Annotated in this window: 81 protein-coding genes, 3 tRNA genes and 1 pseudogene; 29 read left to right on the top strand and 56 right to left on the bottom strand. The window is 67.8% G+C overall.

Annotated elements, in window-relative coordinates:
• Window positions 1-142: 142 nt before the first annotated feature.
• On the bottom strand, window positions 143-2,407 hold the full coding sequence (locus tag Q0632_RS14250) for a molybdopterin cofactor-binding domain-containing protein (RefSeq protein WP_298931202.1): 2,265 nt from the start codon (window positions 2,405-2,407) through the stop codon (window positions 143-145).
• Window positions 2,408-2,462: 55 nt separating this feature from the next.
• The gene (locus tag Q0632_RS14245; protein WP_298931200.1) at window positions 2,463-2,915 is read right to left on the bottom strand and encodes a (2Fe-2S)-binding protein; all 453 of its coding nucleotides are present in this window, start codon (window positions 2,913-2,915) and stop codon (window positions 2,463-2,465) included.
• 106 nt (window positions 2,916-3,021) lie between these two features.
• Here Q0632_RS14245 and Q0632_RS14240 point away from each other — a divergent pair, with 106 nt between their 5' ends.
• Window positions 3,022-4,908: an ATP-binding cassette domain-containing protein gene (locus Q0632_RS14240; RefSeq protein WP_298931198.1), complete on the top strand. Its 1,887-nt coding sequence runs from the start codon at window positions 3,022-3,024 to the stop codon at window positions 4,906-4,908.
• 181 nt (window positions 4,909-5,089) lie between these two features.
• Entirely contained in the window at window positions 5,090-6,748 is a 1,659-nt protein-coding gene (locus Q0632_RS14235; RefSeq protein WP_298931196.1) for a phospholipase D family protein, read from the top strand.
• Here the strand turns inward: Q0632_RS14235 and Q0632_RS14230 are convergent.
• Together Q0632_RS14230 and Q0632_RS14225 are read right to left on the bottom strand one after the other, a co-directional pair.
• Window positions 6,745-7,188, bottom strand: coding sequence for a YciI family protein (locus Q0632_RS14230; protein ID WP_298931194.1), 444 nt, complete (start codon window positions 7,186-7,188; stop codon window positions 6,745-6,747). The genes Q0632_RS14235 and Q0632_RS14230 overlap by 4 nt on opposite strands.
• Before the next feature lie 65 nt (window positions 7,189-7,253).
• Window positions 7,254-8,690 carry a PLP-dependent aminotransferase family protein gene (locus Q0632_RS14225; RefSeq protein WP_298931191.1) on the bottom strand — a complete coding sequence of 479 codons (1,437 nt, stop codon included), beginning with the start codon at window positions 8,688-8,690 and terminating at the stop codon, window positions 7,254-7,256.
• Between the two features lie 126 nt (window positions 8,691-8,816).
• Between Q0632_RS14225 and Q0632_RS14220 the strand changes: the two genes are divergently transcribed.
• From Q0632_RS14220 to Q0632_RS14165, 12 genes are all read left to right on the top strand, one after another.
• Window positions 8,817-9,431, top strand: a complete 615-nt coding sequence (locus Q0632_RS14220; protein ID WP_298931188.1) for a LysE family translocator — start codon at window positions 8,817-8,819, stop codon at window positions 9,429-9,431.
• A complete protein-coding gene (locus Q0632_RS14215) occupies window positions 9,428-10,330 on the top strand; it encodes a DMT family transporter (RefSeq protein ID WP_298931185.1) in 903 nt (300 codons plus the stop codon). The genes Q0632_RS14220 and Q0632_RS14215 overlap by 4 nt, the downstream gene beginning before the upstream one ends.
• Before the next feature lie 18 nt (window positions 10,331-10,348).
• The gene (locus tag Q0632_RS14210) at window positions 10,349-11,542 is read left to right on the top strand and encodes a PLP-dependent aminotransferase family protein (RefSeq protein ID WP_298931182.1); all 1,194 of its coding nucleotides are present in this window, start codon (window positions 10,349-10,351) and stop codon (window positions 11,540-11,542) included.
• A gap of 2 nt (window positions 11,543-11,544) precedes the next feature.
• A complete protein-coding gene (locus Q0632_RS14205; protein WP_298931179.1) occupies window positions 11,545-12,165 on the top strand; it encodes a glutathione S-transferase family protein in 621 nt (206 codons plus the stop codon).
• Between the two features lie 8 nt (window positions 12,166-12,173).
• Window positions 12,174-13,016 (top strand): PhzF family phenazine biosynthesis protein, encoded by an 843-nt coding sequence (locus tag Q0632_RS14200; protein WP_298931176.1) that lies wholly within the window; start codon window positions 12,174-12,176, stop codon window positions 13,014-13,016.
• The gene (locus tag Q0632_RS14195) at window positions 13,013-13,693 is read left to right on the top strand and encodes a VOC family protein (RefSeq protein WP_298931173.1); all 681 of its coding nucleotides are present in this window, start codon (window positions 13,013-13,015) and stop codon (window positions 13,691-13,693) included. The genes Q0632_RS14200 and Q0632_RS14195 overlap by 4 nt, the downstream gene beginning before the upstream one ends.
• Window positions 13,693-14,325 (top strand): LysE family translocator, encoded by a 633-nt coding sequence (locus Q0632_RS14190; protein WP_298931169.1) that lies wholly within the window; start codon window positions 13,693-13,695, stop codon window positions 14,323-14,325. Before Q0632_RS14195 ends, Q0632_RS14190 begins: the two co-directional genes overlap by 1 nt.
• 2 nt (window positions 14,326-14,327) lie before the next feature.
• The gene (locus Q0632_RS14185; protein WP_298931166.1) at window positions 14,328-15,296 is read left to right on the top strand and encodes a threonine dehydratase; all 969 of its coding nucleotides are present in this window, start codon (window positions 14,328-14,330) and stop codon (window positions 15,294-15,296) included.
• Window positions 15,297-15,369: 73 nt separating this feature from the next.
• Entirely contained in the window at window positions 15,370-16,041 is a 672-nt protein-coding gene (locus Q0632_RS14180; protein WP_298931163.1) for a histidine phosphatase family protein, read from the top strand.
• Between the two features lie 79 nt (window positions 16,042-16,120).
• Entirely contained in the window at window positions 16,121-16,480 is a 360-nt protein-coding gene (locus tag Q0632_RS14175; RefSeq protein ID WP_298931160.1) for a co-chaperone YbbN, read from the top strand.
• Between the two features lie 157 nt (window positions 16,481-16,637).
• Window positions 16,638-16,916: a KGG domain-containing protein gene (locus Q0632_RS14170; protein ID WP_298931154.1), complete on the top strand. Its 279-nt coding sequence runs from the start codon at window positions 16,638-16,640 to the stop codon at window positions 16,914-16,916.
• A 150-nt stretch (window positions 16,917-17,066) separates the two neighbouring features.
• Window positions 17,067-17,441 (top strand): hypothetical protein, encoded by a 375-nt coding sequence (locus Q0632_RS14165; protein WP_298931151.1) that lies wholly within the window; start codon window positions 17,067-17,069, stop codon window positions 17,439-17,441.
• Here Q0632_RS14165 and Q0632_RS14160 read toward each other — a convergent pair.
• The 10 genes from Q0632_RS14160 to Q0632_RS14115 form a co-directional block, all read right to left on the bottom strand.
• Window positions 17,434-18,459, bottom strand: coding sequence for an RNA methyltransferase (locus Q0632_RS14160; RefSeq protein ID WP_298931148.1), 1,026 nt, complete (start codon window positions 18,457-18,459; stop codon window positions 17,434-17,436). The genes Q0632_RS14165 and Q0632_RS14160 overlap by 8 nt on opposite strands.
• A gap of 53 nt (window positions 18,460-18,512) precedes the next feature.
• A complete protein-coding gene (gene cynS / locus Q0632_RS14155) occupies window positions 18,513-18,956 on the bottom strand; it encodes a cyanase (RefSeq protein WP_298931145.1) in 444 nt (147 codons plus the stop codon).
• The gene (locus Q0632_RS14150) at window positions 18,953-19,732 is read right to left on the bottom strand and encodes an ABC transporter ATP-binding protein (protein ID WP_298931142.1); all 780 of its coding nucleotides are present in this window, start codon (window positions 19,730-19,732) and stop codon (window positions 18,953-18,955) included. The genes cynS and Q0632_RS14150 overlap by 4 nt, the downstream gene beginning before the upstream one ends.
• Before the next feature lie 82 nt (window positions 19,733-19,814).
• Complete coding sequence (ntrB, locus tag Q0632_RS14145) at window positions 19,815-20,672, bottom strand: nitrate ABC transporter permease (protein ID WP_298931138.1); 858 nt, start codon at window positions 20,670-20,672, stop codon at window positions 19,815-19,817.
• Window positions 20,669-22,033, bottom strand: a complete 1,365-nt coding sequence (locus Q0632_RS14140) for a CmpA/NrtA family ABC transporter substrate-binding protein (RefSeq protein WP_298931136.1) — start codon at window positions 22,031-22,033, stop codon at window positions 20,669-20,671. The genes ntrB and Q0632_RS14140 overlap by 4 nt, the downstream gene beginning before the upstream one ends.
• 127 nt (window positions 22,034-22,160) lie before the next feature.
• Window positions 22,161-22,823 (bottom strand): response regulator transcription factor, encoded by a 663-nt coding sequence (locus tag Q0632_RS14135; protein ID WP_298931133.1) that lies wholly within the window; start codon window positions 22,821-22,823, stop codon window positions 22,161-22,163.
• A 59-nt stretch (window positions 22,824-22,882) separates the two neighbouring features.
• Complete coding sequence (locus tag Q0632_RS14130) at window positions 22,883-24,058, bottom strand: PAS domain-containing sensor histidine kinase (RefSeq protein WP_298931130.1); 1,176 nt, start codon at window positions 24,056-24,058, stop codon at window positions 22,883-22,885.
• A 51-nt stretch (window positions 24,059-24,109) separates the two neighbouring features.
• A complete protein-coding gene (locus Q0632_RS14125; protein WP_298931127.1) occupies window positions 24,110-24,577 on the bottom strand; it encodes a nuclear transport factor 2 family protein in 468 nt (155 codons plus the stop codon).
• A gap of 61 nt (window positions 24,578-24,638) precedes the next feature.
• Window positions 24,639-24,824 (bottom strand): hypothetical protein, encoded by a 186-nt coding sequence (locus Q0632_RS14120; protein ID WP_298931124.1) that lies wholly within the window; start codon window positions 24,822-24,824, stop codon window positions 24,639-24,641.
• Window positions 24,825-24,969: 145 nt separating this feature from the next.
• Entirely contained in the window at window positions 24,970-25,785 is an 816-nt protein-coding gene (locus tag Q0632_RS14115; RefSeq protein ID WP_298931121.1) for a creatininase family protein, read from the bottom strand.
• Between the two features lie 142 nt (window positions 25,786-25,927).
• Between Q0632_RS14115 and Q0632_RS14110 the strand changes: the two genes are divergently transcribed.
• Window positions 25,928-26,089 (top strand): hypothetical protein, encoded by a 162-nt coding sequence (locus tag Q0632_RS14110; RefSeq protein ID WP_298931118.1) that lies wholly within the window; start codon window positions 25,928-25,930, stop codon window positions 26,087-26,089.
• Window positions 26,090-26,096: 7 nt separating this feature from the next.
• On the opposite strand, the gene Q0632_RS14105 is transcribed toward Q0632_RS14110, so the two are convergent.
• Both Q0632_RS14105 and Q0632_RS14100 read right to left on the bottom strand, forming a co-directional pair.
• Window positions 26,097-26,369 carry a hypothetical protein gene (locus Q0632_RS14105; RefSeq protein ID WP_298931115.1) on the bottom strand — a complete coding sequence of 91 codons (273 nt, stop codon included), beginning with the start codon at window positions 26,367-26,369 and terminating at the stop codon, window positions 26,097-26,099.
• Between the two features lie 17 nt (window positions 26,370-26,386).
• Window positions 26,387-27,721 carry a sorbosone dehydrogenase family protein gene (locus Q0632_RS14100; RefSeq protein WP_298931112.1) on the bottom strand — a complete coding sequence of 445 codons (1,335 nt, stop codon included), beginning with the start codon at window positions 27,719-27,721 and terminating at the stop codon, window positions 26,387-26,389.
• 88 nt (window positions 27,722-27,809) lie between these two features.
• Between Q0632_RS14100 and Q0632_RS14095 the strand changes: the two genes are divergently transcribed.
• The 3 genes from Q0632_RS14095 to Q0632_RS14085 are packed head-to-tail and all read left to right on the top strand — an operon-like array spanning window position 27,810 to window position 31,355.
• Entirely contained in the window at window positions 27,810-28,553 is a 744-nt protein-coding gene (locus Q0632_RS14095; RefSeq protein WP_298931111.1) for an alanyl-tRNA editing protein, read from the top strand.
• 42 nt (window positions 28,554-28,595) lie between these two features.
• On the top strand, window positions 28,596-30,740 hold the full coding sequence (locus tag Q0632_RS14090) for a thioredoxin family protein (protein WP_298931108.1): 2,145 nt from the start codon (window positions 28,596-28,598) through the stop codon (window positions 30,738-30,740).
• A 9-nt stretch (window positions 30,741-30,749) separates the two neighbouring features.
• Entirely contained in the window at window positions 30,750-31,355 is a 606-nt protein-coding gene (locus Q0632_RS14085) for a thioredoxin family protein (protein WP_298931105.1), read from the top strand.
• A 15-nt stretch (window positions 31,356-31,370) separates the two neighbouring features.
• Here Q0632_RS14085 and Q0632_RS14080 read toward each other — a convergent pair whose 3' ends face one another.
• Window positions 31,371-32,465, bottom strand: coding sequence for a tetratricopeptide repeat protein (locus Q0632_RS14080; RefSeq protein ID WP_298931103.1), 1,095 nt, complete (start codon window positions 32,463-32,465; stop codon window positions 31,371-31,373).
• 123 nt (window positions 32,466-32,588) lie between these two features.
• Here Q0632_RS14080 and hemE point away from each other — a divergent pair, with 123 nt between their 5' ends.
• The gene (gene hemE / locus Q0632_RS14075) at window positions 32,589-33,689 is read left to right on the top strand and encodes a uroporphyrinogen decarboxylase (RefSeq protein WP_298931100.1); all 1,101 of its coding nucleotides are present in this window, start codon (window positions 32,589-32,591) and stop codon (window positions 33,687-33,689) included.
• 362 nt (window positions 33,690-34,051) lie between these two features.
• A complete protein-coding gene (locus Q0632_RS14070; RefSeq protein WP_298931097.1) occupies window positions 34,052-36,097 on the top strand; it encodes a primosomal protein N' in 2,046 nt (681 codons plus the stop codon).
• An 18-nt stretch (window positions 36,098-36,115) separates the two neighbouring features.
• Here the strand turns inward: Q0632_RS14070 and rsmI are convergent, their stop codons facing one another.
• Window positions 36,116-37,021: a 16S rRNA (cytidine(1402)-2'-O)-methyltransferase gene (rsmI, locus tag Q0632_RS14065; RefSeq protein ID WP_298931093.1), complete on the bottom strand. Its 906-nt coding sequence runs from the start codon at window positions 37,019-37,021 to the stop codon at window positions 36,116-36,118.
• On the opposite strand from rsmI, the gene Q0632_RS14060 reads away from it, so the two are divergent.
• From Q0632_RS14060 to Q0632_RS14050, 3 genes are read left to right on the top strand one after another with little or no spacing between them, the layout of a single operon-like run.
• On the top strand, window positions 37,022-37,399 hold the full coding sequence (locus Q0632_RS14060; protein WP_298931090.1) for a YraN family protein: 378 nt from the start codon (window positions 37,022-37,024) through the stop codon (window positions 37,397-37,399).
• Between the two features lie 46 nt (window positions 37,400-37,445).
• Window positions 37,446-38,045 carry a phosphoheptose isomerase gene (locus tag Q0632_RS14055; RefSeq protein ID WP_298931087.1) on the top strand — a complete coding sequence of 200 codons (600 nt, stop codon included), beginning with the start codon at window positions 37,446-37,448 and terminating at the stop codon, window positions 38,043-38,045.
• Window positions 38,042-38,701: a BON domain-containing protein gene (locus Q0632_RS14050; RefSeq protein ID WP_298931084.1), complete on the top strand. Its 660-nt coding sequence runs from the start codon at window positions 38,042-38,044 to the stop codon at window positions 38,699-38,701. The genes Q0632_RS14055 and Q0632_RS14050 overlap by 4 nt, the downstream gene beginning before the upstream one ends.
• A gap of 1 nt (window position 38,702) precedes the next feature.
• On the opposite strand, the gene Q0632_RS14045 is transcribed toward Q0632_RS14050, so the two are convergent.
• The 4 genes from Q0632_RS14045 to Q0632_RS14030 all read right to left on the bottom strand — a co-directional run bounded on the left by Q0632_RS14045 (window position 38,703) and on the right by Q0632_RS14030 (window position 42,550).
• Entirely contained in the window at window positions 38,703-39,605 is a 903-nt protein-coding gene (locus Q0632_RS14045; RefSeq protein WP_298931082.1) for an NAD(P)-dependent oxidoreductase, read from the bottom strand.
• 85 nt (window positions 39,606-39,690) lie between these two features.
• Complete coding sequence (locus Q0632_RS14040; RefSeq protein ID WP_298931080.1) at window positions 39,691-40,827, bottom strand: PilT/PilU family type 4a pilus ATPase; 1,137 nt, start codon at window positions 40,825-40,827, stop codon at window positions 39,691-39,693.
• Between the two features lie 41 nt (window positions 40,828-40,868).
• Window positions 40,869-41,498 (bottom strand): cyclic nucleotide-binding domain-containing protein, encoded by a 630-nt coding sequence (locus Q0632_RS14035; protein WP_298931078.1) that lies wholly within the window; start codon window positions 41,496-41,498, stop codon window positions 40,869-40,871.
• 8 nt (window positions 41,499-41,506) lie between these two features.
• On the bottom strand, window positions 41,507-42,550 hold the full coding sequence (locus tag Q0632_RS14030; protein ID WP_298931076.1) for a type IV pilus twitching motility protein PilT: 1,044 nt from the start codon (window positions 42,548-42,550) through the stop codon (window positions 41,507-41,509).
• A gap of 40 nt (window positions 42,551-42,590) precedes the next feature.
• Between Q0632_RS14030 and Q0632_RS14025 the strand changes: the two genes are divergently transcribed.
• The gene (locus tag Q0632_RS14025; RefSeq protein WP_298931073.1) at window positions 42,591-43,283 is read left to right on the top strand and encodes a YggS family pyridoxal phosphate-dependent enzyme; all 693 of its coding nucleotides are present in this window, start codon (window positions 42,591-42,593) and stop codon (window positions 43,281-43,283) included.
• Between the two features lie 48 nt (window positions 43,284-43,331).
• Here Q0632_RS14025 and Q0632_RS14020 read toward each other — a convergent pair whose 3' ends face one another.
• The 3 genes from Q0632_RS14020 to Q0632_RS14010 form a co-directional block, all read right to left on the bottom strand.
• Window positions 43,332-43,892: a DUF3617 domain-containing protein gene (locus tag Q0632_RS14020; RefSeq protein WP_298931070.1), complete on the bottom strand. Its 561-nt coding sequence runs from the start codon at window positions 43,890-43,892 to the stop codon at window positions 43,332-43,334.
• 20 nt (window positions 43,893-43,912) lie between these two features.
• Window positions 43,913-45,406 (bottom strand): glycerol kinase GlpK, encoded by a 1,494-nt coding sequence (gene glpK / locus Q0632_RS14015; protein WP_298931067.1) that lies wholly within the window; start codon window positions 45,404-45,406, stop codon window positions 43,913-43,915.
• Window positions 45,407-45,491: 85 nt separating this feature from the next.
• The gene (locus tag Q0632_RS14010) at window positions 45,492-45,971 is read right to left on the bottom strand and encodes an Lrp/AsnC ligand binding domain-containing protein (protein WP_298931064.1); all 480 of its coding nucleotides are present in this window, start codon (window positions 45,969-45,971) and stop codon (window positions 45,492-45,494) included.
• 72 nt (window positions 45,972-46,043) lie between these two features.
• Between Q0632_RS14010 and Q0632_RS14005 the strand changes: the two genes are divergently transcribed.
• Complete coding sequence (locus tag Q0632_RS14005; RefSeq protein ID WP_298931061.1) at window positions 46,044-48,989, top strand: L-glutamate gamma-semialdehyde dehydrogenase; 2,946 nt, start codon at window positions 46,044-46,046, stop codon at window positions 48,987-48,989.
• Between the two features lie 61 nt (window positions 48,990-49,050).
• The gene (locus Q0632_RS14000; RefSeq protein WP_298931058.1) at window positions 49,051-49,392 is read left to right on the top strand and encodes a RidA family protein; all 342 of its coding nucleotides are present in this window, start codon (window positions 49,051-49,053) and stop codon (window positions 49,390-49,392) included.
• Here Q0632_RS14000 and Q0632_RS13995 read toward each other — a convergent pair.
• The 10 genes from Q0632_RS13995 to Q0632_RS13950 form a co-directional block, all read right to left on the bottom strand.
• Entirely contained in the window at window positions 49,389-49,562 is a 174-nt protein-coding gene (locus tag Q0632_RS13995) for a hypothetical protein (protein WP_298931055.1), read from the bottom strand. The two genes, Q0632_RS14000 and Q0632_RS13995, sit on opposite strands and share 4 nt — an antisense overlap.
• Before the next feature lie 4 nt (window positions 49,563-49,566).
• The gene (locus Q0632_RS13990; RefSeq protein WP_298931052.1) at window positions 49,567-49,812 is read right to left on the bottom strand and encodes a hypothetical protein; all 246 of its coding nucleotides are present in this window, start codon (window positions 49,810-49,812) and stop codon (window positions 49,567-49,569) included.
• Window positions 49,813-49,895: 83 nt separating this feature from the next.
• The gene (locus Q0632_RS13985) at window positions 49,896-50,591 is read right to left on the bottom strand and encodes a haloacid dehalogenase type II (protein ID WP_298931050.1); all 696 of its coding nucleotides are present in this window, start codon (window positions 50,589-50,591) and stop codon (window positions 49,896-49,898) included.
• The gene (locus Q0632_RS13980) at window positions 50,592-51,575 is read right to left on the bottom strand and encodes a tripartite tricarboxylate transporter substrate binding protein (protein WP_298931048.1); all 984 of its coding nucleotides are present in this window, start codon (window positions 51,573-51,575) and stop codon (window positions 50,592-50,594) included. It abuts the gene before it with no gap.
• A 35-nt stretch (window positions 51,576-51,610) separates the two neighbouring features.
• A complete protein-coding gene (locus Q0632_RS13975) occupies window positions 51,611-53,626 on the bottom strand; it encodes a hydantoinase B/oxoprolinase family protein (protein ID WP_298931045.1) in 2,016 nt (671 codons plus the stop codon).
• A 10-nt stretch (window positions 53,627-53,636) separates the two neighbouring features.
• Window positions 53,637-54,872, bottom strand: a complete 1,236-nt coding sequence (locus Q0632_RS13970) for an FAD-binding oxidoreductase (protein ID WP_298931042.1) — start codon at window positions 54,870-54,872, stop codon at window positions 53,637-53,639.
• Between the two features lie 21 nt (window positions 54,873-54,893).
• Window positions 54,894-57,050, bottom strand: coding sequence for a GspE/PulE family protein (locus tag Q0632_RS13965; RefSeq protein ID WP_298931039.1), 2,157 nt, complete (start codon window positions 57,048-57,050; stop codon window positions 54,894-54,896).
• A gap of 2 nt (window positions 57,051-57,052) precedes the next feature.
• Window positions 57,053-57,499, bottom strand: coding sequence for a hypothetical protein (locus Q0632_RS13960; RefSeq protein ID WP_298931036.1), 447 nt, complete (start codon window positions 57,497-57,499; stop codon window positions 57,053-57,055).
• Entirely contained in the window at window positions 57,499-58,398 is a 900-nt protein-coding gene (locus Q0632_RS13955) for a prepilin-type N-terminal cleavage/methylation domain-containing protein (protein WP_298931031.1), read from the bottom strand. Before Q0632_RS13955 ends, Q0632_RS13960 begins: the two co-directional genes overlap by 1 nt.
• 110 nt (window positions 58,399-58,508) lie before the next feature.
• A complete protein-coding gene (locus Q0632_RS13950; protein WP_298931028.1) occupies window positions 58,509-59,051 on the bottom strand; it encodes a DUF4136 domain-containing protein in 543 nt (180 codons plus the stop codon).
• Window positions 59,052-59,293: 242 nt separating this feature from the next.
• On the opposite strand from Q0632_RS13950, the gene Q0632_RS13945 reads away from it, so the two are divergent.
• The 3 genes from Q0632_RS13945 to Q0632_RS13935 all read left to right on the top strand — a co-directional run bounded on the left by Q0632_RS13945 (window position 59,294) and on the right by Q0632_RS13935 (window position 62,815).
• Complete coding sequence (locus Q0632_RS13945) at window positions 59,294-59,791, top strand: spore coat U domain-containing protein (RefSeq protein WP_298931025.1); 498 nt, start codon at window positions 59,294-59,296, stop codon at window positions 59,789-59,791.
• A 9-nt stretch (window positions 59,792-59,800) separates the two neighbouring features.
• Window positions 59,801-60,493, top strand: a complete 693-nt coding sequence (locus Q0632_RS13940) for a molecular chaperone (RefSeq protein ID WP_298931022.1) — start codon at window positions 59,801-59,803, stop codon at window positions 60,491-60,493.
• Between the two features lie 123 nt (window positions 60,494-60,616).
• Complete coding sequence (locus tag Q0632_RS13935) at window positions 60,617-62,815, top strand: fimbria/pilus outer membrane usher protein (protein ID WP_298931019.1); 2,199 nt, start codon at window positions 60,617-60,619, stop codon at window positions 62,813-62,815.
• Between the two features lie 212 nt (window positions 62,816-63,027).
• On the opposite strand, the gene Q0632_RS13930 is transcribed toward Q0632_RS13935, so the two are convergent.
• The 21 genes and pseudogenes from Q0632_RS13930 to Q0632_RS13830 form a co-directional block, all read right to left on the bottom strand.
• Window positions 63,028-63,516, bottom strand: coding sequence for a hypothetical protein (locus Q0632_RS13930; protein WP_298931017.1), 489 nt, complete (start codon window positions 63,514-63,516; stop codon window positions 63,028-63,030).
• Between the two features lie 11 nt (window positions 63,517-63,527).
• On the bottom strand, window positions 63,528-64,319 hold the full coding sequence (locus Q0632_RS13925; RefSeq protein ID WP_298931015.1) for a DUF2092 domain-containing protein: 792 nt from the start codon (window positions 64,317-64,319) through the stop codon (window positions 63,528-63,530).
• Window positions 64,320-64,736: 417 nt separating this feature from the next.
• Window positions 64,737-64,812: transfer RNA gene (locus tag Q0632_RS13920), tRNA-Gly, on the bottom strand.
• 44 nt (window positions 64,813-64,856) lie between these two features.
• A tRNA-Phe gene (locus Q0632_RS13915) sits at window positions 64,857-64,932 on the bottom strand.
• Between the two features lie 19 nt (window positions 64,933-64,951).
• On the bottom strand, window positions 64,952-65,647 hold the full coding sequence (locus tag Q0632_RS13910; protein ID WP_298931013.1) for a response regulator: 696 nt from the start codon (window positions 65,645-65,647) through the stop codon (window positions 64,952-64,954).
• Window positions 65,648-65,686: 39 nt separating this feature from the next.
• Complete coding sequence (locus Q0632_RS13905; RefSeq protein ID WP_298931205.1) at window positions 65,687-67,897, bottom strand: ATP-binding protein; 2,211 nt, start codon at window positions 67,895-67,897, stop codon at window positions 65,687-65,689.
• A gap of 65 nt (window positions 67,898-67,962) precedes the next feature.
• Entirely contained in the window at window positions 67,963-68,625 is a 663-nt protein-coding gene (locus Q0632_RS13900; RefSeq protein WP_298931011.1) for a DUF4390 domain-containing protein, read from the bottom strand.
• Window positions 68,582-69,901, bottom strand: a complete 1,320-nt coding sequence (gene rsmB, locus Q0632_RS13895; RefSeq protein ID WP_298931008.1) for a 16S rRNA (cytosine(967)-C(5))-methyltransferase RsmB — start codon at window positions 69,899-69,901, stop codon at window positions 68,582-68,584. The genes Q0632_RS13900 and rsmB overlap by 44 nt, the downstream gene beginning before the upstream one ends.
• Window positions 69,902-69,913: 12 nt before the next feature.
• The gene (locus Q0632_RS13890; RefSeq protein ID WP_298931005.1) at window positions 69,914-71,182 is read right to left on the bottom strand and encodes an NAD(P)/FAD-dependent oxidoreductase; all 1,269 of its coding nucleotides are present in this window, start codon (window positions 71,180-71,182) and stop codon (window positions 69,914-69,916) included.
• Window positions 71,183-71,192: 10 nt separating this feature from the next.
• Window positions 71,193-71,504 carry a c-type cytochrome gene (locus Q0632_RS13885; RefSeq protein WP_298931002.1) on the bottom strand — a complete coding sequence of 104 codons (312 nt, stop codon included), beginning with the start codon at window positions 71,502-71,504 and terminating at the stop codon, window positions 71,193-71,195.
• A 75-nt stretch (window positions 71,505-71,579) separates the two neighbouring features.
• Window positions 71,580-72,140 (bottom strand): LemA family protein, encoded by a 561-nt coding sequence (locus Q0632_RS13880; protein ID WP_298930999.1) that lies wholly within the window; start codon window positions 72,138-72,140, stop codon window positions 71,580-71,582.
• An 86-nt stretch (window positions 72,141-72,226) separates the two neighbouring features.
• Complete coding sequence (rpoC, locus tag Q0632_RS13875; RefSeq protein ID WP_298930996.1) at window positions 72,227-76,453, bottom strand: DNA-directed RNA polymerase subunit beta'; 4,227 nt, start codon at window positions 76,451-76,453, stop codon at window positions 72,227-72,229.
• Between the two features lie 19 nt (window positions 76,454-76,472).
• Window positions 76,473-80,585: a DNA-directed RNA polymerase subunit beta gene (gene rpoB / locus Q0632_RS13870; RefSeq protein WP_298930993.1), complete on the bottom strand. Its 4,113-nt coding sequence runs from the start codon at window positions 80,583-80,585 to the stop codon at window positions 76,473-76,475.
• A gap of 262 nt (window positions 80,586-80,847) precedes the next feature.
• Window positions 80,848-81,222, bottom strand: a complete 375-nt coding sequence (gene rplL / locus Q0632_RS13865; protein WP_298930990.1) for a 50S ribosomal protein L7/L12 — start codon at window positions 81,220-81,222, stop codon at window positions 80,848-80,850.
• A gap of 37 nt (window positions 81,223-81,259) precedes the next feature.
• On the bottom strand, window positions 81,260-81,784 hold the full coding sequence (gene rplJ / locus Q0632_RS13860) for a 50S ribosomal protein L10 (RefSeq protein ID WP_298930987.1): 525 nt from the start codon (window positions 81,782-81,784) through the stop codon (window positions 81,260-81,262).
• Between the two features lie 262 nt (window positions 81,785-82,046).
• Window positions 82,047-82,742 (bottom strand): 50S ribosomal protein L1, encoded by a 696-nt coding sequence (rplA, locus tag Q0632_RS13855; RefSeq protein WP_298930984.1) that lies wholly within the window; start codon window positions 82,740-82,742, stop codon window positions 82,047-82,049.
• Between the two features lies 1 nt (window position 82,743).
• Window positions 82,744-83,175, bottom strand: coding sequence for a 50S ribosomal protein L11 (gene rplK / locus Q0632_RS13850; protein WP_298930981.1), 432 nt, complete (start codon window positions 83,173-83,175; stop codon window positions 82,744-82,746).
• A 111-nt stretch (window positions 83,176-83,286) separates the two neighbouring features.
• Window positions 83,287-83,880, bottom strand: coding sequence for a transcription termination/antitermination protein NusG (nusG, locus tag Q0632_RS13845; protein WP_298930978.1), 594 nt, complete (start codon window positions 83,878-83,880; stop codon window positions 83,287-83,289).
• Window positions 83,880-84,263 (bottom strand): preprotein translocase subunit SecE, encoded by a 384-nt coding sequence (secE, locus tag Q0632_RS13840; protein WP_298930975.1) that lies wholly within the window; start codon window positions 84,261-84,263, stop codon window positions 83,880-83,882. Before secE ends, nusG begins: the two co-directional genes overlap by 1 nt.
• A gap of 90 nt (window positions 84,264-84,353) precedes the next feature.
• Window positions 84,354-84,429: transfer RNA gene (locus Q0632_RS13835), tRNA-Trp, on the bottom strand.
• Between the two features lie 11 nt (window positions 84,430-84,440).
• Window positions 84,441-84,517, bottom strand: a pseudogene (locus Q0632_RS13830) (elongation factor Tu); the annotation flags it as partial.

Raw genomic sequence — 84,517 nt, 5'->3', positions numbered from 1 at the left:
CCCTGGTCAACTTTCTTGGCTCTTTTCTCCGCCTCACTTCGCTTCCGAAACTTCCGGTCGCCGCGTTCAGCAGAGCCGTCGAATATAGCACGGTATTTTGGCGGCCTGCAAGCCGCCTCCAACTCTTTGCCGAGCCGCGCCGCTACGCAAAGGGCAGCGCCCGGTGCCGCTTGCCAGTCAACAGAAACAAGGCATTGCCCACAGCTGGCGCCAAGGGCGGCACACCGGGCTCGCCGACGCCTCCCGGCGCGCGCTGGCTGGCGACGATCCATGTTTCTACAGTGGGGGCCTGCGCCAGCCGCACCATTGGATAAGAGGGGAAGTTCTGCTGCTGGACGACGCCCTGCTGGATATCGATACGGCCATGAAGCGCTGCCGTGAGGGCGAAGATGACCGAGCTCTCCATCTGCTGCGCCACGATGTTCGGATTGACCACGGTGCCGCAGTCGATGGCGCATACCACGCGGTGCACACGGGGCTTGCCATCCTGCAAGGACACCTCAGCCACCTGGACGACGATGGAGCCGAACGACTCATGCAAGGCGATGCCGCGCGCACGCCCCGGCGCAGGCGCGCTGCGCCAGCCAGCTTTGTCTGCCGCCATGTCGAGCACGGCCAGGTAGCGGGGCGCACGCTGCAGGTGCTTGCGCCGAAATTCCACCTGGTCCTGCCCGGCCTGGGTCGCCAGCTCATCCATGAAGCTTTCCGAGAAGAAGGCGTTGTGCGAGTGTCCGACCGAGCGCCAGAAGCCCACCGGCACGCCCATGCGGGTGGCGACATGCTCCATATGCTGGTTCGCGATGCCATAGGGCAGGTCGAACAGGCCCTCGGCCGTCGTCTTGTCGGGGGTGTCCACCGGCCCGGCAAGCGCGGGAAGGCCGCGCTCAATCCAGCGCGGGGTGATGGCATCGCCGGCCGACTTGATCGACAGCGCGGCAAGCTGGCCCTGGGCATCCAGGCTGGCACGCAGCCTCGCCACATGCATGGGCCGGTAAAAATCGTGCCCCGTGTCCTCCTCGCGCGGCCAGACCAGTTGCACCGGCGCGCCGGCACTGTCCATGGCCACGCGCACAGCCTGGGCGACATAGTCCACTTCCAGTCTGCGGCCAAAGCCCCCTCCCAGCAGGGTCACATGAACGGTCACGTCGGCCAGGGGCACACCGGCCACCTGCGCGGCGATCGCCCGCGCCATCTGCGGCACCTGGGTGGGCACCCAGACTTCCACCTTGCCGTCACGCACCTGCGCCGTGCAGTTCATGGGCTCCAGCGTGGCGTGCGCCAGATAAGGAGCGCGGTACCAGGCCTCCAGGACAGGGCCAGACTGCTTTTGGGCCGCGGCGACGTCACCCCGCTCGAAAAAGACAAACCCGTCCTGGCCTCTGACGGCGTTTTCCAGCGCAGCGTCGATCTGCGCCGTGTCCAGCCCACCCCGGGGTCGCTGGCGCCACTCCACCAGGACCGCCTGGGCCGCCTGCCTGGCCTGCCAATAGCCCTTGCCGATGACGGCAAAGCCGGCGGTGGACCCAGCATACGCAGGCAAAAGTACCAGTCGCTCTGCGCCGGGCATGGCCAGGGCCGCGTTGGCGTCGATGTGGCCCGGCGATCCCCCCAGCATGGGACACAGGCGCACCACGGCGTACTTCATGCCCGGCAGCCGCACGTCCAGGCCGAACCGGGCCGCCCCATTCACCTTGGCCGGCACGTCCAGCCTGGGCACGGAGCGGCCTATCAGCTTCCAGTCCTTGCGGTCCTTGAGCCGGACCGTGCCGGGCGGCGTGGCCGCCGCAAACTTCGCCAGTTCACCGTAACCGGCCGATTTTCCCGAGGGATGGGAGACCACGCCCTCACGCACCGACAGCTCGTCGACCGGCAGCCGCCAGTGCAAGGAGGCGGCGCCCAGCAGCGAGGCCCGCGCCGTGGCGGCGGCTGCGCGCACCACCTCCCAGGCGTCGGCCACGCTGGACGAGCCCCCGGTGGCGTTGATGCCCAATTCGCGGGCGATCTTGCCTACCACCCACTTGCCGGTCTTGACCCGGCCGAAACCGTCCTCGTTGTCCTCATCCAGCGGGTGGAAGGGCAGGCTGGCCACGAGCATGGCGACATTGCCGTAGATGGCGTCGGCGCCGGCCTGTTCGATACGCACCGCGCGCAGCGGCACATCCAGCTCCTCCGCCGCCAGCATGGGCAGGGCCGTGTGCACGCCCTGTCCCATCTCGCTGCGCGGCATGGCCAGCACAATGGCGCCATCGGCCGTCACCTTGATCCAGCCATTGAGCGCGATGTCGCCCTCGGTGGGCAGCATCAGCCGGTTGCTGCCCAGGCGCGAGCGCTGCGGCAGCACGCCCCAGCCCACCACCAGGGCACCGGCCGCCCCGGCGGCGCTGAGCAGCCAGGCGCGCCGCCTCATTGGACACCTCCGCGCGGCGCGCTGCGGTGGATTCGCCTTGGGACGGCCCAGCGGCTCATGTTTTCACCCCCGCCGCCCGCTTGATCGCCAAGCGCACCCGCTGGTAGGTGCCGCAGCGGCAGATATTGGTCATGGCCTCGTCGATGTCGGCATCGCTGGGCTTGGGCTTTTTCTCCAGCAGCGCGGCGGCGGCCATGAGCATGCCGCTCTGGCAGTAGCCGCACTGGGGCACCTGCTCGGCGATCCAGGCCGCCTGCAAGGGGTGGGGCTTGCCGGGCGCGCCCAGGCCTTCAATGGTGGCAATGCGCTTGCCCACGACCGCCGAGACCGGGGTGACACAGGAGCGCACGGCCTGGCCGTCGACCCGCACGGTGCAGGCGCCGCAGGCGGCGACGCCGCAGCCGAACTTGGTTCCCGTCATGTTCAGCACGTCGCGCAACACCCAGAGCAGGGGCATGCCGGGATCAGCCTCGGCCTGGACCGCGCGGCCGTTGATCTGCAGTTCCAAACCCGCCTCCTGGAGTGTTGTTGTCGTGCCGGACCACTATAGCCAGCCCATCCAAAGGCAGATAGAGGACTGTGGTGCGGCGGCGACCCGGATAATCCCCTGCTTCATGGCATTGATCACACTCCTCAACGCGCAACTGGCCTTCGGCCATGTCGCCCTCCTCGACCACACCGACTTTTCCCTCGAGACCGCCGAACGCATCGGCCTGATCGGGCGCAATGGCGCGGGCAAGTCCTCCTTCCTCAAAATCCTGGCCGGCATGGAAAAGCCGGACGACGGCACGCTGCAGATGCAGACGGGCGTTCGCATCGCCTATGTGGCGCAAGAGCCCGTGCTGGACCCCGCCCACACGGTCTTCCAGGCCGCCAGCGCCGGCGTCGCCGACGTCATCGCCTGGATCGACGAGTACACCCACGGCCAGGGCGACCTGGACAAGCTGCAAGGCCTGATCGAGGCCAAGGACGGCTGGAACTGGGAGCAGCGCGTGACCGAGACCCTGCACCGCCTGCACCTGGACGGCGAGGCCGTGATCGGTACGCTCTCGGGCGGAACGAAAAAGCGCGTGGCCCTGGCCCAGGCCCTGGTCAGCCAGCCCGACGTGCTGCTGCTGGACGAGCCCACCAACCACCTGGACCTGGACTCCATCGAATGGCTGGAAAGCCTGCTGATCGACTTCAAGGGCAGCGTGGTCACCATCACCCACGACCGCTCCTTCCTGGACCGCGTCGCCACCCGCATCGTCGAACTCGACCGCGGCCAGCTGCGCTCCTACCCCGGCGCCAACTTCACCCGCTACCAGGTGATGAAGGAAGAACAGCTGGCGCAGGAGGCGGTGATCTCCGCCAAGGCAGACAAGCTGCTGGCACAGGAAGAGATCTGGATCCGCAAGGGTGTGGAAGCGCGCCGCACCCGCGCCGTCGCCCGCATCGAACGGCTCGATGTGCTGCGCGCCCAGCGCTCCGCGCGGCGCGAAGCGCTGGGCAGCGTCAAGCTGGACGTGGCCACGGGCCAGAGCAGCGGCAAGATCGTCGCCGAGCTCACCGAGGTCGACAAGTCCTTCGGCGACAAGCTCATCGTGCGCAATTTCACCGGCACCATCCTGCGCGGCGACAAGGTCGGCCTGATCGGCCCTAACGGCGCCGGCAAGACCACCCTGCTCAAACTGATCCTGGGCGAGATCACGCCGGACGCCGGCAAGATCCGCCAGGGCGCCAACCTGCAGGTGGCCTATTTCGACCAGATGCGCAACGCGCTGGACCTGGACGCCACGCTGGAAGACTTCATCAGCCCCGGCAGCGAATGGATCGAGATCGGCAACCAACGCAAGCACGTCAAGAGCTACCTGGGCGACTTCCTGTTCTCGCCGGCGCGCGCCACCTCGCCCGTGCGCTCGCTGTCCGGCGGTGAGCGCAACCGCCTGCTGCTGGCGCGCCTGTTCGCGCGGCCGGCCAATGTGCTGGTGCTGGACGAACCCACCAACGACCTGGACATCGACACCCTGGAACTGCTGGAAGATCTGCTGCAGAACTACGACGGCACGGTCTTCCTGGTCAGCCACGACCGCGCCTTCCTGGACAACGTGGTCACCAGCACCCTGGCCTTCGAGGGCGATGGCAAATGGCGTGAATACGAGGGTGGCGTGCAGGACTGGCTGATCCAGTCCAAGCGCAGCCGCGAACTGACAGCCGCTGCAGCCAAAACCCCGGCCAAGACCCCGGCTCAGAGCCAAACCAACCCCACCCCCTCGTCAAATAACGCTCCAGCGCTATCAAAAAAGAAGCTGAGCTACAAGGAACAGCGCGAACTCGAGGCCTTGCCCGGCCTGATCGAGGCGCTGGAAAAAGAGCAGCGCGAAATCCAGTCCGAACTGGCTGACGGCAGCCTGTATGCCAGCGATGCCGAGCGCGCAGCCCAGCTGGCGGCACGCAGCGCGCAGATCGACGACGAGTTGCTGGCAGCGATGGAGCGCTGGGAAGTCCTGGGCAAGACATAGAGCGTCGCACGTAGGCGCTTTGCTCTCAGCGACTGGCGGCAACGGCTGACTTTGGCCGGCCCCGCCGGCCAGCGCCCTGCCATACAGTGGGCCAGCCATGCTGCCCACCTCCACCTCCACCTCCGCCATTGCGACGTCAGGATCGCCCCGCCCTTGGGGCCGGTTCTGGCGTGCCGCCGCCATGACCCTTCTGACCACCTGGGCCGCGGGCTGCGCCAGCCTGCCCGCCAACGTCTCCCGCACCAGCTCCACCACCTTCGATGCACCCGACAGCACGCCGCTGGGCCAGCTGGCCCTGGCGCGCCGGACCCAGGCCACTGCCCGCGCGGATTCGGGCTTTCATCTGCTGGCCACGGTGGACAGCGCCTTCACCAGCCGGCTGGCCCTGATCCAGGGCGCGCAGCGCAGCCTGGACCTGCAGTACTACGCCATCCACGCCGACGCCAGCACCGAGCTGCTGCTGCAAGGCCTGCGCGACGCCGCCCGGCGCGGCGTGCGGGTGCGCATCCTGCTGGACGACTTCAACACCGCCGGCGCCGACGCCCAGGTGCTGCGCCTGAGTTTCGAGAAGAACATCGAAATGCGGCTGTTCAACCCCCTGCCCGGCTCGCGTGGCTCCCTGCTGACCCGGGCGTTGGGCTCGCTGCACGACGCCAGCGCCATGCAAAAGCGCATGCACAACAAGCTGTTCCTGGCCGACAACGCCTGGGGCATCGCCGGCGGCCGCAACCTGGGCGACGCCTACTTCGGCGACAGCCAGACCAGCAACTTCGTCGACCTCGACGTGCTGGCGGCCGGGCGCATCGTGCGCGACATGTCGGCCAGCTTCGACCGCTACTGGGCCGACAAGCTGGCCTATCCGGTCGAGACCCTGGTGTCCAAGGAGGACCTGGAACGCCTGCGCAAGGACGGCGACGCCAAGCCTGCGCCACAGGGGCCGAACGAAGGCGGCATGCCGGCGTTCCAGGCCAGCACGCCGCGCGCCCCGACGCTCAGCGCCACGGCCAGCGTTCTGCCGAACATGACGGCCACGGCGGTCGCCAAGGCGGAGCGCACGCCCATGGATCTGAAGGCCGTGCCCCTGGTCTGGGCGCCCTCGGTGCTGATGGCGGACAAGCCCGGCAAGGTCGGCCCGGATGACGACGAGACCAATGCCGGCGACACCCTGGTCGACGGCCTGCTGGCCCTGATGCAGCAGGCACGCGAAGAGGTGCTGGTCATCTCGCCCTATTTCGTGCCCGGCAAGGACATGATGGCCATCTTCCGCGAGATGCGCGGGCGCGGCGTTCGCATCCGCGTGCTGACCAACTCACTGGCGTCGAACGATGCGCCCGCCGCCCACGCCGGCTATGCGCGCTACCGCAAGGACCTGCTGGCCATGGGCGTGGAGCTGTACGAGATGCGCTCCGATCCGGCCAGCGCCGGTGGCCTGGCGGGCTCCGGCGGCGGTGGCGGCGGCTCGGCCGGCTCCTTCGGCAGCGGTGTCGGCGGCTCCAAGAGCGGCGCATCGCGCGCCAGCCTGCATTCCAAGGCCGTCATCCTGGACCGCCGCCTGTCCGTCATCGGCTCGATGAACCTGGACCTGCGTTCCCAGCTGCAAAACAGCGAGGTGGCGCTGCTGATCCGCAGCCGCCGCGTGGCCGACGAAGCCGCCCGCCTGGTCGAGATCGGCTTCACCCGCTCCGCCTACCGGCTGGAGATGGCCAAGGACGGCGCCCTGGCCTGGCGCGCCCCGCCCGGCGCAGCCTTCAAGGACGAGACCGGCGAGCCCGGCGCCGACACCAAACTCAAGCTGCTCGCCAACCTGCTGCGGGTCATCGCACCGGACTCGATGCTCTAGGTCTGCTCTTTGCCCTGCCACACCGATGCACTCCAGGTGGGTGCAGCAGACCGGATGAGGGCAAGAGCCTCGGGTGGAATGTCCCCGGCGCCCGTCAGCTGGCGCACTTCCAGCACGTCATCGATGCCCGAGCCGGTGGGGACGCGCAGCGCCCACTGGATGGCCTCCTCCAATGAGGGCACGTCGATGATGTAGAAACCGCCGACCAGTTCCTTGGACTCGGAAAAGGGACCGTCAACGACGTGCCGCTTGCCCTGGGAGATGGCGATGCGGGCACCCCGTGCGGCAGGGTTCAAACCCTCGGATGCGATCAGCACGCCGGCCTGGTGCATTTCTTCGTTGAACCGCATGTAGGCGCTAAAAATCTTCTCGTCGAAGCCCGCTTCGCCGTCCGATTTTTCTTCGCCCGTGCCTGCCTGTGCCGTGATGATGAATCGCATGGTCTTGCTCCTGGAAATGGCTGCCGTCACAGCCACGACGAATGGCGGCCCGCCGTATCGACAGGCTAGAGTGCCGAGCGCACCCGGCTGAAGACCTTCCAGAAGGCCGCGTCCTGGGTCGTCGCGAAATTGATGCGCATCAGGGTGCTGGGCTTGCGCTGGGCGAAAAACAGCGCGCCCGGCGCCAGCAGGTAGCCTTCATCGAGCATGCGCTGCGACAGGGCGTCGGTGTCCACGCCGGTGTCGACCCAGCCGAACAGGCCGGCCGGCTCGGCGGCAAAGCTGCAGCCGGCCTGCTGGGCCAGCTTGACGCTGCGGCTGCGCGCCGCATCAAGCCGGGTGCGGATGCGGTCGCAATGCCGTCGCAGCTGGCCCTGCTCCATGCACAGGGCCACGGCCCGCTCCAGCAGGGCCGGCGTGGTCAGCGTGCCCAGCAGCTTGGTGTCCAGCAGGCGCTCGATCAGCGCGGGGTGGGCGGCCAGGAAGCCGACCCGCCAGTTGGGCGCCAGGATCTTGGCGAAGCCACTGACGTGGATGGTGCGCTGCAGACCGTCGAGCGCACACAGACGGGTGGCGTGCTCGGGCGCGATGTGGCTGTAGGTGTCGTCCTCGACAATGTGGAAGTCGTGCTGGTTGGCCAGCTGCAGCACACGGTGGGCGCTGCCCGGTGTCAGGCAGTAGCCCGTCGGGTTGTGCAGCACGCTGACGCTGACATAGAGCTTGGGCTTGTGGACCTCGCAGTAGCGCGCCATCACCTCCAGGTCGGGCCCGTCGGCGCGGCGCGGCACCGGCAGCAAGCGCATGCCCATGTGCGTCAGGCGGGCGAACTCCACGGCCCAGCCCGGCTCCTCCACCATCACGTGGTCGCCGGCGCGCAGCAGGGTGCGGCTGGCGATGTCCAGCGCATGGGTGGCGCCGACGGTGGTGATGATGTTGTCGGGACTGGCGTGCACGTTCAAGGTGGCCAGCTTCTTGGACAGCGCCCGGCGCAGGCTGGCGTCGCCCAGCGGCTCGCCGTATTGCAGCGAAAACTCCTGCAGCGCGCGGGTGCTGGTGACCTTGCGCACGGCCGCCGGCATGAAGCTCGCGTCCAGCCAGTCGGATGGGAAGACCCCGGCGCTGGACTGCGGCTTGTTGCCGGCCGCATGGAACATGCCGCGGATCAGCGCCGTCGCGTCGATGGGCACGTTACGGACCGCCCCGGCAGGCCGCGCACTGGCCGCCTCCGCCGCGCCTTCGCTCGCATCCTCGCCATATTTCGCGGGGACTGCAGCCATTTCCCGCACAAAGAAGCCGCGGTTCCTGCGGGCCTCGACCAGGCCCTGGGCCAGCAGCTGGTCGTAGGCGGCCACCACGGTGGACGGGCTCACGCCCTGCTGCTGGGCGCATTGGCGCACCGAGGGCAGACGCGCGCCGGGCGCCAGCAGGCGGCTGCGGATGCGCTCGGCAAAGCGCTGCGCGAGCTGCTCGGTCAGCGACTGCGACGAGGCTTTCATCAACATTGGCGACAATCCTTGTGTACTGGGCGATCCACCAGCACAGACGACAAACTGCGCCGCCAAACTGTACTGGTCGTGTATTGGTGTCTAGATTACATTGAAGCGCATGCCCTGGCAAGAAAACACCCCATGAGCGCCGCCGAAATCACCGCCCTGCTGGTGTTCTGCACCGCCATGAGCTTCTCGCCCGGCCCCAACACCACGCTGTCCACGGCGATGGCGGCCAACCATGGCCTCAAGCGCACGCTGCGCTTTTGCATCGCCGTCCCCACCGGCTGGACCCTGCTGATGCTGGCCTGTGGCCTGGGCCTGGGCGCGGCCGTGACCGGCGTGCCGGCGCTGCGCTGGGCCGTCAAGTTCGCCGGCGTGGCCTATATGCTGTGGCTGGCCTGGAAGCTCGCGGGCGCGCGCCAGCTGGGCGAGGTTGACGCCTCGCGCCTGAACATCAGCTTCGGCCAGGGCGTGGCCATGCAGTTCCTCAACATCAAGGCCTGGATGATGGCGCTGACGCTGACCGCCGGCTGGGTGGTCAATGCCGGCGGCCAGCCCGCCGCCAATCCGCTGCAGCGCCTGGCCATCATCTGCGTGCTGATCGTGTGCTTCGCCTTCACCAGCAACTTCGCCTACGCCCTGGCCGGCTCGCTGCTGCGCCAGTGGCTGGTCCAGGGCCAGCGCCTGGCCTGGTTCAACCGTGCGCTGGCCCTGGTGCTGGCACTCACCGCCGCCTGGATGCTCACCGTATGAAAGCCGAAGAAATCCGCGGCCTCTGGCTTGGACTGTTGGGCGTCGCCATCTTCGCTCTGACGCTGCCGATGACACGCCTGGCTGTCGGCACTGCTCAGGCACCGCAGATGTCGGGCCTGTTCATCGCCTTCGGCCGCGCCGTGGTGGCGGGCCTGCTGTCGGCGGCCTTCCTGCTTGCCACCCGCGCACCCTTGCCGCGCCGGGCAGACTGGCTGCCGCTGGCGGCCACCGCCGGCGGTGTGGTGTTCGGCTTTCCGCTCTTCACCTCGGTCGCCATGCGCTACGTGGAAGCTGTGCATGCCGCCGTCATCATCGGCGTGCTGCCCCTGGCCACCGCCGCCGTCGGCGCCTGGCTGGCGCGCCAGCGACCCTCGGCGGGCTTCTGGGCCTGCGCCGTCCTGGGCAGCGTGTTGGTGGCCGTCTACGCCCTGCTGCACTCGGGCAGCGCTGGCCTGGGCCTGCACCCGGCCGACGGCCTGCTGCTGGCCGCCGTGGCCTGCGCAGCCGTGGGCTACGGCTACGGCGCGCGCCTGGCCCAGGCCATGCGCGCCGACCATGTGATCTGCTGGGCCCTGGTGATCAGCCTGCCGCTGACCCTGCCGGGCGCCCTGCTGGCGCGGCCGCAGACCGGCTTGCCGGCCTCGGCCTGGTGGGCCTTTGCCTATGTGGCGGTGTTTTCCATGTGGCTGGGCTTTTTCGCCTGGTACCGCGGCCTGGCCCTGGGCGGCACGGTGCGCGTCAGCCAGGTCCAGCTCATCCAGCCCTTCCTGAGCATGCTGTTCGCCGTCCCCCTGCTGGGCGAGACTCTGGACGGCATCACCCTGGGATTTGCGCTGGCCGTCATCGCCACCGTGTTCATTGGCAAGAAAATGCCGGTACGCGCCGCCCAAGCAACCTGAACCGAAAGAGAGACCCGCATGAAACCGAACGACCTCCCGCAAAAGCACTGGGTGCTGGCCCAGCGCGCCGAGAAGATGAACCCCTCGGTCATCCGCGAGATCCTCAAGGTCACGGAGCGGCCCGGCATCATCAGCTTCGCCGGCGGCCTGCCCTCGGCCAAGACCTTCCCGATCGCCGAGTTCGAAGCGGCCTGTGCCAAGGTGCTGCGCGACGACGGCCCTGGCGCGCTGCAGTACGCGGCCAGCGAAGGCTACGGCCCGCTGCGCGAGATGGTGGCGGCCATGCTGCCCTGGCAGGTCGATCCGGACCAGGTGCTGATCACCACCGGCTCGCAGCAGGGCCTGGACCTGGTGGCCAAGGTGCTGATCGACACCGGCTCGCGTTTGCTGGTGGAGACGCCGACCTACCTGGGCGCGCTGCAGGCTTTCGCGCCCATGGAGCCCAAGGTGCTGGGCGTCGCCAGCGATGCCGGCGGCATCGATCTGGCAGACCTTGCAAGCAAGGCCGATGGCGCGCGCTTTCTCTACCTGCTGCCCAACTTCCAGAATCCCACCGGCCGCACCCTGGGCGAAGAACGCCGCGCCGCCCTGTCGCTGCGCGCCGCCGAACTGGGCCTGCCCATCGTCGAGGACAACCCCTACGGCGACCTCTGGTTCGACCAGCCGCCGCCGCTGCCGATGACAGCGCGCAACCCCGAAGGCTGCCTCTACCTGGGCTCGTTCTCCAAGGTGCTGGCGCCCGGCCTGCGCCTGGGCTTCCTGGTGGCGCCGCCTGCCCTGTACCCCAAGCTGCTGCAGGCCAAGCAGGCGGCCGACCTGCACAGCCCGGGCTTCAACCAGCGCATGGTGGCCGAGGTGATGAAGGACGGTTTCCTGGACCGCCACGTGCCGACCATCCGCGCGCTGTACAAGGCCCAGCGCGACGCCATGCTGGCCGCCTTGCAGCGCGAGATGGCGGGCCTGGGCGTGGAATGGAACACGCCAGACGGCGGCATGTTCCTCTGGGCCCGCCTGCCGGCCGGCGCCAGCGCCATAGCCCTGCTGCCCAAGGCGGTGGACAAGGGCGTGGCCTTCGTGCCCGGCGCGCCCTTTTATGCCGGCGAGGCCGACGCGCGCAGCCTGCGCCTGTCCTTCGTTACCGCCAGCGTGGAGCAGATCGACACCGGCATCGCCGCGCTCGCCGCCGCGATCCGCGAGCAACTGGGACGCTGAACATGCTGACCATCTGGGGCCGCATCTCCTCCATCAACGTGCGCAAGGTCGTGCTGGCCGCGCAGCTGCTGGAGATCCCCTTCGAGCGCCTGGACGCCGGCGGCGCCTTCGGCATCGTCAACACCCCGGCCTTCCTGGCGAAGAACCCCAACGCCATGGTGCCGCTGGTCGAGGACCAGGGCTTCGCCCTGTGGGAGTCGAACGTCATCGTGCGCTACCTGTGCGCCAAACACGCCAGCGGCTCTCTCTATCCCACGGAGCTGACAGCGCGCTTCGACGCCGAGCGCTGGATGGACTGGCAGCAGACCAGCTTCAACAATGCCGGACGCGAAGCCTTCATCCAACTGATTCGCACGCCGCCGGAGCGGCGCAGCGCCCCCGCCATCGCACACTCGGTCGCCCTGACCACGGCGCTGCTGTCGCAACTGGACGAGAAACTGGGCCAGCGCGCCTTCCTCGCTGGCGAGCAGCTGACCATGGCCGACATTCCCATGGCCTGCGAGATGCACCGCTGGTGGGGCCTGCCGATGGAGCACGCGCCCTACCCCAACGTGCAGCGCTGGTACCAGAGCATCACCGCCTTGCCCGCCGCCCGCGGCGTCCTCGATATTCCCCTGTCCTAGAGAAGCCAATGCAGCAGCGCCCCTTCAAGCAGATCGACGTCTTCACGCCCGTTCCCTACCTGGGCAATCCGCTGGCGGTGGTGATGGACGGCAGTGGCCTGTCGGACGAAGAGATGCAGCACTTCGCCCACTGGACCAATCTGTCGGAAACCACCTTCCTGCTGCCGCCCACGCAAAAGGGCGCCGACTACCGCGTGCGCATCTTCACGCCCGGCGGCGAGCTGGCCTTTGCCGGCCACCCCACCCTGGGCAGCTGCCATGCCTGGCTGGAAGCCGGCGGCCAGCCGGCCAGCGGCAACCAGATCGTGCAGGAATGCAAGGCCGGCCTGGTGCAGATCCGGCGCGAGGCTTCGCGTCTGGCCTTTGCCGCGCCGCCGCTGCAACGCAGCGCGCCCAGCCCTGCGCTGCTGGCGCAGGTGGCCGGCGCCCTGGGCCTGACGGCGCAGCAGATCGTGGCGGCGCAGATGCTGGACAACGGCACGGTCTGGCTGGGCCTGTTGCTGGACAGCCCGCAGACCGTTCTGGCCCTGCAGCCCAAGCACATCGAGCTGAAGAACCTGGGCTACAAGGTCGGCGTCGCCGGCATCCAACAGGACACACCAGAAGCCCAACTGCAAGTGCGCGGCTTCGCCGCCCCGGTCGGCATCCTGGAAGACCCGGTCACCGGCAGCCTCAACGCCAGCCTGGCGCAGTGGCTGATTGAGGAAGGCCGCATGCCGGCGCGCTATGTGGCGGCGCAAGGCGTTTGCCTGGGCCGTGCCGGCCGTGTCCACGTCGAACGCGACAGCGACAAGCAGGTCTGGGTGGGCGGCAATTCCAGCACCTGCATCAGTGGCACGGTGACCCTGTGACACCCAACGCCAGCCTCGACCACCTGGTCATCGCGGCCGACAGCCTGGACCAGGGCGTGGCCTGGTGCGAGGCCACGCTGGGCGTGACGCCGGCGGCCGGCGGCGAGCATCCACTGATGGGCACGCACAACCGGCTGTTGCGGCTGGAAGGCACGCGCTATCCGGGCGCCTATCTGGAAATCATCGCCATCAATCCCGCCGCGGCCGATCCCGGCCGGCGCCGCTGGTTCGACCTGGACGACGGCGCGCTGCGCGAGGCGGTGCGCAGCGAACCGCGGCTGGTGCACTTCGTCGCCGCCACCGGCGCCGCTGCGGCCAGCGTGCGCGCGCTGTCGGCCCTGGGCATTGACCGCGGCCCGCTGCTGCAGGCGCAGCGGCCCTCGCCCGATGGCCTGCTGCGCTGGCAGATCAGCGTGCGCGACGACGGCCAGCGCCTGTTCTACGGCGCGCTGCCCACGCTGATCCAGTGGGACAGCCCGCACCCGGCTGGCAAGCTGCCGCCCTCGGGCCTGGAGCTGGAAGCGCTGCACGCCAGCCACCCGCGCCCGGCCGACCTGCAAGCGGCCTGCGCCGCGATCGGCCTGCAGGACGTTGCGGTCAACGCCGGAGCGCCCAACCTGGTCGCCGTCTTCCACACACCGCGCGGCCGCGTGCTGCTTGAATCGAAAGGACTGTGATGCTGGCCCTGACCGACCTGGCCTGGTTCGCCCTGGCCGCCCTGCTGCTGGTGCTCACCCCCGGCCCCAACATGATTTACTGCGTCTCGCGCACCCTGGTCCAGGGCCGGGCCGCCGGCATGGTCTCGCTGGCCGGCGTGCTGCTGGGATTCGTCGTCCATCTGCTGGCCGCGGCGCTGGGCCTGACGGCCCTGCTGATGGCCGTGCCCCTGGCCTTCGACGCCATCAAGCTGGCCGGAGCCGCCTACCTGCTGTGGCTGGCCTGGCAGGCCGTGCGCCCCGGCGGCGCCGCGCCCTTCGAGGCCCGCTCCCTGCCGGTCGACCCGCCGGCCACGCTGTTTCGCATGGGTTTCATCACCAATGTGCTCAATCCCAAGGTGGCGATGTTCTACCTGTCCTTCTTCCCGCAGTTCCTGCATCCGGAGCGCGGCTCGGTGCTGCTGCAAAGCCTGCAATTGGGCGTGGTGCAGATCGGCATCAGCGGCGCGGTCAACGCCCTGCTGGTCCTCGGCGCTGCCGGCATCACCGCCTGGCTCTCGCGCAGCCGCCGCTGGCTGCAGGCGCAACGCTACGTGATGGGCAGCGTGCTGGCTCTGCTGGCCCTGCGCATCGCCTTCATGGAAAAGAAGTAAGCATGCAGTTCTCCCGCGAAGAGGTCGCCGCGGCGATGCAGACCGTGCATGCCGCCGTGCCGCCCACGCCCCAGTACGCCTGGCCCCTGCTGCGCGAGCGCCTGGGCATGACGGTGTGGGTCAAGCACGAGAACCACACGCCGGCCGGCGCCTTCAAGGTGCGCGGCGGCCTGACCTACTTCGAGGCGCTGGCGCGCGCACAGCCCGGCCTCACCGGCGTCATCAGCGCCACCCGCGGCAACCACGGCCAGTCGGTCGGCCTGGCGGCGCGCCGCCACGGCATGGCCGCCACCATCGTCGTGCCCCACGGCAACTCGCTGGAGAAGAACGCCGCCATGCGGGCACTGGGCGTGACCCTGCTGGAGCATGGCAGCGACTTCCAGGAAGCACGCGAGCATGCAGGAGCGCTGGCGCAGCAGCGCGGCCTGCACATGGTGCCGTCCTTCCACCGCGATCTGATCCTGGGCGTGATGAGCTACTGGGTGGAGTTCTTCGAAAGCTTCGCCAAGGGCGACGAGCCCGAGGTGGTCTTCGTGCCCATCGGTCAAGGCTCGGGTTTTTGCGCCGCCGCGGCAGCGCGGGCCCACACCGGCGCCCGCTCGAAATTGATCGGCGTGGTCTCGGCCCATGCCAGGACCTACCTCGAGTCCTTTCGCAGCGGCCAGGTCGTCGAGGCGCCGGTCACGACGCAGCTGGCCGACGGCATGGCCTGCCGCATTGCCGACCGGGAGGCGCTGGACGTGGTGCTGCGCCACGCAGAGGACATCGTCGCCGTCACCGATACCGAGGTGGCGGCCGCCATGCGCTGGCTGTTCGCCGACACCCACAACGTGGCCGAAGGCGCAGGCGCCGCCGCCCTGGCCGCCGCCTGGCAGCAGCGCGAACGCCTGCGCGGCCAAAGCGTGGGCATCGCCCTGACCGGCGGCAACGTCGACAGCGAGGTCTTCGCCAAGGTGCTGGCGGGCGGCTGACACCCGGTCAACTGCGCGACTCCCAGTCGCGCATGGGACGACACAGCCCCGGCGGATTCGCCAGAATCACCGCATGGGAACCCTCTACCTCGTGCGCCACGGCCAGGCCTCGTTCGGCGCCGAAGACTATGACAACCTCAGCGAGCTGGGCCACAAGCAGAGCGTGCGCCTGGGCGAGTACTTCGCCAACAAGGGCATCGCCTTCGACGGCCTGATCGCCGGCACGCTGCGCCGCCACAAGCAGACCCTGGCGGGCATCCTGCAGGGAATGAACATAACGGGCGAGCACCTGTCCTGGGACGGCCTGAACGAATACGACAGCGAGGCGCTGATCGCCACCGTCCATCCGCACAAGCTGGAAAAGCCCAGCTCGCCGGAGATGTACAGGCACCACTTTCGCCTGCTGCGCGACGGCCTGACGCAGTGGATGGCCGGCGTGGTCAGCCCGCGCGGCATGCCCAGCTACAGCGATTTTTCCGCCGGCGTGGCCGGCGCGCTGGACCACGTGCGGGCCAAGCACCACGGCCAGAACGTGCTGATCGTCAGCAGCGGCGGGCCGATCTCCACCGCCGTGGGCCAGGTGCTGGGCACCAGCGCCGAGACCACCATCGAGCTGAACCTGCGCATCCGCAACAGCTCGGTCACCGAGTTCGCCTTCACGCCCAAGCGCCACATGCTGGTCAGTTACAACGCCGTGCCGCACCTGGACCACCCGGGCTGCGAAGGCTGGCTGACCTACTCCTGAGTCAGCAGCTATCAATTTGATAGCTTCCCAGGTCGATTTGCCGGGGGTTAGTGGCCTTTTTCCTTGCTAAACTGGGACCATGCACCGCCCTGACGACAGCACCGCGCCCTGGCGCGTGATCTGCCTGTGCGCCGCCTGGTGCGGCGTCTGCCGCGACTGGCGTGCCGCCTTCGATGACGTCGCCGCGGCCCATCCGCAGTGGCGCTTCGCCTGGGTCGACGTCGAGGATGAGGCCCAGGCCCTGGGTGAGGTCGACGTCGAAACCTTTCCCACCCTGCTGGTCGCCCACGGCGAGCAGCCGCTGTTCTACGGGCCCATGGCACCCTCGGCGGCGCAACTGCAGCGCCTGCTGGCCAGCCTGCGCGAGGGCGGCGGCGCGGCGCCGGGCCCGGCCGCGGCGCTGCTGCAACGCCTGCTGGCCGGCGTCCTGCCCGCCTGACGCCCACTCGCTTTGCGCGCGGATGTAACCGCGCAAGGCCCTGTCCTACACAGCTGCCCCCGACAGACTGACGGCAGCGTCGGTACGGCGCGCGTGCAATGGGACATGGCCGGCAGGCCATGCTTTTTCCACACCCAATTCTTCAGGAGAAACACAGATGGCACTGACCCAACAAAACAGGAAACCTGGCAACTCCAACCGGGGCTTCGCCTCGATGGACCCGCAACGCCAGCGCGAGATCGCCAGCCAGGGCGGCCGCGCCGCCCACGAAAAGGGCACGGCCCACGAGTTCACCTCGGAAGAGGCCCGGGCCGCTGGCCGCAAGGGCGGCCAGGCGCGCAGCGAGAACAACCGCGCCAATGCGTCCAGCGCATCCAACCAGTCCAACCAGTCGGATGTGTCCAGCGCTTCGGACAGCCTGGTCAGCGAGCACTAGGACAGGCTTGCACTTGCAAGAGGCGCTACGGCGCCTCTTTTTTTGCCGCCAGCGCCAGCGCCAGCGCCTACAGAGCTTGGCGCTGCCAGCGCACATGGCACGGCCCGATGGCGGTGCAAGCTCTGCGTCATCAGTTCCCCAGGAGACCCCATGAAGAAATACCAGAGCATCGCGCTGTGCGCCAGCATGCTGGCCGTCACCGCGGCCAGCTGGGCGGCCGGCAACGAAGGCCTGAGCCAGGCCCAGCAACGCTACAACCAGGAGCGCTCCCGCTGCATGAGCGGCCAGTCGCACCAGGACCGCGCGACCTGCCTGCAGGAGGCCGGTGCCGCCTTGCAGGAATCGCAGCGCGGCGGCCTGGCCACCGACAAGGCCAACCTGGCCGGCAACGCCACGGCCCGCTGCGATGCGCAGCCCGTGGCCGACCGGGCCGACTGCATGGCGCGCATCCAGGGCGCCGGCACGGCGCAGGGCAGCGTGGAAGGCGGCGGCCTGATCCGCCAGACCGAGACCCCGGTCAAATAAAGCGCACGGACTGGGCCTGCCCTGCGCGCTCACGGGCGCGCAGCTGGCCACAGCCGCCCTCCACGTCCTGGCCGGCCGACTGGCGCAGTTTGGTCAGCACACCGCGGCCGCTCAGACGCCGCGCGATGTCGGCGGCCCGCTCCATGGCCGGCCGCCGGAACGGCAGACCGTCCACCGTGTTGTAGGGAATCATGTTCATCACCGCGTACTTGCCGGTCAGCAGGCGGACGATGCCCTCGACCTCCTCTTCGGTGTCGTTGACGCCGTCCAACAGGGTCCATTGGTACTGGATGGGGTAGCCGGTAGCGCGGGCATAGCGCTCACCCTCCTCCACCAGTTCATCCGGAGCGATGCGCGGGGCGCGCGGCAGCAATTGCGCGCGCAGATCGGCCCGCGTCGTGTGCAACGACAGGGCCAGCGCCGGCTTGACCGGCCCTTGCGGCAGCCGCTCGAACACGCGCGCATCACCCACCGTGGAAAACACCAGGCTCTTGTGGCCGATGTTGCCGGCCGTGCCCAGCAGCTCGATGGCCTCCAGCACGTTGTCGATGTTGTGGGCCGGCTCGCCCATGCCCATGAAGACCACCTTGTTCACCGGCCGCAGGCTGCGCGCCAGCACCACCTGGGCGACGATCTCGGCGCTGCCGACCTGGCGCAGCAAGCCCTCGCGGCCGGTCATGCAGAACACGCAGCCGACGGCGCAACCCACCTGGGACGAGACGCACAGGCCGCCGCGCGGCAGCAGCACGCTCTCGACCGTCTGGCCGTCGGCCAGATCGACCAGCAGGCGCTCGGAGCCGTCGGCCGAGGGGTGGCGCGAGCGCAGGCGGGCCAGGCCGGCCAGTTCCTGCGTGAGCGCGGGCAAGGCCTCCAGCAAGCCATGCGGCATGAAGGTCTCGGGCCGGCGGCTGCCGCTGTCCTGCGGCATGGCATTGGCCCACAGGCGCAGGACGCGGTGCTCGTGCCTGGTGTTGGCACCGTGGGCGCGCAGGCGGTCACGGATGTCTTGAATGCGCATCCGCCAAGCTTACCCCCGGCACCGTCATTCCCGCGCAGACGGGAATCCGACCCTCAATATGTCTTGTACGGAAGGAACTTGCCGGACAGCACCACGTTGACCCGGTCACCCTTGTCGTTGGGCTCGCGCGTGATGTCCATGGAGAAGTCGATGGCGCTCATGATGCCGTCGCCGAACTCCTCGTGGATCAACTCCTTGATGGTGGCGCCGTAGACGTTGACGATCTCGTACCAGCGGTAGATCAGCGGGTCGGTCGGCACCTGGGTGGGCAGCGAGCCCTTGTAGGGCACGACCTGCAGCCATTTCTGCTCGTCGGCGGACAGGCCGAAGATCTCGCCGAGCACGCCGGCCTGTTCGGCCGTGGCCGTCATCTGGCCCAGGCACAGGGCGGTGGTCCATTCCTTGGACTGGCCGATCCTGGCGGCGATGTCGGACCATTGCAGGCTCTTGCTCACCTTGGCCGTGATGATTTTTTCGGTGACGTCGTTGCGGTTCATGTGGTGCTCCTGTGGACAAGAAAATCGACGATGTGGTTGCGCAGCTCGTAGTAGCCGTCCAGGTGGTGCAGGCCGGCGCGCGTGCGCGACTTGGGAAGGGGGTTGATGACGGCGTGCGCAATGCCGCCGGAACGCTGGGGCGTGGCATTGCGCATCAGCAGGATGCGGTCGGCCAGCAGGATGGCCTCGTCCACGTCGTGCGTGATCATGAAGACGGTCTGCTGGGTCTGGCGCACGATGGCCATCAGCTCGTCCTGGATGCTGCCGCGCGTGAGCGCGTCCAGCGCGCCGAAGGGCTCGTCCAGCAGCAGCATCTTGGGCGCGATGGCAAAGGCCCGGGCAATGCCCACGCGCTGCTTCATGCCGCCCGACAGCTCCGAGGGCTTCTTGTCGATGGCGGCCGTCAGCCCCACCATGGCGACGAACTTCTCCACCTGGGCGTCGATCTGAGTGCGGCTCCACTGCGGCCAGCGCGACGCCACCGCAAAAGCGATGTTCTTGCGCACCGTCAGCCAGGGCATGAGGGCGTGGCTCTGGAAGACCACGCCGCGCTCCAGACTGGGCCCGCCGATCTCACGGCCGTCCATGAAGACATGGCCGGCGCTGGCCGTGTCCAGGCCCGCCAGCACGTTCAGGATGCTGGTCTTGCCGCAGCCCGAGTGGCCGATGATGCAGACGAACTCGCCACGGGCGATCTCGAAGCTGACGTCAGCGAACACCGGCTGGCCGGGTGTGAAGGATTTGGCCAGTCCCTCGATCTTGAGAAAACCCCGCATGCCGCGCTCCTCGCCTTTGTCATTGCGGGCCTGACCCGCAATCCATGGATCCCGGGTCAAGCCCGGGATGGCCAGCCCGGTCTCATTCAACATAGGTCACCCACTTCTGCAGCTGCGCAAAGGCCAGGTCCAGCAGCATGCCGACCACGCCGATGACGGTGATGGCGAAGATGACATTGGCCAGCGACAGGTTGTTCCACTCGTTCCAGACGAAGTAGCCGATGCCGGTGCCGCCCACCAGCATCTCGGCCGCCACGATGACCAGCCAGGCAATGCCCATGCTGATGCGCATGCCCGTCAGGATGGTGGGCGCGGCCGCCGGCAGGATCACCAGGAAGGCCTTGCGCAGCGGCGTCACCTCCAGCGTGCGCGCCACGTTGAGCCATTCGCGCTTGACCGAGGCCACGCCGAAGGCGGTGTTGATCAGCATCGGCCAGACCGAGCAGATGAAGATGACGAACACGCCCGAGACCGAAGAGTCCTTGATGGTGTACAGGGCCAGCGGCATCCAGGCCAGGGGCGAGATCGGCTTGAGGATCTGGATGAAGGGATCGAAAGCCCGGTGCAGCAGCGGCGACATGCCGATGACGAAGCCCAGGGGCACGGCCACCAGCACCGCCAGCAAAAATCCCAGGCCGACCCGGCCCAGCGAGTGCGCCAGCTGGATGGCGATGCCCTTGTCGTTGGGGCCGTTGTCGTAGAACGGGTGTGACAGCTGCTTGACGAAGGCGGCGCCGACCTGGCCCAGGCTGGGAAAGCCGGTGGTCTTGGTGCTGCCGACCTCCTTGCCCATCATCTTGGCGTACTCGGCCTGCTCCGGCGACAGCGCGCTGCCCGGCGCCGCCGCCGGGCCGGACAGCGTGGCGACGTGCCAGATGCCCAGGAAGGTGGCGAGCAGCAACAGCGAGACCGCCGCCGCTTTCAGCCGGAGCAGGTTCATGCCGGACTCATCTTGTTGATGGCAAAACTCTTGACGTACTCCTCCGGCTTGGCCGGATCGAACTCCTTGCCCATGACCTTGAACTTCTTGTAGGCGCCCTCGGGCGGTTTCCAGCCGGCGGCCGCCATCTGCTTCTTGGCGTCGGTCAGCATGAAGACCTTCTCGGCGATCTGCTTGTAATTGACCTCGCCCTTGACATAGCCCCAGCGCTTCATCTGGGTGAGCATCCACACGGCCATGCTCTGCCAGGGCACGGGGTCGAAGTTGGCGCGGTCGGGCACGTTCTTGATGTTGCCCAGGCCGTCGGCAAACTTGCCGGTCAGCACCTGGTTGAGCACGGTCTCGGGCTGGTTCAGGTACTGGGTGGGCGCGATCACCTTGGCGATCAGCTCCCGGTCCTTGGGCTGGCTGGCCATGAAGGAGGAGTTGATCACCGCACGGTACAGGGCAGCGAAGGTGTTGGGGTTCTGTTTGATGAAATCATCGCTGACGCCGAAAGCGCAGCAGGGGTGGCCGTCCCAGATCTCCTTGGACAGGATGTGGATGAAGCCCACCTCGTCGTAGACCGCGCGCTGGTTGAAGGGATCGGGGCCGAGGAAGCCGTCGATGTTGCCGGCGCGCAGGTTGGCCACCATCTCGGGCGGCGGCGTCACGCGAATCTGCACGTCGGTGTCGGGGTTGACGCCGTTCTCCGCCAGGTAGTAGCGCAGCAGGAAGTTGTGCATGCTGTATTCGAAGGGCACGGCGAACTTCATGCCCTTCCACTGCCTGGGATCGCGCTTGTCCTTGTGCTTGACGTGCAGGGTGATGGCCTGGCCGTTGGTGTTCTGGATGGTGGCCACGTTCATCGGCACCTGGGTCGAGCCCAGGCCCATGGAGATGGCCAGCGGCATGGGCGAGAGGAAGTGCGAGGCGTCGTGCTCCTTGTTGAGCATCTTGTCGCGGATCAGGGCCCAGCCCGCCGTCTTGTTCAACTGCACGTTCAGGCCCTGCTGCTTGTAGAAGCCCAGGGGCTCGGCCATGATCAGCGGCGTGGCGCAGGTGATGGCGATGAAGCCGATCTTCAGGTCCTTCTTCTCCAGCGCCGACTTGTCCTGCGCCATGGCCTGCAGGCTGGCCACCGGCAACAGGGAAGCGATGGCGGCCCGCGCGGTGTTGGCGCCGACGGCGCGCAGGAAGCTGCGGCGCACGCTGTCCACCGGGAACAAGGCCTTGACCAGGCTGGCTTCCATGAAGTCGCGCGCATAGTCCTCCACGTTGCCTGGGGCCTGGCCATGCTCGCCGGGCGCGTGGTCCTGGCCGCAGGCGCAGCGCAGCATCAGCGGTCGGTCGGCATCGTAGGGATCGTTGGCTTGGGACATGGTGCAACTCCTTGGTGGTTGCACCGGCGTTGCAAGCACCGCGCCTGTCCGCTGCCCCACAGGGCCCGCTGCGCCAAATCGTCGATGACTCCACCAGGGCTTGTAGTGGCAGCCCTACAAAGCCGGCTCAGGCGGCGGCGTTGCCCTGTCTTTCGGCGTACAAGGCCAGTTCCACGTCGTTTTTGGTCCCGGTCTTTTCCAGGATGCGCGCACGGTAGGTGCTGACGGTGTTGGGCGCGAGCTGCAGCTGCGCACCAATTTCGCTCACGCTGCGCCCCATGGCGAGCAGTCGAAAGACCTGGTGCTCGCGGTGCGACAAGGCCTCGGTGCCGGCCTTGCCGCCCACAGCGGTGGCCAGCGCTTCCGCCGTGATGGGTGTGACGTAGACGCCGCCGGCCGCCACCTTGCGCACGGCCGCCACCATGACGTCGGGATCGGCGCTTTTGTTCAGATAACCGGCCGCGCCCAGCTTGATGGAGCGCACGGCGTACTGGCGTTCCGGGTAGGTGCTGAGCATCAGCACCGGCAGGCGCGGCCAGTCGCGGCGCAGCGCCTGCAACACGTCCAGGCCGTCGCGCCCGGGCATGGCGATGTCCAGCAGCACCACGTCCAGGCCTTCACTGCCGCCCAGCGCGCCAACCTGCTCCAGCACCTGCGGGCCGTCCGTGGCCTCGGCCCGCACCTCGATCTCGGGGGCGTCGGCCAGCACCTGCTTGAGGCCCTCGCGCACGATGCGGTGGTCGTCGCCGAGGAGAACGCGGATGGGAATAGGGCCCCCACGCTCGCCCACTACGTGTGGCTCGCTGCCCCCCGAGGGGGCCTTCGCGCCTAGGGGCGGCCCGTCGGCGCTCATGGCGCCACCATGGGCATGTCGAGGGTGAATGTGCTGCCGCGACCGACTTCGCTGGCGATGCTGATGCTGCCGCCCAGGTGCAGGGCACGCTCGCGCATGCCCATCACGCCGTAGGCCGTGGGTGCATCGAAGGCCTCGGGCGGGGCGCCGCGACCGTCGTCGCGCACCGTCAGGCGCAGGCCCTGTCCATCGGCCGCGATGCGCACGACGATGCTGCCGGCCTGGGCATGGCGGCCGACGTTGCTGAGCATTTCCTGGAAGATGCGAAACACCGCCATCGCCGCCGCCTCGGGCAGGGCCGGCGCCGGGGCTACATCCATCCCCCAGTCCAGCGCCAGTTCGGCCGACTGCACGAAGTCGTGGGCCTGCCACTCCAGCGCCGCCCACAGGCCCTGGTGGTCCAGGATGCTGGGCCGCAGGTCGGTGATGATGCGCCCGACGTTGTCCACGGCGCTTTCGATCAGCCGGCTCATGTTCTGGCACTTGCAGCGCATGGTCTCGCGCATGGCCTGGGCGGCGTCGGCCGGCCGGCCGGGTTGTTCGGCCAGGCGCTTGTCCAGCCAGTTGACGTCCATCTTCAGCGCCACCAGCAGGCTGCCCAGCTCGTCGTGCACCTCGCGGGCGATGCGGGTGCGCTCTTCCTCCCTGACCTTCTCCGAATAGGCCGAGAGTTCGCGCTGCTGGGCCAGCGCCGCCGACAGCTCACGGGTGCGCTCGGCCACCCGCGATTCGAGCGCGGCGTTGGCCTCGCGCAGGGCGTCGGCGGCGCGCTTGCGCTCGGTGATGTCGACAAAGGTGATGACGGCGCCGCGCACCTGGGCGCCGTCCAGGATGGGGTAGCTGGAATATTCCACCGCGAAAGAGCCGCCATCACGGCGCCAGAACACCTCGGTGTCCAGCCGGCAGGGCAGGCCGCGGCGGAAGGCGTTGAAGATCGGGCAGTCGCTGTCCGGGTAGGGCGAGCCGTCGGCGTGCGAATGGTGGGTCAGCTCGTGCATGTTGCTGCCCAGCACCTGGGCCGGCTCGAAGCCGATCATGCGGGCGCCGGCCCGGTTGATGAACATGCAATGGCCATCCAGGTCGATGCCGAAGATGCCCTCGCCGGTGGACTCCAGCAGCAGCCCCAGCTGGTGCTGCCACAGGGGCTGGAGGTCGAGCGTGGCGGCGCGCATACCAGGAGACGAAGCAAGGCCTGTACCAGATTGGTGCAGGCCGCAGGGCAGCTACAGGTCCAGCTCGCTCAGGCCGGGATGGTCGTCGGGCCGGCGTCCCAGCGGCCAGTGGAACTTGCGCTCGCCCGGCGTGATGGACAGGTCGTTGATGCTGGCAAAGCGCCTCTGCATCAGGCCCTGGGGGTTGAACTCCCAGTTCTCGTTGCCGTAGCTGCGGAACCACCGGAGCGCGTCGTCATGCCATTCGTAGGCAAAGCGCACGGCGATGCGCTTGCCGTCGAAGGCCCAGAGCTCCTTGATCAGGCGGTAGTCCAGCTCGCGCGCCCACTTGCGCTCGAGGAACTGCTGCACCTGGGCCCGGCCGACGGGAAACTCGGCGCGGTTGCGCCAACGCGTGTCCTCGGTATAGACCTGGACCACACGGGCGGGATCGCGGCTGTTCCAGGCGTCCTCGGCCATGCGCACCTTCTGGGCGGCGGTCTCGGCGCTGAATGGCGGCAGGGGAGGTTTGGTGTCCATGGCCAGGAAGCTTGCAAGTTCCTGGCCACGCAGGGCGGCCGCAGCCGCCGGCTTCAGGGTCTTACCACTCGCCGATGGCGCGCACGCGCTGGTCCAGGTCCGGCGGCAGCTCGTTGGGCAGGACGCGCCACTCCGAGTCCAGCGCCTCTTCCTGCACCCGGGGCAGCAGGCCCCAGCGACGCGGCTGCGGATCTGCCGGCAGCTGGCGCAGCGGCAGGAGGGGGATGAGGGCGGCGGAGAAACGCATGGTGTCTATCTCTTCGACACCAGTTTAAAAAGCTTGAGTGCCTGCGAATGTGACGGGGCGCACACCCGGCCCCAAAGGCCTACATGCATTTGGCATTCGCGCAGCATTTGCGCAACACCGCGCCGCACGCCAGCGGCGCGCGGGCTCAGGCGGCGGGCTTGTCCACCAGGGTCGCCAGCGGCAGCGACGACAGCTCCTGCAGCAGCAAGGCCAGCTGGGCGCCGGCAGTGTCGAGCAGCATCCGGCCCTTGTCGGCGGTGGCGGCCGCCGCGTTGCCGGCGGCGCCCTGGGCGTTGTAGTCCTGCATGGCCCAGCCCAGCTTGGCACTGCTGCCGTTGCCCAGGATGGGATAGCGGCCGGCGCGCTCCTGCGAGGAGGACGGGAAGTCCTGCGCCTGGTCCATGGCCACATGCTGTGGCCGCAGCGCCAGCAGCATCGAAGTCTCGATCTCGCCGGCATGGACGCCGAAGCGCTGCTCCTGGGCGCTGAACTGGGCGTTGGCCTGGCCCAGCGGCAGGTTCCACCAGCTGCAGCTGTAGACGATCAGGCCGCAACGCACGCGCAGCTCGCGCGCCACGATGTCCATCACGCTGACCTGGCCGCCATGGGCATTGAGCAGCAGCAGTTTCTTCAGGCCGGCGCGGGCCACGCATTCGCCCAACTCGGTCCAGACCGCCGCCAGCGTGGCGGACGACAGCGTCAGGGTGCCGGCAAAGGCGCTGTGCTCGGGGCTGTAGCCGACGGCCTGGGTCGGCAGGAACAGCACGGGCAGCGCTGCGGGCAGGCGCGGCAAGGCGGCGGCGATGACGCCGTCGACGATGCTCTGGTCCACCGACAGCGGCAGGTGGGGCCCGTGCTGCTCGGTGGCGGCCACCGGCAGCACCGCCACCGTGCTGGCAGGGTCGAGCCCGGCAAACTCGCGGGTCGTCAGGTCGGCCCAGAAGCGGGAGGAAGCGGTCATCCGGCGATCTTATCCCCAGGCCCCGGCGCGGCCGCCGACCCCGCTGTCAGATGCCTGCCGACGCTGCAGGCCTGCCGCCTCCCGCACGCGATGGCGGTTTCGGGCGATGGGCGCGGGCCACGCAGCGAGCGACCATGCAGCCATGGAACACGCCACCGCCCTTGCCCGCGAACACGGCCTGCTGGCCGCCGCGCGCGCCGTGCTGCCGGACGTTGCAACGGCACTGGCCGTCATGCTGGACCAGTCGATGCGCCGGCCATCGCTGGCCCGCATCGTCGTGCAGTCGCTGCAGTCGGTGAGCTGAGTCGGATTCAGACGCGGCGGATGCGCCCGCCCACTGGCGTGTAGCGCAGCACCCGGCTCAGGCCGTCACGGCCACTGGCGGCGCGGCCCACCAGGGCGCTGCCGGTCAGCAGGCCCAAGGTGCGCACAGCGAACGAGGGATGGCGGCGCGAGGCCAGCCACAAGCCGATGCCGGCGCCCAGCACCAGCCAGTGCTCGCCGGGAAAGCCCGGACGGGCGTCGTCGTAGGCCTTGAGCTCCCTGGCCTTGTCCATTGCCTTGTCCACTACGGTCGTTGCCATGGCTTCTCCTTGCGATCTCACCGGACAGGCGCCACGCGCCAGACCACGTTGCCGACGTCGTCGGCCACCAGCAGCGCACCCTTGCCGTCCAGCGCCACGCCCACCGGCCGGCCGTAGGCCTTGCTGTCGTCGCTAAGGAAGCCGGTGAGGAAGTCGATGGGCGCATCGGCCGGCTTGCCGCCGGAGAAGGGCACGTAGACCACCTTGTAGCCGCTCAGGGGCTTGCGGTTCCAGGAACCGTGCTCGCCGATGAAGGCGCCGCTGGCGTAGTTGGCCGGCATGCGCGCGTCGGAGAAGGCCAGGCCCAGCGGCGCGACGTGCGAGCCCAGGCCGTAGTCGGGCACCACGGCCTTGGCCACCATGGCGGGATTGGCCGGCTCCACCCGGATGTCGACGTTCTGGCCCCAGTAGCTCCAGGGCCAGCCGTAGAAGGCGCCGTCCTTGACCGAGGTCAGGTAGTCGGGCACCAGGTCATTGCCCAGCTCGTCGCGCTCATTGACCACCGTCCACAGGGTCTTGCTCTGCGGCTCCCAGCCCAGGCCATTGGGATTGCGCAGGCCGGTGGCGAACAGGCGCTTGGCGCCGGTGGCGCGGTCGACTTCCCAGATCGCGGCACGGCCCTCCTCGGCCTGCATGCCGTTGTCGGCGGCGTTGCTGTTGGATCCCACGGTCGCATACAGCTTGCTGCCGTCGGCGCTGGCGATGATGTTCTTGGTCCAGTGGTGGTTGATGCCCGCCGGCAGGTCGGTGAGCTTGACCGGCTTGTCGCTGATGCTGGTCTGGCCCGCCTGGTAGGGCACCTTGACGATGGCATCGGCGTTGGCGATGAACAGCTCGTTGCCCACCAGGGCCATGCCGAAGGGGGAGACCAGGCCGGTCAGGAATGGCGTTTTCATTTCCGCCACGCCGTCGCCGTCGGCATCGCGCAGCAGGGTGATGCGATTGGCGCTGGGTGCGCCGGCGCCGGCCCTCTTCATCACCATGCCCATGACCATGCCGCGCAGGCCGTCGGCGTGGACGTTCTTCATGCCTTCGGGCTTGGCAGGCCCGTTGCTCTCGGCCACCAGCACGTCGCCATTGGGCAGGGTGTAGATCCAGCGCGGATGGTCCAGGCCGCTGGCCAGGGCCGTGACCTTGAAGCCCGCCGGCGCCTTGGGCGTCACGCCCGCCGGCCAGCCCTGGGCCGGCGCGATGCTCAGCGTGGGCAGCAGGCTCTTTTGCGGCGCCGGCAGGCCGGGATTGGGGCCGATGCCGGCGCTGGGAGGCGATTGGGCGAGGGCCGCGCAGGCGGCCAGCGCGCAGGCGGCAAGCACCGCCAGGGGAGCGAAACGGGGGGAAGTGGAAGCTTTCATGGCCCATGAGTTTGGTTCCCACCCAGCACCATGCCTGTAGGCAAACACCGCAAAACGCCGGGCTTGCCGCATGACCCAAAATGGCGGCATGACCCAAGACCTGTTCCGCCAAGATGCCTACCTGAAGGAATGCAGCGCCCAGGTGCTGCGCGTGGACGAGCACGGCATCGTGCTGGACCGCACGGTGTTCTATCCGCTGGGCGGCGGCCAGGCCGGCGACGCTGGCCTGCTGCTGCTGGCCGACGGCAGCGAATTGCGCATTGCCGACACCCGCAAGGGCAAGGACGCCGAAGGCCGCGCAAGCCATGAGATCTGCCACATCCCCGCACCGGACCAGGATGATGCGCTATCGAAATTGAAGCAGGGCGAGGCCGTGACGGCGCGCGTGGACTGGCAGCGCCGGCACAGGCTGATGCGTTTTCACACCACCACCCATCTGCTGTGCCACCTGGTGCCCCAATTGGTCAATGGCTGCTCGATCACGGCCGAGTCCGCGCGGCTGGACTTCAGCATGACCGATCCGCTGGACAAGGAAGTCTTGACCGAAGGCATTGCGCGCCTGGTGGCGGCGGCATATCCGGTGACGGTGGGCGCGATCAGCGACGCCGAGCTCGATGCCAACCCGGCCCTGGTCAAGAGCATGTCGGTGCAGCCGCCGCGCGGCACGGGGCAGATCCGGACCATCCGCGTGGGTGGTGACCAGCTGATCGACTTCCAGCCCTGCGGCGGCACCCATGTGGCCAACACCTCGGAGATCGGCGCCGTCGTCGTCACCAAGATCGAGAAGAAAAGCGCGACGACGCGGCGCGTGGTGCTGGGGTTTGCCGCCTGAGCCGGCGGAACTTCGCCCACGGCTGAGCCTCCCACCATGGTCATGATCCGCACCCGCCTCCTGTTTGCTAGCCTTTTGCTAGCGTCTCAAGCCCTGTTGACGGGGGCTGCAGCCCAGAATACCTCCCAAACCGTGGTGCAGACCGAGCGCGTGCGGGCCGAACTGATGGCCCATGCCCCGCAGGGCGTGGCGCCGGGCCGCCAGGTCTGGGTCGGCCTGCAACTGGCCCACCAGAGCGAGTGGCACACCTACTGGAAGAACTCCGGCGACTCGGGCCTGCCGACGGTGCTGGAATGGACCCTGCCGCCCGGCGTGGAGGCCGGCGACATCGCCTGGCCCCTGCCAAAAAAAATCCCCATCGGCACGCTGGCCAACTACGGCTACGAAGGCACGGTGCTGCTGCCCGTGCCACTGACCATCACGCCGGCGTTCAAGCCCTCGCTGCTGGCCGCCGACCTGGAGGTCAAACTCAAGGCCAGCTGGCTGGTCTGCAAGAAGGAGTGCATTCCCGAGGAAGGCAGCTTCACACTGAAGATCCCGGCGCGCAGCACGACCGCGCTCAACGGCCAGGCCTTTGCCACGGCCTCCGCTGCCCAGCCCCGGCCCTTGCTGCCGGCCACCGGCGTCATCCCCGAGAGCCATGTGCGCATCGACGGCAACGCCCTGGCCTTGAGCGTGCAAGGCCTGCCGCTGGCGCTGCGCGGCAAGACGCTGGACTTCTTTCCGGAGACGCCGGAGGTGATCGAGACCGGCGCCCAGTGGACCCAGGAATGGAAGGGCAGCGAGTGGCGCGCCCGCGTGCCGCTGTCGGCCCAGCGCAGCAACAGCCCCGCCGTGCTGCCGGTGGTGCTGGCCGCCGATCGCCAGGGCTGGCGCGCCGAGCTCAAGGTGCTGGGTGCCTGGCCGGCGGCCGTGGCAGTGGCCGCCGTGCCGCCCGCCCTGGACGCGGCCCTGCGCAGCAACGCGGCGTCGCAGCCCTCCACGCCCTCGCTGACGCTGGCCGCGGCCCTGCTGGGCGCGCTGCTGGGCGGCCTGCTGCTCAACCTCATGCCCTGCGTGTTCCCGGTGCTGGCCATCAAGGTGGTGGGGTTCAGCCGCCATGCCGATGACCGGCGTGGCCACCGCATCGCCGGCTTGGCTTACAGCGCCGGTGTGCTTGCCTCCTTCCTGGCCCTGGGCGCGCTGATGCTGGCGCTGCGCGCCGCCGGCGAGCAATTGGGCTGGGGCTTCCAGCTGCAGTCGCCGCTGGTGGTGGCGGTGCTGGCGGCGCTGTTCACCCTGATCGGCCTGAACCTGGCGGGGCTGTTCGAGTTCGGCAGCTTCCTGCCCTCAGGCCTGGCCTCGCTGGAAGCGCGCCACCCCGTGGCCAATGCCTTCCTGTCAGGCGTGCTGGCGGTGGCGATCGCCTCGCCCTGCACCGCGCCCTTCATGGGCGCCTCGCTGGGTTTGGCCATCGCCCTGCCCGCCGCGCAGGCCCTGCTCGTCTTCGCCGCCATCGGCGCCGGCATGGCCCTGCCCTATCTGGCGGCCAGCTGGGCGCCGGCCGTGGCCCGCTTGCTGCCGCGGCCGGGCGCGTGGATGGACATCTTCCGCAAGCTCATGGCTTTTCCGATGTTCGCCACCGTGGCCTGGCTGGTCTGGGTGCTGGGCCAGCAAAGCGGCATCGATGGCGCCGGCGCCCTGCTGGCCCTGCTGGTGGCGCTGAGCATGCTGGTCTGGGCCCTGAGCCTGCGCGGCCGCACCCGCAGCGTGCTGGCCACCCTGGCCGCGGTCTGCCTGGCGGCACTGGGCTGGGCCGTCGGCCCCAGCATCGCCGCCACCCAGCCCCCACAACAGCTGGCCGCCGGCGATGCCTGGCAGGTCTGGACGCCGGCGCGCGTGGAGCAACTCGTGGCCGCCGGCCAGCCGGTCTTCGTCGACTTCACCGCCGCCTGGTGCGTGACCTGCCAGTACAACAAGAAGACCACGCTGGCGAACGGGGCTGTGCTTGCCGACTTCAAGGCAAAGAACGTAGCCTTGCTGCGTGCCGACTGGACCCGGCGCGATCCGGCCATCACCGCGGCCCTGGGCCAGCTGGGACGCAATGGCGTGCCGGTCTATGTGGTCTACAACAAGGGCAGCGCGCCGGCCGTGCTGTCCGAGGTGCTGGGCGTGGAGGAAGTGCGTTCCGCCATCGCAAAACTTTAAGGAGTTGCCATGCTGCTGCGTCCCCTGATTGCCGCCTCCCTGCTGGCCTGTGCCGGCGCCGTCCTGGCAGCGCCCAGCGTGGGCCAGAGCGCGCCCGACTTCACGCTCAAGGACGCCAGCGGCAAGACCGTCAAGCTGTCCGACTACAAGGGCAAGACCGTGGTGCTGGAGTGGACCAACCCCGGCTGCCCCTATGTGCGCAAGCACTACGACAGCGGCAACATGCCGGCCACGCAGAAAGAGGCCACCGACAAGGGCGTGGTCTGGCTGGCGATCAACTCCACCGAGAAAGCCAGCGGCGACTACCTGGAGCCCGCCAAGCTGGTGGCCTGGATGGGCGAGCGCAAGTCGCAACCCAGCGGCACCCTGATGGACGAGGACGGCACGGCCGGCAAGGCCTACGGCGCGCGCACCACGCCCCACATGTACATCGTCAGCCCGCAGGGCCAGCTGGTCTACGCCGGCGGCATCGACTCCATTGCGTCGAGCAACCCGGACGACATCAAGAAGGCCGTCAACTATGTGCGCCAGGGCCTGAGCGAAAGCCTGGCGGGCAAGGCCATCAGCGCGGCCACCACCCGGCCCTACGGCTGCTCGATCAAGTACAAGAGCTGAGCACCGGCGCCGGCTTCAGGCTTTTTGCAGCCAGACGTACAGGCCCGGGATGGGCAGGCGCTGGTCTTCGCGGATCGGCTGACGCTCGATGCGAATGACATCAAAGCCATGGGCCGCCGCCAGCGTGCGCAGCAGGCCTTCGGAGTGCACATAGCGCAGGCTGCTGCGCAAGGCCATGGCCTCGCCTTGTGCCGCTTCCTCGACTGAAAAACAGAACACGCCGCCCGTGTCCATCTGGCGCGCCACACCTGCGAACACGCCATCGAGCGCGCCGACGTAGATGAAGACGTCGGCCGCCAGCACCAGGTCGTAGCGCCGCGTCGCGGCTTCCAGGCAATGGCCGACATCGTCCTGCGTGACCCGGTCGTAGCAGCCCAGGGCCTGTGCCTGGGCCAGCATGGCGGCCGACAGGTCCACCCCTTCGAGGTGGTCCACCAGCGGCCGCACCAGGGGGCCGCACAGGCCGGTGCCGCAGCCCAGGTCCAGCGCGCTGGCAAAGCGCCGCCCCAGCTGCGCCAGGCCTTGCACCAGCACCTGGTGGGCGCGGTAGTTCAATACCTGGACCAGATGCTGGTCGAAGCCCTCGGCATAGCTGTCGAACAGCCTCTGCACATAGTGCAGCGGCGGCGCCGGCGGCGCGTCATGACCGCGCAGCGAGGCCAGGAAGTAGCGATGGAGCTCGGCATCAGCGCCCCGCTCAATCGCCTTCTCGAAGGCCAGAACCGCTTCCGCATGGCGTCCCAGGTCCTTGAGCAGGCTGCCCTGCAGGCTCCAGGCGTTGCCCGAGGAAGCGTCCAGGGCCAGCAGGCGGGCCATCCGGTCCGAAGCGGCCTGGTGGCGGTCCAGGGCGGCCAGGGCCGAGGCGCTGTGGCCCAGGGCCTCCAGGTCCTGGGGATCCTGCGCCAGGGCCTCGTCCAGCAGTTCCAGCGCCTCCTGCGGCCGGCCCAGCTTGAGGCGGGTCGCGCCCAGGTTGGTCAGCGTTGTGACCCGCCCGGGCAGCAGGGCCAGCGAGGCGGCGAAACTGGCCTCGGCCTGGACCCAGCGGCCAGCCTGGTAGTGGGCCACGCCCTGCACGAAGAAATCCCTGGCCTGGTCGAAAGTGGCGCTCATAGAAAGTACCTCCGCCCTGAAGGGCTGCGATGCGAGCCCCTTCGGGCGGCCGAGCGGGGCTCTGCCTGCCCTGCGGAAATGGTGGCGCGATCATAGGGGCAGGCACTCGGCGACAATCGGGGCATGCCTTTCGCACCTCTCCAGAACGACTGCTTCCTGCGCGCCTGCCAGCGCCTGTCCACCCCGCACACGCCCATCTGGCTGATGCGCCAGGCCGGCCGCTACCTGCCCGAGTACCGCGCCACCCGGGCCCGCGCCGGCAGCTTCATGGGCCTGGCCACCAACACCGACTACGCCACCGAGGTCACGCTGCAGCCGCTGGAGCGCTACCCGCTGGACGCCGCCATCCTGTTCTCCGACATCCTGACCGTGCCCGACGCCATGGGCCTGGGTCTGAGCTTCGCCCTGGGCGAGGGCCCGCGCTTTGCCACGCCGGTGCGCGACGAGGCCGCAGTCAACGCCCTGGCCGTGCCCGACATGGACAAGCTGCGCTACGTGTTCGATGCCGTCACTTCGATCCGCAAGGCCTTGAACGGCCGCGTGCCCTTGATCGGTTTTTCCGGCAGCCCCTGGACCCTGGCCTGCTACATGGTCGAGGGCGCAGGCTCGGACGACTACCGCCTGGTCAAGTCCATGCTGTATGGCCGGCCCGACCTGATGCACCGCATGCTGCAGGTGAACGCCGATGCGGTGGCAACCTACCTGAACGCCCAGATCGAAGCAGGCGCGCAGGCGGTGATGATTTTCGACAGCTGGGGCGGCGTGCTGGCCGATGGCGCCTTCCAGCAGTTCAGCCTGGCCTACACCGCCCAGGTGCTGTCCAAACTCAAGCGCGAACACGATGGCGTTGTCATCCCGCGCATCGTCTTCACCAAGGGCGGCGGCCTGTGGCTGCAGCAGATGGGGCAACTCGATTGCGAGGTGCTGGGCCTGGACTGGACCGTCAACCTCGGCCAGGCGCGCCAACTGGTGGGCGGCCACAAGGCGCTGCAGGGCAACCTCGACCCCAACGTGCTGTTCGCGCCGGCGCCGCAGATCGAAGCCGAGGCGGTGCGGGTGCTGGACGCCTTTGGCCAGCCCCATACCGGCAGCGGTACGGGCCCGTCCCAGATCTTCAATCTGGGCCATGGCATCAGCCAGCACACGCCGCCGGAAAGCGTGGAAGTGCTGGTGAACGCGGTGCATTCGCATTCGCGCCGCCTGCGTGCCGGCCCAAGCACCTGATCAAAAACTGCGTCATCAGGGAGTTCCCTAGGACGCAGCCCTTGCAAAATATTTGCCAGCACGCTTGACTTATGCACAAAACGCTTGCTGCGGTGCACGCAAACATCTGATGCCGAACAGCTTTTGCTATTAATCCGATAGCGGCTCTAAGTCATTGATTTATAACGATTTTCCGTTTTGCCGTTTTTCCGTGCATTTCAGTCAAAGCCTTGATTTCCGCGGCCTGCCGGCCACTGCAGGGACATCTATCAACAAAGTTATCCACAGAAACACTGCACTCATGGGAAAGCTCTTTAAATTCAAAGACTTACATGGTTTTCCGCTATCTGGCCTGAAGTCCAGCCGCTAACACCCCCTTTTGGATGACCCACCGGCTTGCCGTCGTCGTGCCCACCCCGGCCCACAGTTCGGTGGCCGGTCCCCTGAGCTACCGAAGTGAGTTTCCACTCGCCGCCGGGACGCTGGTGCGTGTGCCGCTGGGCAAGCGCGAGGTGCTGGGGGTGGTCTGGGATGCGCAGCCGCAGGACCACGAGGGCCGCAGCGCGCAAGGCGACAAGCCGGTCGCCGGCGCGCTGGAGGGCCTGGAGCCCCTGCCGGCAAGCTGGCGGCAAGTTGTTACTTTTTCAGCAAATTATTACCAGCGCAGCCTGGGCGAGGTGGCGCTGGCGGCCCTGCCGCCGCAACTGCGCGACCTGAGCACGGTGCAGCTGGCGCGCCGCTTGAAGCGCGCCAGCGGCGATGCGCCCCCGGCCCCCGCCGCGTGCGCCATGGACCTGAGCGCGCAACAGCAGCAGGCGTTGGCGCAGTTCGATGCCGGCGCAGGCCCCTTCCTGCTGTTCGGCGCCACCGGCAGCGGCAAGACCGAGGTCTATCTGCATGCGGTGCAGACCCTGCTCGAACGCGAGCCCCAGGCCCAGGCCCTGGTCATGGTGCCGGAGATCAACCTCACGCCGCAGCTGCAGGAGCGCTTCGTCGAGCGCTTCGGCGCAGCCCAGGTCGTGTCCCTGCACAGCGGCATGACCAACCCCCAACGGCTCAAGAGCTGGCTGGCGGCACACGCCGGCGCGGCCCGCATCGTGCTGGGCACGCGCATGGCGGTGTTCGCCTCCATGCCGCAGCTGCGGCTGATCGTGGTCGACGAGGAGCACGACCCCAGCTACAAGCAGCAGGAAGGCGCACGCTATTCGGCGCGCGACTTGGCCGTCTACCGCGGCAAGCTCGAGGGCGCCAAGGTGCTGCTGGGTTCGGCCACGCCCTCGCTGGAGAGCTGGCAGGCCTGCGAGAAGGGCCGCTACCAGCGCCTGGCGATGCCGGCGCGGGTGGGCGATGGGCAATTGCCGGCGGTGCGCCTGGTCGACATGAACCTGCAGCCCAAACAGACCGTCTTCTCGGTGCAGCTTCTGGACGCATTGCGCCAGCGCATCGGGCGCGGCGAGCAGTCGCTGGTGTTCCTGAACCGGCGCGGCTATGCGCCGGTGCTGGCCTGCAACGCCTGCGACTGGAAAAGCGAGTGCCCCAACTGCAGCGCGTTTCGTGTCTTCCACAAGAGCGACCGCACGCTGCGCTGCCACCACTGCGGCTTCACCGAGCGCGTGCCGCGCGCCTGCCCGGCCTGCGGCAACGTGGACATCGCGCCGCTTGGCCGGGGCACCGAGCGGCTGGAAGAGCACCTGGCCGAGCTGCTGGCCGATGCGCGCCGCCCCGACGGCCTGCCGCCGCGCATTGCCCGCATGGACGCTGACACCACGCGGCTCAAGGGCGCGCTGGAGGCGCAGCTGGCCCAGGTCCACTCGGGCGAGGTCGACGTGCTGGTGGGCACGCAGATGGTGACCAAGGGCCATGACTTTCGCCGCATCACCTTGGTGGCGGCCGTCAACGCCGACTCGGCCCTGTTCTCCAGCGACTTTCGCGCGCCGGAACGCCTGTTCAGCCTGCTGATGCAGGCGGCCGGCCGCGCCGGCCGCGATGCGCAACAGGCCCAGGCCAGCCAGATGTGGGTGCAGACCTGGCATCCCACGCACCCTCTGTTCACCGCACTGCGCACGCACGACTACCCGGCCTTCGCGGCGCAGCAACTGGCCGAGCGCGAGCAGGCCGCCATGCCGCCCTTTGGCTACCAGGCCCTGGTGCGCGCCGATGCCCGCACGCAGGAAGCCGCCCAGGCCTTCCTGGCGACGGCCAGCGAAGCCGCGCAGGGCCTGCCCGACGCCGGCCACGTGGCCGTGTATTCGCCGGTGCCAATGGCGGTGCAGCGGGTGGCCAACGTGGAGCGGGCCCAGATGCTGGTGGAAAGCACTTCGCGCGCGGCCCTGCAACGCTTCCTGGCGGCCTGGCAGCCGCTGCTGCAGGCCAGCCGCGACAAGGGCGTGATCCGCTGGGCGGTGGACGTCGATCCTCTGGCGATCTGACCAGGACCAGCGGCGCGTTCAGCCGCCGTTTTTCAGCTTGAGCGCGGCCTCGTAAAGCTCGTTGCGCGAGCCGCCGGCGATCTCGGCCGCCAGCTTGACCGCGCTCTTGACCGGCAGCTCCTTGAGCAGCAGTTCCAGCACGCGCATGCCGTCGTCGGCCTGCACGGCCTGGACCGAGGGGTGCAACACCAGGGCGAACTCGCCGCGGCTGCGCTGCGGGTCAGCCTCCAGCCAGCCGGCAAAGGCGGCGCAGGCCAGGGTCTGGACCTGCTCGAACTGCTTGGTCAGCTCGCGCCCCACCGTCAGCGGGCGCTCACCCAGCACGGCCAGAGCGCGCGCCAGAGCCTCGATGCGGTGCGGCGCTTCCAGCAGCACCACGGCGCGCGGCTCCTGCGCCAGCAGCTGCACGGCGGCGTCGCGCTCGCCGGCCTTGGCCGGCAGGAAGCCGGCGAAGACGAAGGCGCCGTCGTCGGCCACGGCGCCGGCAACGCTGAGCGCGGCAATCACGCTGCTGGCCCCGGGCAGGGGCACGACGCGCAATCCGGCCGCGTGCACAGCAGCCACCAGGCGCGCGCCGGGGTCGCTCACGGCGGGCGTGCCGGCGTCGCTGGCATAGGCGATACGCTGGCCGGCCTGCAGGCGCTGCACCACCAGTTGGGCGGCCTCGGCCTCGTTGTGCTGGTGCAGGGCGATCAGTTGGCCGTTGGGCCGGTCGATGCCATAGGCGCGCAGAAGCTGCTGGGTGTGGCGGGTGTCCTCGCAGGCCACGGCGTCGACGATCTCCAGCACATGCAGGGCGCGCAGGCTGATGTCGGCCAGGTTGCCGATGGGCGTGGCGACGACATACAGCGCGCCCTGCGGATAATGCTGCGAGCCGGCCGCGTCGCGGGCGGCTGTCAGGGCGGAGGCGAACGAAGCGCTCAAATGCAAGTCCCCAGGAAAGTGACGACCACCAAGCAGGCCGGCGATGCCGCCGAGGACAGTGCCCTGGCCCACCTCGTGGCGCAGGGCCTGCGGCTGGTGAGCCGCAATTATCGGACGCCCGGGCGCGGCGGCGGTGAAATCGACCTGGTGATGCGCGCGCCCGACGGCACCTTGGTGTTTGTCGAGGTGCGCCGGCGCGCCAGCGTTAGCTTCGGCGGCGCCGCGGCCAGCGTGGGCAGCGCCAAGCAGCGGCGCATCGTCTTCGCGGCCCGCCATTACCTGATGCACCTGCCTTCGCCGCCGCCTTGCCGCTTCGATGTGGTCAGCGTCGAGGCCGGCCGCATCGAATGGCTGCAGGCGGCCTTCGACGCCCGATAGCCTCGCACACGCTGTTGCATTCGCCCCGCGGTTATCATTCCCGGCCATGCTCGAACAACGCATCCAACAGCACTTCATCGACAGCGCCGACCTGAAATACCAGTCGGCGCAATCGCTGAGCAAGCCCATCGCGGCGGCCGTGCAGGCCATCCTGGCCTGCGTCACCAGCGGCGGCAAGGTGCTGGCCTGCGGCAACGGCGGCTCGGCCGCCGACGCCCAGCACTTCTCGGCGGAGTTCGTCGGCCGCTTCGAGCGCGAACGGCCCGAGCTGGGCGCCATCGCGCTGACCACCGACAGCTCCATCCTCACCGCGATCGCCAACGACTACGACTACAACCGCATCTTCTCCAAGCAGGTGCGCGCGCTCGGCCAGGCCGGCGACGTGCTGCTGGCGCTGACCACCAGCGGCAACTCGGCCAACGTGCTGGCCGCCGTCGAGGCGGCGCACGAGCGCGAGATGACCGTGGTGGCCCTGACCGGCCGCGGCGGCGGCAAGATGGCCCAGGCCCTGCGCGAGACCGATGTCCACATCTGCGTGCCGCACGAACGCACGGCGCGCATCCAGGAAGTCCACATCCTCGCGCTGCACTGCATCTGCGACGGCGTCGACGCCCAGCTCCTGGGCGAACAGGAATCCCCGACATGACGAGAAACATCGCCCTGCTGCTGCGCGTGAGCGCATTGGCAGCTGCCCTGGCCACCGGCCTGAGCGCCTGCGTTCCCCTGGTGGTCGGCGGCGCCGCCGTCGGCGCCATGGTGGCGACCGACCGCCGCACCTCGGGTGCGCAGCTGGAAGACGAGAGCATCGAGTTTGGCGGCGCCAGCCGGCTGCGCGACGCTTTCGGCGATCGCGTCCACATCAACATCAACAGCTACAACCGCCAGGTGCTGCTGACCGGCGAGGTGCCGACGGCCCAGGACAAGACGAACGCCGAGCAGATCATTGCCCGGATGCAGAACGTCAAGTCGGTGGTCAACGAGCTGGCCGTGATGGGCCAGACTGGCATGCAGGGGCGCTCCAACGACACGCTGATCACCGGCAAGGTCAAGGCCTCGCTGGTCGATGCCAAGGACTTGCAGGTCAACGCCTTCAAGGTGGTGACCGAGCGCGGCACCGTCTACCTGATGGGCCGCGTCAGCCCGCGCGAGGCCGACCGCGCCACCCAGATCACCCGCACCATCAGCGGCGTGCAACGCGTGGTGCGGATCTTCGAGATCCTCAGCGACCAGGAACTGCAGCGCCTGTCGCGCGAGCAGGCCGTGCCGGCGAGCCGTCCGGCCGCCAGCACGCCGGCGCCCTGATCTATTTCAAACGCGTGATCAGGCTGGAAGTGTCCCAGCGCTGGCCGCCCTGCTGCTGCACATCGGCATAGAACTGGTCCACCAGGGCCGTTACCGGCAGGCGCGCGCCGTTGCGCTTGGCCTCGTCCAGGCACAGGCCCAGGTCCTTGCGCATCCAGTCCACCGCGAAGCCATAGTCGAACTTGCCCTCGATCATGGTCTTGCCGCGGTTGTCCATCTGCCAGCTCTGGGCCGCGCCCTTGCCGATCACTTCCAGCACCTGGGCCATGTCCAGGCCGGCCTTCTGGCCGAAGGCGATGGCCTCCGACAGGCCCTGGACCAGGCCGGCAATGGCGATCTGGTTGACCATCTTGGCCAGCTGGCCGGCGCCGCTGGCGCCCAGCAGGGTGACGGCGCGGGAAAAGGCCAGGGCCGCCGGCCTGGCCGCTTCGAAGGCCTTGGCATCGCCGCCGCACATCACCGTCAGCAGGCCGTTTTGCGCGCCGCCCTGGCCGCCCGAGACCGGCGCGTCAACGAAGTGCAGGCCCAGCTGCTTGCCGGCGGCCGCCAGCTCGCGCGCCACGTCGGCCGAGGCCGTGGTGTGGTCGACCAGTACCGCGCCGGCCTTCATGCCGGCAAAGGCGCCATGCTCGCCCAGCACCACCGAGCGCAGGTCCTCGTCGTTGCCGACGCAGCAGAACACGATGTCGCAGCCGGCGGCAGCCTCGCGCGGGGTGGCCGCCGAGGCGCCCTTGAACTCCTGCTTCCAGACCTCGGACTTGGCCGCGCTGCGGTTGTAGACCGTCACGTCGTGCCCAGCCAGCGCCAGGTGGCCGGCCATGGGAAAGCCCATCACGCCCAGGCCGAGGAAGGCGACCTTGCGCGGGGAAGTGGATTCATATGTCTTGGGGTTCGTGCTGGCCATGACCGCTCCTTGTTTGAATCAAGGGATTCTAGAAGCCCCATGCAAAAGGCCGGGCAAGCCCGGCCTTTGGATCGCAGCGCGGACGCTAGACGATGGCCAGGTGCTCGGTGCCCGATGCCAGGTCCTGGGTCTTGGCGCGCTGGCTGTTGAGTTTGATCTGCAGCCGCAGGTCGTTGACCGAGTCGGCGTTGCGCAGCGCGTCCTCATAGCTGATGACGTTGTTTTCGAAGGCATCGAACAGGGCCTGGTCGAAGGTCTGCATGCCCAGGTTGCGGCTCTTTTTCATGATCTCCTTGATCTCGGAGACCTCGCCCTTGAAGATCAGGTCGGAGATCAGCGGCGTGTTGAGCATGATCTCCACCGCCGCGGCGCGGCCCTTGCCGTCCTGCTTGGGCACCAAGCGCTGCGAGATGAAGGCCTTGAGGTTGAGCGACAGGTCCATTAGCAGCTGCGGCCGGCGCTCTTCAGGGAAGAAGTTGATGACCCGGTCCAGCGCCTGGTTGGCACTGTTGGCGTGCAGCGTGGCCAGGCACAGGTGGCCGGTTTCGGCGAAGGCGATGGCGTGCTCCATGGTCTCGCGGTCGCGGATCTCGCCCATCAGGATGACGTCGGGCGCCTGGCGCAGCGTGTTCTTGAGCGCCGCTTCCCAGCTGTCGGTGTCCAGCCCCACCTCGCGCTGCGTCACCACGCAGTTCTTGTGCGGATGGACGAACTCCACCGGGTCCTCGATGGTGATGATGTGGCCGTAGGACTGCTCGTTGCGCCAGTCGACCATGGCCGCCAGCGTGGTCGACTTGCCCGAACCGGTGGCGCCCACCAGGATGGTCAGGCCGCGCTTGGACATCACCACTTCCTTGAGCACCTGGGGAACACCCAGGCCATCGATGGTGGGAAGGATCTGCGGAATCACCCGCATCACCATGCCGACCTTGCCCTGCTGCACAAAGGCGTTGACGCGGAAACGGCCGATGCCCGGCGGCGAGATCGCGAAGTTGCACTCCTTGGTGCGCTCGAACTCGGAAGCCTGCTTGTCGTTCATGATCGAACGGGCCAGCGCCAGCGTGTGGCCGGAGTTGAGCGGCTGCGGCGAGACCTTGGTCACCTTGCCGTCGACCTTCATCGCCGGCGGGAAGTCGCCGGTGATGAACAGGTCGCTGCCGTTGCGGCTGACCATCAGCTTGAGCAGGTCATTGATGAATTTTGTGGCCTGATCGCGTTCCATGGCACCCGTCCTTCGCTTTTGCGTCTGCTGCTATTGTCGTCTCAGTCCTGCCGGTCCGACAGGCGGGCGCCGACCACCCGCAGCCGCATCGACAGCTTGCGCGCCAACAGGGCCACCAGCCCCGCAGCGAGCTGCGGCTCGGCAGCCATCATCTGGTCCATCGCCTCGGCGCTGAGCACCGCAATCTCGCACTCCGTCAGGCTGACGCACAGCGAGAAGCGCTTGCCGCTGTCGAGCAGCGACATCTCGCCCAGGATGTCACCGGGCCGCGCCTCGGTCAGGCGCATCTTCTCGCCCCAGGGCTGGACCCGGTCCACCGCGATGGTGCCGGTCAGCAACACGATCATGAAGTTGCCGTACTCGTCCTGGCGGATGATGTCGCGGTCGGCCTCCACGTGGGCGAAATCGACGAACTTCTCCAGCCGCTGGATCGCCGCCGGGTCGAGCCGGCTCATGTACTTGTCCTTGGCCCACAGCTGCTGCAGCTGCTTGACGCCGCGCGCGGCTGGGACGCGCTTGGCGCCGATCTCGTTGGCCCGCGCCTCCCAGGGAACCAGCATCGAGAGGTCGACGCCCTGATCGGCAAAGGCCGTCGTGAACAGCTGCGAGTCGGGGGTGTCGGGGGTCTCCGCGTGGGGCTTGCGCCTCAGAAGATCCAGTACGCCTTTCATGCGGAGTCCTAGCCGGGGAAGTTTTCGGGAATCTTGGCCTTGGAGCGCGCTTCGGCCGGGCTGATCATGTTGCGCTTGACCAGGTCCGACAGGTTCTGGTCAAGGGTCTGCATGCCGAAGCTGTTGCCAGTCTGGATGGCCGAGTACATCTGCGCCACCTTGGCCTCGCGGATCAGGTTGCGGATGGCGCTGGTGCCCAGCATGATCTCGTGCGCGGCGATGCGGCCGGTGCCGTCCTTGGTCTTGCACAGGGTCTGCGAGATCACCGCCTGCAGCGACTCCGACAGCATGGCGCGGACCATTTCTTTTTCGTCGGCCGGGAAGACGTCGATGATGCGGTCGATGGTCTTGGCCGCCGACGAGGTGTGCAGCGTGCCGAACACCAGGTGGCCGGTTTCCGCCGCCGTCATGGCCAGGCGGATGGTTTCCAGGTCGCGCATTTCGCCCACCAGGATGGCGTCCGGGTCTTCGCGCAGCGCGGACTTCAGGGCCGCCGCGAACGACAGCGTCATGTTGCCAACCTCGCGCTGGTTGATCAGGCACTTCTTGGACTCGTGGACGAACTCGATCGGGTCTTCCACCGTCAGGATGTGGCCGTACTCGGTTTCGTTCAGGAAGTTGACCATCGCCGCCAGCGTGGTCGACTTGCCCGAGCCGGTCGGGCCGGTCACCAGCACCATGCCGCGCGGCTTGAGGGCCAGGTCGCCGAAGATCTTGGGCGCGTTGAGCTGCTCTAGCGTCAGGATCTTGGAGGGGATGGTCCGGAAGACCGCGCCGGCGCCGCGCTGCTGGTTGAAGGCGTTGACCCGGAAGCGCGCCAGGCCTTCGATCTCGAACGAGAAGTCCACTTCCAGGAACTCTTCGTAGTTCTTGCGCTGGGTGTCGTTCATGATGTCGTACACCATGGCGTGGACCTGCTTGTGGTCCAGCGCATCGACATTGATGCGTCGCACGTCGCCGTGCACGCGGATCATCGGCGGCAGGCCGGCCGACAGGTGCAGGTCGGAGGCCTTGTTCTTGACGCTAAATGCCAGCAGCTGGGTAATATCCACAGTTCCCTCTTTTTGTCTTGCTCCAAGTGGCCGGCTCATTATGACCACGATTGGCACCAACCTCCAGGACGTGCACCAGCGGATCGCCGCAGCCTGTGCACATGCGCAACGCCGGGTGAACGAAGTCACGCTGCTGGCGGTGTCCAAGACCTTTGGCCCGCAAGCGGTGCGCGAAGCCCATGCCGCGGGCCAGGCGGCCTTCGGCGAAAACTACATCCAGGAAGCGGTCGAAAAGATGGCGCTGCTGGCCGACCTGCCGCTGCAATGGCATTGCATCGGCCCGGTGCAAAGCAACAAGACGCGCCTGGTGGCCACGCATTTCGATTGGGTCCATACCGTGGACAGGCTCAAGACCGCCCAGCGCCTGTCGGACCAGCGGCCGCCCGCGCTTGCGCCGCTGCAGGTGTGCATCCAGGTCAACATCGACGGCGGCGCCAACAAGGCCGGCGTTGTGCCGCAAGAGGCGGCGGCGCTGGCCCAGCAGGTCGCTGCCCTGCCCCGCCTGCAGCTGCGCGGCCTGATGGCCATCCCCGAACCGGCCAGCGCCGACGAGGCCCTGGCCGTCCACCGGGCCAGCCGCGCCCTGTTCGACCAGATCAACCGCTCGGGCCTGCTGGCGCAGCCGCTGGACACCTTGTCGATCGGCATGTCGGCCGACCTGGAGGCCGCGGTGCGGGCAGGCAGCACCATGGTGCGCGTGGGCTCGGCGATCTTCGGCAGCCGCGCCCGCTAGGCGGCCCCCAGGCCAGGGCGCCGAAGTCGGCACCCTGAGATCAATTTGTTACTTTTTTGTTGCAGCCGGCTGCACGGGCTGGATGGCACCGCAGTCGGCCGACAGCCACTTGCCGGCGCCGTCCATGGTGATGGTCTCTGCCTTGCCCTGGCGGGTGCTGGTCATCACCGTGCGGCCGCTGTAGGCCTCGGGACTGGTGAAGGTGTAGAGACCTTCGCCACTGGCCTGCGGGTCAGTGCAGCTGAAGCTGATTTTCTGGGTGTTGCCCACACGCGGATGGGCCGTGGTCTTGCAGCTGCCTTGCTGCTGGGCCGGCACGCCGTTGCGTTCGAGCATCTCCTTGGTCATGCAGACCTTGACGCTCATGGCACCGGGCCCGGCGCTGCCCATTTGCATGCCCTGCTTGGCCAGCATCTCTTCCATCTGCTTGCGCTGGGCCGGCGACATCGATGCCATCTGCTGCTTCATCTGCGTCATGGCCTGCTCCATCTGCGGATTGCTGCTTTGCATCTTGTTGCTCAGCTCCCACAGGCCGGGCTTGAGGTTCTGGGCCGCGGCGGGCAGGCACAGCAGGGCCGCGAGAGCGGCAATCAGGCGGTACATGGTCATGGATCGCTCCTTGGAAAAAATCAGTCCAGGGTGGCCTGGCGCACGGCGTGCTCCCATTGCTGCATCAGCACCGCGGCACGGGCCGGGTCCAGCGTGGGCACGAAGCGGCGCTCGGCCTGCCACAGCCCCGCCAGATCGTCGGTGCCGGCATACACGCCCGCTGACAAGCCGGCCAGGTAGGCCGCGCCCAGCGCCGTGGTTTCGGTGACGGCAGGCCGCACCACCGGGATGCCCAGCAGGTCGGCCTGGAACTGCATGAGCAGGTCGTTCACGCATGCCCCGCCATCGACCCGCAGTTCAGCCACCGGCGCGCCGCCCGCCGCCACGGCGTCGCGGCTCATGGCCAGCAGCAGGGCGGCGCTCTGGTAAGCGATGCTCTCCAGCGCAGCGCGGGCGATGTGGGCCACCGTGGTGCCGCGCGTCAGGCCGGTGATGGTGCCGCGCGCCTGCGGCTTCCAGTAGGGCGCGCCCAGGCCCGTGAAGGCCGGCACCATCATCACGCCGCCTGAGTCAGGCACGCTTTGCGCCAGCGACTGCACTTCGGCGCTGCCCTTGATCGCATGCAGGCCGTCGCGCAGCCACTGCACCACCGCGCCGCCGACAAAGACGCTGCCTTCGGTGGCGAACTCGGGCTGGGCCGAGACCTGGGCGGCGCTGGTGGTCAGCAAGCCGTTGGCCGAGGTCTGGAACTGCGTGCCGGTGTGCATCAGCATGAAGCAGCCCGTGCCGTAAGTGTTCTTGGCCATGCCGGCCTTGAAGCAGGCCTGGCCAAACAGCGCGCTTTGCTGGTCGCCGGCCACGCCGCCGATGGCGATGGCGCCGCCCAGCAGGCCCGCTGCGGTCTGGCCGTAGGAGGCACTCGACGGCAGCACCTTGGGCATCAAGGCCATGGGGATGTCCAGCAGCGCCAGCAGCTCGGGGTCCCAGTCGTTCTTGTGCACGTTGAACAGCATGGTGCGCGAAGCATTGCTGACGTCGGTGGCATGCAGGGCGCCGCCGGTCAGTTGCCACAGCAGCCAGCTGTCCACCGTGCCGAAAGCCAGCTCGCCGGCCAGCGCCTGCGCGCGGGCACCAGGCACCTTGTCCAGCAGCCACTTGAGCTTGGTGCCGGAGAAGTAGGCGTCGATCAGCAGGCCGGTACGGGCCTGGATCAGGCCGGCATGGCCAGCCTCGCGCAATTGGGCGCAGGTGGGCTCAGCCCGCCTGTCTTGCCAGACGATGGCGTGGTGCAGCGGCTTGCCGGTCTTGCGGTTCCACAGCACGGTGGTCTCGCGCTGGTTGGTGATGCCCAGCGCCTTGATGTCGCCGGCCTTGAGGTTCGCCTTGGCCAGGGCCTCGCGCGCCGTCGCCAGCTGGGTGCGCCAGATCTCCATCGGGTCGTGCTCGACCCAGCCCGGCTGGGGATAGATCTGCGGCAGTTCCTGCTGGGCCAGGGCGACGATGCGGCCTTGCGGATCGAAGACGATGCTGCGTGAGCTGGAGGTCCCCTGGTCGAGCGCGAGAAGGTAGGTCATGCGGGCCGTGGCAAAGAAAAAGGCAGGGCCCGATGCTAACGGCAGCCTGTGCCGGCGGCATCGGGCCCTGCCCGCATCTGTGCGCTCAAACGCCCAATGCCAGCCGCGTCGTGTTCTTGACCTCCTCCATCACGGCATAGGTGCGGGTCTCGCGCACGCCGGGCAGCTGCCACAGCACGGTGCCGGCAAAGTCGCGGTAGGCCTGCATGTCGGCCATGCGGGTCTTGAGCAGGTAATCGAAGCCGCCGGCCACCATGTGGCACTCCATGATCTCGTTGTGCACCTGGACCGCGGCCTTGAAGGCCTCGAAGACATTGGGCGTGGTGCGGTCCAGCAGCACCTCGACAAACACCAGCATGGCGCCGCCCAGCTTGAGCGGATTGAGCCGTGCCTCGTAGCCCAGGATGTAGCCGTCGCGGGTCAGGCGCTGCACCCGGGCCAGCACGGCCGTCGGCGACAGGGCCACGGCCTCAGCCAGCTTGAGGTTGGACAGGCGGCCATCGTGCTGCAGGACATTCAGGATTTTCAGGTCGATGCGATCCAGATCGGCAATTTCTTCGGTCATCGCTAGTGATTTGCTCTGTAGATTTCCGGAATTTAGAGCTTTATTCAGCATGGATCAAGCGAGCATCACGCCATGCCCCATCTTCCCTTCCCCTACCGCGCCGAGACCGATGTCGTCCGGCACAGGCTCGCCTCCCTCTCCAATGCCCTGTCCTGGGACGCCGCTGCGCGCGATGCCGCGCCCTGGGTCCAGGCCGTTCGCGACAAGCCGCCGCCCTTCTGGGCCATGGAAAGCCTGCTCAAGGAATACCCCATCTCCAGCAACGAAGGCCTGGCCCTGATGCGCCTGGCCGAGGCCTTGCTGCGCGTGCCCGATGCCGACACCGCCATTGCCCTGACCGCGGACCAACTGGGACGCGCCGACTTCGGCGGCGCCGCCGACGGTGCCCTGGCCCGTTTGTCGAATGCCGCCATCGGCCTGTCGAAAAAATTCCTGCCAGAGGCCGAACAGACGCCGGGCCTGTTCGCCCGCCTGGGCGCGCGCACCGTCGTTGCCGCGACCTTGCGTGCCGTACAGCTGCTGGGCCGCCAGTTCGTGCTGGGGCAGGACATCAACGAAGCCATGGACGAGGCCGGGGGCGCACGCCGCAACCAAGCCCGATTGAGCTTCTCTTACGACATGCTGGGCGAAGGAGCGCGCACCGACGCGGATGCGCTGCGCTACCTGGCCAGCTACCAGAACGCTATTGAATCCATAGCATCTCAAGTCCATTTGACGGGAGCTACAGCCGAGAACGACGGGATTTCCATCAAATTGAGCGCGCTCCATCCGCGCTACGAGGATGGCCAGCGTGAACGGGTGCTGGCCGAACTGGTGCCGCGCGCCTGGACGCTGTGCGCGCTGGCGGCCCGCGCCAACATCAACCTCACCATCGACGCCGAGGAGGTCGACCGGCTCGAGCTCTCGCTGGATGTCTTCGAGGCCCTGGCCGTGCGCGTGGCGCGGGAGTTTCCGCTGTGGCCGGGCTTTGGCCTGGCGCTGCAGGCCTACCAGACGCGCGCGCTGGAGCTTGTGGCCCACGTCGCCGCCGTCGCCCGCCGGCTGGGCCTGCGCTTGATGTGCCGCCTGGTCAAGGGCGCGTACTGGGACGCTGAGATCAAGCGCGCGCAGGAGCTGGGCCTGCCGCACTACCCGGTGTTCACGCACAAGCAGCACACCGACATCTCCTACCTGGCCTGCGCCAACGCCCTGCTGCAAGCCGGTGATGTCATCTACCCGCAGTTCGCCACCCACAACGCCGGCACCATCGCTGCCATCGTGCAGATGGCATCCCGGACTGGAGCGGCATTTGAACTGCAACGCCTGCACGGCATGGGCGAAGGTGTCTACCGCGAGGTGCTGGCCCACAGCGCCGTGCGCTGCCGTGTCTATGCGCCCGTGGGCCAGCACCGCGACCTGCTGGCCTACCTGGTGCGCAGGCTGCTGGAGAACGGCGCCAACTCCTCCTTCGTGCACCAGCTGGCCGACGAATCGGTGGGCATGGACTCCCTACTGGCTTCTCCCTTGCGGCTGGAGCCGGTGTCCGCGCTGCCCCTGCCGCCCGATCTCTATGGTCCGGCGCGCCGCAACAGCCGGGGCCTGGACCTGACGGTCGAGAGCATGCGCGCGCCGCTGCTGGCCGCGCACGCATCGACGGCGGTGCCGACCGTGCCCGAGGACGATGCAGCGCAGGCCCTGCCCGCCTTGCAGCGTGCGCTGGCCGCCTTCCCCTCCTGGGCATCCACACCCGTGCAAGAACGCGCTGCGATGCTGCGCCGCGCCGCCGATGCCATGGAGGCGCAGACGCCGCGCCTGTGTGCCCTGCTGGTCAAGGAGGCTTTCAAGACCTGGGGTGACACGGTGTCGGAGCTGCGCGAGGCGGTGGACTTCCTGCGCTACTACGCCAACGAGGCCGAGCGCGTGATGCAGCCTCTCACTCTGCCCGGTCCCACAGGCGAAAGTAACGTCCTGCGGCTGACGGCCCGCGGCCCCTGGGTCTGCATCAGCCCCTGGAACTTTCCGCTGGCCATCTTCACCGGCCAGGTCGCCGCCGCCCTGGCCACCGGCAACACGGTGCTGGCCAAGCCGGCGGAACAGACACCAGCCATCGCGCGGGAAGCCGTGCGCCTGCTGCACGAGGCCGGCGTGCCCGCCGATGCCTTGCAGCTGCTGCATGGCCCGGGCGAGACCGTGGGCGCCGCACTGGTGGCCCAGCCGGGCGTGGCCGGCGTGGTCTTCACCGGCTCGACCCAGGTCGCCAAAACCATCCACCGCGCCCTGGCGGCCAAGGATGGTCCCATCGTGCCGCTGATCGCCGAGACCGGTGGCATCAACGCCATGCTGGTGGACTCCAGTGCCCTGCCAGAGCAGGTGGCCGACGCCGTGGTGCAAAGCGCCTTCCGCTCGGCCGGCCAGCGCTGCTCGGCGCTGCGTCTGCTGTGCGCGCACGAGGGCATCGCCGACAGCGTGATCGAGATGGTGCGTGGTGCGGCGCAGGAACTTGCAAGCGGCGATCCGGCCCTGCTGGCCACCGACGTCGGGCCGGTGATCGACAAAGACGCCTTCGAGGGCATAGACAAGGAGGTGCAGCGGTTGCGGGCGAGCGCCAAGGACTGGATCGCGGGTCAGACCCGGGATGACAAGAACCTGATCCCGCCGCAGATGTTCGAGCTCGCCTCCATCGCCGAGATCCGCCGCGAGATCTTCGGCCCGGTGCTGCACGTGCTGCGCTGGTCGGGCGATCCGCAGGCCGTGATCGCCCAGGTCAACGCGCTGGGCTATGGCCTCACGCTGGGCATCCAGACCCGCATCGACAGCCGTGCCCAGACCCTGGCGGCACAAGCCCATGTGGGCAATGTCTACGTCAATCGCAACATCATCGGTGCGGTGGTCGGCGTCCAGCCCTTTGGCGGCGAAGGCCTGTCGGGCACCGGCCCCAAGGCCGGCGGTCCCAACTACCTTGTTCGCTTCTGCGCGGAACAGACGCTGACCATCAACACCACGGCTGCAGGCGGCAACGTGAGCCTTCTGGGTGGATGACGGCCATCATCTGCCTGCCGGCACGGGCGTTATCCTCGCCATTGAACAAGGAACCAGCACCATGCAGAGATTCGACGTCGGAGCGCGCCTGTCCGAAATGGCCATCCACAACGGCACGGCCTACCTCGCCGGCCAGATTCCCGAGGATGGCAGCCTGGACATCCAGGGCCAGACACGCCAGGTGCTCGCCGCCATCGATGCCTTGCTGGCACGCGCCGGCAGCGACAAGAGCCGCATCCTCATGGCCCAGATCTTCCTGGCCGACCTGGCCGACTTCGAAGGCATGAACCAGGCTTGGGATGCCTGGGTGGCGCCGGGCAACGCGCCGCCGCGCGCCACGGTGCAGGCCGCGCTGGCAGGCAAACAGTGGCGGCTGGAGATCGTGGTGACTGCGGCCGTCTAGCGCTGGACGCGCTCGGGCGGACCCGGCTGGCCGGGCAGCCGGATGGGCGGCTCGGGCAGCTGGCCGTCTTCCGTGGGCGGCACGACGGGCTGCGGCCCGCCAGGACCACCGGGCTCGGGACACAGCGGCGGCAGCGGTTCGGGCGCCGGCATGTTCGGGTCGGTCGCCATGCGTTCAGCCCCTTTGCTTGCGCAGCGGATGCAGGCCATCGGCGATGCCGGGGCCGCTGTCGATGACGGGGTCCTCATCCTCGTCCTCCACGTCCACCGCCATCTTTTCGGGCGCGATGGGCAGCGCGGGGCGTTGGCCGACGTCGGGCTGGGGCGGCTGCTTGCCGTGGACCTTGGCCTGGGGGAACTCATGGTCAGGCGGCGGCTGCAAGACCTGGCTGAAGTGGGGGCTGGGATCGATCGGGCACATGGGGCACCTCCTGTCCAGCCATGGTGGGCGGGCATGTACAGGCCCGCATTCGGCGCAGGACGCCTTCCCCTGTCAGCCGGGTACTACAGACCCAACTGGTCCGCCAGCGCAGTGAGGCTGGCGCAGTGCAGCGAGTTCTCCGGCCGTGGCGCCACATCCTTAGGGCGCGTGGCGCCGAACTCCAGCGGCCTTTCGATGTAGGCCGTGCGCAGGCCGCAGGCGCGGGCGCCGGCCAGGTCGTCGTGGTGGGCGGCGACCAGGGCCACTTCCTGGGGCGCGAGGTCGAAGACCCTGGCCACGCCCAGGTAGGTGGCGGGGTCGGGCTTGTAGGCACGGAAGACCTCGGCCGACAGCACGCAATCCCAGGGCAGGCCGGCGCGCTTGGCCATGTTGGTCAGCAGGCCGATGTTGCCGTTGGACAAACTGCAGATCGTGTACCTGCGCTTGAGGCGCGTCAGGCCCTCCACGCTGTCGGGCCAGGGAGCCAGCCTGTGCCAGACCTTGTTCAGGTGCACGCGCTGCTCCTCATGGAGGCCTTCCAGGCCGAACTGCGGCAGGATCTGGTCCAGGATGATGCGGTGCAGATCGTCGATCCGTGTCCAGCCGAGCTCGCCGGACATCACGCGCGCCATTGCCGGCTTGTAGCCTGCGCGCCAGGCGATGGCGAAGGCATCACCATCGACCTGCGGATGCAAGGCCTGCATCTCGCGAACGATGCTGCCGTGCCAGTCGACCACCGTGCCGAAGATGTCGAAGGCCAGGACCTGGACGTCCTTCATTCAATCCACCTTGACATTGGCAGCCTTGATCACGCGGCCCCACTTGGGCACCTCGGCCTCGATCAAGGCCCTGAACTGCTCGGGCGTGCTGCCGCCGACGATGAAGCCCTGGCTGCCGAAGAACTCCTTGATGTCGGCGCTGTCCAGCGCCTTGACCGTCTCGGCGTTGAGTTTGGCCAGCACCTCGCGCGGCAGGCCGGCAGGGGCGAACAGCCCCTGCCAGGAGGACGCTTCGAACTTCTCCAGCCCCGGCACGCCGCTCTCGGCCAGGGTGGGCACCTCCGGCAGCATGGGATGGCGCCGCGCGGACGTCACTGCGATGGGCCGCACCTTGCCGGCCTTGATCTGCGGCAGCAGCACCAGGAAGTCGCCGAACATGGACTGCAGCGAGCCGCCCAGCATGTCGTTGAGTGCGGGCGCGCTGCCCTTGTAGGGGATGTGCGTGAGCTTGGCGCCGGTGGCCAGGTCGAACATCTCGGCCGTCAGATGCATGGAGGTGCCGTTGCCTGGCGTGCCGTAGTCCATGGGCTTGGCCTTGGCGGCGGCCAGGTAGTCCTTGACGGTCTTGATGGGACTGGCGCTGTTGACGGCCAGCACCAGGGGCGCCGACACCACCTGGCTGACGGGCGTGAAGTCCTTGAGCGTGTCGTAGGGCATCTTGGGATAGAGGCTGGCGGCAATCGCATTGCTGCCGGTCACGCCCATCAGCAGGGTGTAGCCGTCGGCCGGCGACTTGGCCACATGGTCGGCGCCGGTGGTGCCGCCGGCGCCGGGCTTGTTCTCCACCACCACAGGCTGGCCCATGGACGTGGCGAGCTTTTCGCCCAGGCGGCGCGCCAGCAAGTCGGTGCTGCCGCCCGGCGGGAAGGGCACGACGATGCGAATCGGCTTGGCAGGAAAAGCTTGGGCGAAGGCGGCCAGCGGCAGCGCCGCGAGCAGGCAGGCCGACAAGAGAGAAGCAAGATGGCGTCGATGCAGGTTCATGGGGACAGCCTCGAAGAAAGAAGACAAAAGCAGTCTCACGCAAATTGCGCGCCGGGCGCAGCGGGTTGACCCCAGCCGCCGCCGCCGGCGGTCTCGATGACCAGCAGGTCGCCGGCGCGCCAGGCGACGCGGGCCTTGGCGGGCAGTGGCTGCACGCTGCCATCGGCGCGCTCGATGCGCGCGCTGCCGCAAGCGCCGGGGCGGCCACCGGCCGCGCCCTGGGCCGGCGTGCTGTGGCGTTCGCCGCGGTAGGACACCAGGCCCTCGCCTTCGAGCAGGCGGTAGGCACGCAGCACGCCATCGCCACCCGCATGGCGGCCGGCGCCGCCGGAACCGCGGCGCAGCGCGACACGCTCCATGCGCAGCGGCGCCTGCGCCTCGATCACCTCGGCCGGTGTGCTGCGCGCATTGCCCACGTCGGTGGACACGCCCGAGCCACCGGCCGACCAGGGTGCGCCGCCGGCGGCCGAGGCAATGATCTCGGTGTACATCCAGCGTGCGCCGTCGCTGCGGCTGCCGCTGAGCGAGAGCACGACGGCCACACCGGCGTTGGGTGCGGGGCAGGCCTGCGGACTAGCCTGGGCCCAGGCGCCCAGCAGCGCATTGGCCAGCAGCTTGACCAGGTTGGTGCGCGCATTGACCGCGGCGGGAAAGGCCGGGTCGACCACGGTGCCGGGCGTGCTGCGCAGTTGCAGCGCCGCGGTGCAGCCGTGGTTACTGGCGGCCTGTGGCGCCAGCATGCGGGCGAAGTAGCTCACCGCCGCCCAGACCGCGCCGCGTGAGGCGTTCACCGGCCCCGCGGTCTGCGGCGCGCATTGCGTCAGGTCCACCTCCAGCTGCGCGCCGCGCTTGCGCAAGCATACGGCGATGCGCACGGGCGCGTCGCTGATGCCGTCGCCATCGAGCGCATCGTCGAAGCTGTAGTCGCCGTCCGGTGCGGCAACCAGCGCAGCGCGCACGGCTGCTTCGCTGGCGGCGATGGCGGCCTCGCACTGCGCGGCAAAAGCCTGCGCTCCTTGTGTGGCGACCAGGGTCTGCACCTCTTGCGCGCCCTGTGCCAGTGCCAGCCACTGGGCTTGCAGGTCGCCCGCCAGGTTGTCGGGCATGCGGCTGTTGGCGCGCAGCAATTGCGACAGCGGCGCGTCCAATGCACCGCCCGCATACAGCTGCACCGGGGGGATGCGCAGCCCCTCCTGGTGGATGGAGGTGGCGTTGGTGGGCACCGAGCCGGGCGTGCTGCCGCCCACGTCCTGGTGGTGCAGGATGCACGCGACCAGCACCTGCACGCGACCTTGCAGCAGCACAGGCCGCAGCAGCACGAAGTCCGGCAGGTGGGTGCCGCCGCTCCAGGGGTCGTTGCTCAAATAGCCGTCGCCCTCCCGCATGGCGCTGGCCGCAAACACATCCAGCAGGCCAGCCACAGCGGGCGCCAGGCTGCCCAGCAGCAAGGGCAGGCTGCGCGCCTGGGCCAGCATGCGGCCGTCGGGCAGGAAGACGGCGGCCGCGCAGTCCATGGCCTCGCGCACCACCGAGGAAACTGCGTTGGCGACCAGGCAGGCCTGCATGCGGTCGGCCAGGTCTTCCAAGGTGGCGGACAGGTCTTGCAGGCGCTGTGACTGCACAGCGCCTGCATCGGACAGAGCACCGCCCGCGGCCTGCACCGTGGCCACGCTGCGCTCGAACTCGCCGGACTGCGGCAAGACCGCGTGCGAGCACAGCACCTGCGCATGGGGAAAGGCCTGCTGCAAGCTTGCCTGCACCTGCAGCTCGTGCGCCGGATTGGCGTGGGCGAACAACAGGCAGACCGCGATGGCCTCGGGCGGCTGCGGCAGGGCCTGCAACTGCGCGACGAGATCGCTGCAATCGAGCGGCTGCGCCTCGCGGCCGGCGGCTTCGATCCGGCCTGCCACCTCGAAGCGCATCGCATCGGGCACGGCCGAAATCCACAGCGACGGCGGCACATGGCGCGCGTAAGGATCGGCGCGGTTTTGCCGGCCCAGCGTCAACACATCGGCGAAGCCTTGCGTGCAGACCAGGGCGACGCGCTTCACTGCAAGACCCTCAGAAGCGCTCGGGGCTGAAGGGCCGCAGGTCCACCTGCGGCGCGCGGCCGGCCACCAGGTGGGCGATCTCGCGGCCCGTGCTGGCGCCGCCGCACATGCCCACATGGCCGTGGCCGAAGGCCAGCCAGGCGTTGGCGGTGCGCGGCGCGCGGCCGATCACCGGCAGGCTGTCGGGCAGGCAGGGCCGGTGGCCCATCCAGCGCGTGCTGCGTGAGATGTCCAGGCGCGGGAATATCTCGCGACCCTTGTCCAGCAACACATCGGCGCGGCGCCAGTCGGGGCTGGCCGTCAGGCCGGCGAACTCCACGCTGCCGGCCAGCCGCAGGCCCATGGCCATGGGATTGACCATCATGTTGTACTCGGGCGCCATCACCGTGTGCCGCAGCGCCAGGTTGTTGCTCTGCACCGTGACGTGGTAGCCGCGCTGGGTTTCCAGCGGCACGTCCAGGCCCAGTGAGTGGGCCAGCGGCGAGGACCAGGCGCCGGTGGCCACCACCACGCCATCGCATTCCAGAGCGCGGCCATCGCCCAGGCGCACCGCCGTCACGCGGTCGCCCTGCTGCTCGAAGCCCAGGGCAAAGCCGGCGATGTCGTCGGCGCCGTCGGCCACGCACTGCGCGTGCAAGGCCTTCACCAGGGCCTCAGGATCGGTGGTCGAGCCGTTGTCCGGCGCCAGCAGGGCGTAGCCGAAGCGTTCTGCCAGGTCGGGCTCCAGCGCCTGCAACTGGGCGCCGCTGACCTCCTGCAGTTCCACGCCCAGATTGCGGCGCAGGTCCATGCCCCACTTCCAGCGCGCCGCCGAGGCGTCCGATCCATAGACGTAGAGACAGCCGGTGCGGCGCACCAGGTGCTGCGCGTTGGCATGGGCCAGCAAGGGGTCGTAGCTGTCGAAGATGGGCGCCAGCAGGCCACGCAGGGCGCCGGCGATGCGCACCACTTCCTCGCGCGAAGAGGCGCGCAGAAAGCGCAGCATCCAGGGCAGGACCTTGTGCAGATAACGCGGGCGGATGCGCAGCGGGCCGTCCGGGTCGCGCAGCCAGCCTGGCACCTGCTTCCACATGCCTGGCATGCCCACCGGCAGGCAGGCGCTGGGCGAGAGCGAGCCGGCATTGCCGAAGGAACAGGCCTGGCCCGGCGGCAGCGGCGAGACGAAGGTAATGCGGTGGCCGTCGCGCTGCAACCAGGCCGCCGTGCAGGCGCCGACGATGCCCGTTCCCAACACGATGATATGCATGCTTACAGTGTAGCCAAAGCCTCAGCTGCTCAGCGCATACTCGATCTGCTGGCCCAGCTGTGTGATGCTGTGCGGTCGCGGGGCCAGCAGGACGCGCGCTTGCTGCCGGATGTACAGATGGAATTCCTCGTAGCCGGGGTGCTCGAAAAACAGCCCTGGCAAGAAGGTGCCCCCCATGCTGGCGCGCAGCTCGAACATCGCGCGCATGCGGTCCGGGCGCAGCTGCTCGAGATCGATCACGGCCAGGCCGAAGTCGGCATCGTCCTGCATGATGGCGCGCACCTCGTCCTCCGTCGCTGCCTCCACAATCCGCCACCCCAGCTGCTGGAACCAGTCTCTCAACACTTTGCGCCACTTCTCGTCGCGCACCATCAGCATCGCGGCGCCGTGGTCTTCGGCCGGCGCTGGCAGCCCGCTGGCGCGGATGGCCTCCTGCGGCGCGGGCGTGCCGAAAGCCATGGCCGCGTCACGCCAGAAGTCCGTGCCCATCTCGCGCAACACCTCCTCGACCGAAGTCTGGCCGCGCCGCACGCGGTCCAGCGCGCTTTCGGCCAGCGTGCGCATGCCCTGCTGGCGCGCCAGCGCGCGCACCGCGCTCAGCGGCGCGCCGTGGTCGAGCAGGCCGGCGACTTCCTGCGTCACCGTGAGCACCTGCATGAAGCTGCACCGGCCCTTGTAGCCGCTGCCGGCGCAGGCCCCGCAGCCGACAGCGCGCAGGCTGCCCTGCAGGCCGGCATGGGCCATCAGCCAGCTTTCGGCGGGCGTCCAGGGCGCCTGCGCCGGCCTTGCGCACCTGGGGCACAGGGTGCGCAGCAGCCGCTGCGAGATCACACCGCGCACCGCCTCGGCCGCCAGGTTGGTGTCCACACCCAGCTTGCCCAGCCGGGGCAGCACGCTGACCGCATCGTTGGCATGGATGGACGCGAACACCAGGTGGCCGGTGATGGCGGCCTGCATGGCGATGCCGGCGGTTTCAGCATCGCGGATCTCGCCGATCAGCACGATGTCGGGGTCCTGCCGCACGACCGAACGCAGGGCGTTGACGAAGTCCAGGCCGGCGCGCGGATTGACTTCGATCTGGGCCAGCATGGGCATGCGGATCTCGACCGGGTCCTCCACCGTGACGATGCTCAGATCGGGATCATTCTTGGCATTGAGCACGCTGTACAGCGTCGTGGTCTTGCCCGAGCCCGTGGGGCCGGCCACCAGCACCATGCCCATGCTGGCATCGACCAGGTGCTGGACCTGCCGGCGCTCCACCTCGGGCAGATCCAGGTCGTCCAGTTGCAGCACGCTGTGGCCGCCCAGCAAGCGGATCACCAGCTTCTCGCCGCCGCTGACGGGCAGCGTGGAAATGCGCAGGTCCAGCATCTTCTTGTCCAGGAAGGCGCGGGCGCGGCCATCCTGCGGATGCATGCGGTCGGTCGGGTCCATGCCCGCCACGGCCTTGACGCGGGCGATCAGGCGCTGCAGCACATCCAACGGCAGGCGGCCCGCCTTGCGCAGCCGACCGTCCACGCGCATGCGCACCAGACCGCTGGCGCCCAGCGGCTGGGCATGGATGTCGCTGGCCTGGTGCAAGATGGCCTGGCGCAGCATCATGTCGCACAGGCGCACCACCGGCGCATCGGAGCCGCGGTCCTCCACATGGAACTCGCCGCCGCCCAGGCCCTGCCCAAGCGTCCCTTCCGCCGCGGCAATACTCCTGGCGGAGCCGACGCCGCCGCCGATATCGTCGAGCAGGCTGTCGCGCGCGCGGCGGATGTCTTCCGGCGGCGCGATCACCACCTCCACCGGCATGTCACTGGCAAAGCGCAGGCGCTCCAGCAGGTCGGGCACGGTGGGATTGCAGACCGCGATCACCAGATAGCCTTCTTCCTTGCGCACAGGCACCGCATAGACGTTGCGGGCGGCCGGCGCACGCAGCCACGCCACCGCTTCCGGCGAGAGCAGCGCGGGCAGGGACTCGCTGCGCAGGCCGGACTGGCGCGCCACTTCCTGGGCCAGCTGCGCCGAGCTCAGGCCACAAGTCAGGGCGACGGTGTGCCAGGCCTCTTCCAGCGCCGGCGGCAGCACCGGCAGGACCGCATCGGCGGGCCGGATGCGCCGCATGACGCGGTCCAGCCAGGCCACGCCGTCCCCGGACGGGGACTGCGCGGACGCAGAGGAGGAAGCCATGGTCACGGCGCCTTTGTCAAAAGCAGCTGCCCGTCGCTCAGGCGGACCGACAGCTCGTAGCCTTCCGGCGTGCGCCGGTACTCGACGCTCACGTCCAGCGGCAGGGCCGAGCCCAGGTTATCGGGGTAGCCTCCGTGCAGCCGGACATGGTCGGCCAGCGATGCGCTGACCAGGGAGAGCAGCGCGCGCCGGCCCTGGTCCAGGTCCGTGACGCTGGGCGCCGGCAGTGGCCGCAGGTGCTGCCACGCCACCAGACCCACGGCCAGCATCAGCAGCGCCCCCGCGCCGCCATGCAGCCACCAGGCGCGCCACAGCGGCGCCGGCCCCGGTGCGCGCAACGCCTCCCGGCCCGCGTCATCGCGCACGGCCTCGCGCTGCGCGCGTTGGACGATGGCATCCCAGCCAGCTGGCGGCTGGCCGTCGGGGTCGCGCTCAGGGGGCTGCTGCATCACGGCGTGGGCGGCTTGTTGATCTGCAGGGTCGGCTTGCCGCCGTCCCACTGGACCGGCGGATTGGTCGGATAGTAGTAGACAACCTCGCTCACGGCGAGCTTGCAGCCGGTGACAACCTCACCCCGGCCGGCCTGGGCGCTCAGGCCCCGCAAGCTGAAGCTGGCCTTGCCCCCGGCCAGATTGCCCTGGTCGGTCCAGTTGCGCTCGAAGGGTTTGCCGTCCCAGCCGGTGACGCTGAGCGTGACCTGGATGCGCACGCCGGCGTTCACGCCCGTGAGCAGCTGGCCATCCGAACCATAGACCGACACCGTGCCCTGGCAGGTCCAGCCTCCGGTCCCGTCCAGCGTGGCGGCGCCCTCCCACCCCGTCGCCGGTCGGGCGCTTGCCGCGCCGGGAGCCGCCCCATCCACCAGCGGAAACGCCAGCTGGCCCGACGCCAGCCAAAGCTTGTCACCGGCGTTGTAGGGCAAGGCCCGGGCCAGCTCACGCAGGCGCCTTTCGTCGGCCGGCGGCGTCAGGTCGGCGATCAGACCGTAGCGGGCAGTTTGCGGCGACGAGGCGAAGAAGCCGGCCGGCGCGCGGATCAGCAGCAGGCGGATGCCGCCCGGCTCGCTGAACGCCGCGTCCGCCACGACCTGCAACTGGGGCGGGGCCTTCCCAGGCTTGGCATCGCGCTGCAGGTTGCGCTCGCCGGTGGCATCCTCGACCTGCACCGAGGTGGCGATCTGGTCGATCTGGCTGAGCAGCTGCGCGAGTTGGGCCCGCTGCACATAGTCGCGGTACACCGGCACAGCCACCACAGCCAGGGCCGCCACGATGGCGACCACACCCATGACCTCGATCAGGGTGAAGCCCGCGGAGGGCTTGCGGGGCGGCTGGCGCAGGGGGGTCAACATCGCTTTTCAGTGGACCTGGACAGTATGGTGCGGCTCACCCAATGGCACAGCCCTTGCAAACCCTGAGCGGCCGCCAGCAGGCCCTGATCCGCCGCAAGCTCACTTCAGAGTCACTTCGCCGCCGCGGGCTTGGGCGGGAAGTCCGCAAACAGCTGGTCGAGCGATGCCTGCAGCAGCGCCGCCATCTTGTCCGGGTTGTCGGGCAATACACCGCTGGCGTGGCCGCGCCAGATGGCGCGCTTGGTCGAGGTGTCGAACATGTCGACCACCAGGGTGCCCACCTCGTAGGTGTAGACCGATGTGGTGGCCATGCCGGGGCCGGCGCCGTAACCGTAGCCGCGCCAGCCCATGCCGTAGCCCATGCCGCTGTAGTAGGTGGTGTAGTCCTGCTTCTCCTGGGCGGTGACGTTGGCAGCGATGCGGACATCACCGCTGGGCGACAACGTCCAGCCCTTGGCCTTGAGCCTGGCGTCGATGCCGTCGACGATGCGCTGCTGCGCCAGTGGCGAGCCGCCCGTGGGCTTGCTCAGCCAGCTATAGGTTTTGTAGCTGCTGAAGGTGGCGGCGGGATCGAAGTCGGTCTTGACGGTTGGTGTGCTGGCGCAAGACGCCAGCAAGGCGGCGAGCGACACAAGAATGAGGCGATGCAACATGGGGGCTCCTTTCGTCCTGGCGTCCTGGCAAAAGGCTGGGAACCGGCGGCAAGCCTACATCAGTTCGGCCCCTCAGCGGCATGGCCGATGCCGCGGTGATCGTTTGGGCGACGGACAGCGCTGGCAGCGCCTGCCGGCATCAGGGTTAGGGCCATCGCCCAGGGCCAGTTCTTGCTTGGACTGCCCGTGGTCATGGCCCTATACTGCAACTGAACAATTGGCAACATTTGCTGGAGGTGAAGATGATGAGACGGCATCTGGCGGTTCTTCTGACGCTTGGCTTGTTGCCCTGGACCCATGTCCATGCCCAGCAAAACACCGCCAACACCAGCTTCCGGGTCTCGGCGCGCGTGAACGCGGTGTGCGACATCAGCGCCAGCAACCTTGACTTCGGCGTCTACAGCGCCCAGGGCGCCAGCCCGCTCCAGGGCACGACCTTGCTGCGGGCGACCTGCACGCCCAACACCAGTTACCAGATCGGTCTGAACGAAGGCACTTCACCGGGCGCGACCGTCACCCAGCGCAAGCTGGCGTCGGCCGCGGCCAATGTGCTGAACTACCAGCTTTATTCTGACTCGGCGCGCAGCACCGTCTGGGGTAACACGCCCGGCTCGGACACCGTGACGGGCACGGGCACGGGCCTGGCGCAGGACCACACGGTCTTCGGGACCATCCCCGCCGCCCAGACCGTGCCGTCGGAAGAGTACGTCGACACCATCACGGTGCGTATCTACTACTAAGGAGCCTTGATGCTGCGCACCGTTTTTCTCTGGCTGTCCCTGCTGATTTGCTGCGCCGCGCAGGCGGGCGGTTTCGCCATCGTGCCGCTGCGCGTTGAGCTGGGCCCCAACCGCGCCAGTTCGTTGAGCGTCACCAACACCGACGAGGCCAAGACCTTCGAGGCGCGGGCGGTCCGCTGGACGCAGGCCAACTACGACGACACCTACACGCAGACCGACGAACTGCTGCTCGCGCCGGCGACCTTCCGCCTGGAAAAGGGCGCGTCGCAGGTGGTGCGCGTCCAGCTCAACCGGCGGCAGGACGGCGCCGAGCACGCCTACCGCATCTTCATCGACGAAGTGCCCGCTGCGCAGGAGATCAAGGCCAACTCGCTCAAGACCATCGTGTCGATGGCGATCCCGGTCTTCGTCGCGCCGGCGGCCGGCCCCGTCCTCAAGGGCGAGGCCGCGCTGTCGGTGTTGCTGGTGAAGGACGAACTCCAGGTCCAGATCCGCAACACCGGCAAGGCCAACCTCAAGCTGCGCGAATGGACAGTGACTTCCCCCAAGGCCGGCGAACTGCTCAAGGTGCCGTCGGCGGCCTATGTGCTGGCGGGCAACACGCTGACGAGGAGCTGGCCGCTGAAGATGCAGGCTGACGGGCCACTGAAGATGCAAGTCACCACCGACCGCGGCACCTTCACGACCGACGTCAAACGCTGAAGCCGTGTGCGACACCCGGCTGCGTTGACGGCGGCGGCCCTCGCCGCTCCGTTGCTGGCCGCGCATGCGCAGACCCCACAATGCCAGGCCGGCGCAGCGCAAGCCTCCGCGGCGGCAGCGCTCTTGGTCCAGCCCGTCGTCAATGGCCAGGAGCGCGAGGTGGCTGCCGTGCGCTTCCTGGGCCCCGCCGGCCCGCTGTACATCGCTGAGACCGATGTCGCGCAGTGGGGCATTACCCCGGGCCAGCTGGCCTTGCAGGATTTTTCCGGCGCGCGCTGGTTCTGCGCCGAGAGCCTGAGCCTGCCCTACAAGCTGGATGCCGCGGCGCTGACCCTGGCCCTGGACTTTCCGCTGGAGATGCTAGGCGGCACCAACGCGTCGCTGTCGGTGGAAGACAGCGTCCCGGTGAGCTATGCACCGGGCGGCTTTCTCAACTACGACCTGCGCTGGGACCGCAGCGCAGGGCTGTCGACGCTGGGCGCCAACTGGGAGCTCGGGGCGTTCTCGCGCCTGGGCCTGTTCACCTCCAGCTTCTTCAGCGGCGACAACGGCCGGAGCACCATCCGGCTGGACACCACGTTCCGGCGTGACGACCCGCGCAGCGTCACCAGCACGGTGGTGGGTGACACCATCACGCGCTCTGGCAGCTATGGCGCGTCGATGCGCATCGGCGGCCTGCAGTACCAGCGCAATTTCGGCACGACGCCACTGCTGATCACCTACCCCACGGCGGACGTGTCCGGCACGGCCGCCGTGCCTTCGACGGTCGACGTCTACATCGGCAACGCCAAGGCCTATTCGGCACCGGTCAAGCCCGGTGCGTTCTCGGTGTCCAACCTGCCCGTGCCCGTGGGCGCCGGCAATGTGCGGGTGGTGGTGCGCGACGTGTTCGGCCAGGAATCGACCGCGATCGTGCCCTATGTGCGCTACGACTCGATGCTGCGGCAAGGCCTGCATGATTTCTCCTACGAGGTCGGCCTGCTGCGACACGACTACGCCATCCAGAGCAATGTCTACCGCGACTGGGCCGCCGTCGCCACCCACCGCTATGGCGTGACCGATCGCCTGACCATCGAGGGGCGGGCCGAGGGCATGGCCGACCGCGCCAATCTGGGCGGTGTGGTCCAGGCCACGGTGCCCGTGCTGGGCCTGGTGGGCGTGGCGGCGGCCGCCAGCAGCGGGCTGGGCAGCGGCGCGCTCGCCAAGCTGTTCTTCCAGCGCACCGAGCGCAACTGGAGCCTGGGTGCCGCGGCGGAGCAGCGCAGCCCCGATTACGTGGACATCGCCTACGAGCCCGGCCAGATCCGCACCCTGTCCGTGCGCCAGTTCTCGGGCTCCATGCGGGTCGGTGAGCGGCAATGGCTCAACGCGCTGTGGCTGCGCAGCACAGACACGACTGGCGAGTTCAATTCCGCAAGCCTTGGCTGGACCATCTCGCTATGGCGCTCGTCCACGCTCAGCGCGAATGTCTCGAAGTTCTGGGGCACGCAGACGGCGAACAAGGTGTTTTCCCTCACACTGGCGCTGCCCTTGGGCGACCGCGACTTCGCCACAGCCTCCGTCGAGCGGCGCAGCGACGCGGCCAAACCCGACGTGCTGCTGGAAGTCAGCCGCAACCTGCTGGAGACCGACAGCTTCGGCTACCGCGTGCTGGCCGGCGAACAGACCGAGGCGCGGCGAGTGGAGCTCGGCGCCTTCCTGCAGACCGGCTTCGGCCAGTTCGGCGTCGAGGCTTCAGAATCCTTCGGAACCCAGGCCACTCGGGCCTTTGTGCGCGGCGGCGTGGCAGCGGCCAGCGGCGAATGGCGGCTGTCGCGCTACCTCGACCAGGGCTTCGCGATCGTCAAGGTGGCGGACTTTCCGGACGTGCGGGTCTACAGCAATGGCCAGCCGGTCGGCGCGACCGACAACCAGGGCGTGGCCGTCATCCCGCGGCTGTCCGGGTTCCTTCCCAGCGCCATTTCTTTCCAGGCTGAGGACATTCCACTGGAAGGCTCGTTCGGCGCCAGCAGCAAGTCGGTCAAGATCGCCAGCCGGATGGGCGTGTTGGTGGACATGGGCGTCGCGCGCAGGCTCTCGGCCACACTCACGCTGATGGAGGCCAGCGGCCAGCCCGTGCCGGCCGGCGCGACGGTACGCATTGGCGAGGCCCAGGAGGACTTTCCGGTGGCGCGGCGCGGCCGGGTGTATGTGAGCGGCCTGGCCCGCGGCAAGCCCAATGCCTTGCAGGTGACGATAGGCGAGCGCTCATGCCGTGCGAGCGTCGAACTGCCGGCCGATTTCGCGTCAGGTGCGACGCTGGGGAACTTCACATGCCAATGACGCGCCATTTTCTGGCGACTTGTTGCATAAGATGCGCTGGGGCTGCCTGATCTGGTCTGGGGCGACCGTGCCGTCCATGGGAGTCAAAGCGATGAACGTTCCGCCGCCACGAAAAAGCATGAGCGCCTCCGGAGCCATGAAGACTGCGGAGGCGCTAAAAGACCAGAGGCATCAGGGTCACTGAGGCATGGGGCCTCTATCTCGCGCAAAGGTCAGTACGGCGGCGCGACCACCACGAACTGCGACCCCTGCGGCGCATACCAGGTGCCACCGCACTGCTGGTACACGATGCCGGAGTAGTTCACAGGAGCACAGCCCGCCGGCGGCGTGCGCACCATCGAGCCGATGAGGGCGGCCGTGCCGGCGATCACGGCGGCGCCGGCCACCGGGTGATAGTCGTTGTCCCAGCCGTTGTTGTGGTTGTTGGCGTTCACGTTGACGTTTCTGTTCACGTTCACGTTGTTGTTGTTCACGTTGTTGACGCTGGTGCTGCGGACGTTGTTGGTGCGCGCGTCGGCCTTGGTGTTGTTCACCTGCGCCTGTCCAGCGCGCGCGTTGCCGCCACCACCACCACCACCACCACCGCCGCCGCCGCCGCCCCGTCTTTCGCCGGCGGCGTTGGCATCAGGGGCCATGACAAGGCATGCGAGCCCGAGGACGGTCACCACGGTCGCAGCAAGACTGCCGAATGATCTCTTCATGATGGTGCTCCTTACTTGGTCTTGCGTGGGACGACTTCGACCTTGGTCGCGCCCTTGGGCGGCGTGAACTTGAATGCAGCAGCGTTCGCGGCCGGCTTCAGGTTCCAATCGATCAGCGAGACCGACTGCGGCCGCGCTTCATCAGCGCGATTGGTGATCACGATCTTGCGCGGCAACGGCTTGCCAGCGGCCGCGCTGATCCAGATCTGCCAGTCGAGCTTGCCCTGTCGGTAGGCGTAGTGATCGCAGAGTTCGCCCTCGATGAAATCCTGCCCGGCGATCATGGCCGACTCCAGCTTGTCGAGCGGAGCGGCCGGGGTGCCGAACAGAAACACGTCCGCCAGCGGCATCTCGACGGCGTATTCCTCCTGCAGCTTGTTGATCAGGTCGCCCAGCGTCGCGGTGACCGCCAGCGTCGAATAGTATTTCTGCACCGGTGTGTAGAGCGTGATGGTCTTGCCGTCGTAGATGATTTCGCGCTCGGTGGTGGCCGTGCGCATCACGGCGCGAATCTTGTCTGGACGATCGACGTCCATCGTGGCCATCGCTGTACGCTGCAGTTTCTGCCCGTCGGCAAGAACGCGCTCGCCGCTCACCCGGGTTTCCACGTGGAAGCGCTTTTGCGACTGCAGGAACGCCCCCATGTCCTTCAGGGCCTGAACGGCCGCGGGATCGACGGCGTTTGCGGCCGGCGCGGCGCTGGCGGCGGCCGCGGGCTTGGCCGCCGGCGGCGTTTGCGCGTGCGTACCCGGCGCTGCCAGCGAGATCGCCAGCAAGCCGAGCACCAGGGTCTTTCGTAGCATGGTCACCTCCTTGGGTTGGAAAACAGGCTTGCCGAGACAACGCGGTCACTCGCACGGCGAATGACAGTGTTCTCCGCAACCAGGGGGTCTATGCTCGCTCGTCGGCGCCGGGCGCACATTGGACCTACGTCCCATACGCGCCAGATTCAGAACCGTCCGGGAGATGATTCCGACGAACTGGGAAATGCCGCTGACCGTGGCCGCAATGGCCGCGGTGAAGCATGCCCGTCAGGTACCTGCCCAGCCCGAGGACAACCAGACCTGACCCACGTACAGGCCTGACTCGCAACACCGTAAAGGAAACTATCTGCGCTCGGAAGAGGCGGAGCCCAGGTCAACGCTTTTGGTCGAAAAGCCGCCCGAATTGTAGAAACGCCCCAGAACCCGAAAAGGGCGCTGGGGCGTCATACAAGAACATGGAGCGGGAAAAGAGTCTCGAACTCTCGACCTCAACCTTGGCAAGGTTGCGCTCTACCAACTGAGCTATTCCCGCGTGATTCAAAGAAAAAGCCCACCGAGTGGGCTTCTTCCAGATTCTGGTGGCCTGGGACGGAATCGAACCATCGACACGCGGATTTTCAATCCGCTGCTCTACCAACTGAGCTACCGGGCCGTGAGCCTGCAATTATATATCAGGCGGCGGCCCGCTTTCCGCGGGACAGGTCCACGCCCAGTTGCTTGAGCTTGCGGTACAGGTGGGTGCGCTCCAGACCGGTCTTCTCGGCCACGCGCGTCATCGAGCCGCCTTCCTTGGCCAGGTGGAATTCGAAGTAGCTCTTCTCGAATTCGTCACGCGCGTCGCGCAACGGTTTGTCCAGCTCGAACAGCTGGCGCGCCTGCGGGCCCAGTTCCACCACCGGCGGCAGGTTCTGGCCGCCGGTCATCGCCGACTCCACTGTCAGGTCGCTCGCCAGCGCCGCGGCGACAGGACCGGCAACGCCGCTCTTGCGCGGGGCAGCAGGCGCGTTGCGCGCCAGCCCGGTCTCCACGGCCTTGAGGAGCTTCTGCAAGGTGATGGGCTTTTCCAGAAAGGAGTGGGCGCCGATCTTGGTGGCCTCTACCGCGGTCTCGATGGTGGCGTGGCCGCTCATCATGATCACCGGCATGCTCAGCAGCCCCGTGGTGGACCACTCCTTGAGCAGGGTGACGCCGTCGGTGTCGGGCATCCAGATGTCCAGCAGCACCAGGTCGGGCCGGATGCGCAGTCGCGCGGCCCGGGCTTGCGCCGCGTTCTCCGCAAGCTCGACGTTGTGTCCCTCGTCGTTGAGGATTTCCGAGAGCAGGTCCCGGATGCCCAGTTCGTCGTCGACGACCAGAATGTTTGCCATAGTGAAAACTGTCCCCCGCGGCTGGATGGGGCCCTGTTGTTAAGCCGCAACTGCGAATGATAGCGACACTTGGGCGCCCTGTTGTACGCCGTCCACAACCCGGTTTTTCAGATCGACCCGGGCGCTGTGTTCGTCGGCGATCTTCTTGACCACGGCAAGGCCCAGGCCCGTCCCCTTGGCCTTGGTGGTGACATAGGGCTCGAAGGCCCGCTTGAGGATGTTCTCGGGGAAGCCCGCGCCCGAGTCCTGCACCACCAGGCGCACCCGCCGGCTGGCTTCGGTCCACTGGGTGCGAATGGTCACCTCGCGCACGGCGGCGCCCTCGGTGGCGTCCTGGGCGTTTTGCAGCAGGTTGTGGATCACCTGGCGCAGCTGCTGGGCGTCGCCCAGCACCTTGGGGCAAGCGGGGTCCAGCTCCATCTGCACCGGCACATGGGCGCTGCCCTGGCTTTCGCTAGCCTCGAGCGTGTACAGCTGCAGCACATCGGCGACCAGTTGGTTCAGATCCACGGGTTTGAGTTCGGCCGCCGGCAGGCGTGCGTAATCGCGAAACTCGTTGACCAGGCGCTTCATCGCGTCGACTTGGTCGACGATGGTCGCCACCGATTTCTTCAGCAGGGCCTGCTCGAGCTCGCCCAGCTTGCCGGTCAGCTTCATCTCCAGCCGCTCGGCCGACAGCTGGATGGGCGTGAGCGGGTTCTTGATCTCGTGGGCCAGCCGCCGCGCCACCTCGCCCCAGGCCTGGGCCCGCTGCGCCGAGACGATCTCGGAGATGTCGTCGAACACCAGCAGCCTGGCCTCGCCTGGCAGCTCGGCACCGCGCGCCACCACGGTGATGGCGTTGCCCTGGGAGACACCGGGCACGCCGCTGGGGCCCGCGTTGAGCTCGAACGATTGCTGCCAGTGGTCCAGTCCGTGCTGGCGCCGCTCGTTCATGTAGTCGTCGAACTGCGCCTGCACGCCGGCGCCGAAGGCCTCGATGCCCTCCACCGCGGCCAGCGGCTGACCCTCGTAGGCCGCCAGCGGAACGCGCAGGATGCGGGTGGCGCCGGGGTTGGTCGACTGGATCAGGCCCTTGGCGTCCATCACCACCACGCCGGCCGTCAGGTTGTCCAGGATGGTCTGCAGGTTGGCGCGCGCCGCGCTGACCTGGCCCATGCTCTTGTCCACCGCGTCGCGGGCATCGGCCAGCTGCTGCGTCATCTGGGCGAAGGAGCGGGTCAGCCCGCCCAATTCGTCCTTGCCCTGCAGGGCCAGCTTGGGCGACAGGTCGCCAGCGGCCACCTCGCGCACGCCGGCGGCCAGCAGCAGCAGCGGCCGCGCCAGCTGGTTGCCCAGCACGATGGCCAGCAAGATGGCGCCAAACACCGCCAGGAACAGGCTCAGCGTCAGCGTGCCGATGTACATGCGGCGCAGACCCTGGCGCCCCAGCGCGCGCTCCTGGTACTCGCGGTTGGCCTCCTGCACGGCCAGGGCGTTGGCCACCAGTGTGGGCGGCAGGCTTTGCGTGGTCTGCAGCACGCGTGACTCGGCCAGCAGGCCGAACGTGGGCGTGGGCAGCACGGCGAGCGCCTTGACGCGGGCGTTGGAGGTGGTCCCCAGGGTGGCCTCGTCCAGGCCTTCGATCACCGCCAGCTGGCGCTGGGCGCGCACGTTGCGCAGCTGCTGCGCGGTTGGCCGCTCCGGATTGAGCAGGAAGCGCGACTGGCCGGCCGCGGCGATGAGCTGGCCCGAGCTGCTCCACAGAATGACATCGTTGGCCGCCAACTGCTCGCGCAGGCGTTCCAGCGCCACCGGCACCGGTGTATCGGAGGATTCGGCCAGCTGCACCGCGGCCGAACGGGTCTTGCTGGCCAGGTCGTTGGCCAGCGCGTCCAGGGTCGAGCGGCCCAGGCTCAGGCCGGCATCGAGCGCGCCCTCAACCTTCACGTCGAACCAGCTCTCGATGGAGCGCGAGACGAACTGGTAGGACACCACGTAGATCAGCAGGCCCGGCGCAAAGCCCACCAGGGCAAAGATGGCGGCCAGCTTGACCAGCAGCCGGCTGCCGAACTTGCCGCTGCGCAGGCGCAGCACCAGCCGCACCGCAACAAAGCCGATGGTCAGCAGCAGCAGGCCGGCCACCACCGTGTTGAGGACGAACAGGCGGCCGTAGTTCTGTTCGTACAGCTCGCGGTTGTTGGTGGCCTGGGTCAGCAGGAACAGCAGCACGATGGCGATGCCCACCATCAGCAAGGCGCCGGCCACCATGGCCCAGCGGAAGGCGCGCGAGGTCTGCAACAGCGAACGCCGCCGGGCGGAGGCGGAGCGTGTGCTCACCGCATGCTTTCGACCGCCAGCCGCTGGTTGCGCGCGGCGGTGATGTTCCAGTCGCTCTGGCCGACCACACCGATCTGGAATGGCCTGGGCAGTTGCGACACGTCGAGCCGGAAGCGGAAGTCCACGTTGTAGCGCGCGTCGGCCTCCAGGTCGGCTGGCTCGCCGATGCGCCAGCGGTAGATGCGCTGCACCGCGGCCATGGCCTCGTCCTGGGTGTCGAAGGTCTGGCCCAGCGCCACACCCGAGTTGCCGATGGGCGCGTGCGAGACCACCAGGCGCCAGCGCCGGGTCAGCGGCTGGTAGGACAGGCGCATGTGGCGCGCCGAGCTGGTGACCTGCCTGTCGTACCAGTACCAGCGGTCGCGAAACAGCACGGCCTCGGCCACGAAAAACATGGGGATGCCCTTGTCCAGGGCGTCTTCGACCACGGCCGGCAGCTCAAAGCGCACATTGGTCGACAGGAAAACGCCCTCTTCGCTGCGCTCCAGCCGCAGCTGGCTGATCTCGGTCAGCGGGGCGTCGGCGCTGCTGATGCCCGCCGCGGCCAGCAGCGCACACGCGAGCGCAAGCCGGACGGTCCGCTCAAGGACCGCCCTGAGCCGGCCCGGCAGCCGCCTACTGTTTGTCCAGCAGTGCGTAATAAAACCCGTCGTGATCACCCTGGAGATTGTCCGGGACGGCATTGCCCTTTGCCCCGGATTGGGGCAGCAAATGGCCGGGCGCGGGCCGCAAAACCGCGTCTTTGTTGTGCGCAACAAACGTTTGCGCCTGCGCCTCGCCCTCGGCCCGAAACACCGAGCAGGTGCAGTACAGCAGGCGCCCGCCGGGCGCGAGCAAGGGCCAGAGCGCGGCCAGCAGGCGGGCCTGGGTGGCGGCCAACTGACCGATGTCGGTTTCACGGCGCAGCCAGCGCACGTCGGGATGGCGGCGCACGATCCCTGAAGCAGTGCATGGCGCGTCCAGCAAGATGGCGTCGAAAAGCTGGCCGTCCCACCAGGCTGCCGGCTGGCCGGCATCGGCCGCGAGCACCCGGGCCTGCAGGCCCAGCCGCTCCAGGGTCTGGACGATGCGCTCGCAGCGCACGGCGTCCACGTCCAGCGCCGTCACATCTGCATCGGCCAGTTCCAGCAGGTGGGCGGTCTTGCCGCCGGGGGCGGCACAGGCGTCCAGGATGCGCAGTCTGCGCCCCGCCGGCACCGGCAGGCCCTGCAGCAACAGGGGCGCAGCCAGTTGGGCAGCCGCATCCTGCACCGACAGCAGACCCTCGGAAAAACCAGGAATGTCCTGCACGGGCCGCGGCCGGGCCAGCACCAGGCCGTGTTCGCCCACCGCAACTGCTTCCATATTGATAGCGTGAAGCGAAGCAAGGACGGGGGCTACAGCCGATTTTCTTGCATTCACCCGGAGTGTCATGGGCGCCTGGCTGTTGTTGGCGCGCAAGATGGCCTGCCAGTGCTGGGGCTGCTCCTTGCGCAGCCTGTCGATCCACCAGCGCGGGTGGTTCCACAGGGCCACCGGGTCGGTGTCCGTGGCTGCCACCAGCGCTTCGCGTTCGCGCAGAAAGCGGCGCAGGCAGGCATTGATGAAGTTCGCCTGGCTGCGCGTGGTGCTCTGGCGCTTGGCCGCCTCGACCGCCTGGTCGACCAGGGTGAAGGCGTCGTAGGGCGCATGGTCCTCGTTCCAGCACAGGGCCAGGGCGCAGCACAGCAGGGCATCCGCATCGGGCGGCGGCGCGCGCCGCGCCAAGTGCTTGCGCAGGGCATCGGCGCGGCCCAGGTTGCGCAGCGCCTGGAACACCAGGGCCTGGGCGCCGGGGCGCAACTCGCCGGCCACAGCGGCGATCGCGGCGGTGGCCGACTCACCACGGCGCACGGCCGCCAAAACGGCAGCGGCAGCCTGAAGCTGCCGCCAAAGGGGAACAACGGGGCCTGTCATCCCCCCATTGTCTCAGCCGAGCGTATCGGCCCAGATGTTCTGCGCCCAGTTCATGGCGTAGCTGCCTTCCAGCTCGGTCGGTCCGGGGCTCAGGCCGCCGGAACCGGCCACGGCCTTGAAGGTGTTGTCCACGTACTCGTGCACGCTGGCCACATGGACCACGTTCTTGTCGTCGACAAAGCTGTAGCAGGTGTTGGTCAGCAGCGGCCGGGGATTGGCCTGCCAGCCCGACAACTGGGCCACGATGGCAGCGGCCGCCACCTTGGCGTGGCTGTTGGCCATGTGGCCGCTCTTGGGCATGGCCGGCGCGATCTGGATGGCATCGCCGATCACGTGCACGTCCTTGGCCGCTGTCGATTCGAAGGTCTGGTAGTTCACGCCCACCCAGCGGTTGCTCTGCTGGTTGGCCAGGCCGGCCTGCACCGCCGCCAGGCCGGCGCGCTGCGGCGGCACGACGTTGAGCACGCCAGCCTTGACGTCGTCCTGCACCTCGAACTTGAGCGTGCTGCTGCGCGCGTCGACACCGACCAGCTTGTGCTGACCGCGGTATTCGACGATGCCCTTGTACTGCTCGGCCCAGACCTTCTTGAACAGCGCGCCCTTGGAGGTGACGTCCGGGTTGGCGTCCAGGATCAGCACCTTGCTGCGCGGCTTGGCGTTCTTGAAGTACCAGGCCACCTGACAGGCCCGCTCGTAGGGGCCGGGCGGGCAGCGGTAGGGCGCCTCCGGGATGGTGATGGCGTAGACGCCGCCGTCGGGCAGGGCCTCGAGCTGGCGGCGCAGCGCCACCGTCTCGGCACCGGCCTTCCAGGCATGCAGCACCTGGCCCGAGGCATGGGCCGCGGCCAGGCCCTCGATGCTGGCCAGCTGGATGTCCACGCCAGGCGACAGCACCAGCTTGTCGTAGGTGATGCTGGCGCCGCGCCCCAGCGTGACCGTCTTCTTCGCGGTGTCGATGGCGGTGGCCATGTCGCGCACCACGGTCACGCCATGGTTGCTGGCCAGGCCGCTGTACGGCGTGGTGATGTCAGCCAGCTGCTTGCTGCCGCCCAGCACCAGGTTGGAGATGGGGCAGGAGATGAAGCTCTCACCCGGCTCGATCAGCACCACGCCGATCTTGTGGTCCGACAGCAGGCGCACGTACTTGGCGGCGGTGGCGCCGCCGTAGCCGCCGCCGATGACCACGACCCTGGCGTGGGCCGGGATCGTGGTGGTGGCGCAGGCGCCCAGGCCCAGCAGGCTGAGGGCGGCAGAGGACTGGAGAAAGGAACGTCTTTGCATGGTCATCCCCTTATGGCTTTTGCGCGGCAAAGTAGCCTGCGATCTGCTCGATCTGCGCGTCGCTGTAGCCCTTGCTCAGCTGGTGCATGATGGTCGCGGGGCGGCTGCCGGCCTTGAACGCCTTGAGCTGGGCGATCATGTAGTCGCGTGGCATGCCCGCCAGGGTGGGCACGCCCGAGCCGCTGACGGCGCGACCGTCCGTGCCATGGCAGTTGGCACAGGTGGCGGCCAAGCTCTTGAGATATAGCGCGTCCTGGGTCTGCGCCGCGGCAGGCAGGGCTGCGACGGCGGCCAGCGCCAGCGCCAGGGGATGAAGTCTCATCGCGGGTCTCCTCTTGTGGTGACCGCACTATAGGGGCGCCCCCCCGCGCCCGGCAACCGCTTTATCGCAATGAGCTTATGCGCTCAATGGCAGCGCCAGGCCAGGCTTGAAACCGAACAGCGAGGCCAGCAACAGGGCAGGAAACTGGGCGATCGCCGCGTTGTAGCGCTGCACGGCCAGGTTGAAGTTCTCTGCGGCGGCGCCTGCCTGGGCCACCAGATGGGCGCGTGTGACGCTGACGCTCTCGGGCAGGCGCGAGCCGGCCAGGTCGTGCGCGTCATCGCGCACGGCGCGCTCCCAGGCCATGGTCAGCACGTCCTGCGCGGCGCCCAGGGCGGCGATGCCCTCGGGCTCCAGCGGACGCTGGCGGGCCACGGCCAGCGAGGCCGCGAACTGTGCGGTCGCCCCTTCCAGGCTGCTCCAGAAACTGCTGCTGCCGTCGAACATCGAGGCCGGCTGGATCTCCTCGGCCGGCAGGCAGGACTGCACCAGCGCCACCTGGCGCGTCAGCTCGGCGTCCATCGCGGCAAATGCCGTATTGGCCTCCGAGCGCAGGCGCACCAGGCGGTTGTAAGCGCCCACGGCCCAGAACAGCGCCACGGCCGCGGCGATCCAGAACACCAGCGAAGAGGACATGCGACTCTCGTTGAGAAATGAAAAAGCGCCCCAGCCCCCGATGAAAGGGCTTGGGGCGCTATGAGTTTAATAGCTGACGGGCAGCTTTACTCGGTCGCCGTGCCTTCGCTCGCCTCGGGCGCCGCAGCAGCCTCGGTGGCGCTGGCCAGTTCCTCGGCTTCGGACTCGGCGATGGCGCGGCGCTCGGCCTCGTCCATCAGGTCCTTGGCCTTGCGTGCCTCGTGGTACGCCATGCCGGTGCCCGCGGGGATCAGGCGGCCGACGATGACGTTTTCCTTCAGGCCGCGCAGCTCGTCGCGCTTGCCCATGATGGCCGCTTCGGTCAGCACGCGGGTGGTTTCCTGGAAGGAAGCCGCGGAGATGAACGAGTCGGTCGACAGCGAGGCCTTGGTGATACCGAGCAGCAGGTTGGTCCAGGTCGGCGCAATCTTGCCCTCGCCGTGCAGCCTGTCGGTGGTGTCCAGGATTTCCGAACGCTCGACCTGCTCGCCGGCGATGTAGCCCGAATCGCCCACGTTCTCGACCACGACACGGCGCAGCATCTGGCGAACGATCACCTCGATGTGCTTGTCGTTGATCTTCACGCCCTGCAGGCGGTAGACGTCCTGCACTTCATCAACGATGTAGCGGGCCAGCTCTTCCATGCCCAGCAGGCGCAGGATGTCCTGCGGATCGGCCGGGCCGTCGACCACGGACTCGCCCTTGTTCACGACCTGGCCTTCGTGCACCAGGATGTTCTTTTCCTTGGGCACGAGTTCTTCGTAGACGCCGCCTTCGGGATCGGTGATCTGCATCCGGATCTTGCCCTTGGTCTCCTTGCCGAACGACACCGTGCCGGTCATCTCGGCCAGCATGCCCTTGTCCTTGGGCGAGCGGGCTTCGAACAGCTCGGCCACGCGCGGCAGGCCGCCCGTGATGTCGCGCGTCTTCTGGCCTTCGACCGGGATGCGGGCCAGCACTTCGCCGGGACCCACGTCCTGGCCATCGCGCACCTGGACCAGCGAGCCGACCTGGAAGCCGATGGTCACCGAGTGGTCGGTGCCGGGGATCTTGACCTCGTGGCCTTGCGCGTCGATCAGCTTGACCTGCGGGCGCACGACCTTGGTGGCGCCGCGGCGCTTCGGGTCGATCACGACCAGGGTCGACAGGCCGGTGACCTCGTCGACCTGCTTGGCGACCGTCAGGCCTTCCTCGACGTTCTCGAACTGGGTCTTGCCGGCGAACTCGGTGATCACCGGGCGCGTCAGCGGGTCCCAATTGGCCAGCACGGTGCCAGCCTTGACCTGCTGGTCGGCCTTGACCGCCAGGATCGCGCCGTACGGCACCTTGTGGCGCTCGCGCTCACGGCCGTGCTCGTCATGGATGACGATCTCGCCGGACCGGGCGATCACCACCAGTTCCTTCTTGCTGTTGGTCACGTAGCGCATCGTGGCGTTGAAGCCGATCACGCCGTTGGACTTGGCTTCCACGCTGGAGGCGACGGCAGCGCGCGAAGCGGCACCACCGATGTGGAAGGTGCGCATCGTCAGCTGCGTGCCGGGTTCGCCGATGGACTGGGCGGCGATCACGCCGACAGCTTCACCGACGTTGACCAGGCCGCCGCGGCCCAGGTCGCGGCCGTAGCACTTGGCGCACAGGCCGAAACGGGTGGAGCAGGTCAGCGCGGTGCGGACCTTGACTTCGTCCACGCCGGTCGCCTCGAGCACCTCGATCACGTCCTCGTCCAGCATCGCGCCGGCGGGGACCAGCACTGCGCGGTTTTCCGGGTGCAGCACGTCTTCGGCTGCGGTGCGGCCCAGGATGCGGTCGCGCAGCGACTCGATCACTTCGCCGCCTTCGACGATGGCGCGCATCAGCGAGCCGTCCGAAGTGCCGCAATCGACCTCAATCACCACCAGGTCCTGCGTCACGTCGACCAGGCGGCGCGTCAGGTAACCCGAGTTCGCGGTCTTGAGCGCCGTGTCCGCCAGGCCCTTGCGGGCGCCGTGGGTGGAGATGAAGTACTGCAACACGTTCAGGCCTTCACGGAAGTTGGCCGTGATGGGCGTCTCGATGATGGAGCCGTCCGGCTTGGCCATCAGGCCGCGCATGCCCGCCAGCTGGCGGATCTGGGCGGCCGAGCCGCGGGCGCCGGAGTCGGCCATCATGTAGATGGAGTTGAACGACTCCTGGTCCACTTCCTTGCCGTGGCGGTCGATGGTCTTTTCCTTGGCCAGCTGGGCCATCATGACCTTGGAGACTTCGTCGCCGGCCTTGCCCCAGATGTCCACCACCTTGTTGTAGCGCTCGCCGGCCGTGACCAGGCCCGAGACGTACTGCTGCTCGATCTCCTTCACTTCCTTCTCGGAGCGGGCGATGATCTCGGTCTTTTGCGGCGGCACCAGCATGTCGTCGATGCAGATCGAGATGCCGGCCTTGGTGGCCAGGCGGAAGCCGTTTTGCAGCAGCTTGTCGGCGAAGACCACGGTCTCCTTCAGGCCGCACTTGCGGAAGCTGACGTTGATCAGCTTGGAGATTTCCTTCTTCTTGAGCGCCTTGTTGATGTTGGCAAACGGCAGGCCCTTGGGCAGGATCTCTGACAGCAGAGCGCGGCCGGCCGTGGTTTCCACCAGGCTGGTAGCGGGCACGAACTCGCCGGTTTCCTTGTCCTTGGTCCACTCGGTCAGGCGCACCGTCACCTTGGCGGTGAGTTCGACTTCATTGGCGTCGAGCGCGCGCTGCACTTCACCGATGTCGGCGAAGATCAGGCCTTCGCCCTTGCCGTTGATGCGCTCACGCGTCGTGTAGTACAGGCCCAGCACCACGTCTTGCGAAGGAACGATGGAGGGCTCGCCGTTGGCGGGGAACAGCACGTTGTTGGAGGCCAGCATCAGGGTGCGGGCTTCCATCTGGGCTTCCACCGACAGCGGCACGTGGACGGCCATCTGGTCGCCGTCGAAGTCGGCGTTGAAAGCCGCGCAAACCAGCGGATGCAGCTGGATGGCCTTGCCTTCGATCAGGATCGGTTCGAAGGCCTGGATGCCCAGGCGGTGCAGCGTGGGAGCGCGGTTGAGCATGATCGGGTGCTCTTTGATGACTTCCTCAAGGATGTCCCAGACCACCGGCGTGCCCGATTCAACTTCCTTCTTCGCCGCCTTGATGGTGGTGGCGATGCCCAGGGCTTCCAGGCGCGAGAAGATGAAGGGCTTGAACAGCTCCAGGGCCATCAGCTTGGGCAGGCCGCACTGGTGCAGCTTGAGCGTCGGGCCCACCACGATGACCGAACGGCCCGAGTAGTCGACGCGCTTGCCCAGCAGATTCTGGCGGAAGCGGCCGCTCTTGCCCTTGATCATGTCGGCCAGCGACTTCAGGGCGCGCTTGTTGGCGCCCGTCATGGCCTTGCCGCGGCGGCCGTTGTCCAGCAGCGAGTCCACAGCTTCCTGCAGCATGCGCTTTTCGTTGCGCGCGATGATTTCCGGAGCCTTGAGCTCCAGCAGGCGGCGCAAACGGCTGTTGCGGTTGATGACGCGGCGGTACAGGTCGTTGAGGTCGGAGGTCGCGAAGCGGCCGCCGTCCAGCGGCACCAGCGGACGCAGGTCCGGCGGCAGCACGGGCAGCACGTCCATCACCATCCACTGGGGCTTGATGCCGGACTTCTTGAAAGCCTCGAGGACCTTCAGGCGCTTGGCGTTCTTCTTGACCTTGACTTCGGAGCCGGTCAGGTCGCCACGCAGGCGCTCGATCTCCATGTCGATGTCGATGGCTTCGAGCAGGTCCTTGATGCCTTCCGCGCCCATCTTGGCGATGAACTCATCGCCGAATTCCTTGCGCTTGGCGTCGTAGTCGTCCTCGGACATGATGCCGAACTTCTTCAGCGGGGTCATGCCGGGGTCGGTCACCACGTAGGCTTCAAAGTACAGCACGCGCTCGATGTCGCGCAGCGTCATGTCCAGCACCATGCCCAGGCGCGAGGGCAGGGACTTGAGGAACCAGATGTGGGCGCAGGGCGCGGCCAGGTCGATGTGGCCCATGCGCTCGCGGCGCACCTTGGTCTGCGTGACTTCAACGCCGCACTTCTCGCAGATCACGCCGCGGTGCTTCAGGCGCTTGTACTTGCCGCACAGGCATTCGTAGTCCTTGATGGGCCCGAAAATCTTGGCGCAGAACAGGCCGTCGCGCTCGGGCTTGAAGGTGCGGTAGTTGATGGTCTCGGGCTTCTTGACCTCGCCGAAAGACCAGGAACGGATCTTCTCGGGCGAGGCCATCCCGATGCGGATGGCATCGAAATGCTCGTCCGGGGTGAATTGCTTGAACAGGTCGAGTAGTGATTTCATGTGACTCTATCCCTTCAACTTAAGAACGTTCCAGTTCCATGTCGATGCCCAAGGAACGGATTTCCTTGACCAGGACATTGAACGATTCCGGCATGCCGGCTTCGATGGCGTGCTCGCCCTTGACGATGGACTCGTACACCTTGGTGCGGCCCTGGACGTCGTCGGACTTGACGGTGAGCATTTCCTGCAGCGTGTAGGCGGCGCCGTAGGCTTCCAGCGCCCAGACTTCCATTTCGCCGAAGCGCTGGCCGCCGAACTGCGCCTTGCCGCCCAGCGGCTGCTGGGTGACCAGGGAGTACGGGCCGGTCGAGCGGGCGTGCATCTTGTCGTCCACCAGGTGGTGCAGCTTGAGCACGTGCATGTAGCCGATGGTGACCGGGCGCTCGAACTGGTCGCCGGTGCGGCCGTCGTACAGCATGGCCTGGGTGCGGGCGGCCGTCAGGCCCTTGGCCTTCATGACCTCTTCCGGATAAGCCAGCTTGAGCATGCCGCGGATCTCTTCTTCCGAAGCACCGTCGAATACCGGCGTGGCAAACGGGATGCCCTTGGCCAGGTTGCCGGCCATTTCCTGCACCTCGTCGTCGGTCAGCTTGGACAGGTCTTCCTTGCGGCCCGAACCGTTGTACAGCTGGTCCATGAACTTGCGCAGCTCGGCCGCCTTGGCCTCCTGCTGCAGCAGGTCACCGATGCGCTGGCCGATGCCCTTGCCGGCCCAACCCAGGTGCACTTCCAGCACCTGGCCCACGTTCATGCGCGAAGGCACGCCCAGCGGGTTGAGCACGATGTCGCACGGCGTGCCGTCGGCCATGTGGGGCATGTCCTCGACCGGAACGATCTTGGAGACCACACCCTTGTTGCCGTGGCGGCCGGCCATCTTGTCGCCAGGCTGCAGGCGGCGCTTGACGGCCAGGTAGACCTTGACCATCTTGAGCACGCCGGCAGGCAACTCGTCGCCCTGCGTCAGCTTCTTGCGCTTCTCTTCGAAAGCCAGGTCGAAGCTGTGGCGCTGCTGCTCGATCGAGTTCTTGATCGACTCGAGTTGCGAAGCCACTTCGTCGTCCGCCGGGCGGATGTCGAACCAGTGGAACTTCTCGACCGAGGCCAGGTAGGCCTTGTCGATCTTCGTGCCCTTGGCCAGCTTGGACGGGCCGCCGTTGGCGACCTTGCCGTTCAGGAGCTTCTCGATCCGGTCGAAAGCGTCGGCCTCAACGATGCGCAGCTGGTCGTTGAGGTCCAGGCGGAAGCGCTTGAGTTCGTCGTCGATGATCTGCTGGGCGCGCTTGTCGCGCGTGATGCCTTCACGGGTGAAGACCTGCACGTCGATGACCGTGCCCTGCGAGCCCTGGCTGACGCGCAGCGAGGTGTCCTTCACGTCGGAAGCCTTCTCGCCGAAGATCGCACGCAGCAGCTTTTCTTCCGGCGTCAGCGTGGTTTCGCCCTTGGGCGTGACCTTGCCCACCAGCGTGTCGCCGGGCTGGACTTCCGCGCCGACGTAGATGATGCCGGACTCGTCCAGGCGGTTGAGCTGCTGCTCGGCCAGGTTCGGGATGTCGCGGGTGATTTCCTCGGCGCCCAGCTTGGTGTCGCGCGCCATGACCACCAGTTCCTCGATGTGGATCGAGGTGTAGCGGTCTTCGGCGACGATGCGCTCGCTGATCAGGATCGAGTCCTCGAAGTTGTAGCCGTTCCAGGGCATGAACGCCACCAGCATGTTCTGGCCGAGCGCGAGCTCGCCCAGGTCGGTCGAAGCGCCGTCGGCAATGACGTCGCCCTTGCCGATCTTGTCGCCGCGCTTGACGATGGGCCGCTGGTGGATGTTGGTGTTCTGGTTGGAACGCTGGTACTTGATCAGGTTGTAGATGTCGACACCGACTTCGCCGGCAGTGGCTTCGGCATCGTTCACGCGCACCACGATGCGGGTGGCGTCGACGTAGTCGACCACGCCGCCGCGGCTGGCCGTCACGACGGTGCCGGAGTCGACCGCGGAGACGCGCTCGATGCCGGTGCCGACGAAGGCCTTCTCGGGACGCAGCACAGGCACGGCCTGGCGCTGCATGTTGGCACCCATCAGCGCGCGGTTGGCGTCGTCGTGCTCCAGGAAGGGCACGAGCGAGGCAGCCACCGACACGATCTGCGCCGGCGACACGTCCATGTACTGGATGCGGTCGGCGCCGCACAGGATGGACTCGCCGCGCTCACGGGCCGAGACCAGCTCGCCCGTCAGCTTGCCGTCCTTGTCCAGCGTGGCGTTGGCCTGGGCGATGACGTACTTGCCTTCCTCGATGGCCGACAGGTAATCGATCTGCATCGTCACCTTGCCATCGGCCACCCGGCGGTACGGCGTCTCGATGAATCCGTATTCGTTCAGGCGGGCGTACAGGGCCAGCGAGTTGATCAGGCCGATGTTCGGGCCTTCCGGCGTTTCGATCGGGCACACGCGGCCGTAGTGGGTGACGTGCACGTCGCGCACTTCGAAGCCGGCGCGCTCGCGGGTCAAACCGCCCGGGCCCAGGGCCGAGACGCGGCGCTTGTGCGTGATCTCGGACAGCGGGTTGGTCTGGTCCATGAACTGCGACAGCTGGGACGCACCGAAGAACTCCTTCAAGGCCGCGGAAATCGGCTTGGAGTTGATCAGATCGTGCGGCATCAGCGGCTCTTGCTCGGCCTGGCCGAGGCGCTCCTTGACGGCCTTCTCGATGCGGGCCAGGCCGGTGCGGTACTGGTTTTCGGCCAGTTCGCCGACGCAACGCACGCGGCGGTTGCCCAGGTGATCGATGTCGTCGACTTCGCCGCGGCCATTGCGCAGGTCCACCAGGATCTTGACCACGGCAAGGATGTCCTCGTTGGTCAGCACCATCGGGCCGGTGCTCTCGTCGCGGCCGACCTTGGCGTTGAACTTCATGCGGCCCACGCGCGACAGGTCGTAGGTGTCCGGGTTGTAGAACAGGCGCTGGAACAGGGCCTGCACCGCGTCTTCCGTCGGCGGCTCGCCGGGGCGCATCATGCGGTAGATGGCCACGCGGGCAGCGAACTCGTCGACGGTCTCGTCGATGCGCAGGGTCTGCGACATGTACGCGCCCTGGTCCAGTTCGTTGGTGTAGATGACCTGCAGGTCCTGCACGCCGGCGGTGCGCAGCTTCTTGAGCAGCGCCTCGGTCAGCTCGTCATTGGCCTTGGCGAGGATCTCGCCGGTGTCGCCGTCGACGATGTTGCGGGCGACCACGCGGCCGATCAGGAAGTCTTCGGGCACGCTGATGTGCGTGGTGCCGGAGGTTTCCAGGTCACGCGTGTGGCGCACGGTGACGCGCTTGTCCTTGGCGACGATGACCTTGCCGGACTTGTCGGTGATGTCGAAGCGGGCGACTTCGCCGCGCAGGCGCTCGGAGACGAACTCCATCTGCGCGCCGCTGTCCATCAGGCGGAAGTTGTCGTTGACGAAGAAGTTCGCCAGGATCGATTCGGGCGTCAGGCCGATGGCCTTGAGCAAGATCGTGACCGGCATCTTGCGGCGGCGGTCGACGCGGAAGTACAGCACATCCTTGGGGTCGAACTCGAAGTCCAGCCAGGAACCGCGGTAGGGGATGATGCGTGCCGAGAACAGCAGCTTGCCCGAGCTATGGGTCTTGCCCTTGTCGTGCTCGAAGAACACGCCGGGAGAGCGGTGCAGCTGCGAGACGATCACGCGCTCGGTGCCGTTGATGATGAAAGAGCCCTTGTCGGTCATCAGGGGCACTTCGCCCATGTAGACCTCCTGCTCCTTGACTTCCTTGACGACCTTGGACTGCGGGGTCGAGGACTCGCGGTCATAGATGATCAGCTGCACCTTGGCGCGCACGGCCGAGGCGAAGGTCAGACCACGGGTCTGGCACTCGCGCACGTCGAAGGCGGGCTTGGCCAGGTTGTATTCGAGGAACTTCATCTCCACAAACCCGTTGTGAGAGACGATGGGGAAGGCGGCGTCGAACGCAGCCTGCAGGCCTTCTACGGTCCGGCTTTTCGGGCCGACGTCGGCTTGCAAAAAGGCGGTGTACGCGTCTTTTTGCATCTGCAGCAGGTAGGGGATTTCCAGCACGCTGTCGCGGCTGCCGAAGCTTTTGCGGATGCGCTTGCGTTCGGTATACGAGTAGGCCATCAGATCTTCTCCACGGGCTTGAGAGTCTCAGCAACTGTCGCGCCCCGTCACGGGGCTTTCTTGGTGGGTTGGCCACTACCAACCATGGCGGACGGCGATGCATTGCACATCGCCCGAACCAAGGCATCTTCTGCAGTCGGGGTCAGAAGACACTCGCAAAGGCTGATTGGAGCAGTCTTTGCGGGTGCGCTCTGGACGCATCCTTATAAGCACCAAAGGCTGGAGGCCCTTTCGGACACTCCAGCCTCGGACCAGGGGCGAATTACTTGAGTTCGACCTTGGCGCCGGCTTCTTCCAGCTTCTTCTTGGCGGCGTCGGCGTCGGCCTTATTCAGACCTTCCTTGACAGCCTTGGGAGCGCCGTCGACCAGGTCCTTGGCTTCCTTCAGACCCAGGCCGGTGATTTCGCGCACGGCCTTGATGACGGAGACCTTCTGGGCGCCGGCTTCCAGCAGCTGGACCGTGAACTCGGTCTGCTCTTCGGCGACAGCGGCGGCAGCACCGCCGGCGGCTGCGGGAGCGGCCATGGCGGCCGCGCTCACGCCAAACTTCTCTTCGATGGCTTTCACCAGCTCGTTGAGTTCCATGACCGTCATGCTGTCCAGCGAGGTCAGAAATGCGTCTTTATCGAATGCCATTTTGATTTCCTAACTATGTTGGTTAACTGCCGCGCGCTCAGGCTGCGACTGCTTCGGGGGCTGCCTCTTCGGCGCCACCACCTTTTTTTGCTGCCAGTGCGCCGAGCACCACAGCGGTGCGCGAGATCGGCGACATCAGCAGGCCGCAAAGCTGGGCCAACAGCACTTCCCTGGAGGGAATGCTGGCCAGCTGCTTGACGCCGTTGACGTCCAGGGTCTTGCCACCGTAAACACCGCCGCGAATCACCAGCTTGTCGTTGGTTTTCGCGAAATCGGCCACCACCTTGGCGGCGGCCACAGCGTCGACGGAGAAGCCATAGATCAGCGGGCCGGTCATCTGGTCGCCTGCCACTTCAAACGCGCTACCTGCGACAGCACGGCGGGCCAGAGTGTTCTTCAGAACACTCAGGTTCACGCCCTTGCTGCGCGCATCGTTGCGCAGTTTGGTCATGTCAGCGACCGTGATGCCGCGGTATTCCGCCATCACCAGCGTTTGAGCTTTAGCGGCGAGGCCAGTCACTTCTTCAATGACTGCTTCTTTCTCACTGCGATTCAGACTCAAGGTCTACTCCTTCAAATGTGCCTTCGGGTCGAAACCCTCCGGCACGCCTAGTTGCAGCGACCAACTGTTCGGAAATCTCTCAATTCCATCTCAGCGGGATCGCCATCTGCGTTGGCACGGAACCGGAGGCGACCTCCTGATTCCTTCAATTAAGCACAGTTGCCTGCGCGCCAACGGTCTTGGATGGCCTGCCGGTTTTCCTTGCGGGGCCCCGGCAGCCCACCACACCGGCCGCCCTTGCGGGCCGCCGGCTATTCAACGATCACGCCGAGATGGTTTGCGTGTCCACGCGGACACCCAGACCCATGGTCGACGAGACCGCAATTTTCCTCAGGTACACACCCTTGCTCGACGCCGGCTTGGCCTTGTTCAGCGCTTCGATCAGCGCCGCCAGATTGCCTTGCAGCTTGTCGGTGTCGAACGAGCGACGGCCGATCGTGCCGTGGATGATGCCGGCCTTGTCGACGCGGAACTGCACCTGGCCTGCCTTGGCGTTCTTCACCGCCTGGGCCACGTCGGGCGTCACGGTGCCGACCTTGGGGTTGGGCATCAGGCCGCGCGGGCCCAGGATTTGACCCAGGGTACCGACGATGCGCATGGCGTCCGGCGCGGCGATGACCACGTCGAAGGGCATGTCACCGGCCTTGACCATGGCGGCCAGGTCGTCCATGCCGACGATGTCGGCGCCGGCGGCCTTGGCTTCTTCAGCCTTGGCGCCCTGGGCGAACACGGCGACGCGCTTGGTCTTGCCGGTGCCGTTGGGCAGCACGACGGCGCCGCGCACGACCTGGTCGGACTTCTTGGCGTCAATGCCCAGTTGCACGGCCACGTCGATGGATTCATCGAACTTGGCGGTGGCGGCTTCCTTGACGAGGGCCAGGGCGTCGGCCAGCGGGTACAGCTTGTTGCTGTCGACCTTGCCTTGCAGGCCCTTTTGCTTCTTGGTGAGCTTGGTCATGTTAGATGCCTTCCACCGTGATGCCCATGGAGCGGGCGGAACCGGCCAGGGTGCGGATGGCGGCATCCACGCTGGCGGCATTCATGTCCTTGAACTTGGTCTTGGCGATCTCTTCGAGCTGCGCCCGCGTGATCTTCCCGACCTTGACGTTGTGGGGGGTTGCAGAACCCTTGTCCAGCTTGACAGCCTTCTTGATCAGGACCGTCGCAGGCGGGGTCTTGATGATGAAGGTGAAGCTCTTGTCCGCGAAAGCGGTGATCACCACGGGCAGCGGCAGACCGGGCTCGACGCCCTGGGTCTGGGCGTTGAACGCCTTGCAGAACTCCATGATGTTCAGGCCGCGCTGGCCCAGCGCCGGGCCGATCGGCGGCGACGGATTGGCCTTGCCGGCCGGAACTTGCAGCTTGACAAAACCGACGATTTTTTTCGCCATGTCTTACTCCTTGCGGGTGCAAACGCTTTGGCTCAAAGGCCTCGGCTCCCCGGGGTTAACGACTCGACCTCTTCGTCCGTGCGCGGAGTCGGTGCGCGCACGGCAACCTCGTCAGGTCTTTTCGACCTGGCTGAATTCCAGTTCCACGGGCGTGGCGCGACCGAAGATCGTCACCGACACGCGGACCTTGTTTTTCTCGTAGTTGACTTCTTCGACCGTGCCGTTGAAGTCGGTGAACGGGCCGTCCTTGACGCGCACGTACTCGCCCACCTCGAACTCGACCTTGTGGCGGGGCTTCTCGGTGCCCTCTTCCATCTGGCCCAGGATCTTGCCGACTTCGTCTTCCGAGATCGGCGAGGGGCGGTTCTTGGCGCCACCGACGAAACCAGTGACCTTGTTGGTGTGCTTGACCAGGTGCCAGGTGTCATCGTTCATGATCATCTGCACCAGCACGTAGCCGGGGTAGAAGCGGCGCTCGGAAGTGCGTTTCTGGCCGTTCTTGATCTCGACGACCTCTTCCGTGGGCACCAGGATCTCGCCGAACATGTCCTGCATGCCGGCGCGGTTGATGCGCTCGCGGATATTGCGCTCGACCGCCTTTTCCATGCCCGAATAGGCATGGACCACGTACCAGCGCAGGTCCGGATTGACCGGCTTGGCGGGTGCGGCGGGCTGGTCGGAACCGACGGTCTCGATGTCGCTCATTATTTTTTCCACCCCAAAATCAGGTCGTAAAACACCCACTCGAGGGTCTTGTCGGTGAACCACAGGAACAGCGCCATGATGATCACAAAGCCGAACACATAGGCCGTCATCTGGGTGGCCTCCTTGCGGGTCGGCCAGACGACTTTCTTGACTTCGCGCCAGGCGTCGCGGCCAAAGGCCGTGAACTGCTTGCCGGTCTCGGACGCGAGGAACACCACCACGGCCGCGCCCAGGCCCACCAGCAGCGCGCCCCATTGGGCGATCTGGCCCTGCTTGCCCAGCAGGTAAAAGCCCACGATCGCGGCAATCACCAGCGCAACGGCAGCGGCCAGCTTGGCCTTGTCGGCGCCGGTACTGACGGTTTCAACTTGAGAAGTGGCCATTTGCGGCTTGTTCCTGCTTCGATTCGTTGCGTCTCTTGAAGAGACTAAGCCCGTCACGGCGTGACGGGCTCTTTTGCGGCGCCACTCAGGTGGCAGGGGCAGTAGGAATCGAACCTACAACCTTCGGTTTTGGAGACCGACGCTCTGCCAATTGAGCTATACCCCTCCGGCTAATCCTTACTCCAGGATCTTTGCAACCACACCCGAGCCGACGGTCTTGCCGCCTTCGCGGATGGCAAAGCGCAGACCTTCTT

The organism is uncultured Ramlibacter sp. (genome assembly GCF_936925435.1).
GTDB lineage: Bacteria > Pseudomonadota > Gammaproteobacteria > Burkholderiales > Burkholderiaceae_C > Ramlibacter.
The sequence above is the reverse complement of the archived record's forward strand: the minus strand, read 5'-3'. Positions and strand labels throughout refer to the sequence as shown.

Coding starts and splice junctions, on each gene's coding strand:
- Q0632_RS14250 (WP_298931202.1), bottom strand. CDS start 2,407: ATGAGGCGGCGCGCCTGGCTGCTCAGCGCCGCCGGGGCGGCCGGTGCC.
- Q0632_RS14240 (WP_298931198.1), top strand. CDS start 3,022: ATGGCATTGATCACACTCCTCAACGCGCAACTGGCCTTCGGCCATGTC.
- Q0632_RS14235 (WP_298931196.1), top strand. CDS start 5,090: ATGACCCTTCTGACCACCTGGGCCGCGGGCTGCGCCAGCCTGCCCGCC.
- Q0632_RS14230 (WP_298931194.1), bottom strand. CDS start 7,188: ATGCGATTCATCATCACGGCACAGGCAGGCACGGGCGAAGAAAAATCG.
- Q0632_RS14225 (WP_298931191.1), bottom strand. CDS start 8,690: ATGTTGATGAAAGCCTCGTCGCAGTCGCTGACCGAGCAGCTCGCGCAG.
- Q0632_RS14220 (WP_298931188.1), top strand. CDS start 8,817: ATGAGCGCCGCCGAAATCACCGCCCTGCTGGTGTTCTGCACCGCCATG.
- Q0632_RS14215 (WP_298931185.1), top strand. CDS start 9,428: ATGAAAGCCGAAGAAATCCGCGGCCTCTGGCTTGGACTGTTGGGCGTC.
- Q0632_RS14210 (WP_298931182.1), top strand. CDS start 10,349: ATGAAACCGAACGACCTCCCGCAAAAGCACTGGGTGCTGGCCCAGCGC.
- Q0632_RS14205 (WP_298931179.1), top strand. CDS start 11,545: ATGCTGACCATCTGGGGCCGCATCTCCTCCATCAACGTGCGCAAGGTC.
- Q0632_RS14200 (WP_298931176.1), top strand. CDS start 12,174: ATGCAGCAGCGCCCCTTCAAGCAGATCGACGTCTTCACGCCCGTTCCC.
- Q0632_RS14190 (WP_298931169.1), top strand. CDS start 13,693: ATGCTGGCCCTGACCGACCTGGCCTGGTTCGCCCTGGCCGCCCTGCTG.
- Q0632_RS14185 (WP_298931166.1), top strand. CDS start 14,328: ATGCAGTTCTCCCGCGAAGAGGTCGCCGCGGCGATGCAGACCGTGCAT.
- Q0632_RS14180 (WP_298931163.1), top strand. CDS start 15,370: ATGGGAACCCTCTACCTCGTGCGCCACGGCCAGGCCTCGTTCGGCGCC.
- Q0632_RS14175 (WP_298931160.1), top strand. CDS start 16,121: ATGCACCGCCCTGACGACAGCACCGCGCCCTGGCGCGTGATCTGCCTG.
- Q0632_RS14170 (WP_298931154.1), top strand. CDS start 16,638: ATGGCACTGACCCAACAAAACAGGAAACCTGGCAACTCCAACCGGGGC.
- Q0632_RS14165 (WP_298931151.1), top strand. CDS start 17,067: ATGAAGAAATACCAGAGCATCGCGCTGTGCGCCAGCATGCTGGCCGTC.
- Q0632_RS14160 (WP_298931148.1), bottom strand. CDS start 18,459: ATGCGCATTCAAGACATCCGTGACCGCCTGCGCGCCCACGGTGCCAAC.
- cynS (WP_298931145.1), bottom strand. CDS start 18,956: ATGAACCGCAACGACGTCACCGAAAAAATCATCACGGCCAAGGTGAGC.
- Q0632_RS14150 (WP_298931142.1), bottom strand. CDS start 19,732: ATGCGGGGTTTTCTCAAGATCGAGGGACTGGCCAAATCCTTCACACCC.
- ntrB (WP_298931138.1), bottom strand. CDS start 20,672: ATGAACCTGCTCCGGCTGAAAGCGGCGGCGGTCTCGCTGTTGCTGCTC.
- Q0632_RS14140 (WP_298931136.1), bottom strand. CDS start 22,033: ATGTCCCAAGCCAACGATCCCTACGATGCCGACCGACCGCTGATGCTG.
- Q0632_RS14130 (WP_298931130.1), bottom strand. CDS start 24,058: ATGCGCGCCGCCACGCTCGACCTCCAGCCCCTGTGGCAGCACCAGCTG.
- Q0632_RS14125 (WP_298931127.1), bottom strand. CDS start 24,577: ATGGACACCAAACCTCCCCTGCCGCCATTCAGCGCCGAGACCGCCGCC.
- Q0632_RS14120 (WP_298931124.1), bottom strand. CDS start 24,824: ATGCGTTTCTCCGCCGCCCTCATCCCCCTCCTGCCGCTGCGCCAGCTG.
- Q0632_RS14115 (WP_298931121.1), bottom strand. CDS start 25,785: ATGACCGCTTCCTCCCGCTTCTGGGCCGACCTGACGACCCGCGAGTTT.
- Q0632_RS14110 (WP_298931118.1), top strand. CDS start 25,928: ATGGAACACGCCACCGCCCTTGCCCGCGAACACGGCCTGCTGGCCGCC.
- Q0632_RS14105 (WP_298931115.1), bottom strand. CDS start 26,369: ATGGCAACGACCGTAGTGGACAAGGCAATGGACAAGGCCAGGGAGCTC.
- Q0632_RS14100 (WP_298931112.1), bottom strand. CDS start 27,721: ATGAAAGCTTCCACTTCCCCCCGTTTCGCTCCCCTGGCGGTGCTTGCC.
- Q0632_RS14095 (WP_298931111.1), top strand. CDS start 27,810: ATGACCCAAGACCTGTTCCGCCAAGATGCCTACCTGAAGGAATGCAGC.
- Q0632_RS14090 (WP_298931108.1), top strand. CDS start 28,596: ATGATCCGCACCCGCCTCCTGTTTGCTAGCCTTTTGCTAGCGTCTCAA.
- Q0632_RS14085 (WP_298931105.1), top strand. CDS start 30,750: ATGCTGCTGCGTCCCCTGATTGCCGCCTCCCTGCTGGCCTGTGCCGGC.
- Q0632_RS14080 (WP_298931103.1), bottom strand. CDS start 32,465: ATGAGCGCCACTTTCGACCAGGCCAGGGATTTCTTCGTGCAGGGCGTG.
- hemE (WP_298931100.1), top strand. CDS start 32,589: ATGCCTTTCGCACCTCTCCAGAACGACTGCTTCCTGCGCGCCTGCCAG.
- Q0632_RS14070 (WP_298931097.1), top strand. CDS start 34,052: ATGACCCACCGGCTTGCCGTCGTCGTGCCCACCCCGGCCCACAGTTCG.
- Q0632_RS14060 (WP_298931090.1), top strand. CDS start 37,022: ATGCAAGTCCCCAGGAAAGTGACGACCACCAAGCAGGCCGGCGATGCC.
- Q0632_RS14055 (WP_298931087.1), top strand. CDS start 37,446: ATGCTCGAACAACGCATCCAACAGCACTTCATCGACAGCGCCGACCTG.
- Q0632_RS14050 (WP_298931084.1), top strand. CDS start 38,042: ATGACGAGAAACATCGCCCTGCTGCTGCGCGTGAGCGCATTGGCAGCT.
- Q0632_RS14045 (WP_298931082.1), bottom strand. CDS start 39,605: ATGGCCAGCACGAACCCCAAGACATATGAATCCACTTCCCCGCGCAAG.
- Q0632_RS14040 (WP_298931080.1), bottom strand. CDS start 40,827: ATGGAACGCGATCAGGCCACAAAATTCATCAATGACCTGCTCAAGCTG.
- Q0632_RS14035 (WP_298931078.1), bottom strand. CDS start 41,498: ATGAAAGGCGTACTGGATCTTCTGAGGCGCAAGCCCCACGCGGAGACC.
- Q0632_RS14025 (WP_298931073.1), top strand. CDS start 42,591: ATGACCACGATTGGCACCAACCTCCAGGACGTGCACCAGCGGATCGCC.
- Q0632_RS14020 (WP_298931070.1), bottom strand. CDS start 43,892: ATGACCATGTACCGCCTGATTGCCGCTCTCGCGGCCCTGCTGTGCCTG.
- glpK (WP_298931067.1), bottom strand. CDS start 45,406: ATGACCTACCTTCTCGCGCTCGACCAGGGGACCTCCAGCTCACGCAGC.
- Q0632_RS14010 (WP_298931064.1), bottom strand. CDS start 45,971: ATGACCGAAGAAATTGCCGATCTGGATCGCATCGACCTGAAAATCCTG.
- Q0632_RS14005 (WP_298931061.1), top strand. CDS start 46,044: ATGCCCCATCTTCCCTTCCCCTACCGCGCCGAGACCGATGTCGTCCGG.
- Q0632_RS14000 (WP_298931058.1), top strand. CDS start 49,051: ATGCAGAGATTCGACGTCGGAGCGCGCCTGTCCGAAATGGCCATCCAC.
- Q0632_RS13995 (WP_298931055.1), bottom strand. CDS start 49,562: ATGGCGACCGACCCGAACATGCCGGCGCCCGAACCGCTGCCGCCGCTG.
- Q0632_RS13990 (WP_298931052.1), bottom strand. CDS start 49,812: ATGTGCCCGATCGATCCCAGCCCCCACTTCAGCCAGGTCTTGCAGCCG.
- Q0632_RS13985 (WP_298931050.1), bottom strand. CDS start 50,591: ATGAAGGACGTCCAGGTCCTGGCCTTCGACATCTTCGGCACGGTGGTC.
- Q0632_RS13980 (WP_298931048.1), bottom strand. CDS start 51,575: ATGAACCTGCATCGACGCCATCTTGCTTCTCTCTTGTCGGCCTGCCTG.
- Q0632_RS13970 (WP_298931042.1), bottom strand. CDS start 54,872: ATGCATATCATCGTGTTGGGAACGGGCATCGTCGGCGCCTGCACGGCG.
- Q0632_RS13965 (WP_298931039.1), bottom strand. CDS start 57,050: ATGGCTTCCTCCTCTGCGTCCGCGCAGTCCCCGTCCGGGGACGGCGTG.
- Q0632_RS13960 (WP_298931036.1), bottom strand. CDS start 57,499: ATGCAGCAGCCCCCTGAGCGCGACCCCGACGGCCAGCCGCCAGCTGGC.
- Q0632_RS13955 (WP_298931031.1), bottom strand. CDS start 58,398: ATGTTGACCCCCCTGCGCCAGCCGCCCCGCAAGCCCTCCGCGGGCTTC.
- Q0632_RS13950 (WP_298931028.1), bottom strand. CDS start 59,051: ATGTTGCATCGCCTCATTCTTGTGTCGCTCGCCGCCTTGCTGGCGTCT.
- Q0632_RS13945 (WP_298931025.1), top strand. CDS start 59,294: ATGATGAGACGGCATCTGGCGGTTCTTCTGACGCTTGGCTTGTTGCCC.
- Q0632_RS13940 (WP_298931022.1), top strand. CDS start 59,801: ATGCTGCGCACCGTTTTTCTCTGGCTGTCCCTGCTGATTTGCTGCGCC.
- Q0632_RS13930 (WP_298931017.1), bottom strand. CDS start 63,516: ATGAAGAGATCATTCGGCAGTCTTGCTGCGACCGTGGTGACCGTCCTC.
- Q0632_RS13925 (WP_298931015.1), bottom strand. CDS start 64,319: ATGCTACGAAAGACCCTGGTGCTCGGCTTGCTGGCGATCTCGCTGGCA.
- Q0632_RS13910 (WP_298931013.1), bottom strand. CDS start 65,647: ATGGCAAACATTCTGGTCGTCGACGACGAACTGGGCATCCGGGACCTG.
- Q0632_RS13905 (WP_298931205.1), bottom strand. CDS start 67,897: ATGGTGGCCGGCGCCTTGCTGATGGTGGGCATCGCCATCGTGCTGCTG.
- rsmB (WP_298931008.1), bottom strand. CDS start 69,901: ATGACAGGCCCCGTTGTTCCCCTTTGGCGGCAGCTTCAGGCTGCCGCT.
- Q0632_RS13890 (WP_298931005.1), bottom strand. CDS start 71,182: ATGCAAAGACGTTCCTTTCTCCAGTCCTCTGCCGCCCTCAGCCTGCTG.
- Q0632_RS13885 (WP_298931002.1), bottom strand. CDS start 71,504: ATGAGACTTCATCCCCTGGCGCTGGCGCTGGCCGCCGTCGCAGCCCTG.
- Q0632_RS13880 (WP_298930999.1), bottom strand. CDS start 72,140: ATGTCCTCTTCGCTGGTGTTCTGGATCGCCGCGGCCGTGGCGCTGTTC.
- rpoC (WP_298930996.1), bottom strand. CDS start 76,453: ATGAAATCACTACTCGACCTGTTCAAGCAATTCACCCCGGACGAGCAT.
- rpoB (WP_298930993.1), bottom strand. CDS start 80,585: ATGGCCTACTCGTATACCGAACGCAAGCGCATCCGCAAAAGCTTCGGC.
- rplL (WP_298930990.1), bottom strand. CDS start 81,222: ATGGCATTCGATAAAGACGCATTTCTGACCTCGCTGGACAGCATGACG.
- rplA (WP_298930984.1), bottom strand. CDS start 82,742: ATGACCAAGCTCACCAAGAAGCAAAAGGGCCTGCAAGGCAAGGTCGAC.
- rplK (WP_298930981.1), bottom strand. CDS start 83,175: ATGGCGAAAAAAATCGTCGGTTTTGTCAAGCTGCAAGTTCCGGCCGGC.
- nusG (WP_298930978.1), bottom strand. CDS start 83,880: ATGAGCGACATCGAGACCGTCGGTTCCGACCAGCCCGCCGCACCCGCC.
- secE (WP_298930975.1), bottom strand. CDS start 84,263: ATGGCCACTTCTCAAGTTGAAACCGTCAGTACCGGCGCCGACAAGGCC.